This window comes from Nannocystis sp. (assembly GCF_016714285.1).
Lineage (GTDB): Bacteria > Myxococcota_A > Polyangia > Nannocystales > Nannocystaceae > Nannocystis.
In genome coordinates this window covers 543,563-658,905 of sequence record NZ_JADJNN010000002.1, presented here as the reverse complement: position 1 = coordinate 658,905, position 115,343 = coordinate 543,563, and the positions used below count along the sequence as shown (strand labels likewise).

The window sequence follows — 115,343 nt, the reverse complement described above, 5'->3', positions numbered from 1 at the left end:
AAGCTGGTCGCCGCGATCCGCCAGCTCCACGACCAACCAGTTGTCGCCGGCGTGGCCGGCGTGGCACATGTCCCCCAGGACATGTCCGAAGCGCCAGCTGGCCTCCCGCCGACCACGGTGATCGTCTCGCACCGCACCTCGGTGCTCGAGCACGCCGACGAGATCCTCGTGCTCGCCGACGGCCGCGTGCTCGAGCGAGGCACCCACGCCGAGCTGCTCGCCCTCGGGGGCCACTACGCCGAGACCCACCACCACCAGGAGGCCGCCCGTGCGTGACGCCAAGCCCAAGTCCGGGCCCGCGCCCGCACCCAATTCGGGCAGCACACCTGGGCCGCCCTGCGCCGCTTCTGGCCCTACGCCCGCCCGCACCGCCGCTGGCTGTGGCTCGGCCTGCTCATGATCCCCGTCGTCGCCGCCGTCTCGGCGCTGCGCCCCCTGCTGGTCAAACAGGCGATCGACGGCGACATCGCGGCCGGCAGCGCCCTCGGCCTGCGCTTCACCGCCATGCTGTTCCTCGGCGCCGTGATGGCCGAGTTCTTCGCCTCCGCCGTCCAGGTCTACGCGCTCCAGCGGGTCGGCTACGTCACCATCAGCGACCTCCGCCGCGCCGTGTTCCGCCACGTCCTGCGCCTGCCGGCCCGCTTCTACGACAAGACCCCGATCGGCAGCCTGCTCGCGCGCAGCACCAGCGACATCGAGGCCCTCAGCGAGACCCTCGCCTTCGGCGTGTTCACGATCCTCACCGACGTCGCCGTGATCCTCTCGATCGTCACCGCGATGTTCATCCTCGACGCTCGCCTGACCCTGATCAGCCTGGCCGTCGCGCCGCTGCTCGCCGTGCTCGTGCGCTTCTTCTCCAGCCGCCTGCGCGCCCTCCAGCTCGAGATCCGCAAGGCCCAGAGCGTGCAGAGCGGCTACCTCGCCGAGCAGCTCGCCGGCGTCACCGTGGCCCAGCTCTTCGGCCGCGAACAGGCGACCGGCGACGAGTACGAGCGCCTCGGCGGCCGCTACCTGCGCGCCACCAAGACCGCCAACTGGTACGACGCCAGCCTCTACTCGCTGATGGACGGCATCAGCGCCCTCTGCGTCGCCCTGCTCATCTACTTCGCCGCCCCCGAGCTGTTCCCCGCCACCCCCGCGGCCACCGGCGTCACCCTCGGCCTCCTGTTCGCCTTCATCGACTACCTGCAGCGAGTGTTCGTACCGATCCGCGAGTTCTCGGCCAAGCTCGCGACCATCCAGCGCGCCGTCGCCTCGCTCGAGCGCATCTACAGCCTCCTCGACGAGCCCGCCGAGCCCCGCTCCAGCCCCGGCGCCGCCGAGCCGCTGGCCGGCTTCACCGGCGGCGTCACCGTCGAGAACCTCCGCTTCCGCTACCGCCAGGGCGCCCCCGAGGTCCTCCGCGGCATCTCCTTCACCATCGCCCCCGGGGAGATCGTCGCCGTCGTCGGCCGCACCGGCTCCGGCAAGACCAGCCTCGGCCGCATCCTCACCCGCACCTACGACGACTACGAGGGCCACGTCCACCTCGCCACCACCAACGGCCCCCTCGAGGTCCGCGACGTCGTCCCCGACGCCCTCCGCCGCCACATCCTCATGGTCCAGCAGGACGTCTTCCTGTTCAACGACGACGTCGCCCAGAACGTCAGCCTCGGCGAACCAGGCCTCGCCAACGACCCCGCCCGCATCGAGGCCGCCCTGCGCACCGTCCAGGCCGCCGACTTCGTCGCCGCCCGCGGCGGCCTCGGCTTCGTCGTCGGCGAACGCGGCCGCAACCTCTCCGTCGGCGAGACCCAGCTCCTCGCCTTCGCCCGCGTCGCCGCCCGCTCGCCCACCCTGCTCATCCTCGACGAGGCCACCGCCAGCGTCGACAGCATGACGGAACACAAGGTCCAGGCCGCGATCGAAGAATTGCTGCGCGGCCGCAGCGTCCTCGTCATCGCCCACCGCCTCAGCACCGTCCGCCGCGCCGACAAGATCCTCGTCATGCAGGCCGGCGAGGTCGTCGAACAGGGCCGGCACGAGGACCTGCTCGCCCGCGGTGGCGTCTACGCCGAGCTCTATCGCATGGGCTTCAAGGAGCCCGAGGCCAAGGCCTGAGCGCTGGCCTGCGCTGGCCTGCGCTGGCCTGCGCTGGCCTGCGCTGGCCTGCGCTGGCCTGACATGGGCGCGGACTCGACTCGCCACACCGGTCGTTGCGTATACGAGCTTTCGCGGCCCGAAGTCGCGCGCAATGCCCAGCGCCGCGCCGCCGTGATGGGGCCAGCCTCACCATTTTCGTGTACTTGCGCGCATCGCCCGAACACGCCCGCAAGGAAGCTGGTTGACCGGATATCGCTGGCTCATACAATCGTCGGCCATGGGTGTGCGGCGGGCAAAACAGGGTGTCGGGGAGATCGCGGAGCGCATCTGGAGCGAGTGCACAGCGTACCGCCTCCGCGTGATCAACCGGGCCATCAGTCGGATCTACGACGACGCGCTGCGACCCTATCGCCTGCGCATCGCCCAACTCAACACCCTGGTCGTGGTCATGCAGACCGGCGGCCTCACGCCGAACGACCTGTCGCAGCGCATGCACATGGACGCCTCGACCGTCAGCCGCAACGTCGAACGCATGTGCAAGAGCGGCTGGCTCGAGCTCGCCGCCATCGACGACGCCCGCTCGCACGAGATCCGCATCACGGCCCGCGGCCAGAAGCTCATCGCCGAGGTCGCCCCCGCCTGGGAGGCCGCCCAGAAGGAGGCCGAGGAATTGCTCGGCGTCCAGATCAGCCGCGCCATCGCCCGCGGCGGCGAGCGCCTCGTCACCGACCCCGAGCACTAGCCCGCCGACCGACGGCGGCTGGTCGATCGGCTGGCGCGCCCCGAGCACTGGCCCGCCGACCGACCCGGTCATCGCCCTGTGAGCTCGCGTCCATTCCGAGTCTTCGTCGGGGTGAAACCCGGGCCGGCGATCACGGCGACCCCCGCCCCACACGCCTGATCGTCCCCCACCGATCAGCCAGGTCCGGTCCAGGTCCGGTCCAGGTCCGAAGCCGCGGTTGTCACGACGCCCGGACTTCTGCATGCTGGGGACCTCGTGTCCGTGCTCGTCCTGCCTCTCGTGCTCGCCCTCGCCGAGCCTGCGCCCGTCGCAGCGCCCGCGCCCGCGACACCACCCCCGGCCGAGCCCGCCCCAACGGCTCCCCCCGTCGCCGCAGACGTCGCACCGGACCCTCCCGAAAGCATTCGCCTCGCAACCCCAGTCGCAACGGCCGAACCCGCCGAACCCGCCCCGCCCGCCCCGCCCCCGGCCCAAAAATCGACCCCCGCGCGCACCCAGGGCCCCTTCTTCGTCGGCGAGCCCGCCTCGGACACCGCCTTCCCCAACGGCCCGCGCCGCGGCGACCCGCCGCGCTTCTCGCTCGGTCGCGGCGCCTTCTGCTTCATCGACGACACCTACTGCCGCACTTCGCTGATCCTCACCGCCGATGTCGGCATCGGCACCAACATCGCCGGCGCCCACGTCGACCTCCCCTACGCGCAGTTCAACTTCCGCGGCGGCTTCGCCCTGAAGCCGCTGCTCGTCGGCCACAAGGATGGCTGGCACCCGTGGGGCCTCGGCGTGCTCGGCAGCTGGTCACGCGGCACCGGGGCCCCCATCGGCAAGCTCGACGCGACCCCACACACCGACACCTGGCGGGTCCTCCTGGTCAATCAGCTGTGGCTCTCCAAGAAGCGCAACGGCTTCCACTTCGACCTCGACCTCGGCATCGTCCGCTCCACCGTGTTCAACCAGCGCGGCCAGTACTACGGCAGCCACGCCGGCCTCTCGGCCAACTGGGGCGGCTGGGGCGGCCTGTTCATGGCCGCCGACTTCCTCGACCATGACACCCGCGTGGTCTTCGGCTTCCGCGCCAACGGCCTCGCCGCCGCCCCCGCGATCGGCCTGGTGCTGCTCGGCCTGCTCGCCGGCGGCGCGTTCGGAGGTGCCTCGTGAACCTCCTCGCCCTCGCCCTGCTCGCCGCGCAGCCCACCGCTGCTCCGACCACCGCACCCGTCGCCCAACCAGTCGCCCAGCCATCCGTGCAGCCATCCGTGCAGCGCCCCACCAGCGCACCCGCTGCACCCGCTGAGCCCCCCGTCGCTGCGGCACCAACCCCCGCGATCTCCCCGGCCCCCGCGATCTCCCCGGCCCCCGCGATCTCCCCGGCCCCCTCGATCTCCCCGGCCCCCTCGATCAGCCCGGCCCCCGCCGTCACCCCGACCCCGGCCCCGCTCCCGACACCACCGCCCACCCCGGTCACCGCGCCGCAACAGCGCAGCGGCCCGCCCTTCTACAACGCCGCCGACATGCAGACGCTGCGCAAGCGCTACGGCCTCGAGCTGGACCCGCCGACCGTCGAGCGCAAGCCCGTGTTCCGCTGCTGGGTCGCCGACCCGACCTGCGGCTTCGTCATCGAGGTCAACGCCACCAGCGCCTACGCCTACCGCCTGCGCCAGGGCAGCGTGAAGGAGCTCGGCGACGTCAACCGCTGGAACTCCGCCCGCGTGCAGTACGACGTGTGGTTCAGCATCCCGACGATGGTCGAGACCCGCGGCAAGCTCCGCTACACCCGCCTGAGCCTCGGACCCAAGGGCGGCGTGATCGCCAGCGACAGCAAGGACATCTGGGGCAACGTCGGCATCGCCGGCCGCTACTGGTTCTCGCGCAAGCGCTTCGCCCCCAACCTCGAGTTCACCAGCGCCCTCGCCTTCAAGGTCGCCGGCACCAACGTCGCCGGCAAGTTCGACAGCGTCCGCGGCCCGCTCGGCTTCACCGTCGACGTCGGCTTCGGCATCGGTGGCTTCGGCGCCATCGTCGTCGGCGGCCAGTTCGACAGCCCGCTCGCCCGCGAGGATGTCCCCGACGCCGAACGCAGCGCCACCGCCGGCATGTTCTACCTCGGCTTCCGCGGCAACATCGTCTGGGGCGCCCCGGCGGCCGCGGCCGTCGCCACCCACGCGATCGCCACCCGCCGCATCACCGCCCCGTAGCCCGCATTCCCTGTTGGCGTCACCGCCCGCCGTGGCCCCTGGCATCGCTACCCGCCGCATCACCGCCCCGTGGCCCGCATCGCCCGCGTGGCCCAGGCGTGAGCCAGGCGCGCCCGCGCGCCTCCCACGATCTGCGCCCCGCGCTGTAATCTGGCCGGCGCTCGCGTTGCACACCCAGCGACACCGATGGTTCAACCCGGCTCCCACCTGCGCCCCGTCCCCGCCGACGCGGCCCCCTCGCTCGCCTCGGGCTCCGCCCCGCCGCCCGGCACCAGCCCCCGCGTGACCGAGCAGCTGGTCCAGCGCGCCCAGGCCGGAGAGATGAGCGCCTGGTCCCGCCTCTACCAGGACAACTTCGACCGCATCTTCCGCCACGTCCGCGCCCTCACCGGCGACCCCCACGTCAGCGAAGAGCTGGTCCAGGAGACCTTCGTCCAGGCCCTCCTGCGCATCTCCAGCTTCGACGGCCGCTCCGCCTTCAGCACCTGGCTGCACGGCGTCGCCATCAACGTCGTCCGCAACCACTGGCGCGCCCAGAAGAGCACCGCCAAGGCCCACGCCCGCCTCGAGGTCGTCCGCGGCCTCGAGGCCCCCGGCGACGAGCCTGGCGTCACCGTCCACCGCCAGCAGCGCGTGCGTGCCCTCTACGCCGCCCTCGAGACCCTCCCCGACCCCCTGCGCGTGGCCTTCGTCCTCCGCGACCTCGAGGGCCTGAGCCCCGAGGAGGCCGCCCACCGCCTCGAGATCTCCCCCGGCAACCTCGCCGTCCGGGCCACCCGCGCCCGCCAGCGCATCCGCAAGCAGCTCATCGAGTGGGGCGTGCTCTCGGCCGATCCGGAGGCCGGCTCATGACCCGCCGCAACCTGTCCCATGAGCCAGGCGACGCCCTCGACGAGCTGATCCTCGCCGCCCGCGCCGAGCTCGACGAAACCACCGCCCACGAGCTCAAGGAGTTCGGCCCCGACTTCGCCGCCGTCGTCGAGGCCGCCCACGCCCGCGACCCCCAGCGCGTCCCCAGGCCAGCCCTCGAGGAGGCGCTCGCCCTGGCCCCCGTCGTCGTCCTCGGCGCCGAGAGCTCGCAACGAATGTCCGCCCGCGGCCAGGCCGAGTTCGGCGCCCTGCTGGCCGAGGCCCGCGCCGCCGTCGACGCCGACGCCGCCCGCCAGCGTCCCCGCGACTGGTCTTCGGTACATGTCCCAAAGGCCAGCCCCGTCCGGACCCAGCGAGGACCCCGCTGGCTGTGGGCCACCGCCGCAGCCGCAGCCGCGCTGCTCGCCCTCGCCTCGCCGATGCTCGCGACCCGCTTCGAGACCGCCCACGGCACGCCCTCGCAGGCGCCGTGGTGGCAGCACGCCGGCGGCAGCACCGGCGCCGCCAGCCACCGCGAGCCCGTGCAACTCCCCGCGACCCGCGAGCATCGCCCGCAGACCCGCGAGCTCGCCGAGCCGCCAGCACCCGCCGAGCCAGCGCCCGTCGAGCCCGTCGACACCCTCGTCGACTCCCTCGTCGATAGGCCCACCCCGTCCGATCCACAGCCTGTCCCAAAGACCAGGAAACCCTCCGCTGCGCCCACCCCCGCGCCAACCACTGCGCCCACCCCCGAGCCCACCCCCGCCGAGTCCCTCAGCGCCCGCCTCACGCGCCTCGGCGGCGAGGCCGAGTCCGCCTGGCAGTCCGGCGACTACGCCAGCGCCGAGCGCCTGCACCGCGAGATCATCGCGCTCGCCCCCGGCAGCCGCGCCGCCGACCTCAGCTTCGGCGACCTCTTCACCCTCGCCCGCCAGCGCTCCGGCCCCGCCCAGGAGCAGGAGCTCTGGCGCGAGTACCTCGCCGTGTTCCCCCGCGGCCGCTACGCCGACGACGCCCGCGCCGGCCTGTGCCGCCGCGCCGCCAGCGACGAGCGCGACGCCTGCTGGCAGCAATACCTCACCGACTTCCCCGCCGGCGTCCACCGCCCGCAGGCCGAGCGCGCCCTCGGCGACGCCGCACCATGACCCGGCGCCGCGCCATCCTGGCCGCGATCCTCACCTGTCCCGTGGGACAGGCTTGCTCCCCGCTGGTGTTCGAGCTCGCCAGCCACGACGGCACCACCCAGGGCCCCGGCGAGACCACCGGCGAACCAACCAGCACCACCGGCCACGGCGAGACCACCCACGAACCACCGAGCGGCCCCGGCGGCCCCGACAGCGACGGCTTTGACTGCCACAACGGCGGCCGCGACCCCGGCGAGACCGACGTCGACTGCGGCGGCCCCTGCCCCCCGTGCAAGCCCGGCAGCAAGTGCGAGACCCCCAAGGACTGCGAGCTCGGCGTCTGCATCGCCGGCGTCTGCGACCCGCAGCAGCAGCAGTGCCACGACATCAAGGAGTGCCCGCCCGCCGGCCCCTGCGAGGTCCAGAACTGCCTGCCCTCGGGCGTGTGCGAGTCGACCCCGCGGAGCGACGGCGAGCCCTGCGACGACGGCGACCCGTGCACGCAGAAGGACGAGTGCCAGAGCGGCAAGTGCGTCCCCTTCGCCATGGTCGACTGCAGCGACCTCAACGGCCCCTGCCGCGCCGGCCTGTGCAACCCCGTCACCGGCCACTGCGCGGTCGAGTGGACCTCCGAGGGCCAGCCCTGCGAGGACGGCGACAAGTGCACCTTCGATGAGCTGTGCAGCGGCGGCGAGTGCCTCGCGCCCCAGCCCAAGCCGCCCGCCCTGTTCACCGACTTCAGCCTCGCCGGCGGCTGGATCGCCGAGCCGCCGTGGCAGATCGGCCCCGCCGTCGCCTCGAAGTGTGCGATCCCCAAGGCCGACGACCCCGGCCAGGACCACTCGCCGAGCGCCGACAACCACCTCGCCGGCACCGCGATCGGCGACTGCCTCCCGACCGACTTCTTCCCCGAGGCCTGCCTCGAGAGCCCCAGCGTCGACGTCGCCGACTACCCCGGCGAGCTGTGGCTCGACTTCTGGGACATCCTCAGCACCGGCATGACGATGGAGAGCCGCATCGACGTGTTCGATGGCCAGAAGCAGGACTGGGTCACCCTCATCATGATCCCCAAGGGCTTCATCAGCCCCGAGTGGATGCACCACAGCGAGCCGCTCGACGCCTTCAAGGACCCCGATCTGCGGGTCCGCTTCTGCCAGCGCTCCGACGGCAAGAACCCGCCCCTCGGCGGCTGGAGCATCGACGACCTCAGCATCGGCCCCGCTCTCTGTCCGCCATAATCTCGCGTAACAAAATCTGTAATGCCCGCCGGGCTCGCGTCACTGACAACAGTCACCCCCTGTTGAAACAAGAGGAGCGCGAGTCATGCGGAGCCATCCATCCCTCCATCGCCTTGGTCTGTCCGTCGTCGGCGTCGCCTTCACGGCCCTGTTCGCCTGCGACCCCAACACCAGCGACCGATCGCTCGAGTCCCAGCACGAGGACTGCGGCTGTCAGCCCAAGCCCGACAAGCCCCACCACAAGCCCCACCACAAGCCCGGCCCCAAGCCCGAGAAGCCCGATCACCCAGACAAGCCCGATCAGGGCGAGTGCGGCCCCGACGGCCCCCAGCCCGAGTGCCACGCCGCGTTCCACCTCTGCGTCGACAAGGGCGGCACCAAGGACGAGTGCGCCCCGCTGCTCGACATGTGCAAGCCCCCCGGCGACAAGCCACCGCCGCCCGCCGACGACTGCAAGCAGCAGTTCGTCGACTGCATCGATCAGGGCGCCCCGCCCGAGAAGTGTCAGCCGCTCCTCGACGCCTGCCAGCCCCCGCCGCCTCCCCCGCAGGAGGGTGGCTGCGACGCCGACTTCAAGAAGTGCGTCGAGCTCGGCGGCACGGACGAAGGCTGCGCGCCGATCTTGAAGCTGTGCGGCTGCTACCCCCAGCCCCAGCCGCCCCCGCCCGGCGACGACTGCAAGCCGCAGTACGACCAGTGCATCAAGGAGGGCACCCCCGCGGAGAAGTGCGAGATCCTCCTGCAGAGCTGCCAGCCCCAGCCGCCCCCGCCGCAGCCCGACGACTGCAAGGCTCAGTACGAGGACTGCGTCCAGCAAGGCTACGGCCCGGAGAAGTGCGAGCCGATCCTCCTGCAGTGCCAGCCGCCCGATCCCAACCCCGAGCCGCCCGCCGACTGCGAAGCGCAGTACGCCGAGTGCCTCGACCAGGGCGTGGCCAAGGAGGACTGCGCGCTGAAGTTCGACAGCTGCCAGCAGCAGAAGCCCTGAGGCCCCGCACCGCCGCCGCGGACCCTCGCAGTTCCGCGGCGAGGCGGCTATACACGCTCCGACGTGGCACCCACGTGGACGACGATCGCGCTGGCCCTGCTGGTGACGAGCCCCGAGCCGACGCCCCCCCAGGCGCCGGCCGTCTCGCGTTCCACCGTCCCCACTCCCCGCATCCGCGTGGCGATCCTCCGGAGCGACGGCTTCATCGAGCCCGCCGCGCTCGCCCAGGCGATCCACCTGCGCCTCCCCGCGGTCACGCTGGTCAGCGACGGCGAGCCCGTCCCCGCGGCCGACGAGGGCTCCCTGCGCGCCTTCATCGAGCTGCGCCACGACGAGTCCCAGCTGCTCCTCACCCTCATCCTCGCCGACGGCCGCGCCTACCTCCGCCAGCTCGAGCTCGACGCCGACGCCTCACCGCGACCCGTCGCCTCCGCCCTCGCCAACCTCGTCGCCGCCATCGAGGACGACACCGCCGTCCCCGATCAACAGGACGTCCCCGTCCCACCCGCCCTCCTCGAGGCACCGCAGCCACCTGTCCCAAAGGACATCCCCGCACCGGCACCCCCGCCACCCGCACCCGCCCCGCGCTGGCAGCTCGGCCCGATCCTGCGCGCCGGCGCCGGCCTCGGCCTCGCGCCCCCCGGCCTGCGCGGCGCCGGAGCCGGCCTCGGCCTCGACGCCCGCGCCCCCTCCGGCCTGCTGCTCGCAGCCGACCTCCAGTGGCTCACCCGCGCCGTCGACCACTTCCAGCTCCAGCGCCTGCGCGTCGGCCTCGGCCTCGGCTACGCGCTGCGCCGCGGCGGCTTCGAGCTCCCCGCCGCCGTCATGCTCGGCGTCGAGACCTGGCGCCTCGGCAGCGGCCACGGCAAGGTCCCCCTGAGCTCCCCGGCCGGCAAACCAGGCCCCCTGCTCGGCCTCGGCCTGCGCCTCTCACCCGGCTACAGCGCACCGATCGGCCGCGCTGGCGCCCGCCTGCGGGTCGGCGCCCGCCTCGAGCTGTGGAGCAGCGGCCAGGCCAACGCCCACCTGCGCCGCCCCGTCCTCCGCCTCCCCAACACCACCACCGAGCTCGGCGGCCTCGAGCTCGGCCTCGGCCTCGAGATCGGCGTCTGGTTCCCGGTCGGACCTGGCCTCCGACTCAGGTCCAAAAGACCAGGTCCCTGAGGACATGTCCCAAGGACCAGCTTGCTCACCCTGACCTGTCCCCCGCGACGCCCCGGACCTGTCCCATCAGACATGCCCCTCGGGCCACCTCGCCACGCTCGCCTCGCGCCGCCGCATGCGGTAGCCTGCCCTCGCGCATGCTCCGGCTCCGCCTGCCGCTGATCGTCCTCCTGCTCGCCCCCGCGGCCGCCCGCGCCGAGCTCCCGGACGGCCACTGGCAGCTGCTCACGCACGCCGTCCCGCCGACCCTCGCCCCCGGCGCGCAGGTCGAGGTCGAGGTCACGCTGCAGAACCGCACCGCCCTCACCTGGTCCGAGGAGAAGCAGGACCGCCTCGCCTACCACTGGCGCAACCTCGACGGCAGCGTGCTCGAGTGGGACGGCGCCCGCACGCAGCTGCCCGCCCCGCTCCCCCCGGGCCAGCAGGTCCGCCTGCTCGCCACCGTCCGCGCCCCGACCACCCCCGGCCGCTACTACCTGCAGTTCGAACCGGTCCGCGAGCACCGGCGCTGGTGGGGCCCCGCGAGCTTCACCCACGACCTGCTGATCCCCGTCGAGGTCGTCGCCAGCGACGCCGAACTCGCGTGGTCGATCGACCCGCCCCCGCCGCTCCCACCGCTCGCCGCCGGCGAACAAATCGCCGTCCCCCTCCGCCTCCGCAACACCGGCGACACCACCTGGTCGCCCGCCGCCGGTGACCGCCTCAGCTACCACTGGCAGGACGCCGACGGCCGCCGCAGCGAGGGCATCCGCACCGCCCTCCCCGGCCCCGTGGCGCCGAACACCAGCGTCGAACTCAGCGCTCGCCTCGAGGCCCCACCCACCCCGGGCACCTACACCCTCGAGTGGGAGCCCGTCCGCGAGCACGTCCGCTGGCTCGGCCCGCCCACCGCCGGCGAACGCAGCAGCACCACCACGATCGGCCCGGCCCGCGACCGCATCGAGGTCGAGGCCGAGCTCCCGGAGCTCCACGCCCGCAGCGTCAGCGAGCTCGACGTCCTCGTCACCAACCGCGGCGACGACTGGCCCGAAGACCACGGCCTCGCCCTCAGCTACCACTGGCGCGACGCCACCGGCCAGATCGTCGACTACGACGGCCTGCGCACCCCGCTCCCACCGCTCGCCCGCGACGAGGAAGTGATCGTCGACGCCCGCGTGCAAGGCCCACCCACCCCCGGCCCACACACCCTCGAGTGGGCCGCCGTCCGCGAGAACATCGGCTGGTACGAGACCGACCCGCCCGCCGCGCTCCCCGTCGATGTCCTGCCGCCCCTGCTCGCCTGGGAGCTGCGCGCGGCCGACTGGCCGTGGACCTTGCCGGTCGGCCGCGAAGAGCTCGTCCACCTCCGGATCCGCAACACCGGCACGGCCACCCTCTCGCCGCGCACGGCCGACCGCCTCTCTTACCGCTGGCGCAGCCCCGACGGCATCGCGGTCGGTGAGGACGGCCTGCGCAGCGAGCTCCCGGGCGACATCCCCCCCGGCACCAGCGCCAGCGTCACCCTCCGCGTCGCCGGCCCGACCGAGGCCGGCCCCTACACCCTCGAGCTCGGCCTCGTCCGCGAACACGTCGCCTGGGCCGCCCCGCCGAGCGCTGGCTTGCCGATCTCGGCCGCCGTGTTCGTCACCCGCCGCAGCGACCTCGCCCAGCTCCTCCTCCTCGCCGCCACCCTCGCCCTCGTCGTCCAGGCCCGCCGCCGCCGCCTCGGCCCCGCCGCCCTCCGCCGCCTCCCCGTCTTGTGGAGCTGGGCCGCCACCCTCGTCCTCGGCCTGTCCTTCGCCGACCTCGCCGGCCTGCCACCCTGGCGCGGCGGCCTGGCGATCTCCGTCTCGGCCGCGTCCTTGCCGGCCCTCCTCGTCCTCGCCACGCCCGGCCGCGCCCGGCCGACCGCGGCCTTCCTCCTCAGCCTCCTCACCGCCGCCCTCCTCTTCGCCGACCTCCTGTACATGCAGCTGCTCGGCAGCATCGTCCCCGTCCAGGCCCTCATCGCCAGCCATCAGGTCGGCGACATCGGCGGCAGCATCGCCGCCCTGTCCGTCCCGGCCCACCGCTGGCTCGCCGTCCCAGCCCTCGCCGGCCTCCTCCTCGCGCTCGCCTGGCCACGTGTCCCAAGAGACAGCTCACGACGGACAGCAACCCCGCGTGGCCACGACGGTCGCGACAGCTCACCGCGCGCCGCAACTTTGGCCCTCGCCCTCCTCGCCCCGCTGCCCTTCGCGATCGCCATGGCCGCCGCGATGGCCGGCCCGCTCGGCGACCGCGTGTTCTCCGAACAGCACAACGTCGGCCGCTTCGGGGTCATCGGCGCCCACGCCTTCGACGTCCTCCGCACCGCCCGCGAACGCCTGCTGCGCAGCGAGCTCACCCCGCTCGAGCACGCCGCGATCGCCAACTTCTTCCTCCGCCGCCCGCCCCCACCACCAGATCCAGGCTTCGCCGTCGCCCACAACGCGAACCTCCTGCTCATCCAGGCCGAGGCCCTCCAGGGCTGGGTGATCGGCGCCCAGATCGACGGCCAGCCGGTCACACCCTTCCTCAACCAACTCCGCGACCGCGCCCTCACCTACCACGACCTCGCCGACGAGACCGCCCAGGGCATGACCTCCGACGCCGAGTACGCCGTCCTCAACTCCCAGCTCCCCCTCGGCCAGGGCGCCGTCGCCTTCCTCCGCGCCGACAACCACTTCCTCACCCTCGCCCACGTCCTCCGCGACCACGGCTACAGCACCCTCTCCGCCCACCCCTTTAAAAAGGGCTTCTGGAACCGCGCCGTCCTCCACCCCCGCTACGGCTTCCAGCGCTCCCTCTTCAGCGAAGAACTCGGCCCCGGCCCCACCATCGGCTGGGGCCTCGCCGACGACGCCTTCTTCCGCCGCATGCTCCCCGAGCTCGCCGCGACCCCACGCCCCTTCTTCGCCTTCCTCGTCACCCTCAGCCTCCACCACCCCTACGACCACTTCCCCGCCGACCTCAAGCGCCTCCAGCTCGGCGCCCTCGAGGGCAGCGCCCTCGGCAACTACCTCCACGGCGTCCACCACCTCGACCGATCGCTCGCCGAACTCTTCACCAACCTCGCCGACGCCGGCCTCGCCGACAACACCGTCATCGCGATCTACGGCGACCACGACAGCCGCCTCCCGCTCACCCCGGAGCTGCTGCGACTCGCCGGCATCACCGCCTGGTCGCCCGCCGTCCCGCTCCAGCTCGACCGCATCGCCGGCCTCGTCGTCTTGCCCAAGGGCCCGGTCCACGGCGGCGTGAGCACCGTCGGCGGCCACATCGACCTCGCCCCGACCCTGCTCCACTACCTCGGCATCCCCGCCCCGCGCAGCTTCGCCGGCGCCGTCCTCCTGCCCGGCCAGCACGACCCCGGCTTCGCAGTCTTCGCCGACGGCTCGGCGATCGGTGAGGGCCGCGCCTTCGTGACCGCGGGCCGCGGCATCCCCAGCGCCGGCGCCTGCTTCGAACACCCCTCCTGGCGCCCCCTCCCGCTCGCAGCGTGCAAGACCCTGACCGCCCGCGCCCAGCAGACCCTCACCCGCTCGCGCGCCGTCGCCGACCACGACCTCGCCCGCTCGCTCAGCCTGCCACTCGCCACGGGCCCGAGCCCCTGACATTGGCGAAGTGCCTTGATTCGCCGACCCGATCGCCCGGGCACCGTGGCGGACGCACGCGATGTCGTCGGTAAACTCGACGACCTCGTGACAACGCTCAGACCGGCAGCAGCCACACGTCCTCGTTGGGACGGGTGCCATGATAACGAAGGCGCTCGAGCGGCTGCTCACCGTCGACCATACCTGCAGCCCGCTCGAGATCGACAAATTGGTGCGTGGGAGCGCGTGCGAAGGCCCAACCGGCCCGCTCGCTCGCCGCACCCTGGCGGGCCGGACGGATCATGCCCTGATAGTAGAGCATGTGATCAAAGCGAGCCTCGTCGTGCAGAATGCCGTCGTGCACATGCGTGGTCGGGAAATAGATGCGATCGGTCCAGCGCCGGGGAAAGTGCAGGCCGATCGGGTGGTCCTCGTGATACCCGGGCCGGAACTGAATCACCGCGAAGCCCCAATCTGCATAGCCCGGGAGCTGGTCCCAGATCGCCTGCGGGAGGCGAAAGCAGCGATCGAGACGCGAGAAGTCGGCCAGGGTCGGCACGTAAGAGGCCACGAAGCTGCCCACCTTGTGCACCTTCAGCGGCGGCGCGTCATCGGCGAAGAGATTTTTGAGGTCGTACTCCGGGTCGTGGATCGGCCGGCCGCCCGCCATGCACGCGACCAGGTCCGTGAACAGCGTCGGATACTGCGACAGGTCGACGAACCCCGCCGCGTCCTCGGGCGAGCCCGCGGGCACCGGCAAGGGCAGGATCATCGCCACCGCCCCCGCCGTCTCGAGGTGCATCGAATAGGCCAGCCACTGCCGCGCTCCATCGCCTCGGGCGAAGATCTTGGTCTCCGAAATACTCAGGTTGGGGGCCAGCAACTCGTCGGCGCTGAGCAAGCACATCTCCGCAGGTTCTTTCGTCCGGTCGCCGTTGTCAAACAACGCCGCCCAGCCCGGCCTCTCCCTCTCCTCACCCGCGCAGCATCGCCGCCAAAAACGGCGGCGGCGCGGCCAGTAACTCGCCCACCGCCCCCTCCGCGACCACCCGCCCCGCGTCGAGCACAAGCATCCGGTCCGCCACCGCCCGCGCGTCGTCGAGGTCGTGCGTGACCAGCAGCTTGACCCCCGGCGCCGCCGCCAGCCACCCGCGCAGCAGCGACCGCGCGGCCCCCCTCGCCTCGACATCGAGCGCCGACATCGGCTCATCCAGCAGCAGCAGCGGCGGCCGGCCGATCATCGCCCGCGCCAGCGCGACCCGCTGCGCCTGCCCGCCCGACAGCTCCCCCGGCCGCCGCGTCGCCACCTCCGCGAGCTCGAAGCGCCCCAGCCAGCGCAGCGCCTCCGCCCGCGCCACCCCACGCGCCACCCCACGCGCTTCCAGCCCGTACGCCACGTTTTCCACCGCCGACAGCGACGGAAACAGCGCCAGCCCCTGAAACACCACCCCGAGCCCGCGCGCCTGCGGCGGCAAGCGCAGCCCCGGCACCCGCTCGAGCACCCGCCCCGCCAGCGTCACGCTCCCGCGGGAGATCGGCAGCAACCCCGCCAGCAGCTCCACGACCGTCGATTTCCCCGACCCGTTCGGCCCCACCAGCGCCGTCGTGCAGCCCTCTGGCAGCTCACAGTCCAGCGCCAGCGCGAAGCCCCCGCGCCGCAGCTCCGCGTCGATCACCAACCCCGCGCTCATCGCCGACCGATCTGCCCGCGCAGGACCGTCAAGAGGGTCAAGGACACCGCCAGCAACACCAGCCCGAGCACCACCGCCGCCTCGGGGTCGGTCTGCAGCGCGTCGTACACCGCGAGCGGCATCGTCTGCGTCCGCCCCTCGAGATTGCCCGCGAAGGTGATCGTCGCCCCGAACTCACCGAGCCCGCGCGCCCAGCACAGCGCCATCCCGGCCGCCAGCGCCGGACGGATCGCCGGCAGCGTCACGGTCCGCAAGATCCGCCAGCGCGTCGCCCCGAGCGTCGCCGCGGCCTGCTCCAGCCGCGGGTCGACCCCCGCCAGCGCCGCCTCGAGCGTCATCACCAAAAACGGCATCGACACGAAGGTCACCGCCAGCACCGCCCCGGCCGTCGTGAACGGCAACACCACCCCGACCCCCGCGAGCGCCTCCCCGAGCACACCCCGCCGCCCAAACGCCGACAACAGCGCGATCCCCCCGACCACCGGCGGCAACACCATCGGCAAGCTCACCAAACCCCGCACCAGCGTCCGCCCCGGAAACTCCACCCGCGCCAGCAAGTACGCCAGCGGAAACCCGATCACCACACACAAGCCGAGCGCGATCACCGATACCTCGAGCGACAACCACAGCGCCGCCCGCACCCCCGCCGACCCGAGCTGCCGCCACAACCCCGCCACCGACGCCCGACTCACCAACCCCAGCAGCGGCAACACAAAGAACACCACCCCGACCCCACCCAGCACCGCCAGCACCGCATGCGCCTGCCCCGGACGACCTGTCCGTAACACCATGTCCCCAGAGCCAGCCCCGCCCGACCTGTCCCCAGAGCCAGCCCCGCCCGACCTGTCCCCGGAGCCAACCATCTCGTCCGCCCGCCTCACGGCGGCAAGAACCCGTGCCGCGCCAGCGCAGCCTGCCCCGGGGGCGCCTGCAGCTCGGCCACAAAGTCCCGCGCCAGCGCCGGCTCCGGGCTGTCCTTCAGGACAGCCACCTCGTAGCTCGGCGTCACTTTCACCGCCAGCGGCACCACATGCAGCTTGTCGACCACCGCCGGCGTCACGTCGGTCGCGTACACCACTCCGGCGTCCGCCTCGCCCGCGCTGACCTTGCCGACCACCCCGCGCACGTTCTCCTCGTTCGACACCAGGTTCGCCAGCGCCGCCTCGGCCACCCCGAGCTCCTGCAACGCCTGGCGCGCATAGCTGCCCGCCGGCACCCCCGGCCCAGCCAGCACCAGACGCAGCCCCGGCCGCCCGAGCTCGCCGGGTCCCACGATCGCCGCCCCCGCCGGCGAGATGAGCACCAGCCGGTTGCTAGCGAAGCGCAGCCCCGCCGCGACCCGCCCGCCAGCGATCGCCCGCCGCATCTGCGCCTCGTCGGCCGCCGCGAACACATCGACCGGCGCCCCCTCCTCGATCTGCCCCGCGAGGATCTGCGAGCCCGCAAAATTGAAGACCACGTCGACCCCCGGGTGCGCTCGCCTCAAAGCCCGACTCGATCTCCGCGAACACCTCCTTGAGGGACATCGCCGCCGACACCTTCAGCTCGCGCGTCGTCGGCCCGCCGCACGCCAGCGCCGCGCAGCCCACGATCGTCGCGACCCCGCGCCAGCCGAACATCGCCCGCGAGGATAGCGACGCCGCGCCCGCGAGCGCAATGCCGCCCCGCATTGGACCCTCGCCCGACCCCGCGGTATATCCCGCCGGCCATGCCCGCGAGCCCGCATCCAGCCCGCCGCCACATCGCCCGCCCACCACCGCCGGCTCGCCACCCGCCCTCGCTCGCATCCTGGCCTCGCTCGCCGCCGGCCTCCCTCCCCTCGCCTCGCCTGCTCGCCGTACCGCCTCGCGACCCCGCCGCCCGACCCGCTCGCCGTCACCCAGCCCTTCACCGCCTACCTCGACGGCATGGCCAGCGTGTGCATGATCCGCACCGCCAGGATCGCCATGGCGGTCACCTTCGTGGTCCGCGACAACGACATGCTGGTCGGCGCCACCCGCGGACCCAGCTACTTCTGCTACCGCGCCGAGCCCGGCCGCCACCGCATCGCCATCGCCAGCGACGACGGCGAGCAGCGCTTCGACGTCACCCTCGAGCTGCGCGGCCGCTACTACCTCGACCTCGGCCTCCTCTACCGCCTCGGCTTCGTCGTCCCGCAGGGCCGATGGATCGACGAGGCCGACGCCACCGCCCTGGTCCAGCGCAGCGAGCACCAGGTCCTCCAGGGTGCCCCCGCCCGCGAGGCCCTGCTCATCGGCACCGACGTCGCCGGCGCGCTCGCCCCCTGATCGCGACCTTTGATACCCTGCGCGCCGGCCGCCTCGGGACCCGGAGCTGCGGCACCCCCCGCCGCGCCGCCCCCCCCCCCCCCCCCCCCCCCCCCCCCCCCCCCCCCCCCCCCCCCCCCCCCCCCCCCCCCCCCCCCCCCCCCCCCCCCCCCCCCCCCCCCCCGCTAACCCAGCAGCGCCCGCGCGATGACCAGCTTCTGCACCTCGGTCGTCCCCTCGTAGATCCGCAGCGCACGGATCTCCCGGTACAGCCGCTCCGGCACCTCACCGACCGTCACCCCGCGCCCGCCAAAACTCTGCACCGCGCGATCGATGGTCCGCTGCGCCGACTCGGTCGCGTGCATCTTGGCCATCGCCGCCAGCTCGGGCGCCCCGCGCCCCTCGTCGCGCGCCCCCGCGGCCCGGTACACCAGCAGCTGCGCCGCCACGTGCTCCGTCGCCACATCCGCCAGCGCGAACTGCAGCCCCTGCTGCGTCGCCAGCGGCTGCCCGAACTGCACCCGCGACTTCAGGTGCGCCACCGTCTCGCCCAGCGCCCGGTCGGCGAGCCCCAGCGCCGCCGCCCCGACCGTCACGCGAAACACCTCGAGGTTGGCCAGCGCGATCTTCAGCCCCTCGCCGTACGCCCCGACCCGATGCTCCGCTGGCACCTCCACATCGTCCAGCGCGAGCGCACCGATCGGGTGCGGCGCGATCACCTTCGTCGCCGTGATCTTCAGCCCCGGCGCGTCACCAGACAGCCAGAACGCCCCAAAGCGCGGCCGCTCCGGCGGGCTGTCGGCCTCCCGCGCGAACACCACGTAGCTGTCCGCCACCCCCGCGTTGCTAATGAAGCACTTGCCCCCGCGCAGGCGCACCCCGTCGGCCGTCGCCGTCGCCGTCGTGCGCATGTTCTTGATGTCCGAGCCCGCCTCCGGCTCGGTCAACGCGAACGCGCAGATCGCCGCCCCGCTGGCCACCCGCGGCAGCAGGGCCGCCCGCAGCCCCTCCGGCCCCGCCATCGTCACCGGGTTCGAGCCGAGCCCCTGCATCACGAAGGCGTTGTCCAGCGCCCCGCTCTCGCGCGCCAACCACTGCCGGATGATGCAGATCGGCGTCGACAGCAGTCGCTCCATCGCCCCGCCGTGCGCCGCCGGCACCATCCAGCGCAGCAGCCCCGCATCCGCCAGCAGACGCACGTACTCGCGGGTCGCCCCCGCCTCGTCCCGCTCGTCCACCGGCGCCGCCCGCAGCCCCGCCGTGAAGCGCTCGAGCACGTCCTCGAGCTCGCGCCACCGCCCCAGATCCCCGAGCACCGTCCCGAGCGCGCGGTCGAGGATGCGTGGCGTACAGATCGCGTTCATACCTGTCCCTCCGGACATGTCCTTCAGCGCCAACGCGGCGCCCGCTTGTCCTGCCGCGCCCGGTCGGCCTCCTGGAAGTCCGGGTGCTGCATGCACAGCGTCTGCGCCTGGGCCTCGGCCTCGATCGCGTCGGTGAAGCCCATCTCGAGCTCCTGCTGCAGCATCGTCTTGGTCATGCGGTTGGCGAAGTGCGGCCCCGCGGCGACCCGCGCCGCCAGCTCGAACGCCGCCCGGTCGACCGCGTCGCGGTCCGGATCGTCGACCACCACCCGATTCGCCAGCCCGATCTGCAGGCAGCGGTCGGCCGGCACCCGGTCCCCGAGCAGCAAGATCTCCGACGCGTTCCCCAGCCCGACCACCCGCGGCAGCAACCAGCTCGCCCCCATGTCCGCCCCCGACAGCCCGACCTGCGGGAACAGGAACGAGAAGAAGCTCCCCTGCCCCATCACCCGCAGGTCCGACGCCAGCGCCATCACGGCCCCCGCGCCCGCCGCCACCCGCTTCACGCTGGCCACGATCGGCAGCTTGCAGCGCCGCATCGCATGAATGAGCTCCCCCGTCATCCGCGTGAAGCGCAGCAGCCCCTCCGTGTCGCGCTCGAACAGCCGCGTGATGATGTCGTCGACGTCCCCGCCGCTGCAGAACGCCCGCCCCTCCCCCTGCAGCACCAGCGCCCGCGCCCCCTCCGGGTCGTGGCTGCGCCGCTCGACCACCATGAACAGGTCCGTCAGCTCGCGGTACACCTCGAAGGTCAGCGCGTTGAAGCGGTCGGGCCGCGACAGCGTGATCACCCCGACCCGCGCGCGCTCCTCGTAGCGGAACGAACGCGGCCGCGGCAGCTCGAGCGGGCGCAGGTCCGGCGGATGACCCGTACTCACGACGCCGCTCCTTCCGTCGGCTCGCCCGCCCCCGATGGTGGCAGCACCGCCAGCGCCTGGATCTCCACCTTCGCCCGATCCTCGAGCAGCCCCTTCACCTCGAGCAGCGCCATCGCCGGGTAGTGCCGCCCCAGCAGCGCCCGGTAGGCCTGCCCGACCTCCGTCAGCGCCGCGATGTACTCCCGCTTGTCGGTCACGTAGATCGTCAGCGAAACGACGTGCTCCGGCCGCCCGCCGGCCGCCCGCACCACGTCGCACACATTGCCGAGCGCCTGGCGAAACTGGGCCACAAACGAGTCGCCGACGATCTGCTCCTTCTCGTCCCAGCCGATCATCCCGGCCACCGCGAGCAGCTCACCCCGCGCCGCCACCCCGTTGCTGTACCCCCGCGGCCGCGGCCAACCAGGCGGGACGATCGTTCGCGGGCTCTCGGACATGCGCGGCAGTGTGGCAGGCAGCCCGCGAGACCTCAATACCGCCGCGCTTGACCCCGCCGCCCCGCGCGTCGATCCTGCCCTCGTGCCCAGCGACAGCGACAGCCTGCAGCCCGGCCGCCTCGCCCCGATCTTCCTGCTGACCGCGCTGATCCACGGCGCCGCGCTGGTCACCCGCTTCGACGTCATCCGCGACATGCTGCCCGAGTACGTGCACGCCGCCGTGCTCACCACCCAGCTCCCGCTGCTCCTGATCACCGGCTACTTCGAGAGCCGCCTCGACTACGGGCCGGCGATGCCCGGCTTCCCGGTGTGGATGCAGATCCGGTCGCGCCCCGTGAAGTGGTCGCTCACCCTCGCCTTCACCTACCTCGCCGTCTTCGCCCTCCAGACCCTCGACTGGTCGTTCGGCCCCATCGACCCGACCCCACCGCTCGAGTGGCCCACCGCCCAGCGCGCCCAGTGGTTCTTCACCTTCACCTTCGGCATGGCCTTCGCCAACTACCTCGCCGCGACCAGCATCCTGGTCCCCGCCCTGCGCGTGATCAGCAAGCCCCTGCGCCGCCTCCCCACCCTCGTCGCCCTGCTGCTCCTCGCGGCCGCCGGCCTCGGCCTCAGCCTCGCCGCCCTCCAGGCCATCGCCGTCCGCAACGGCCCCCTCGTCGCCGAGCTGCTCGCCGCCTACGAGGCCGCCCGCCGCGACCCCGTCCTCGCCGCCGGCCTCAGCCTCGCCGCGATCCTCGGGCCCGCCCTGCTCGCCTGGCTCTCCGGCGCCCTCCGCCGCAAGCCCACCGAAGCTGCCCGCACCGACAGCTAAAGCTCTCGATCGCAACCTGGCCACAGCCTTAGCCACGGCCACACCTCGATCTGGCGACCGTCGTTGCCGATCGCGGGCCAACGGCGCCCGCTTCGCCGACTTTCTCCAACAATTTCAATCCGAAGCACCGCGGCACAACGCTCGCACAGGGGCCGGCAACCTTTCGCAAGGACCACCACCATGCTGCTCTCGCTTCGCACCACCCTTCGCTCCCTCTCCCTGCTCATCGCCACCGTCGCCTTCGCGCCAGGCTGCGACGGCGAGGAGTACGAGGCGCTCGGCCTCACGGTCGAGGACATCGACGCCATGTCGGAGGACGAGCTCGACCAGCTGGCCGCGATCGACGAGCTCAGCGCGCCGCTGCCCGCGGACGAGCCCAGCCACCAGCGCCCCGACGCCGTCGATGCGCTCGGCAACCCGATCCACTTCACCCACGTCGACGCCGACTCGCTGGGTGAGATCCGCAACCCGATCCACTTCACCCACGCCGACGCCGACTCGCTGGGTGAGATCCGCAACCCGATCCACTTCACCCACGCCCACAAGCGTCCGGGCGCCGTCCCCACCATCACCAACCCGATCCGCCGGACCCACAACAGCGACGGCGTCGCCAACAACGCCGTCGGCGAGCTGGTGAGCGAGGTCGACGACGGCTGCGACACCCACGGCGACGACCCCGACTACACCAACCGCTAACACCACAACCTGTCCCAAAAGTCAGCCGGCCACGGCGCGTCCCCCAAGGCGCCGTGGCCGGCCGCGTTTGTGGCCGGGCACGAACCTGCACCCAGAGTCTAGTTTTCTGTGTGACCTGGCACGCAGCCCCTGCGGTCCCGAGCTGACCGTGCACTGACCGTTCACGCCGCCGGCGTCGCCGCGAGCTGCTTGGCGAACTCGTCGAGCTCCGTCGAGATCGCCCGCATGAAGCGGCGCTTCTCGTGATACGGCAGGAACGCGCTCTTGAAGCCGTTGAGGATCACCTGGCGCAGCTCGGTGAAGTCGAAGTCGAGCTCCGTGTGGATGTGGTGCAGCTCCTTCGAGACCGTCGTGTCCGTGATCAGCCGGTTGTCCGTGTTGATCGTGATGCGCGCCCCGAGGTTGAAGTAGAGGCGCAGCGGGTGCTCGGCGATGCTGGGCACCGCGCCGGTCTGCACGTTCGACGACGGGCAGCACTCGAGCGGGATGCGGTGGTCGACCACATAACGCAGGAGGTCGCCGTCCTCGCGCAGACGGCAGCCGTGACCGATGCGGTGGGCCCCGCACACGTGCAAGGCCTGGGCGATCGACGCCGGCCCGTACGCCTCGCCGGCGTGGATCGTGACGTTGATGTTGTTCTGCCGGACCAGCGCGAACGCCTCGCTGTGGGCCTTCGGCGGGTGGTCGTACTCCGCCCCCGCGAGGTCGAAGCCGACCACCCCGCGGTTCTTGTACGCGACCACCAGCTCGGCCATGCGCAGCGAGGACTCCGGCGAGATGTTCCGGATCCCGCACACGATCAGGCTGCTCTCGATGTTGTGGTCGGTCTGCGCGTCGTGCAGCCCGCGCAGCACCGTCTCCACCACCTTGGTCAGCTTCAGCTTGCGCCGCGTGTGCAGCATCGGCGCGTAGCGGACCTCCATGTAGCGCACGTTCTCCGCCGCCGCGTCGGCCGCCAACTCGTAGGCCACGCGGTACAGCGACTCCTCGTCCTGCAGCACCTGCAGCGTCAGGTCGAAGGCCTTGAGGTACTCGACCAGGCTGCCAGTGTTGCGCCCGAGCCCCATCGCCTGCTTGAGCTCCTCCGGCGTGTCGGCCGGTAATGGCACGCCCTGCGCCTTCGCAAGCTCGATCAGGGTCGTGATCCGCATCGACCCGTCGAGGTGCACGTGCAGGTCAGTCTTCGGCAGCTTCTCGATCAGCGCGAGCGACAGCGTGGCCACGGTCACTCCGCCTTTCTGTACACCTCGGGCCGCAGCACGCCGATAAACGGCAGGTTGCGGTAGCGCCCGCGGTAGTCGAGCCCGTAGCCGACCACGAACTCGTTGGGGCAGTGGAAGCCGACGTAGTCGACCTCGACCTCCCGCTTGCGGGCCTCCCGCTTGTCGAGCAGCGCGCACACCTTCAGCGACGCCGGCTGGCGCGTCCGCAGGTTCTCGTAGAGGTAGTGCAGCGTCAGCCCGGTGTCGACGATGTCCTCGACGACGATCACGTGCCGCCCCGCGATCGAGGTGTTCAGGTCCTTGAGGATCCGTACCACCCCCGAGCTCGAGGTGCGGTCGCCGTACGACGACACCGCCATGAAGTCGACCTCGAGCGCCAGGTTCATCGCCCGCACCAGGTCGGCGATGAACGGGAAGCTCCCGCTCAAGATCCCCACCAGCAGCGGGTCCTTCTCCACGTAGTCGGCCGCGAGCTGACGCCCCAGCTGGCCGACGCGCGCGGCGATCTGCGCCTCGCTCAGCAGCACCTGCGAGAGGTCGTTCGTCAGACCTCCGGTCCACACGTCGGAATTCGCCTCGTTCATCGCGCGCAGCATAAGCCCAAACCACCCGCACCTTGAGCCCGCTCGCGCGTGAGGCTAGGCTCGCCGCGATGCCTGTCCACACGTTCACCCGGCCGCGCGGCGAGCTCGTCAGCCTCACCATCAACTCCGCCGCCCTGCGTGACAACCTCCTGCGCGACCCCTGCGAGCGCCAGGTCCTCGTCTACCTCCCGCCCGACTACCACAGCGAGAGCTCCGCCCGCACCCGCTACCCCGTCTTCATCGACCTCGCCAGCTTCTCCAGCTCCGGCCTGCGCCGCGTCGCCTGGACCGGCTTCGGCGAGAGCACCCCGCAACGCATCGACCGCCTCGTCGCCAGCGACGCGATGGGCCCCGTCATCGCCGTCTTCCCCGACTGCTTCACCTCGCTGGGCGGCAACCAGTACATCGACTCGCCCGTCACCGGCCGCTGGGCGACCTTCCTCATCGACGAGCTCGTGCCGCGCATCGAGGCCGAGTTCCGCGTCATCCCCGGCCGAGAGGGCCGGGCGCTCCACGGCAAGTCGAGCGGCGGCTACGGGGCGCTGGTCCACGGCATGCGCCGTCCGGACGTCTGGGGCGCCGTCGCCTGCCACTCCGGCGACATGGCCTTCGACCTGGTCTACCGCCCCGACCTCCCGCGCGCCCTCGACGTGCTCGCGCGCAGCAACAACAGCGTGTCCGACTTCCTCGATCGCATCGCCGCCACCAACAAGCACAGCGGCCCCGACTTCACCGCCCTCACGATCGTCGCCATGGCCGCCAGCTACGACCCGCAGCCCGGCGAGCCCCGCGGCGTGCGCCTCCCCGTCGACCTCCACACCTGCGAGCTCGACCCCGCCGCCTGGGCCCGCTGGCTCGCCCACGACCCCCTGCGCATGATCGAGGATCCCAGCTGCCAGGAGAACCTTCGTGCCCTCCGCGGCCTCTACATCGACGTCGGCTCGCGCGACCAGTACATGCTGCACTACGGCGCCCGCGCCCTGGTCCGCCGCCTCCAGGCCGCCCAGATCGACCACCGCTACGAAGAGTTCCCCGACGACCACAACAACACCGACTACCGCCTCGACCTGTCCCTCCCGTACCTCTACGACGCCCTCACCCGCGCCCGCTGACCGCCGTCCTCCCGGCGCTCCCGTCGTGGCGTGGCGTCGTGCTGGCGCCACCTGTCCCCGGGGACAGGCCCTGGCGCCCTCGCCGAGATCTCGAGTATGCTCGCGCCGCCATGCAGCGCGCCGTGAACCGCCTCCTCGCACCTCCGGCCTTCGCCCTCTCGCTCGCCTGCAACCTCAACGATCCGGGCCTGGTCGCGAGCGAGCCCGTGAAGCTCGAGGCCGCCACGGACAAGGCGATCGGGATCCAGGAGGCCAACATGTACGACCAGAAAACCGCGGCCGCGATCGTCGTCAAGACGCAGCAGTTCGCCCCCGCTGAGCTCAGCGCGGACCTCAGCGGCCTCCCCGAGTCGGAGCGCGCGGCCCTCGACAAGCTGATCGCCGCCGCCCGCCTGATGGACCCGATCCTCGACCGCCAGTCCTGGGCCGGCACGCCCACGCTCCACACCAAGCTCCGCGAGGACGGCACCGCACTCGGCCGCGCCTCGCTCGCGTACTTCGAGATCATGCGCGGCCCCTGGGACCGCCAGGATCACAACAGGCCCTTCGCCATCGAGAAGCCCCACCCGCCCGGCGCCGGCTTCTACCCCGAGGACATGAGCGCCGCCGAGTTCAAGCAGTGGGTCGCCGAACACCCGGCCGATCGCGCCGCCTTCGAGAGCCTCACCACGATCATCCAGCGCGGCTCGATCGGCCTGGTCGCGCAGCCCTACAGCCAGGCCTTCAAGCGCTGGCTCGACCCCGCCGCCGCGCTCCTGCGCGAGGCCGCCGAGCTGACCCAGAACGCGTCGCTCAAGCGCTTCCTCCGCTCGCGCGCCGACGCCTTCGCCAGCGACGACTACTACCAGAGCGACAAGGACTGGATGGACCTCGACAGCCCCGTCGAGATCACCATCGGCCCCTACGAGACCTACGAGGACGAGCTGCTCGGCCTCAAGGCCACCTTCGAGGCCTTCGTCACCGTCAGCGACCCCAAGGCCTCCGCCGACCTCGCCCGCTTCAAGAACTACCTCCCGGACATGGAGCAGCACCTGCCGATCGAAGAGGCCATGAAGACCAAGCGCGGCAGCGAGTCGCCGATCCGCGTGGTCGACCTCGTGTTCACCGCCGGCGACGCCCGCAAGTCGGTCCAGACGATCGCCTTCAACCTCCCCAACGACGAGAAGGTCCGCGCCGAGAAGGGCGCCAAGAAGGTGCTCCTCCGCAACCTCATCGCCACCAAGTTCAACGTCATCATGCGCCCGATCGGCGAGCGCGTGCTCGACAGCAGCCAGGTGGTCCACCTCGACGACCAGGCCTTCTTCCAGGAGGTCCTGTTCCACGAGCTCTCGCACAGCCTCGGCCCCGCCTTCACCACCGCTCGAGTCGGCGCAGGCGTCGCCGGCAAGCAGGTCGACGTCCGCCTCGCCCTCGAGGGCAGCTACTCGGCGCTCGAGGAGGCCAAGGCCGACGTCATGGGCGCCTACAACGTCCTCTACATGATCGAACGCGGCGAGTTCCCGCCGACCCTGCGTGACAAGCTGCTGGTCTCCTACTTCGCCGGCCTGTTCCGCAGCGTCCGCTTCGGCGTCGCCGAGGCCCACGGCAAGGGCGCCGCCCTCCAGATCAACCGCCTCGTCGAGGCCGGCGCCGCCACCGTCGACCCCACCACCGGCAAGTTCAAGGTCGACCTCGGCAAGATCGAGGGCGCCATCGCCGTGCTCGTCCGCGACATATGCACGATCCAGCACAACGGCGACAAGCCGGCCGCCGAGGCCCTCCTGACCAAGTACGGCCAGGTCTCCCCGGCCATCCAGCGCGCCCTCGACGGCCTCGCCGGCATCCCCGTCGACATCCGTCCCGTCTACCCCGTGGCCGGCGAGATCCTCCCCAAGTAGGCCCAAGTAGGCCCGGATAGCCTGATACCCTGCCGCCCGTGCCCGCCGACGAACGCCCCGCCCATCGGCCGCTGCGCGAGCTCGCCGGCGACCTCCTGACCCAAAGGTCAGCCTCGATCGGCAGCGACCGCCTGCTCGAGGTCTTCCTCGACTGGGTCACCGAGAACAACCTCGAGCTGTACCCCGCGCAGGAGGAGGCGATCCTCGAGGTCTTCGCCGGGCGCCACGTCATCCTCAACACGCCGACCGGCTCGGGCAAGTCGCTGGTCGCGGTGGCCATGCACCTGTCGTCGATGGCCCGCGGCCGGCGCTCGTTCTACACCTGCCCGATCAAGGCGCTCGTCAGCGAGAAGTTCTTCGCCCTGTGCCGCGACTTCGGGCCCGAGAACGTCGGCATGCTCACCGGCGACGCCAGCGTCAACGCCGACGCCCCGATCATCTGCTGCACCGCGGAGATCCTCGCCAACATGGCGCTGCGCGACGGCCGGGCCGCCCGCGTCGACGACGTGATCATGGACGAGTTCCACTACTACTCCGACCGCGACCGCGGCATCGCCTGGCAGCTCCCGCTGCTCACCCTCCCCTACGCCAGCTTCATGCTGATGTCGGCCACCCTCGGCGACACCAGCAAGCTCGCCGACTCGCTCAAGCAGATGACCGGGCGCGAGGTCGCGGTGGTGCGCTCGGCGGTGCGGCCCGTGCCGCTCGACTTCGAGTACCGCGAGACCCCGCTGCACGAGACCCTGGCCTACCTGCTCGACCGCGGGCGCTCACCGATCTACATCGTCAACTTCACCCAGCGCGAGTGCGCCGAGGAGGCGCAGAACCTGATGAGCCTGCAGCTCGTCACTCGCGAGGAGAAGCAGGCGATCGCCGAGGCCCTGCACGGCTTTCGCTTCGACACCCCCTTCGGCAAGGAGATCTCCGGCTTCATCCGCAACGGCATCGGCCTGCACCACGCCGGCCTGCTGCCCAAGTACCGCCTGCTGGTCGAACAGCTGGCCCAGCAGGGCAAGCTGCGGGTCATCTGCGGCACCGACACCCTCGGCGTCGGCGTCAACATCCCGATCCGCACCGTCCTGTTCACCAAGCTGTGCAAGTTCGACGGCGAGAACACGGCGATCCTCAGCGTCCGCGACTTCAAGCAGATCGCCGGGCGAGCCGGCCGCAAGGGCTTCGACACCCAGGGCTACGTCGTCTGCCAGGCGCCCGCCCACGTCATCGAGAACAAGCGCCTCGAGTCGAAGGCCACCGGCGCCGACGGCAAGAAGAAGAAGTTCGTCCGCCGCAACCCGCCCGATCGCGGCTATGTCCCGTGGGACAGGAGCACCTTCGAGAAGCTCATCACCAGCGAGCCCGAGCCGCTGCGCTCGCGCTTCCAGGTCACCCACGGCATGATCCTTAACCTCCTGCAGTCGCCGCTCAACGAGAGCGCCTGGGGCGGCGGCTACCGGCGCCTGGTCGAGATCGTCGCCACCGCCCACGACGAGGCGCGGGCCAAGTCCCGCAACCGCCGCGAGTCCGCCGTGCTGTTCCGGGCGCTGCGCAGCGCCGGCATCATCCACCTGGTCCGCCTCGACCAGCGCCGCCCCGACAGCCGCGGCCGCGCCGTCCGCATCGACGCCGACCTGCAGCGCGACTTCTCGCTGAACCACACCCTCTCGCTGTGGCTGCTCGACGCCAGCAAGCGGCTCGAGCTGGTCTCCGAGGGCTACGCGCTCAACACCCTCTCGCTGATCGAGGCGATGCTCGAGAACCCGGCCGTGATCCTTCAGGCGCAGGAGAACAAGCTGAAGGGCGAGAAGATCGCCGAGCTCAAGGCCAGCGGCGTCGAGTACGAGGAGCGCATGGCCGAGCTGGAGAAGATCTCCTACCCCAAGCCCTGCGCCGAGTTCATCTACGACACCTTCAACGAGTTCGTGCTCCACCACCCCTGGGTCGCCCGCGAGAGCATCCGCCCCAAGTCGATCGTCCGCGACATGGTCGAGCGCTTCGTCGCCTTCAACGACTACGTCAAGGAGCTCGGCCTCCAGCGCAGCGAGGGCGTGCTCCTGCGCTACCTGATGCAGGCCTACAAGGTGCTGTCCCAGACGATCCCCGAGGCCGCCAAGACCGACGAGATCCACGACATCGTCGGCTTCCTCCGCGCCATGTTCGCCCACGTCGACAGCAGCCTGCTGCAAGAGTGGGAGCGCATGCTCCACCCGCCCGTCGCCACACCAGGCGCCGAGCCGGTCGGCCCGCGTCACCTCGGCGAGGACAGCAAGGCCTTCGCCGCCCGCGTGCGCGCCGAGCTGCACGCGCTGGTCCGGGCGCTCGCGCTGCGCGAGTGGGACGCGGCCGAGGGCATGGTCCAGCAGAGCCCGGACGACCCCTGGCCGGCCCAGCGCTTCGAGCGGACCATGGCCGAGTACTACGCCGAGTACCCCGAGCTGCGCTACGACCACGGCGCCCGCTTCCCCAAGTTCACGCTCGTCGAGCCCGAGGGCGACCGTCAGTGGCGCGTGCGCCAGACCTTGCTCGACCCCGAGGACGACAACCTGTGGGGCCTCGAGGGCGTCATCGACCTGCGTGACGACCCCTTCCCCGAGGGGCCGTTGATCCGCCTGCGCTCGCTCGGCGCGTGAGCTTCGGTCACCACCTCAGCCGAAGCGCAGGTGCGGCAGCAACAGCGCCCCGCAGGCGAAGATGATGAACAGCCCGGCGAGGTCGAGCAGCACGCCGAAGCGCATCATCGATCCGATGCGGATCTTGCCGGTGCCGTAGGCGATCGCGTTCGGCGGCGTCGAGACCGGCAGCATGAACGCGAAGCTCGCGGCCATGGTCACGCACAGCACCAGCGGCAGCGGGTCGTGACCGCCGGCCTGGGCGATGGCGATGAGCACCGGCACCATCATGCTCGTGGTCGCCACGTTGCTGGTGATCTCGGTCAACACCAGCACCAGCGCCGTGCTGAAGAACAGCAGCCCCAGCGGCGACTGGGCCAGCGGTCCCACCGCCGCCAGCGCGCCGCCGGCCATCGCCTTCGCCAGCCCCGTCTCGAACATCAGCTTGCCGAGCGAGAGCCCGCCGCCGAGCAGCAGCAGCGTGCTCCAGTCGAGCTGCATCGCCCGCTCCCACGCCAGCACCGGCTTGCCGTCGCCCTTGCCGCTCGGCAGCAGGCACAGCAGCACGCCGCACAGCAGCGCCACCACGCCCTCGTCGAGGCCGCCGTTGGCCCACGCGGTCCAGGCGTGACCTGGCCCAAGAGACAGCTTGAGCACGGCCGGCGTCAGCCAGCCGAACACCGCGAGCATGAACACCGCGGCGGCCCTTCGCTCCCCGGCGGACATCGGCCCGAGCCGGGCCAGCTCGGCCTCGACGTTGTCGGCCAGCGCGCCCAGCCGAGCGATCGGCGAGGGGAAGCGCCAGGCGGCGTAGAGCAGGACGACGCCGAGGGTGATCGCGCTGGTCGGCAGGGCGAAGCTCATCCACTGGAAGAAGTCGATGCGCAGGTGCAGCTGGCTCTCGAGCATGCCGAGAGCGATCACGTTGGGCGCGGTGCCGACGGGCGTGGCGATGCCGCCGAGCGAGGCGGCGTAGGTGAGGCCGAGCAGCATGCCCTCGGCGTGGCGGTCGAAGCGGGGCTGGTCCTCCACCGGCGCGGCGGCGCGGATCGTCCGGCACAGGCCCAGGGCGACGGGGATCATCATCGCGGTGGTCGCGGTGTTGGAGATCCACATCGACATCAGGTAGGTCGCGACGGCGATCGCAGCGCTGGCGCGGGCAGGCGAGCCGGCGACCCAGCGCCGTCCCAGCAGCCACAGCGCGGCGCGGCGGTCGAGGCCCTGCTCGGCGAGCCCGAGCGCGAGCATGAAGCCGCCCATGAACAGGAAGATCAGCGGGCTCGCCAGCGGCGCGAGGGCGTCGGTCGCATCGGTGACGCCGAGCAACACCGCCAGCGCCGGCGCCAGCAGGGCCGCGGCCGCCAGCGGGATCGCCTCGGTGATCCACAGGATCACCGTCAAGCTCGTGATCGCCGCGAGCGCGTGGGCCTGCGGCGTGAGCCCCGGCAGCGGCAAGGCGGACATCGCCACGAAGACCAGCGGCGCGACGATCTGCCCCAAACGCCGCCGCTTCGCCTCGAAGCGGGCCTCGGCCTCCGTGCGTGACTCGAGCACCGGGCGCAGCATCGCCGCGTTCACCGGTCACGTCAACGCGTGGGGATCCACCGGACCAGCACAAGACACGGGATGCACGCGACGCAGGCCAGCGCGAAGTACACGAGCGGGCCCTGGGCCTGGTACACCCAGCCGCTGTAGGTGCCGGTGACCATCTGCGAGACGGCGTAGATCGCCGTGCCGAAGGCGAAGTGGGCCGCCTTGTGATCGGGGTGACAGCGCCGCATCAGGAACACCATCTGCGCCGCCACGGCCATGCCGCCGCACAGCTGCTCGATGACCATGATGATCGTGATCGCCGTCAGCGACGGCGCCATCCAGGCCGTGAAGTAGGCCGGGGCGTCGGCGAGGTTGCCCGCGCCCATCGGCAAGCTCGGCGCGGCGATCAGCAGGTACAGCGGCTGGGTCGCGCACATCAAGATCGTGATCGGGACGACCGCCCGCGCCAGCGAGCTGCGGGCGATCCACGCCCCGCCGAGCATCGCCCCGAGGATGCTGGCGCCCGTGCCGAAGCCGTTGATCACGCCGCGCTCCGCCGTGCTCACGCCGAGGTCGCGCAGCATGACCTTCGACATGTTGAACATCAGCGCGTCGCCCAGCTTGTATGTGAGCAGGAACAGCACCACCACCACCGCCCGGTCCTGGCGCAGGAAGCTGAGGTACGAGGCCCGCACGTGGGCCGCCCGCTCGGCGCCGCTGCGCTCCGGCACCTTGCTGGCGCGCCGGCTCCGTTCACCCGCGCTCGGCGGCAGCAGGACGCGGTGCACCACCGCGAGGATCAGCATCAGCCCACCCGCGAGACCGAAGCCGAGCAGCCAGCTGTGGCGCCCCCCGAGGTAGACCAGGCCCGAATTGCCGACCAGCATGGCGACCCGGAAGGCGGCGACGCGGGTGCCGGCGTGGCGGGCCTGGGCGTCCTTGTCGAGGGCGTCCATGTAGTAGCCGTCGCAGGCGATGTCGTGGGTGGCCGAGGCGACGCCGATGGCGATGAGCGTCAGCCAGATGAAGGTGGTGTCCTTCTCACCTGTCCCGAGGGCCAGGTCGTGGGCGAGCACCGCGAGCACGCCCATGAGCAGTCCGAGCAGCGCCTGGGTGGCGATCAGCCAGCGACGCAGGGTGCCGAACAGGTCGACGATCGGGCTCCACAGGAACTTGAGCGAGCTCGTGAGGTGCAGCGCCGAGGTGTAGCCGACCTGCGAGGGTGGCAGACCCGCGGCGGTGAAGAACTCCGACGCGATCTGGTGGAGGACCGACCAGGGTAAGCCCTCGGCGAAGTAGGTCGAGCCCGTCCAGGCGACCGTGACGGCGCCCTCGGACACCGGTCTCGGCGGCGGCTGCGGGTCGGGCGTCACCGCGGGCGAGAGTACACCTGCGCGGCGATCGACCAAGTTTGTGAGCACGTTGGGGGCGGGAATACGCAGCTCGAACACCGGGTTCTCGGCGGCATGACTGGCAAGACGATCCGCATCCAGAGGTTACGCTCCCCGCAGGCCCTGCTCGCCTTCCTGGGTCTGTCGGTCGCCGGCATCGGGGCGGCGGCCATGAGCTGCGGCCGGGCCGAGGCCGCGGGCGAGACGCTGTGGCGCGAGGGCACCGGCGCCCCGGTGGTCGGCGACAGCTTCGACCCGCGCCGCAGCCTGGCGCCGCTGATCAAGGAGATCGGACCGACAGTGGTCAACGTGCGGGTCGCCGGCAAGGCCCGCCCGCAATTCGACGTCCAGGGCATCGACCCGCGCATGCTGCCCTTCCTGGACATGGACCCGCAGCCGAAGCAGGGCGTCGGCTCCGGCGTGATCCTCAGCAGCGACGGCCTCGTCGTCACCAACCACCACGTGGTCGACGACGCCGACAAGCTCGAGGTCAAGCTCCACGACGGCCGCATGTTCAACGCCAAGGTGCTCGGCTCGGACCCGCTGACGGACATCGCCCTGATCCAGCTCGAGGGCGCGAAGGGCCTCAAGGCGGCCACCCTCGGCTCGAGCGCCAACATGGCGGTCGGTGACTGGGTGATCGCGATCGGCTCGCCGATGGGCCTCGAGCAGTCGGCGACCACCGGCATCGTCTCGGCCAAGGGCCGCGGCAGCCTCGGCCTCTACGCCAACAGCTACGTCGACTTCCTGCAGACCGACGCGTCGATCGCCCCGGGCTCGAGCGGCGGCCCGCTGTTCAACCTGAACGGGGAGGTGATCGGCATCAACACCGCCGTCAACGCCCGCGGTCAGGGCCTCGGCTTCGCGGTGCCGATCGACCAGGCCAAGCAGGTGATCCCGCAGATCAAGCACGGCGGCAAGGTCGTGCGCGGCTGGCTCGGCATCTCCGGTCGCGACATCGAGCCGGCCGTCGGCCGCGTCCCCGAGACCGGCGCGGTGATCGGCGCTGTCATGCCCGGCACGCCCGCGGCGAAGGCGGGGCTGCAGAACGGCGACCGCATCGTCGGCGTCGACGGCCACGACGTCGCCAGCTTCGGCGACCTCCGCGGCCGCATCGCCGAGCTCAAGCCCGGCAGCGAGACCACCCTGCGGGTCGCCCGCAAGGACAAGACCCTCACCCTCAAGGCGACCGTCGGTAAGCTCCCCGGCGAGGACGAGCTGCGGAAGATCGGCCAGCGCGGTCAGCGTGGCGAGGCCGGCGGGCAGCTGTTCCCCGACGGTCAGCCCCGCCTCGGCGTCGAGGTCGAGCCCGGCCCCGACGGCCTGCAGGTCCGCAGCGTGCGCCCCGGCTCGCTCGCCGACGAGCTCGGCCTCCAGCCAGGTGACCGTCTGCACTCGATCAACGGCGAGCCGGTCCGCAGCAGCGACGAGGTCGCCGCGGCGCTCGGCAAGGACAGCGGCCGCGTCGAGGTGAAGGTCAAACGCGGCGACGCCACCCACTCCGCGGTCATCGAGCGCCGATAATAGGGCGCCAGATAACGCACGCACTCCCGCGGCCGACGCGACGAGAGCAACGAGGGCGCACCGAGCTTGTCGGCCGCGCCCTCGCTGCTTATCCTCCCGCGCGCATGCGCGAGCGAATCCACAGCAAGGTCCTCATCCTCGGCGCCGGCCCGGCCGGCTACACCGCGGCGATCTACGCGGCCCGGGCCAACCTCGAGCCGATCATGGTCTGCGGACCGGAGCCGGGCGGGCAGCTCACGACCACCACCGAGGTCGAGAACTACCCCGGCTTCCCCAAGGGCATCACCGGCCCGGAGATGATGGAGGAGTTTCGCCAGCAGGCCGAGCGCTTCGGCACCGTCCTGCACTACGACCTCGGCGTCAAGGCGGACCTCTCGCAGCGGCCCTTCACCGTCGAGGGCGAGTCGGCGACCTACACCGGCGACACCCTGATCATCGCCACGGGCGCCTCGGCGAAGTGGCTGGGCCTGCCCAACGAGCAGCGCCTGCGCCTGAGCGGCGGCGGCGTCACGGCCTGCGCCACCTGCGACGGCGCCTTCTACCGCAACCAGGACGTCGTCGTGATCGGCGGCGGCGACACGGCGATGGAGGAGGCGACCTTCCTGACCCGGATGTGCCGCAGCGTCCACCTGATCCACCGCCGCGACAGCTTCCGCGCCAGCAAGATCATGCAGCAGCGCGTGCTGGACAGCCCCAAGATCACCGTGCACTGGAACCGCGAGGTCGTCGACGTGCTCGGCGGCGACCGCGTCGTCGGCGTGCGCCTGCAGGACACCGTGACCGGGGCCCAGGAGGACCTCGCGGTCACCGGCGTGTTCCTGGCGATCGGCCACAACCCCAACAGCCCGATCTTCAAGGGCCAGCTGGCGATGGACGAGGCCGGCTACCTGCAGACGATCCCCGGCAGCGCCGCCACCCGCGTGCCCGGCGTGTTCGCCTGCGGCGACGTGGCCGACAAGGTCTACCGCCAGGCCGTCACCGCCGCCGGCACCGGCTGCATGGCGGCGATCGAGGCCGAGCGCTGGCTCGCCGAGCACGCGTAGCGCCTGTCGACCACGCCGTGTCCGCCTGTCCTTTCAGACAGGCTCAGCTTCATGCTTGCGATCGTCGGCCCCGTGCCTGTCTTTTCGGACAGGCTCATCGGCGGCCCGTTTCCATCGCGCGCCTGTCCGAAGGGACAGCGACGCGGCTCGTCGTCAATACGAGAAGCGCCCGAACCGCGGACGGTCCAGACGCTTCAAACTCCCTCAGGAGCTGCGCTCAGCCGCCGATCGTCGGGGCGATGTAGCCGCCGATGGTGAAGGCGATGATGAGGGCGAAGATCACCAGGGACTCGATGAAGGCGAGGCCGAGGAGCATCGGGACCAGCACCTTGCCGGCCGAGTTCGGGTTGCGGCAGATGCCCTCGAGGGCGGCCGCGACGGCGCGACCCTGACCCATGCCACCGCCGAGAGCGGCGAGGCCGACGGCGATCGCCATGGCGAAGCCGTAGATCGAGCGCTCCGAGCCGGAGGTCTCGGCGCCGGCGGGCGCGGCGAAGGCGACCATCGGGACCAGGAAGCAGAACAGGAAGGCGGTGAACTTGGCGACGTTGCGGGACATGAGTGGGTTCCTAGGGCTGCGAGGGTTCTAGTGGTCTTCGGCGTGCTCGACCGCGAGGCCGATGTAGATGATCGCAAGCAGGGTGAAGACCAGGGTCTGGACGATGGCCACCACCGTGCCGAGCAGCAGGAAGGGCAGCGGCACGAGCAGGGGCACCATCATGGCGACGACGGCGACGACCTTGTGGTCAGCGACGATGTTGCCGGTGAGACGGAGCGAGAGCGACACCGGGCGGGCCAGGTGGCTGACGATCTCGATCGGCAGGAACAGCGGGAACAGCCAGGGGAAGCCGCCGATCTTCGGGCCGAGGAAGTGCGCCAGGTAGCCGAGGCCGTTGTTGATGACCCCGGCGACGTTGTAGACGAGGAAGACGATGAGCGCGAAGACGAGGTTGGTCTTCAGCGTGTCCGTCGGCGGGATCAGGCCCGGGATCAGGCCCTGGATGTTGCACACGAAGATGAACAGCGCGAGCGTGCCGGTCAGCGGCAGGTACTTGCGGGCGTTCTTCTCGCCCATCACGTCGACCGAGAGGTTGTAGACCGCGCCGATGAAGCCGTCGGTCATCGCCGCCAGGCCAAACTTGCGCGGCGGCACGACGCCCTTGTCCGGTCCGGCGATGCTGGCCCGGTACCGCGAGGCGAGGATCAGGATGAAGATGAAGGCGAGCAGCGCCCCGGCGACGTGCGTCAGGGTGAAGTGCGTCCCCTGAAACATCATGAACTTCGTCTCACGCCCCAGGTGCTCGGCGGCGCCATGCTCAAGCTGGGCCCAGAAGTCGGGCATCAGGAGCGTGTACCAGGAGTCGTGGTCACCCATAGCGTGGTCCGGAGGTCAGGCGCTCGTGTCGTCGGGGTCGGTGGGATCGGCGGTCCCGGAGTCGGTCCCGGAGTGGTTGAGTTCCCTGGCGCTCTGCAGCGCCGCTGCGGTGAAGCCTGCAAGAGCGACGAGCACCCCTGCCACCAACCCCTCGGGTCGGCCGGGCATGTACCAGAGGACGGCAGCGGTCGCAAGGGCAGTGGCAGGCCAGCGCAGGGCGGCCAGGAGCGGCGCGAAGCGGCTGGTGCGGGCGGCCGTCGCGTCGGGATCGGCCTCGGCGGCGAGCAGCACGGCAAAGCCGGCGCGAGCGAGCGAGAGCAGGTTGTAGAGCCCGATCGCGGCGCCGAACAGCACGCTCAGGGCCTGCTCGCGGCCGGCGAGGACGAGCGCGAGGAGGGCGGCGGCGAGGGCGAGCGTGAGGGTCCACAAGCCGATCCTTCGCACCCAACGCGCGAGGAGATCGGCGCGCTGTCGCAGGGACTGCGGGCTCATTTCGAATCCTCGGGGACGACAGCGCCGAGAAAGCCGCAGTCGCCTGTGAGTCGCAACAACGGAGGGCTCATGTGGGGCCCTCGGGGGGCTCGGGCGGCGCAGCGGCGCCTTCACGGGCCCGGGCCGCCTCGGCCGCCTCGGCCGCCTCCTCGGCGGCGATGACCCGGCTGAAGTTGCGGACCGTGCGGAGCACCGCGAGCACCGCCGCCGAGAGGCCGATGCCGAGGCCGATGTAGGTCGTCCACGGGGCCCAGTGGGTGACGTTGCGCTCGAGGTACCTGCCGAGGAAGGCGCCGACACCGACGGCCGCGGCCATCTCGATGCCGATCGACGCGGCCTCGGTCAGCTGGAACCAGCGGGCTCGTTCGACGATCTGCGGCCGCTTGTCCTGCTCGCCCATGCGGCCCCGGTTTACGCGCCGCGGGCGACGATCGCCAGCGCCTCGTCGGCGGCGGCCAGCGTGTGTTCAATGACGGCCCGGTCGTGCGCCACCGACACGAAGGCGGCCTCGAATTGGGAGGGCGCCAGGTACACGCCGCGGGCCAGCATCTCGCGGTGGAAGCGGCCGAACGCGGCCAGGTCACTGGCCTTCGCGTCGCTGTAATCGTGCACCTCGCCGCCGCGGAAGAAGCCGGTAAACATCGATCCGACGCGGTTGTTGGTCATCGCCACGCCGTGTCGCGCGGCCAGCGCGGCGATGCCATCGGCGATCGCGGCGGAGCTCGCCTCGAGCGCGGGATAAGGGTCCTCGCGCTCGAGGATGTGGAGGGTGGCGAGGCCCGCGGCGACGGCGAGCGGGTTCCCGCTGAGCGTGCCGGCCTGGTAGACCGGCCCGAGCGGGGCGATCTGCTGCAAGATCTCACGACGGCCGCCGTAGGCCCCGCAGGGCATCCCGCCGCCGACGATCTTGCCGAGGCAGACGAGGTCGGGCTCGATGCTGTAGCGGGCATGGGCGCCGCCGAGAGCGACGCGAAAGCCGGTCATCACCTCGTCGAAGATCAGCAGGGTCCCGTGGGCGCTGCACAGGGCGCGCAGGCGCTCGAGGTAGCCGGGCCGCGGCGGGACGCAGCCCATGTTGCCAGCGACCGGCTCGATGATGATCGCCGCGACCTGGCCGGGGTTGGCCAGGAGGACCTGCTCGAACGCGTCGGCGTCGTTGTACGGGACCGTGAGGGTGTCGTGCACGGTCGCCTCGGGCACGCCGCCCGAGCCGGGGATGCCGAGGGTGGCCGCGCCCGAGCCGGCGGCGACCAGGAGCATGTCGGCGTGACCGTGGTAGCCGCCGTCGGCCTTGACGATCTTGCTGCGGCCGGTGAAGCCGCGGGCCAGCCGCAGCGCGCTCATCGTCGCCTCGGTGCCTGACGAGACGAGGCGGACCATGCCGCCGCGCAGGGCCGGGACCAGGCGACACAGCAGCTCGGCGAACTCGACCTCGCCGGCGCTGCAGGCCCCGAAGCTGAGGCCGTCGCGGGCGGCGCGGGCGACCGCCTCGACCACCGCCGGGTGGGCGTGGCCGAGGATCGCCGGGCCCCAGGTGCCGACGTAGTCGATCAGCGTGGCGCCGTCCTCGGTGAGCAGGTGCGCCCCGCGGGCGGCGCGGATGAAGGGCGGGTCGCCGCCGACCGACTTGAAGGCGCGGACAGGGCTGTTGACGCCGCCGGGGATCACCGCCTGGGCCGCGGCGAACAGGGCCCGGCTGCGCGCGCCAGCGCGGCCGTCGCCCGGGTGTTGCACGTCGAAGTGGGGCTCACTCGTCGCCATCGTCGGCCTCCGGCTCCTCCTCGGGCGCAGCCTCCACTGGCACCACCGCCTCCTCGACGTTCGCGTCGTCCTGGTCGACGAGCCGCTCGATCGCCACCACGCGCTCGTCCTCGCCGGTGCGGATGACGCGGACACCCATCGTGTTGCGGCCGACCGTGGAGATCTCGGAGACGCGGGTGCGGATGACCTTGCCCTTGCTGGTGACGACCATGATCTGGTCGTCGGTCTGGACCGCGAGCGAGCCGACCACCGGACCGTTGCGGCCGTTGACCTTGATCGTGATGATGCCCTTGCCGCCGCGACCCTGGACCTTGTAGTCCTCCGCCGCGGTGCGCTTGCCGAAGCCCTGGGCGCACATCGTCAGGATCGCCGCGTCGGTGTCGGCGTCGAGCACGGTCATGCCGACCACCTGGTCGCCGGTTCGCAGGTCCATGCCGCGCACGCCGCGGGCGGTCCGGCCCATCGGGCGCACCTCGCTCTCCTCGAAGCGGATCGCCATGCCGCGCGCCGAGGTGAGCATGATGTGGCGCTTGCCGTTGGTCAGGCGGGCGTCGATCAGCTGGTCGTCCTCCTCGATCGTCGCGGCGATGATGCCGGTCGAGCGGATGTTGGAGAACTCGTCGAGCTTGGTCCGCTTGATGTACCCCTGGGCCGAGATCATGACGATGTAGTGCTCGCCGTCGTCGACGTCCTCGTCGCGGTACGGGACCATGCCGAGCACGCGCTCGCCCTCGCGGAGGTCGAGGAAGTTGACCAGCGCCTTGCCGGCCGACTCGCGGCGGCCTTGCGGCAGCTCGAAGACCCGGGTGTGGAACATCCGGCCGGTGTTGGTGAACAGCAGCACGTGCGAGTGCGCGTTGGCCTCGAACAGCTCGGTGACGAAGTCTGCGGTGTCGCGGCCGACGCCGCCCTTCACGCCGACGCCGCCGCGGCCCTGCACGCGGTACTCGTGGCTGGGCAGGCGCTTGATGTAGCCGGTGTTGGTGAGCATCACGATCATCGGCTCGTCAGCGACGAGGTCGATCGGCTCGATCTCCCCCTCGTCCTCGACGACGAGGGTGCGGCGGGCGTCGCCGTACTCGGCGCCGATGGCGGAGAGCTCGTCGCGGATCACCTTCATGAGCAGGGCCGGGTCGGCGAGGATCGACTCGAGGTACGAGATGATGCCGGACAGCTCGCGGTACTCGCCCTCGACCTTGTCGCGCTCGAGGCCGGTGAGCCGCTGCAAGCGCATGTCGAGGATCGCCTTGGCCTGGCGCTGGTTGAGCCGGTAGGGCTTGCCGCGGGCGGCCTCGACCTCGGCCTGCGGCCGGCCGCAGCGCTCGAGGAAGCCGGCGAAGCCTGACAGCGGCTCGCTGCACAGGGCCACGCGGGCCTCGTCCGGGTCCTTGGAGGCGCGGATGAGGGCGATGATGCGGTCGATCGCGTCGATCGCCACGCCGAGGCCCTCGACGATCTCCCGCCGCTCGAGCGCCTTGTGCAGCTCGAAGCGCGAGCGGCGGGTGACGACGGTGCGGCGGTGGTCGATGAAGTGGCCGAGGCAGTCGCGCAGCGACAGCAGCTGCGGGCGGCCGTGGACGATGGCGATCATGTTGACGCCGAAGGTGATCTGCAGGTCGCTCATCTTGTAGAGCGTGTTGAGCACCACCTGGGCCGCGGCGTCGCGCTTGACCTGGATCCAGATCCGCATGCCGGTGCGGTCGCTGTAGTCCTGGATGTCGCTGATGCCCTCGATCTTCTTCTCGCGCACCAGCTCGGCGATGTGCGAGATGAGCTTCACCTTGTTGACCTGATACGGGATCTCGGTGATGACGATCGCCTCGCGGCCCTTGTCCTCCTCCTCGATCTCGCACTTGGCGCGGATGGTCAGGCTACCGCGGCCGGTGTTGTAGGCCGAGCGGATGCCGGCGTGGCCGATGATCGAGCCGCCGGTCGGGAAGTCCGGCCCCTTCACGAAGGCCAGCAGGTCGCGGGTCTGGATCTTCGGGTCGTCGATCAGCGCGAGGCAGGCGTCGATCAGCTCGCGGAGGTTGTGCGGCGGGATGTTGGTCGCCATGCCGACCGCGATGCCGACCGCGCCGTTGAGCAGCAGGTTCGGCACGCGCGTCGGCAGGACGGTCGGCTCGAGCTCCTTTTCGTCGTAATTCGGCGCCCAGTTGACCGTGTCCTTCTCAAGGTCTGCCAGCAGCTCGCTGGTCAGCTTGGACATGCGCGCCTCGGTGTAGCGCATGGCCGCCGCCGGGTCGCCGTCGACGCTGCCGAAGTTGCCCTGCCCGTCGATCAGCGGGTAGCGCATCGCGAAGTCCTGCGCGAGCCGAACCAGCGCGTCGTACACCGACTGGTCGCCGTGTGGGTGGTACTTGCCGATGACGTCGCCGACGACGCGCGCCGACTTCTTGTAGGGCTGCGCGTGGGTGTTGCGCAGCTGGTCCATCGCGTACAGCACCCGCCGGTGCACCGGCTTGAGGCCGTCGCGCACGTCGGGCAGCGCGCGGCTGATGATGACGCTCATCGCGTAGTCCAAGAAGGAGCTACGCATCTCGTCTTCGATGTTGATCCCGGTTTTTTGCTCGCCTGCCGCCATAGGTGCCCGTGAGGGGGCGGGAGGATACCAAGACGGACCCGTCATGGCCACGAATTACGGCCCCAAAACGCCGTTAGGGCCCACGTAGGACGAGATCGCGCCTGGCCCGCAGGGCAGCTGTTCATCGCGTCTGGCGGGTCATCTCGCGTGTGCTGGAAGGCACGCGTAGATCCTCGCCCGGAAGCTCAGAGATCGGGCGCGCTCGTCGCCGAGATTTCCCGCCAATCTCGGGTTTTCGGGCCCCCATCGCGGGCTGTTCGGTGGGTCGGCGGCCCCGAGTTTCGCCTCACTGGCAGTTTCAATGCGTGAACTGTCAGTAATCTTCATTACAAATCACGGGGCCCAGCAGCACGCGGAACGAGGGTCCTATGGGAATGACGGCCGATCGATGCAGGTTCACCGACGCGGGCTCGAAGCCGGGTCACAGACTCGCAGGCGGGCGCACAAAGCACGTCGACAGGCGCTACCCGTGCGCTTGAGAGGCCCGGCGGCCTGCATCATCATCGAAAATGAGGAGGTTCTGAATGGAAGCAACCTGGTTCGTCGTCGCGGATCGCAGTCAGGCGCAGCTGTTTGAGGTCGAGGGGACCCGGCTCCGGCCCAAGCTCAAGCCGCTCGAGACCATCGAGCACCCCGAGGCTCGGCGCTCCGAGGCCCGGCGCAACGGTGCCAGCAGCTCGTCGGGCATGCGCGACCTGCTTGCGGACAACAACAGCACGCACGAGGAGCAGGACCGCAAGTTCGTGCGCCAGCTGCTCGATCGCCTGACACAGGCGCAACACCAGCGGCAGTTCGATCGCCTGGTGATCGCCGCTCCGGCGGACTTCGTCGGTCGCCTGCGCGAGCTCGCCGCGCGCAGCCTGGCGAAGTCCGTGGTCCGGGAGATCATCGGCGACTACACCAACGACACGCTGCACGCGCTGCAAGAGCGGGCGCGCCAGAAGGAGTGGCTGCACTGAGAACACCTGACCCATGGGACAGGTGAGCGCGCCCGGCCCCGAGCCGGGCGCGGCAATTTAAGGCTGCCGCCGCTGCCTGGCCACCGCCGGATAGCTCAGCCGGCCTCGCAGAAGTAGCGGGCCTCGACCTCGCCCGACTTCTTGAGGTCGAGGCAGGCCTGGCCGCACAGCTCGATCTGCATGTACGGCTTGGTCCACACCCAGCCGCTGTCCTTGGCGCAGTTGACCGCGGCGGGGACCTGGGACTGCTTGATCCACACCTCGAAGAGCTCGGGCTCGCTGGGCTCGGGAGTCACGTCGATCACGCAGCTGAGCGTGTCGTCGACGATCTGCTGCAACGCGGCCTGGAGCTCGATCTGGCTGGTCGTCTCGTAGAAGCCCTGCGGGTTGTTGGGGTTTAGCTTGCCGCCAGCGGTCGCCAGCGACTGCAGGTCCGCGCTGACCATCGGATCGACGTCGATGCCGACCACGTAGGTGGGGATGCCCATGTCGTGGGCCGTCTTCACCAGCCCGAGCGCCTCCTTGTACACCTCACCGGCGCAGGTCTTGCTGATCTCGCCGTCGGCGACCATGAGGGCGAAGCGCTGCTTGTTGGGGTCGAGCGCTTGCAAGTAGGTGTAGGCCGCCTTCAGCCCCGACTCCATCGGCGTGCCGCCGAGCACCGCAAAGTCAGCCGCGGGGATGCCGGCGAGCACGCCCGCGGCGTTCATCGGGGCGATCTCCACCTCGACGCCCGGGTTGACGATGCAGGCGCCGACGTTCTCGTACGAGCCGGCGTCGATCTTCGGGTAGAGCTTCACGCCGAAGTTCACCGTCTTGTTGAACTTGGTGACGACCGACTCGACCACCCCGTGGAGGCTGTACCAGCGGGTCACGGTGGGCGTCTGCGGGTTGTCGTCGTGGTCCCACTTCTGCATCGACATGCTGCCCGACTTGTCGAGCACCAGCAGCACGTCGGAGGGTGTCGGCACGATCTTCGTCTTCTCGACCTGACACGGGGTCGGCCCGCTGCCGGTGCTGCTCTCGCCGCCGCTGCTCTCGCCCGGCCCGCCCGTGCTGGCGACCGCGCCGGTGCTCGCGCCCGAGGTCGTGCCCTCGCTCGCGCTGTCCGAGACATCGCCGCTGCTCGCGTCGCCGCTGCTCTGCGAGTCGCCGCTCATGCTGCCCTGCGTCGTGTCCCCTGCGCTCGCGCTCGCCGAGGCGCCCGAGGTCGTCGGGGTGGTCGCGCTCTCGCTCACGCTCGTGATGTTGCTGGCGCTGTCACTCAGGCCGTCACTCGCGCTCGCGCTCGCGCCTCCAGAGTCACCGCAGGCGAGGGACAGGGCCAGGGGGGCGAGGAGCCAGCTCATCGAAGCGCGCGTCATGGGAGATCTCCGGGCGAAATTGTCCCCCATGATGCGCGAGCGCGCGTCCGAGCGCCACTTCCTGTCAGGGGCCAGCGAAGGCAGGTCACCCACCCGCAAGGGCGCTCAAGTCCGCGCTCCCCCCGGGCCCCGGTAGCTCGGTTACTGTGGGTGTATGCAGCGTGCCTCGCTTCGCCGAGTCGGCCGGGTTTGGGCCGTGATCACGGCCATGGGCGGTCTCTCCGGGTGTGGCGACGACCTCCCCGCTGTCACGACCGAGGCCGGCAACTCGAGCAGCACGAGCGAGGCGACGACCACGCCGACCTCCGGCCCCCTCGACACCGGCGTGATGACCAGCGACCCCGGGCCCACCACGGACACCCCGACCGGCGGCGACGCATCCACCACGGCGCCGACCAGCGCCGGCCCCAGCACGAGCGACAGCGACAGCGACAGCGACACCAGCGGCGCCACCACGGACACCGGCACCGGCGGCAACCAGGCGCCGGTGGCCCTGAGCGACACCTACGTCGGCAAGGCCAGGCAGGTGCTCGCCCCCGACGCCGCCATGGGCGTGCTGAAGAACGACTACGACCCCGACGGCGACCCCCTGACCGTGATCGCGTCCGACCCGATCACCGCCAACGGCGCCGACCTGACCATGCCGCCCGACGGCTCCTTCACCTACCAGCCGCCCAGCGACCTGTGGGGCGACGATAGCTTCAAGTACAAGATCTACGACGGCAAGGACGGCTTCGCGAGCACGATCGTGAAGGTCTCGCTGAGCCCGACCGCGATCCCGCTCGCTGCGATCGCCGCGGGCAAGCGCGGCTTCGCGATCGACGGCGCCACCGCGGACGACTACTCCGGCCGCGCCGTGCACCACATCGGCGACCTCAACAAGGACGGCTTCGGCGACCTGCTGGTCGCCTCGCCGAGCGCCGCCGGCAACACCGGACGGGCCTACGTGGTGTTCGGGCGCAGCGCCGGCGATCCAGTCCTGCTCGCCAAGCTCGAGGACCTGAACGCCGGCTTCGAGATCACCGGCGAGGCCGCCGGCGACATCGCTGGGACCTCCGTCAGCGGCGCCGGCGACGTCAACGGCGACGGCATCCCCGACATCCTGATCGGCGCGCCCAAGGCGGCGACCAACGGCATCGCGTCCGGCGCCGCCTACGTCGTGTTCGGCAAGGCCGACAGCACCCCCGTGTTCCTCGAGCTCGTCGCCCTCGGCGAGGGCGGCTTCCAGATCGTCGGCGAGGCCAGTCAGCACTTCGCCGGACACAGCGTCCAGCGAGCCGGCGACGTCAACGGCGACGGCCTCGCCGACCTGGTCATCGGCGCCTACGGGGCCGAACCCAACGGCATCCTGTCCGGCCGCGCCTACGTGGTGTTCGGCCGCGACGCCGGCAAACCCACCGCGCTCAAGGACATCAGCGCCGGCTCGGGCGGCGGCTTCACCATCAACGGCGAGGCCGCCTTCGACTTCGCCGGCAGCGCGGTCGCGGGCGCGGGCGACGTCAACGGCGACGGCCTCGACGACGTCATCGTCGGCGCCTACGGCTCGGACATCGTCGCCGACACCGCCGGTCGGGCCTACGTCGTGTTCGGCAAGGCCAGCGCGACCCCGGTCGACCTGAAGAAGGTCGCGGGCGGGCTCGGCGGCTTTGCGATCGACGGCGAGCTGGCCTTCGACGTCGCCGGCCAGGCCGTCGGCGGCGCGGGTGACTTCAACGGCGACGGCCTCGCCGACCTGCTGGTCGGCGCGCCGCTGGCCGACGCGGGGAGCAAGGACGCGGGCCGCAGCTACCTCGTGTTCGGCAAGAAATCCACCGAGGCCGTGAAGCTGGCCGCCGTCACCATGGGCGTCGGCGGCCTCGCCATGGACGGCCAGCAGGTCCGCGACTACAGCGGCTTTTCGGTCGACGGCGCCGGCGACGTCAACGGCGACGGCTACGACGACATCATCATCGGCGCCTACGGCTCCAACCCGATGGGCGACGCCTCGGGCCGCAGCTACGTCGTGTTCGGCAAGCCGGACACCCAGCTCACCCCGCTGGGCGTCATCAGCAACGGCGACGGCGGCTTTGCGATCGACGGCGAGGTCAGCGACGACTACTCCGGCTTCGCCCTCGCTGGCGCCGGCGACGTCAACGGCGACGGCTTCGCCGATGTCATCGTCGGCGCCTTCGGCAACGACACCAAGGGCGACGGCGCCGGCCGCAGCTACGCGGTGTTCGGCGGCGACTTCAGTCACCTCGCCCGCTCGGTCGGCGGCAGCGGCCCCGACAACCTCGCCGGCACCGACGCGCCCGAGATCTTCGTCGCCGGCCGCGGCGACGACGTGATCACCGGCATGGGCGGCGCCGACATCGTCTACTGCGGCGACGGCAGCGACGAGGTCCGCGTCATCGACCTCGCCTTCCGCCGCGTCGACGGCGGCGAGGGCCACGACCTCCTCCGCATCACCGGCGCCGGCCTCACCCTCGACCTCAGCACCCGCCCCGACAACGAGCTCGTCAGCCTCGAGGAGATCGACCTCGCCGACGGCGACAACACGATCGTGCTCGCCCGCCGCGACCTGCTCGCGCTCACCCGCGTCAGCCACGAGCTCACCATCACCGGCAGCAAGGGCGCCGTCGAGGCCAACCTCAGCGGCGGCGGCTTCGTCGACAAGGGCGTCATGAACGCCTTCCAGGTGTACAGCGACGGCATCACCACCCTCCGCATCGCCCTGGACCTCGACAAGAACGTGACGCTCTGAAATCGTCTCCGCGCCGATGCCGAGCGACGCCCGCCTCGAGATCCTCAGCTCCCGCGGCCTGCCCGGCTGGCTCGCCGACCACGACACGAGCCTGGCCTTCACGACCTACCAGGCCGGCAAGCTGTTCCTCCTCGGCCGCCATCCCGACCGCCGCCTCTCCCTCTTCGAGCGCAGCTTCAGCCGCTGCATGGGCCTCTGCGCCCACCACGACTCGCTGTGGCTCAGCACGCTGTTCCAGGTCTGGCGCCTCGAGAACGCCCTCCCCGCCGGCCACGTCCAGGACGGCCACGACCGCCTCTACATCCCACGCGTCGCCTACACCACCGGCGACCTCGACGTCCACGACCTCGCCGTCACCCGCGACCACCAGGTCGTGTTCGTCAACACCCTGTTCTCCTGCGTCGCCACCCTGTCCGAACGCGCCAGCTTCGTCCCGCTCTGGCGCCCTCCCTTCATCTCCCGCCTCGCCGCCGAGGACCGCTGCCACCTCAACGGCCTCGCCCTCGAGCACGGCGCCCCCGCCTTCGCCACCCTCGTCGGCCGCAGCGACGTCGCCGACGGCTGGCGTGACCACCGACGCAGCGGCGGCTGCGTCTACGACCTCCGCACCAGCGAACCCGTGTGCGAGGGCCTGTCGATGCCCCACTCGCCGCGCCTCCACGACGGACGGCTGTGGCTGCTCGAGGCCGGCAGCGGCCAGCTCGGCTGGGTCGACCGCGAACGCGGCCGCTTCGAGCGCGTCGCCTTCCTCCCCGGCTACGCGCGCGGCCTCTGCATCGTCGGCGACCACGCCGTCGTCGGCCTGTCCAAGCTGCGCCGCAGCCGGACCTTCGCCGACCTCGAGCTCGGCGAACAACTGAGCGCCCGCGGGGCCGAGCCGCGCTGCGGCCTCATGGTCATCGACCTGCGCAGCGGCGACGCCGTCCACTGGCTGCGCCTCGACGGCGTCGTCGAGGAGCTCTACGATGTCGCCGCCCTCCCGGGCGTGCAGCGCCCGATGGCCCTCGGCCTCCAGTCCGACGAGATCCAGCGGACCATCACCATCGGCGAGCCATGACCCCACGCGCCGCCCTCCTCGCCGCCGCCCTCCTCGCCTGCGCCCCGCCGCCGCCGCCACCATCGCCTGTCCTCCAGGACATGACCGTTTCGACAGGTCCCAAAGCACCTGTCCCGACGGACATCCTACCCAAGACCACCACCGAGGCCCCCGCCACCGCCCCGCCCACCGCACCGCTCGCCGCACCGCCGACCACCCCCGACCCCCGCCTCGCCGAGACCCGCAGCAACGACCCCCGCATCAACGCCCCCTACCGGGCCCGCGGCGCCGCCCCTCGCTGGGCCCGCCGCTTCGAACGCGACGGCCGCGAGGTCCACGACCACCGCGCCGAGATCGTCCGCGCCCTCGCGCTGCGCCCGGGCATGGCGATCGCCGACCTCGGCGCCGGCACCGGCCTGTTCACCGTCGCCTTCGCCGAGGCCGTCGGACCCACCGGCACCGTCTACGCCGTCGACCTCATCCCCGCGTTCCTCGCCCACATCCGCAAGAAGATCGCGCGCGCTGGACTCACCCAGGTCCAGCTGATCCAGGCCAGCGATCGCAGCGCCGAGCTCCCGCCCGCCAGCGTCGACCTCGTCTTCATGAGCGACGTGTACCACCACCTCGAGTACCCGCAGCACGTCCTCGCCTCGCTGCGCCAGGCCCTGCGCCCTGGCGGCTCGCTGTGGGTGATCGACTTCCAGCGCGAGCCCGGTCGCAGCCCCGCGTGGGTCCTCAGCCACGTACGCGCCGGCAAGGCAGAGATCCTGCGAGAGCTCGCCCTCGCCGGCTTCGAGCTGGTCGCCGAGCCCCCGCTCCTGCGCGACAACTACGTCCTCCAGCTGCGCCCGCGAGCCGGCTGACCAATCAAGCCTCGACTTCCACGTCTGCAGCGACAGCTGGACGCCATCCGCGGTCGTCTGCGCCGCTCAGCGCAGCGAGGTCAGCGTGCGCCCGCCGTCGATGACGTGCAGCCCGCCCGTGATCCACCCGGCCTCGTCGCTGACGAGGAAGGCCGCCAATGCCGCGATCTCCTCCGGCTGCCCCGGCCGACCCAGCGGGTGCGTGCTGCGAGCCCGCTCGAGGAACGCCGCGTAGTCGCTGACCGCGTTCCCGGTCACGTGCAGCTCGCTCACCACCACCCCCGGATTGATCGCGTTGACCCGCACCCCATGCGGCGCCAGCTCGAGCGCCAGACACTGCGTCAGGGTGTTGATCGCCGCCTTGCTCACGCAGTAGCCGAGCAGGTTGGCGTAGGGCCGCAGCCCCGCCACGCTCGAGAGGTTGACGATCGACCCGCGCACGCCCGCGATGATGTGCGGCGTGGCCCGATGCGTGAGGTCGTAGACGGCCTCGAGGTTGCAATCGAGGAGCCGTCGCCACTCGTCCGGCCGCGGCGGCGAGATCGAGTCGTTGCCGATCACCCCCGCCGCGTTGACCAGGATGTCGAGCCCGCCGAGCCCCGCCACCGCCTGCTCGACCGCGCTGGCGTTGTCCGCCGGCCGCGTGTGCTCGGCCACGATCTCCAGCACCGTCACCCCATGCGTGCGGGCCGTCGCCGCCGTCTCGGCCAGCCGCGCCGCCCGACGCCCCGTGATCGCCACATGGGCCCCCTCCTCCGCGAAACGCAGCGCGATCGCCCGACCGATCCCACTGCTCGCACCCGTGACCAGAGCTCGACGACCGCGCAGCTTCATGGCGCCGCACCCTAGCAGCCGCCGACTACATCCGGAAGGTGTACTCGAACTCCGCGCCGTCGCGCGCCGCCCGGTACTTCGCCGTCTTCGCCACCTTCGCCACACAACCACCCAGCGCGCCCGACTGCAGCCCCATCGGCGTCGCCGACTTCACCTTGCCGTTCGCCCCCACCTCCACCCGCAGCCCCACCGCCATGTTGCGCATCGCGTAACCCGAGCACTCCGTCTTCACCCGCGCCGCCAGCTTGCTCATCCCGCCCGCTAGCTCGATCGAGGTCAACCGGTCCGGCAGCGGCGCCCGCACCCCCGGCCGCTTGCTCTTGCCCTTCGCATCCTCCTCGTCTCCCCCCACCTCCGGGTCCTCCCCCACGAGATCCGGCGCCTCTCCCGGTTCTACGGGCGGCACCGGCGCAGGCTCGGGCACCGGCACAGGCTCGGGCACCGGCGTGACAACCTGTACCTTCGGACCGGTCTTCGAGGACATGTCCTTCGGTTCAGGCACCGGCGCGGGCGGAGCGACCGCGACGACCTCGGGCACCGACTCACGACCGGCCGCGTACGCCCACAGGACCACGGCGGCGACCACGATCACCCCGACGAGCGCGAGCAAGAGCGGCAGCCCGCGCCGCGGCGGGTCCTGACTGACGATCATGACCGGCCGCGCGTTGGCCTCGATGGCCGCGAGCGCCTGGTGCATCTCGCCGATCGTCGCGTAGCGCTGGTCCCGATCCTTGGCCAGGCTCTTGAGACAGATCGCGTCGAGGCTCTCCGGGATCTCGCGATCCGGCGCCGCCTCGCGGGTCGATCGCACCTCCTCCATCAGGTGCTGCGTCAGCGTCGCCATGAAGCTCTCGCCCGCGAAGGGCACCCGCCCGGTGAGCAAGCGGTAGAGGATCACGCCGACCGCGTAGATGTCGACCCGGGCGTCCGGCGGCAGCCCGCGGATCAGCTCCGGCGCGACGTACTCCGGCGTGCCCATCAGGCCGCTGTTGGTGTTTGATGGCTGCTCCGTGCCGTACTCATCGATGATCTTGGCGATCCCGAAGTCGAGCACCTTGATGAAGTCGGGGTCGTCACCGCGGCGCACGCGGAACACGTTCTCCGGCTTCATGTCGCGGTGGATCACCCCCTGCGTGTGCGCAGCCTCGAGGGCGGCGCAGATCTGCCGGGTGATGTGCACCGCGCGGCGCCACGGCAGCGCGCCGTCGCGGTTGCTGGTCGTCGCCAGGTCCTCGCCCTCGAGGTGCTCCATCACCAGGAAGGCCAGGCCGCCGCTCGTGTAGCCGAAGTCGGTGATGTCGACGACGTTCTGCTGGCGGATCCGCGACGCCGCGCGAGCCTCCCGGAGGAAGCGCTCCACCTCGTCCGGCTTGCGCGCGTGGCTCGGGCTCAGCACCTTGATCGCCACGCGCTTGTTGATCAGCACATGCTCGGCCAGATACACGGTGCCCATCCCGCCCGAGCCGAGCTGCTCAAGGATCTTGTAGCGGTCGTTGAGCGTGTGGCCGATCAGGTCGTCGGGCGAGTCGAACTGGATGCGCACCGAGCGACCCGGCCCGCCGCGAACCTGAGTCGCGTCCGGGTCGCCCCCGCGGGGCGGCGCTCGCGAGCTGTCCGGGGCGGCCATCCGCCCGCAGCATAGCGGATTCTCCAGCTTCGATCGCGGCCCGCAGAGCCCGCCCGGGCAGAGTCGCCCATGCGTCTGGACCAGCCGACGAGCTGACCCAAGAGCCAGCTCCGAAGGAACCCCTAGAACTGCCAGCGCAGCGCCAGCCCGAGGGCCCGCGGCGACATCGTGGGCGCCACGGCCACCTTGTTCGTTCGCCCGCCGCGCAGGCCCACCACCAGCAAGCCGACGCCCGCCCCGAGGGCGAGCCCCGCGATCACGCCGCCCGCGATCGCCATCCGGTTGCCGACCTTGCCGTCGTGGTCGATCTCCTGCAGCGCCGGGTGTTCGGCGGGCAGGGTCGGCATCGCCGCGACCAGGGCGTCGCCATCGGCCTCCGCCCGCTTACCTCGTACCAGACCCGCCGCCATCAAGCCCACCATCGCCAGGCCCACCCCCGTCAGCACGCCGCCCGCGATCACCAGCGGCTTGTCGATCTTGCGCGGCGGTCGCTGTGGCTTCTTCGTCGAGGTCTCGCCTGGCTCGGTCGGCGGCGTCACGGCGACGACATCGTCACGCGGGTACTCGACCGTCGCGCAGTCGAGCTCCGGCGCCGTCTGCTGCGCCGCGGCGACCTGCTTGCGGAGGTCCGTCCGCAGCTCGATCGCCCGCACCGTGTCCGGCGAGCGCTTGCCCTTGCGGCCGCGCGCCAGCTCCGTCGCGTCGATGAACTCGGACAGCGCCTTGTCGGCCGCACACAGATGCGCCGCCGGGTGCTCCTTGCCGCGGACGCGTCCCCCCGCCGAGAACGCGGCGCGCTGCACATCGACCATCTCGAACAGCACGCCCGCCCGCAGGTGCGACGACTCCGGGATCCCCTCGTAGGCCGCCGCGAACTCGCTCGCCGCGACCGCATAGTGCCCCGCGTCGCGCTCGGTGATCCCGCGGTTGTAGTGCTGCTCCGCCTCCGGTGAGATCGCCGGCTCGGCTCGCGCCACGCTCGGCACCAGCGACGCGAACACCACGGCGACGCCGACGATCGTGCAGAGACAGGTGGGCGCGCGCTCGGAGGGACGTTGCATGCAGTCGCGCGGAGGCGCGCGACTGCGGCCCCGGAGCGTCCGGAGGATAGATCGCCCACGCGCTCATCCGCAAGCCAGCCGATGCCGGTCCCAACGACCCCCAACGACCCCCAACGACCCCCAACGACCCCCAACGCCCCCAAGAACCGCTGAACGAGCTCACTGCGCCGCGGTCATCACCGTGTTGCGGTGCGCGGCCTTGATGATCTCCTCGGCCGCGAGCTGCAACACCTGATGCCGCGCCGGCCTGTCCAGCACCGCCAGCGGCTGCATCGGGTCGTTGAGCCCGTGAAAATTCGTGAGCCGCACGCTGCGGGGCATCGCCGTCTGCGGGTCGATGAACGGGTAGTCCGCGAACACATCGAGCGCCGGCCGCAGGTACAGGCACATCACCGCGGCGCGCGGGTGCTGCTGCGCGGCCAAAAGCACCGGCAGAGCGCGCTCCGTCTCCGACGTGATGAACTCCGAACCGAGGAAGCTCGGCGACACCAGCAACAACGCCACCCGCGTCGCGGCGATCGCCCGCCGCAGCTCCTCCTCGCCGCGCGGCCCGGCGTCGATCCGCAGGTCGTCCCACAGGTCGAGCATCCACGCCTTCTGCAGCGGCTTGAGGTGCACCTGCAGCTCGCCGAGCAGATCACGATCGCGATGGCTGTACGCGATCAGCACCCCGCTCCGCGTCAGCCCTCGCGCCTCCTCCAGCGGACGCGACGACGCCTTCGGAGTGGGAGTGCTGGGCGTCGTCGAGGTCCCGCGCATGCCGCAACATTGTCGTAACTCCTCCGCGCATACAACCTCGAGCTGCAGCTCGCCTCTGTCTGATAGACTCTCCGCCGCCATGTCTCGCCCCCTCGCGCTCCCCCTGTGCCTCCTCCTCGCGTGCAGCGGCAATGACTACGCCGCGCCGGCCGCCTCGCCGCAATCGGCAGGTACACCGGCAACAGACAAAAGCGTGGTCCAGCCCACAACAAATTCTCCCGCAGAAGCGGCACCCAAACAGCAAACCATCGTGGCCCACGGCGGCACACACACCGGCCCCGTCCCTGGACCGAGCGACCCCTCGTGGTTCCAACAAGACCTCTTCCCCGGCGCCGCCGTCACGAGCTCCGGTCGGACGCAGATCGACGAGCAGGGCCTGTTCTCCACCCAGATGCTGCTCGCCCTCCCCGCCGGCACCACCCGCGAGGCCTGCGTCGATACGCTCCACAAAGCCGTGTCCCCGGCCGTCCCCAACCTCGAGAAAAAAGACAAGGACGGCCGCATCCAGCTCAGCGGCAGCAACGACGATTATCAGGTCACCCTGCTGTGCGGCGAGGGCAAGGGCAGCATGAGCGCCTACCTCAGCTTCCGCTGGCTTCGCGCGCCCCAGGCGCCGCCCGCCACCCCCTGAGCCCCGCGAGCACTACTTCCGCCGCCACGGCCTCGCGGTTCCGGTTCGTGTCGCTACGCGAGCCGTCACCCCGGAGCATCACGAGCACCCCGCGAGCACTACTTCCGCCGCCGCTCCTTCTCCTTGGCGAATTTCTTGGCCCCCGGCCGGTTGCGATTGGCCCTGACCGGCGCCTGACCATCCGGCGAGAACCGCAGCGGCGCCTCGCCCACCTCGGCCAGCTGCTGCCCCTCCGTCAACTGCACCCACTGCAACAGGTTGGCGTTGAGGAACGGCGCCGGCGTCAGCAACATGCGCTTCTCGATCTGCATGAGCGCCACCATCTGCCGCAGCGGCATGCGCACGTTGAACGCCTTGACCTGCTTCGGCCAGCGCGGGTCACGCGGGTCGGCCGCGCTCGCGTCGCCGAGGATGAAGTGCATGCGACACCCGAACGGCCGCTGCTCCCACGCGCGACACCGATGCGTCTCCGGGTCGAGCAACGGACACAGCTCGCCCCGCCGGGCAAACTCGATGCGCCCCTGCTGCACCGCCGCACCCGTCATGCTGATCTTGTCCGGGTCCTTACCGGTGTGCAGCGCCTGAATGTCCTTGAACTGCTGCTCGCCCAGCCGCGCCAGTTCTTGCGCCACCGGGCCGAAGTCCTTCCACGGCCGACTCGCCCGGTAGATCGCCAGCCCCTCCACACCCGTCACCGCCGCCGGCTGCTCGTGACACGCGTGATACCCCTCCGGCGTGCCCGGCCGCGCCGCCCCGGCCAGCCCCGGCACCAGCTTCACCACCGTGGCGACATACGCGTCATACGCGGCCATCAGCGCCTGCACGGCCGCGAAGAAGCCCTTCGGCAGCTTCTTGGTGGTGGCGACGTCAGCCAGACCCGGCAGCGCCGCGATCACGTCGATCGCCGCGGCAATCGCCGCGACCTGCGGCTCGGCTGCCTTGCGCGCCGCGCGTGGCACTCGCGTCACCACGTCTCGCGGCAGACGGATCCGCCGGCCAAAGATCGACTTGAGAACTTCCAACACCATGGTGCGCCCTGTCTAGCAGAGCCCGCCCCCAGTTTCAGCCCCCCGCAGCGGCGATCACGGCGCTTCCACACAACCCCGCCGTTGCACCGCCCCGCCCCCACGGTTTAGCGTTGCCGCCACCATGCTCCGCCACCTCTCGACCGCTCTGGCCCTCGTCGGCGCCCTCGGCTGCCTCTCCATCACCGCGTGCAAGAAGACCGCCGACTCCGCCAACCCCGAGGCCGGCAGCCCCGGCGGCACCGCCCCCAGCGCCGGCGGCATCGTCCTCCGCTACAAACCCGCCGCCACCAAGCTCAAGGAGAACCTCAACGTCTCCTTCAACCTCAGCGGCGGCGGCCAGACCGGCTCGATGAAGGCCGACCTCACCGGCCTCCTCGACATCAGCCCCTCCGGCGCCGAGCGCCTGCGCGTCGGCTTCAGCATGCTCGAGGTCCGCAGCTTCGACCTCAGCGGCAACATGAAGCCCGAGCCCAAGGACGGCAAGCCAGTCCCCGACCTCAAGGCCAAGCTCCTCGAAACCAAGGGCGCCCGCATCGTCAACCTGCTCGGCGACTCCGATAAGGACGCCAGCAAGGCCCTCCCCGAGAACGCCCCGAAGAAGGAGGGCACCCCCGAGGACGAGTTCGACATGAGCTCCTTCGGCAGCTTCCTCGGCCTCCCGCCGGAGCTGCCCAAAGACGGCCTCGCCGAGGGCAAGCCGGTCAAGGTCTCGAAGGAGGAGAAGGAGAACTTCTTCGGCGGCCTCGAGATCGACATGGAGACCGAGACCACCTACACCCTGGTCAAGATCGACAGCAGCAGCGGCAAGCGCATCGCCGACATCAAGATCGAGTCCGAGTCCAGCGGCGCCAAGGAGCTCAGCCAGGGCGGCCAAACCATGATGCTCTCCGTCGACGTCGCCTCCGAGTCCACCATCGTCTTCAACCTCGACGACATGCTCCCGGTCCGCACCCACATCGAGTCGACCACCAACTTCAGCGCCGGCGCCCAGGGCGGCGGCGAGAGCCGCGTCGTCATGGACGCGACCTACGAGCCGGCCACCTGACCCTCCGGACATGTCCTTTACGCCACGTGCGGTCGTCCTCCTCAGCGGCGGCCTCGACTCCACCACCGTCCTCGCCCTCGCCGCCGCCGAGGGCCGCCACACCCACGCCCTCAGCTTCGGCTACGGCCAGCGCCACGCCGTCGAGCTCGAGTGCGCCCGCCGCCAGGCCGCCCGCCTCGGCGCCCGCGCCCACGAGGTCGTCGACCTCGGCCACGTCGGTCGCCTCGTCGCCGCCGCCACCTCGCTGATCAAGGCCAGCCCGCTCGCCGTCCCGAAGGACGCGACCCCCGGCCTCGGCGCCATCCCCAACACCTACGTCCCAGCCCGCAACACCCTGTTTCTCGCCTACGCGCTCGCCTGGGCCGAGGCCCTCGACGCCAGCGAGATCTGGCTCGGCGTCAACGCCCTCGACTACTCCGGCTACCCCGACTGCCGCCCCGAGTTCATCGCCGCCTTCCAGCAGCTCGCCACCCTCGCCACCCGCGCCGGCGTCGAGGGCCGCCCGATCACGCTGCGCACCCCGCTGCTCCACCTGAGCAAGGCGCAGATCGTCCGCGCCGGTCACGAGCTCGCGGTCGACTACGCCGACACGATCTCCTGCTACGACCCGACCGGCAGCCTCGCCTGCGGCCACTGCGACAGCTGCACCCTGCGCCGCCAGGGCTTCCTCCAGGCCGAGCTCCCCGACCCCACCCGCTACGCCTGACCACGCGCGCCCTCGCACCGCCCCCTCGGCTTGTGCGCTCTTCGCCGCTTCCCTAAGCTGGTCCGGTGCTGCGTCCCCCCGCACACACGGCCCATGTCCGCCTCCGCGACACCGCGCGACCCGCTGGCCCACACCCCGCGGCGCCTCGCCATCGCCACCACCCCGCTCGACGGTGACGTCACCCCGCGCGCCGAGGCTGACTCCGAGGACATGTCCTCAGAGCCAGGTGAACAGGCCCAGCTCCCCCGCACCGCCCGCACCGCCTTCCACATCGACGGCCAGTTCGCCCAGGGCGGCATCGGCCGCATCCTGCGTGCGCGCGACCCGGTGCTCGGCCGCACCGTCGCCCTCAAGGAGCTGCTGGTCGCCGGCGACCACGGCGACGAGCAACGCTTCGTCCGCGAGGTCCTCCTCACCGCCCGCCTGCAGCACCCCGGCATCGTGCCGGTCTACAGCGCCGGACGCTGGCCGAGCGGCGAGCCCTTCTACGCGATGAAGCTGGTCTCCGGCCGCTCCTTCGACCTCCTCATCGCCGAGGCCCAGAGCCTCTCCGCCCGCCTCGCCCTCCTGCCCCACGTGCTAGCGATCGCCGAGACCGTCGCCTTCGCCCACGCCCAGTCGATCATCCACCGCGACCTCAAGCCCAACAACGTGCTGGTCGGCGAGTTCGGCGAGACCGTCGTCATCGACTGGGGCCTCGCCAAGCAGCTGGACGAGCCCGACCTCCCCAGCACCTCCGCCCACACCGCCCACCCCGGGCCGCCCGGCCAGGACAGCGTCACCTCCCAGCTGACCCACGTCGGTTCGATCGTCGGCACCCCCGGCTTCATGTCCCCGGAGCAGGCCAACAGCGCCGCCGTCGACGCCCGCACCGACGTCTACGCCCTCGGCGTGATCCTCTACCAGACCCTCAGCGGCCAGCTCCCCCACGACGCCGACAACGCCACCGAGATGATCTTCAAGACCGTCTTCGAGGCGCCCATTCCGCTGCTCCAGCGCGAGCCCCAGGCGCCCGAAGAATTGGCGGCGATCGTCGACAAGGCGATGGCCCGCGACCCCGCCGCCCGCTACCCCACCGCCAAGGCCCTCGCCGACGACCTCCGCCGCTTCCAGACCGGGCAGATCGTCGGCGCCCACCGCTACACCGCGTGGGAGCTGCTGCGCCGGCTCGTCCGTCGCTACCGCGCTGCCCTCCTCGCCGCCGCCATCGCCCTCGCCGTCGTCATCCTCACCGTCGCCGTGTCCTTCACCCGCGTCTCCGCCGAGCGCGACCGGGCCCTGCGCGCCGAGCTGGCCGCCATCACCCGCGCCGACAACCTCGCCCTCGCCCAGGCCCGCATCTTCGCCGACAACGACCCCGTCGCCACCCTCGAGCTCCTCCATGGCCTCTCCCCCGCCGCCGACTGGCGACGCATCCGCCAGCTCGCCGCCACCGCCCAGGACCGCGGCCTCCCCGTCGTCCTCCAGGGCCACCAGGCCGCCCTCAGCCGCGCCGTCTTCTCCGCCGACAGCTCCCGCCTCGCCACCACCAGCGACGACTGCACCCTGCGCGTCTGGAACCTCTCCGACCGGACATCTCGCCCCTACTTCGGCCACACCAACGAGGTCTGGCGCGTCGCCTGGTCGCCCGACCAACAACGCATCGCCACCTCCAGCCGCGACACCACCGTCCGCGTCTGGGACCTCGAACGCGGCGACGCACAGGTGCTCGTCGGACACCAGGCCGGCGTCCGCAACGTCGCCTTCACCCCGGACGGCAACTCGATCTACTCCCACTCCGACGACCACGTCCTCCGCCGCTGGGACCTCCGCTCCGGCCTCGGCCACGACATCGACCGGTGCAGCGGCAACAACTTCCTCTGGGACGAACATCAGGTCAGCTGCGTCACCGACGCCGGCGAGGTCCACGTCCACGACCTCAGCACCGGCCTGCGCACCGACCTCCGCGCCGACCCACCGACCCCCAACCGCTCCGGCGCCGTCTCCCCCGACCAGCGCTGGGTCGCCGTCGGAACCCCCGAACCCGCCGTCTGGCTGTGGAACCGCGACGGCAGCACCCGCCGCCTGCTCCGCTTCGACGCCCCACCACCGCTCCCGAACGGTTCCCGTCGCGACCTCCGCTTCTCACCCGACGGCCGCCACCTCCTCGTCGCCTTCGAGTCGCACGCCCTCGCGACCGTGGAGCTCGCCTCCGGCGCCGTCAGCATGCGACGCCCGCACGCGGGCTACGTCCGCCGCTTCAGCTTCTCGCCCGACGGCGTGCTCTTGGCCTCGGTCGGCGGCGACAACAAGGTGCAGATCTGGGACCACCAGCGCCAGAGCGAGCGCGCCCTCGCCGGCGGCCCCGCCCTGATGATCGACGTCCAGTTCTCCCCTGACGGCTCCCACCTCGCCGCCGTCGGCAACGACCCGCGCGTCTTCCTGTGGTCCACCGCGACGCTGCGCCGCCACGTCTGGTCCTTCGACAGCCCCGCGGTCCCAATCACCGCCGCCGCCGCTCGTCGTGCCGCCTTCATCACGCCCGCACGCCAGGTCATCCTCGATACCGCCACCTTCGAGCCGATCCGCGAGTTCACCCCCACCGTCCCCGTCGCGACCGCCAGCCTCTCCCACGACGGCACCCGCCTGCTCACCCTCGACCAGAGCTCCACCCTCAGCGCCCTCGACACCGACAGCGGCGTGACCCTGTGGCGCACGGCCGTCCCGCCCGCCGCGTTGTGGCATCACACCCTCGCCCTCGACGGACAACACCTGCTGCTCACCAGCGACACCGTGCCGCCACGCTGGGTCGAGCTCGCCACTGGCGCCGCGATCGCCCTGCCACCGACCTCATCCATGCCGGTCGTCGGCCTCATCCCCGACCGCACTGAAATCCTGCTCGGCGAGCGCGACGGCCTCCTGCGCGTGTGGGACCCCGCCCGCAACGAGCTCCGCCCGCTGCGCCGCTACCCCAACGCGTTCAACGCCACCGCGTCGGTCCCCGGACTCCCCCAGCTGGTCCTCGCCAGCGACAGCGTCCTCGACATCTGGGACCTCGACACCGCCACCTCCCGCCGAATCCCCGGTCACAGCCTCCAGATCAACGGCATCCACGTCGCCCGCGATCGCAGCCGCATGGCCACCCTCAGCCGCGACAACCGCCTCCGCGTCTTCGACTTCGCCACCGGCGAGCTGCTGTGGAGCCTGCCCTCCCCCGAGCTGCTCGGCAGCCGACTCGCGCTCTCGGACAATGGCGACACCCTCGTCGCCAGCGAGAACTCCGGCGCCATCCTCATGTGGGATCTGAGCGGCCCGCCCGGCCCCGCCACGGAGCTCGAGCTGCGCACCCTGCACGGCCACAGCGAGAACGTCGACCACCTCGCCTACGAGACCGACGGGCTGGTCTCACTCGGTCGCGACGGTCGCGCGATCCGCTGGGTCGACGACCTCCCGCGCGACCCCGCGGCCCTGCGCGCCTGGGTCGACGAGCACCACGAACCCGGCGCCGCCGCCCCCATCAGCCGCAGCGGCTGCCTCGAGCCGCCCGCCGCCCAGTGACCTCTCCAGGCGCCGCAGCGGCGACCCCGAGCCGCCGGCCGCCCCGTGATCTCCAGGCGCCGCAGCGGCTGCCTCGAGCCGCCTTCCGCCCCGTTCCAGGCTACTGCGGCAGCACCAGCTGCAGCCCCTGCCCGGTCATGTCCGAGTAGGTGTACGGGTCGACCAGACCCATCACGATCAGCTTGATCTCATAGGTGTCGGGGTCGACCTTGTACGCCTTGTTGGCCTTGTCGACGACCCACACGTAGCCCTCGTTGTCGATGCTCACGCCCCACGGCGAGCTGCAACCCGGCAGCGCGATGTCCGTCTTGATGAACTTGCGCGTCGCCACGTCCGCCTCGATCAGACGGCACGGCCCGTTGGCCGCGCCCCACACCCGACCCTCCTGATCGATCTGCACCCCGAGCGACCCGCCGCCCGGGTTCCCGCCGTTGCCGATGCCCTCCCACTTGTTCATCTGCGCGTCGTAGAAGTACATGTGGTGCGGCCCCGCGAAGCTGCCGACCCACATGTTGCCGTTCGAATCGACGCCCATCCCGTACTTGTACTGCCCCGGCGAGTTGCCGATCTCGGTGATCTTCAGCGTCGTCGCGTCGATCCGGATCCCGACCTCGTTGTCGTAGCCGACCGCGTACAGGTCGCCCGCGCTGTTCACCGCGCCGCCGTAGGGACCGAAGCCGTTGGCTGACCAGCCGGGACGCAACACCTCGTCGAGCACCGCCCCCGTATCGCCGTGCAAGCGCACGAAGTGGGCCGTGTTCTGCGCGTCCTTGTAGCCGATCCACAGCCGCGGCACCGGCGTCTCGCAGGTCACCTGGTCCTGCGCCACGCCCTCCCACGCCGTCGGCCGCACCCCACCGGAGTAGCCGTTGGCCTGCGGGAACGCCGTGTACCACAGCACGCACTCGTCCTGGCCCCACGGCTTGATGTCGTTCGGGCCGGTCGAGGTCTCGATCATCCCGTTGTTGTTCTTGTCGATGCACTTCGACTTCAGCGCGGCCACCTTCGCCGTGCTCCCGATCGTCCGGTTCGACACGGCCACGTCGCCGTACTGATTGACCGAGGTGCGCGACGGCTGGGCCGAGCCGCCGTTCGGACCGGTGTAGTAGCGGCCCTCCTCCACGCCCGTCATCGTGTTGATCTTCGACACCGTCCCCTGCGAGGTGTTGGCGATCCAGATGTAGTCGAAGGTCGAAGGCTGATCGTCCGGCGGACACACCGGCACGCCGATGTCCAGCTTCGGCTCCACGCCGGTCGTCCCCTCGTCGCCCGTGCTCGACACGCTCACGCCCCCGGTCGACCCCGTCGCCGCCGTGTCGGTCTGCGCGCCCGTCTCCGTGGCCGAGGCCGTCCCCGTCGCGCTCGTCGTCACCTCCCCGCTGCTCTGCGTCTGCCCCTGCGAGGCCGTCCCCGTCGTCGGTGGGTCGCCCGTCGTCGTCGGCGCCGTCGCGCTCGCGCCGGTGCTCGCCGTCGCGTCCGTCGCGCTCGCCGGACCTACCCCCGTCCCCGTGTCCCCCGTCGACCCGCCAGTGTCATCACCACACCCGGACATCCACCCGATCAACGCGATGTTGAAGACCCCTGACACCAGCCCGAACCGAGACGAAGTACGCATCCCAGGAGCAGACCACGCGCCCTCGCCGCTGACAAGCCCGCGCGAAGCCGCCCGGTCCGTGCGCCCCAATTCGTCATGATAGCCTGTCCCTTGGGCCATGTTCCTTGAAGGCTGACCCAAGGGACAGGTCGAGCAGATCACCGGGTGACCCAAGCCGGCCCCAGCTCGGGCCACCTGGCCGGCGTCGCCTGGGATGATCTCCCGCGCGAGGTCACGGCGAACAAGGCGCCGATGGTCCAGATCCCCGGTGAAGCTCCGTCTCTCGGAGACGGCACACGGCAGCCCGCGACGATTGCAGCAAATCACCGCCACAGGCCCACGTAGATGCCCTCCGGCGCCCCGATTCGCTTGCACATGCCACGATCCCCGACCGCTTGCCGTGCCACCTCGAAGCCTTGCGCGCCTGGCGCACTTCGCACGCAGTTTGACGCGCTGAGCAAGGCTACCTATCGTGAAGCCCGCATCGACCCACGTCGACGGGGCCCATAGCTCAGTCGGTCAGAGCGGCCGGCTCATAACCGGTTGGTCCCTGGTTCAAGCCCAGGTGGGCCCACCTCACCCCCATGACAGATATCCACCCCCAGATCCCCGCCCTTCGCACGCTTCAGCGCCAGGACCGCCGCCTCACAAGCCTCGAGAAGAAGCTCGGCGGCATACCGGCCCGTATCAGCGGCCTCGACAGCGACCTGCACAAGCTCGAGCAGCTGCTCGTGGCCGAGCGCGGCAAACTCGAGGAGACCCGCAGCTTCCAGTCCCGGCAGGAGAACCAGCTGCACGACGAGGAAGACCAGATCCGCAACAGCAAGGCCAAGCTGGGGCAGATCAAGACGGCACGCGAGCTCAACGCCCAACAGCGAGAGCTCGAGACGACCCGGCGCATGGTGCAGACCCGCACCGGCGAGATCTCGAAGCTGCAAGACGCGGTCAGCAAGACAGAACAACAGATCGCCAAGATGGAGGCCCAGCTCAGCGCCCTGCGCAGCGCTGCCGAGGCCGAGAAGCTGCGCCTGGCCGCGGAGCGCACCTACCTCGAGGAGAACATCGACAAGGCCCGCAAGCTGCGCGCCAAGTCGGTGCAGGGCATCGAGCGGGAGATCCTCGCCAACTACGAGCGCATCCGCAAGCGCCTCGGCGGCCTCGCCTTCGTCGCCGCCCACCGCGAACGCTGCACCGCCTGCAAGATGATGATCCCCCACATCCTCTACATGCGCCTGCTCAAGGGCCGCGAGATCCTCCCCTGCGAGTCCTGTGGCCGCCTCCTCTACTGGTCCGGCCACTTCCCCGAAGACCACGAGAAGCACGAGACCCTCAAGCCCAAGCCCGCCGAAGACGTCGTGCCCGGCGTGCCCGAGTTCTAGAAACCCGCCGAAGGTTCGAACACAGACTCGACCCCGCGTCGCCCGCGAGGTCGAGTTTTTCGCGTCCGGTCCACGCGGGCCCGGGGGGTCGTGGGGACGCCTGCGGGCGCCTGCCCGCGACAGGAAACCATGCCGCGTCAGGTGGGAAGAGAGACGGTCGAGCGAGGTCGTAAGCCGGGTTCTGTCCCCGGCGTCGTTGCCTCCGCCGGGTGGCGATCATTCATCTAAGCGGCGCTACCCGAGGCGGGGCGGGCCACCCCTGAGACCTGGCCTTTCGACCAGATCTCTGCCCCTGCTTGGCCTTGCTCCGGGTGGGGTTTACCCTGCGGTCCCTGTCGCCAGGTCCCCGGTGCGCTCTTACCGCACCTTTTCACCCTGACCCACGCGAACGTGGGCGGTCTGTTTTCTGTGGCACTTTCCTTCGGGTCACCCCGACTGGCCTGCGCCAGCACCCTGCCCTGCGGAGCCCGGACTTTCCTCGATGGGCCACCGGGGCACCCACCGCGATCGTCTTGTCCCCCTCGGCCGCCTCTCTTCCCGCGACTTGTCTACCACACTCGCGGGCACACTCGTGGGCACACTCGTGGGCACACTCGCGGGCTCAGTCGCGGCCTCAAGTGAGCGAGGGCAAGGTGTCTGCGGCCGTCTTGCTCAGCTGACGCACGGCCTGGCGCTCGTCGTGGTCGTTGCAGGCGAGGATCACCACCACCGTGATATTGTCGTCACCGCCGCGGTCGAGCGCCAACTCGGTGCAGATCTGCGGCAGCTCCGAGTAGAGGTGGTCGCGCGCGAGCGAGGCCAGCTCATCGACCGAGACATAGTTGGCGAAGCCGTCGGAGCACAGCAGGTACACGTCCCCCATGCTGATGCTGACCGGCACGATGTCGGCCTCGACCACCCGCTCGAAGCCGACGCTGCGGGTGATGATGTGCTTGAGGTCGCTGTCCTGCGCCTCCTCCTCGGTGAGCAGCCCGGCCTGGATCTGCTCGTTGAGCCACGAGTGGTCGGAGGTCAGCTGCCGCGCCATACCACCGCGCATCAGGTACGCCCGCGAGTCGCCGACGTGCACGATGTAGCCGCGGTCACCATGAAACAGGACACCCGTCAGCGTCGTGCCCATGCCATGCAGCGAGCGGTCCATCTGCGCCTGGTCGTAGATACGGGCGCTGGCTTCACTCGCGCTGGCCTGCAGGATCTCCGCGATCGCGTCGTTCCACGTCTGCTGCGGCATGCCGACCAGCCGCGCCATCCCGCGGCGCACGACCTTGTTGACAACGTCGGCACACATCGCGCTCGCATGAGCGCCGCCAGCATGGCCACCCATGCCGTCGGCGACCAAATAGAGGCCGAGTGACGCATCCACGAGGAAGCTGTCCTCGTTCGCCATGCGCACACGGCCTACGTCGGTGGATGCCCACGCGATCAAACGCACGACCACACGGTACCACGGCCGAGGCCTACTCCGGCCCAAGCAAACAGTGATTTCACGGGCTCATCGTAACTCGTTCACAGCTCGTCCTAGCGCCGCCCGCGCAAACTGCGTTGAGCGTGCCCCAGAGGCTCGCCACGCGAGGCCGTGAGCTAGCCAACGCATCGCCCCGGTCACACCCGAAACGCCTGCGGCTCATCCGACATGGAGATCTCCGAGCCGTCGAAACGGATGCGCTTGGCCTTGTCGTCGAGGATCGTCAGCAGCGACACCGGTCGTCGCCACACCCGCTCGAGGCTGCGAAGCGTGTCGCGAGCGTAGTCCGCCTTGAGGTCGACACCCTCGTGCCGGTGCCCGAGCAGCAGCTCACCGCGGTTGAGGTAGTTGGCGTCCACCACGTAGATGAAGGGCTGCCCGAAGTTCGACAGCTGCTGCAGCATCTGCGCCTTGATCTTGGCGAAGCTGCGGCCCTCGATCTCGAGCCGCCCGGTGCGCCGGTTCTCCTTGAAGGTGAAGAACTTCTGGTCGCGGCAAAAGTCCTCGGTGAAGAACTCGTCGAGGAAGGTGACGTCGTTGTACAGGCGCCGCACCTCGAAGATCTTCTGCTTGCCGAGGCCGAGCCGCTTGTCCCAACTCGCGCGCTCCTGCAGTGAGCTGCACGAGTCGTAGTCCGTGCCGAACTGCCCGCGGTTCCAGCGCTCCTCGATGTAGCGGTACAGCTCGACGCCGATCTTGTACGGGTTCAGCTGGCCCGGGCCCATCGCCGTCACCCCGCTCGCCGCGTCGGCGTAGTCGATGATCTCGTCGTCGCGCAGCGCCTTGGTCGTCATGATCTTCGAGTGCCAGTAGGTCGCCCAGCCCTCGTTCATGATCTTGGTCTGGCGCTGCGGCAGGAAGTAGTAGGACTCCTCGCGCAGGATGCCGACGATGTCGGCCTCCCACGCGTCGAGCGGCGCGTGCTGCATGAGGAAGCCGAGCACGTCGCGGTCCGGCGCTGGCGGCAGCTTGCGCCGGGCGATCTCGTCCTGCTGCTTCTTCTTGGCCCGCTGCGCCGCGATGAACTCCGGCGGGTTGATGTAGCCCTCGAGGTAGCCGCGCACGTTGTGCAAGCGCCCCGACTCGTCCTCGGCCTCGACCTCCGGCCCGGCCATCCCCGACTGCCCCGCCGGGGCCCGCCGCCCCTTCTTGTCGCGAAACGGCAGCCACGGGTCGATGAGGTTGTCGAGGGAGAGGCACACGTCGATGAAGGACTCGACCGTCGACACCCCATGGCGGTCCATGTAGCGGCGGACCCGCGAGGCGTTGTTGGCCATCACGTCGATCATCCGCCGGTCAGTGTGCGAGAAGAAGTTGTTGTTCTTGAAGAAGTCGCAGTGCCCGTAGACGTGCGACATCACCAGCTTCTGGTCGACCAGCGAGTTGCCCTCGAGCAGGTACGCGTAGCAGGGGTTGGTGTTGATGACGAGCTCGTAGATCTTCGACAACCCGTAGGTGTGGCTCTTGAGCATGTGGTCGTACTCCATGCCGAAGCGCCAGTGCGGGTAGCGGGTGGGGAAGCCGTCGTACGCCGCGATCTCGCACATGTGGCGATAGTCGACCGGCTCGAACACCACCGGGAAGGTGTCGAGGCCGAAGCCGTCCGCGTAGCCCTTGATCTCGCTCTGGAGCTCGCGCAGCACGCCAGGCAGCCCGCCCGACGCGGCCAGTACGTCCGACATGCTCGTCATCACCGACCTCCCTTCAGGAACTCGCGGATCGAGTCCATGATGTCGTCCTTCGTCTTGATCTCCGACGTGATCAGCAGCGGGTGCTTGTTGAACGCCGCCCGCAGGTCCTTGATGAACTGCCCCGAACCGTACGGCGACTCGACCTGCCCGTAGCCGAACTGATTGAGCCGCGGCAACAGCTGATTCTTGAGCAGCCCGATGCAGGTGGCCGTGTCATCCACCGACCAGTTGTCGCCGTCCGAGAAGTGGAACGCGTAGATGTTCCACTGCTCCGGGTTAAACTCGGCCTCGATGAGCTCGCTGCAGACCTTGTACGCCGACGAGATCATCGTGCCGCCCGACTCACGGGTACGAAAGAAGACCTCGCGCTCGACGACCCGCGCAGTCGCGTCGTGAATGATGAAGCGCGACTCGAGCCCCTTGTACTGGCTGCGCAACCAGGTGTCGATCCAGAACGACTCGATGCGCACCATCTCCTTCTGCTCGTCACCCATCGAGCCCGAGACATCCATCATGTAGATGATCACCGCGTTGCTCTGCGGGCGCGGGTCCGTGCGCCACGAGCGGTAGCGGCGATCCTCGCGGATCGGCACGATCACCGGCCGACGCGGGTCGTAGGTGCCCATCGCCACCTGCCGGCGCAGCGCCCGCTTGAACGTGGCCTTGAAGCTGCGCAGGCTCTCCGGTCCGGAGCTGCGCAGGCCGACATAGCGGTCCTTCTTCGTCTCGAGCGACTGCGTGCCGCGGCGCTGGATGTTCGGCAGGCCGAGCTCCTCGCCCATGATCTCCGCCAGCTCCTCGAGCGAGACCTCGACCTCGAGCGCCTTGTGGCCCTCACCCTCCCCGGCCTTCCCGCTGCCGCTCTGACCGTCCTTCGGACTGCCACCGACCGGGTCTCCGGCGTCGCCCTCGCCCTGCCCCACACCCTGCCCGCTGTTGTCGCCGAACACGAAGCGAGGGATGTTGATCTGCGGCATCGGGATCGTCACCGAGCCCTGTCCCTTCGGCGCAATGAGGTCGCCGCGCGAGATATATTTGCGCAAGTTCTGGCGAATTTTCCCGCGAATGATCTCTCGGAAGCGACTGTGATCTTGTTCGATGCGCGAAATCATGTGCGTCCGATTCAAGAGGATGACGATGACGACGACGAGGCCGGCGCCGACTTCACGACACGCGCGGGCCCGCGTGTGGCCGGTGCAAGGTGCCTAGTGTAACATCGCGTCCCGCTGTCACGCACCCTCGGCAGGAAGTCATGATGTCCAGTACACGCCTCATCGACCGCATCGCTGCCCTCCAGGATCAAAAACGCTACGAGGACCTGCACTGGTCGGGCAGCTTCGAGGACTACCTCGAGATCGCCCGGCGCAACCCGAGAGTCGCTCGCACCGCGTACGAACGTCTCTACGACATGGTCCTGTCGCACGGCACCGAAGAGTACGTCGACCACAAGAAGAAGATCACCCGCTACCGCTTCTTCCAAGACGAGGCTCACCAGGGCCGTGACGCGATCTTCGGCCTCGACATCCCGCTGATGCGCCTCGTCAACGTGCTCAAGGCCGCGGCCCTCCGCTACGGCACCGAGCGCCGCATCATCCTCCTCCACGGCCCCGTCGGTTCATCCAAGAGCACCATCGCCCGCCTGCTCAAGAAGGGCCTCGAGGAGTACAGCCGCACCCCCGAGGGCGCCCTCTACACCTACGAATGGGTGCTCCCCGAACACCTCCGCCACCTCACCGCCGGCCAGGAGGTCTTCGTCTCGCCGATGAACGAGGAGCCGCTCAAGCTCATCCCGCCCGAGGTCCGCGACGAGGCGATCACGTCGCTGAGCCTCGAGCGCGACGGCTTTGTCCCCTTCGTCCGCGGCCAGCTCAACCCCGCCTGCCGCTTCATCTTCCGCGAACTCATGCTCCACCACAAGGGCGACTGGTCGCGCGTCGTCCAGCACGTCCGCGTGCGCCGCCTGCTGCTCAGCGAGGAGGACCGCGTCGGCATCGGCACCTTCCAGCCGAAGGACGAGAAGAACCAGGACAGCACCGAGCTCACCGGCGACATCAACTACCGCCGGATCGCCGAGTACGGCTCCGACACTGACCCCCGCGCATTCAACTTCGATGGCGAGTTCAACGTCGCCAACCGCGGCCTCATCGAGTTCGTCGAGATCCTCAAGCTCGACGTCGCCTTCCTCTACGACCTCCTCGGCGCCACTCAGGAGCAGAAGGTCAAGCCCAAGAAGTTCGCCCAGACCGACATCGACGAGGTGATCATCGGCCACACCAACGAGGCCGAGTACAACCGCCTGCTCGAGAACAAGTTCATGGAGGCGCTGCGCGACCGCACCGTCAAGATCGACATCCCCTACATCTCCAAGCTCAGCGAAGAGATCAAGATCTACACCAAGGACTACAACCCCGCGAAGGTCCGCGGCAGGTTCATCGCCCCGCATACCCTCGAGATGGCCTCGATGTGGGCCATCCTCACCCGCCTGGAGGATCCCAAGAAGCACCAGCTCACCCTCCTGCAGAAGCTCAAGCTCTACGACGGCAAGACCATGCCCGGCTTCACCCAGGACTCCGTCAAGGAGCTGCGCAAGGAGGCCAACCGCGAGGGCATGGAGGGCATCTCGCCGCGATACATCCAGGACAAGATCGCCAACTGCCTCGTCAGCGACCGCGGGCAGATGAGCATCAACCCCTTCATGGTCCTCAACGAGCTCGAGTCGGGCCTGCGCAGCCACTCGCTGCTCACCTCCGAGGAGCACCGCAAGCGCTACACGGAGCTGCTCGCCGTGGTCAAACAGGAGTACGAGGACATCGTCAAGAACGAGGTCCAGCGGGCCATCAGCGCCGACGCCGACGCCATCGCGCGCCTGTGCGGCAACTACATCGACAACGTCAAGGCCTACACCCAGCGCGAGAAGGTCAAGAACCCGTACACCGGCCAGGACGAGGAGCCCGACGAGCGCCTGATGCGATCGATCGAGACCAAGATCGACATCCCCGAGTCGCGCAAGGAGGATTTCCGCCGCGAGATCATGAACTACATCGGCGCCCTGGCGATCGAGGGCAAGCAGTTCGACTACCGCACCAACGAGCGCCTCTACAAGGCCCTCGAGCTCAAGCTCTTCGAGGACCAGAAGGACAGCATCAAGCTGACCAGCCTGGTCTCCCAGGTGGTCGACCGTGAGGCCCAGGAGAAGATCGACGTCGTCAAGCAGCGCCTCATCCGCAACTACGGCTACGACGAGATCTCCGCCACCGACGTGCTCACCTACGTCGCCTCGATCTTCGCCCGCGGCGAGATGAAGTGAGCCCGCTGAGGCGAGAGGCGCCGTACCAGGCGCCCCTGGCCGCTCACGTCACGAGAACTTCGCCAGCACCGGGATGTGGTCCGACGGCGACTCCAGGCTCCGCGGCGCCGCGTCGTGCTCCACCGCGGCGCAGCGCTCGTACAGCGGCGCCGTCGCGTACACGTGGTCGATGCGCATCCCCTGATTCTTGCGGAACGCCCCCGCGCGGTAGTCAAACCACGTGAACTGCCCCGCCTCGGCGTTGAACTTGCGGAAGCAGTCGCGCAGCCCGAAGCCCAGCAGGCGCGCCAGCGCGGCGTGCTCCTCGGGTGAGAAGTGCGTGCAGCCGACCAGCGTCGCCGGGTCCACCACGTCGCGAGCATCGGGCGCGATGTTGAAGTCGCCGCACAGCAGCAGCGGCTCGTCGACGCGGCTGTTCGCGTCGAGCTCCACGCGCAGACGCTCGAGCCACTGCAGCTTGTACGCGAATGCATCGGTGCCCAGCGCCGTCCCGTTGGGCACGTAGAGGTTGTAGATCCTCACTCCGCCGACCACCACGTTGAGGATCCTGCAGTGGCTGTCCGGTGGCGGCTCTGGAAGCCCTTGATAACCTCGTCCGGCTTCGCCTTCGTCAGCGTCGCCACCCCCGCGTAGCCCTTGGCCCCGTTCAGGTGCACCTGATAGCCCAACTCCATGAACGGCACCCGCGGGAACACCTTCTCCTCGCACTTGATCTCCTGCAAACACACCACGTCCGGCTCGCGCTCCGCCAGATAGGTGAGCACGCCGTCGAGGCGTGCGCGGATCCCGTTGATGTTCCAGGTCAGCAGGGTGAAGGGGGCGCTCATGCGGCCGCCAGCCTACCGCAGCCGCGGCGCCACGACGAGGCGGTGCAGCAGCCACGCGAGCGCGAACCAACCCGCGGCCATGAACACTGACAGCTCGCCCTCGAGCCCGCCCGTCATCAACGATCGCACCCCGTGGTTCGCTAGCACCACCAACACGAACAAGCTCGAGCCCACGTACGCCAGCGGCACCCACGGATAGAACGCAACCCGATACGGTCGCGGCTGCGCCGGCATGCTCCGGCGCAGCCGCACAACGCTGTACACGGTCAGCGATCCCGAGATGAGCATCGCGCTCGACGCGTAGCGCATCAACCCCTCGAAGCGCTGCATCGTGATCAGCCCGATCGCCAACACCGCCTGCGTCCACAACGCAACCGTTGGGGTGCCGAAGCGACGATGCAGCTGTCCGCCAGCGCCCGGAAAATGGCCCTGCTGGGCCATGGCGAAGCCGATGCGCGACCCGGTCATCACGGTGCCGTTGATCGACCCGAGCATCGCCAGCAAGATCATCGTCGTGACCACATAGATCCCGGCCTGCCCGAACAGGCGCCCCGCCGCCGCCGTCCCCGCCTCGCCCACGCCCGCCAGATCGGCCACGCCGAACACCGACAGGAAGCCGGCGCTCAGCACCATGTACAGCACCAACACCGCCAGCGTCCCGCCGATGACCGCATTCGGCAGGTTGCGCCCCGGGTCCTCCACCTCGCCGCCGATGTAGATCGCCGCGTTCCAGCCCGAGTAAGCGAAGTACACCGGCAAGTACGCCGCCGCCAGCGCGGCCGCCGTGGGCAGCGGCCACAGCCCGAGGTCGATCCCTCCGCCGACCTGCACCGTGCCGACATCGCCGACCACGAATAGGCTCACCAGGAGAAGCACCGCCAGAGGCACCACCGTCAACACCAGCTGCACGCGCCCCGAGAGCACCACACCCACATGGTTGAGCGCCGTCAACACAATCACGATGACGATCGCCCAGAAGGTCGGCCCCTCCACCATCATCACGCCGAGGTTCACTGGCGCCGCAAACTCGGGGCCGAACAACACCGGCATCTGGTAGGTCGCCGTGCCCACCGCCATCGCCGCCAGCGAACCGGGGAACGTCGCCAGCAGCTGCAGCCACCCCGTAGCAAACGCGATACCTGGCCCATAGGCCAGGCGCAGATAGGGATACTCACCGCCGGCCCGCGGCATCATCGCCCCGAGCTCCGCGACGCTGAGCGCCCCACACAGCGCCGCCAGCCCGCCAAGCAGCCACATCAGCAGGAAGTAGCCCGAGCTGTTCACGTGCTGCGCGACCACCGGCGGCGCGATGAAGATGCCGATGCCCAGCATCGACCCGGCGACGATCGACTGCGCCGCCCAGCGGCCCAGCTTGTGCCCCTCGCGCTCCGCCTCCACGCCGGGGAGCCTAACCCAAGATCTCGCAGCCCGCGGCCTTCGAGCCGACCTCGACCGGGCACATGACGTCCGATCGCCGCCGTTTGACAGCGCCAGCCACCGCGGCTAGCTTCGCGCGCACGAATGCTGCGGTCGAGCACGTGGACACAGGCCCTCGCGGCCGCGAGGACGCAGGTCCCCCTGCTGCTCGTGCTCACGTCCGCGGCGCTCGCCACCGCCTGCAAGACCGGGCCGGACCTCAGCACCGACTACGGCCAGACCGCCCGTGAAAACTACGAGCTGGCCACCGGCGAGTTTGAGGATCGCGACTGGGACGAAGCGATCGCCTACGCCGACTTCGTCCGGATCCGCTTCCCCTTCAGCCGCTACGCCGTCGAGGCCGAGCTCCTGGTCGCCCGCGCCGAGTTCGCCCAAGCCAACTATCTCACCGCCCAGGACGGCTTCAAGCAGTTCTACAAGCTGCACCCCACGCACAAGCACGTCCAGAACGGCTGGTGCGCCTATATGGCCGCCGTTTCGGCCTATATGAACGCGCCCGAGGGCATGGCCCTGCTGCCCCCGCACTACCAACGCGACCAGGCCCAGCTGCAAGAGGCCCTCGTCGAGCTGGCCTACTTCTTCGACCACTACTCGGGCAGCTCGCTCGAGCCCTTCGCCCTCAAACTGCGCGATGAGATCAAGCGCCGCCTCCTCGAGCACGAGCTCTACGTGGCCCGTTTCTACCTCGACCGCGACGTCCCCGAGGCCGCCATCGGCCGCCTGGAGAACGCCCACAAGAATTACCCAGGCATCGGCCTCGACGCCGAGGTGCTGTTCCTGCTCGGCCTCACCTACCTGCGCATGGACGAGGTCGAGCTGTCACGCAGCACCTTCAGCGAGCTGCAGAGCCAGCACCCGCGCCACCATCACGGTCGCCAGGCCCGGCTCTACCTCAAGTACATCTACAAGACCTTCGGCCCGGCCGACCCCAACCGCAAACGCCCCGACCGCAGCCCACCGCGACCGGTCAGCCCGCCGCGGCCCAAGCTCAAGGACACCGAGCCCGAGAAGCAGCCCAAAGATCGCGGCAAGCCGCAGAGCTCCCGCGCAGCAGGGAGCCTGTGACCCCCGAGTCCGTGCCTGAATTTCAGGCCCGCCTGCTCGACCCGCCCCTGCAAACGGCCGAGCTGCCCGGTATCGGCGGACGGATCCGGATGCGGCCAGAGGACTTCACGGTCCACGAGATCCCCGCCTACGGCCCCGATGGACGCACCGGCGCCCACCTGCTCCTCATCCTGCGCAAGCGCTGCATCGGCACCGAGGACGCGATCGTCGAGCTCAGCCGCCAGACCGGCATCCCCCGCCCCGAGATCGGCCTCGCCGGCCTCAAGGACAAGGACGCCGTCACCGAGCAGTGGATCACCGTGCCGTTTGCGGCCGGCCCGCGGCTGACCGAGTTCTCCCACCCGGCCATCCAGCTCGGCCCGGCTGCCCCGCACGGCAACAAGCTTCGCCGCGGCCACCTCCACGGCAACCACTTCGACCTCGTGATCCGTGACCTTGCCGTCCCCGGCGAAGAGGCCCGCGCCCGCGTCACCGCGAAGGCCGCACGCCTCGCCGAACTCGGCGGCCTCGACAATCTCTACGGCAACCAGCGCCTCGGCAACGACGGCGGCAACCTCCGCCGCGGCCTCGAGCTCCTCGCTAGCGGCGCCCGCCGCGGCAAGGCCGACTTCCTGCTCAGCGCCGGCCAATCTGCCCTGTTCAACCTCTACCTGTTGGAGCGTCGCGCCCGCGGCCTGATGCGCACCGTCCTGCTCGGCGACATCCTGAAGAAGACTGCGACCGGCGGCCTGTTCGAGTCACGCGAGCCCGAGGTCGACCAGGCCCGTCTCGACGCCAGCGAACTCGGCCTCACAGGTCCGATGTTCGGCAGCAAGATGCGCGCCCCAAGCCCCGGCACGGCGGCAGACGCGCTTGAACGAGAGATCCTCACACTCGCCGGGATCTCCCCCGAAGCACTCAAGGCCCTCGGCAGCAAGGTCGAGGGCACACGACGCCCGCTTCAGCTTTCCACGATCGACCTCCAGGTCGACCTCGCCTCCGCAGAAGGCCCGCTCCCATCCGGCCTCCGCCTCCGCTTCTCGCTCCCAGCTGGCAGCTACGCGACCGTGCTCTTGCAAGAGTTGCAGGCCCCGGTCGCTTCCACGGCCCAAACAAGCGCGTCCGCGCCCCAGTAAACAGCGTCAGCAAAGGACGCTGGCCGAACCAGGCCGTCTCGGTTACGTTTCGCCAGCCTACTCATGAAGCTCTCGGACAAATTCCTCGAGCTCGCAGCCGTTGGCTCCGAGTGGATCCTGTGGCTGCTCGTCGGTTTGAGCCTCATCAGCGTGGCTGTGATGATCGAGCGCGTCATCTTCTACCAGAGCCTGCGCGGCCGCGACGCCGCCATGCTGCGGGGCCTCCACTCCGCCCTGGCAGATAACGACCTCGCCCGCGCCCAGGCCCTGGTCAAGGACAGCAGCGCCCCCGGCGGCCGCATCGCCATCCAGATGCTCGACACCAGCGCCCGCGGCAGCAGCTCCATGGCCGCGATCATGGCCGCCCTGCGTCCCGGCGAGAAGCTCCGCCTCGAGCGCAGCCTCAACTTCCTCGGCACCGTCGGCGCCAACGCACCCTTCATCGGCCTGCTCGGCACCGTGCTCGGCATCATCGAGACCTTCCGCGCCATCGAACGATCCGGCGTCGCCGGCTCGGCCGAGTACTCCACCGCGGTTATGTCCGGCATCTACGAGGCCCTGGTAGCCACCGCGGTCGGCCTGCTCGTCGCCATCCCCGCGGTCATCGCCTACAACTTCTTCCAGCGCCGCGTGAAGGCGCTGCTCGGCGAGGCCGACGCGCTCACCAACATGGTCCTCGCCCTGTTCAACCACAAGTCTGACGGACGCGGTCACGCGTAAGGGCTGGCACCGTGGCGGGCGACACGAACCTCGACGAAGACGACGGCATCAACAACATCAACGTCACCCCGCTGGTTGACGTGATGTTGGTGCTCCTGATCATCTTCATGGTCACCACCACGAAGATCCAGGAGTCCGAGGCCCTCGCGGTCAACAAGCCCGACGCCAACACCGGCCAGAAGCTCGACCCCAAGACCAATCAGATCCTGCTCATCTGCACCAAGGAAGGGACGATCACCGCGGATCGCAAACCGATGGCCGACGACGCCGCCATCAAGACCGCGATCACCGCCAAGCTCGCGGAGAACCGCGACCTACAAGGGGTCATCCAGTGCGACGAAGAAGCCAACGTCCGTTCGATGGTGCACCTCATCGATCTGCTGCGGGATGCCGGCGTCAAGAAGTACGCGATCGCCACCGAGAAGCCCAGGCCGCAGACCAGCGCTGGAATCTGACGCGTTGACGGAGCAGCGCCCTTGAGCTCCGGGATGCCATACGCGCGGCCCAGCTTCGGCGCCGTCGGCTCGCTGGCCACACACCTGGTGGTCGCGGCCCTCATGGCCTTCTTCAGCCGCGACGAATGTGCGATCGAGGAGACCGCCTGCCTCGCCGCCGGCGGCGACCCGCTCCTGTGCCGCGAGCAGTTCAACCGCTGCAAGGGCGAGGAGCCCACCTACGACCTCACCGAATTCGAACTGCCCGAGCCCGAGCCCGAGAAGCCCCCGGAGCCCGAGCCCGAGAAGCCAAAGCCCGACCCTGACCCCGAGCCGATCGTGAAGCTCGCGCCGCCCACCAAGGACAAGGCCCCCAAGCCCGAGCGCCCCGTCAAGCCCGCCCCCGTCTCCGACAACCCCGAGCCCGACGAGCCGCCCCCGCCCTTCCGCATCGACGCCAGCCAGACCTCGCAAACCGGCTCCGTCAAGGTCAACGTCGGCACTCCCGGCGGCACCCCCGGCGGCACCGGCGATCCCAACTCCAAGGGCACCGGCAGCCGCCCCAAGGACGCTCCCGTCGGCGATGGCAACGCGGCCGCATGGGAGCCCCGCGGCGAGCTCTACATCCGCGACCTCCCCCAGGTGCTCAGCGTCCCGCAAGAGCAGTGCCCCGCCGTCCAGGAGCTCGGCATCCAGGGCGTCGTCATCCTCACCGTCCAGGTCCGTCGCGACGGCTCCATCAAGGACGTCAAGATCTCCAAGGACATCGGCCACGGCTGCGGCAAGGTCGCCGCGCGGGCCCTCCGGCGGGCCAGGTTCAAGGCCGCCGTCGCCACCAACGGCCAGCCCGCGGACTTCGAGCTCCGCTATGAGTACGAGTTCCAGCTCAACGAGTGAGCTCCACTCGCCGGCCCCTGCGTTCATGTCCCTCCGGACACCCACAGCGCTGCTCGCCCTCGCCCTCGTCGTCGCCCCGAGCCGCGCCGCCGCCCAGGCGCCCGTCGGCTACGAGGCACCTGTCCTGAGGGACAGCCTGGCGATCACCTACCCCCCGGCCCTCCTCGCCCTCCCCAAGCCGCCCGCCGGCCGCATCGAGCTCAAGTTCGTCGTCGGCGTCGACGGAGCCCCGCGCGAGATCGAGGTCACCCGCGGCCTCCACCCCGAGCTCGACGCCGCCGCCCTCGCCGCCCTGGCCCAGCTGCGCTACCAGCCCGGCCTCCTCCGCGGCCGCCCCGTCGAGGTCGTCCTCGCCCTCGCCCTCGACATCCGCGCCCCCGAAGCATCTGTCCCTTCGGACAGCCAGATCCAGCTCTCCACACCTGTCCCTTCAGACAGCCCACCCGCCGACATCACACCTGTCGCTTCGGACAGCCCACCCGCCGACGCCCCGGTGCGCCTGCGCGGCCGCGTCCTGTCCGCCGGCCAGCGCACACCGGTCGCCAACGCCTCCGTCCTCGTCGTCCCCGCCGACCCCTCCGAGCCCGTCGGCCGCGTCCGCAAGCGCCGCTACGGCGACGACCCCACACCCGCGTGGACCATGCGCGCCGTCACCGACGCCGCCGGCAACTTCACCCTCCGCGCCGTCCCCTCCGGCAAGCTGCGCATCGTCGTGCTCGTCCAGGGCTACGAGCGCCTCGAGTACGTCGAGCGCCTCGCCGCCGACGAACAACTCACGCTCGCCTACTACCCCACGCCCCTCGTCTTCAACCCGTACAAGACCGTCGTGAAGGCCCGCCGCGACGACAGCGGCGAGGTCGACCGGCGAACGATCACCCCCGAGGAGATCAGCAAGCTCCCCGGCACCCAGGGCGACGCGCTCAAGTCGCTGCAGAACTTCCCCGGGGTCGCCCGCGCCCCCTTCGGCGCCGGCCTGCTGGTGATCCGCGGCGCCGCGCCCAGCGACTCCGCGACCTTCCTCGGCTACCACGAGATCCCCCAGCTGTTCCACTTCGGCGGCCTCACCAGCGTCTTCAACGCCGACATCCTGACCCAGATCGACTTCATCCCCGGCAACTTCGACAGCCGCTTCGGCGACGCGATCGGCGGCGTCATCAACGTCGCCCCGCGCAAGGGTCGACGCGATGGCTTCCACGGCTACGTCAAGAGCGACGTGTTCGACACCGGCATCCTCGCCGAGGGACCGATCGGCAAGGGCTCGCTCATCGTCGCTGGTCGGCGCAGCTACATCGACGCGATCCTCCCCGCCGTGGTCCCCAAGGACGCCGGCCTCGACTTCACCGTCGCCCCCCGCTACTACGACTACCAGCTCCTGTTCGACTACCCGATCTCCGGCGGCGAGTTCTCGGCCCGCGTGTTCGGCTCCGACGACCGCAGCAAGCTCCTCTTCGCCGGCAAGAACGACACCGACACCAGCAACAACAACGGCATCGAGACCATCCAGTTCTTCCACCGCGCCGACCTCGTCTACCGCAAACAGCTCGGCCCCTGGGAGTTCCTCGTCACCCCGTCCTACCGCCGCGACAACGTCTCCTTCCTCATCACCGACGCCTTCCGCTTCCACGTCGTCACCGACACCTTCTCCGGCCGCGCCGAGCTGTCACGCCAGCTTTCACGCAACTTCGGCCTCCGCGTCGGCACCGAGTTCGTCGCCACCGCATTCGACCTCTCCCTCACCGCCGCCGCCCGAAACCCCGGCGCCGCCGGAGCAGGCTCCCTCCCGGGCAAGCAGTCCTCCGAGAACAGCAGCACCCTCCTCCGCCCCGCCCTCTACATCACCACCCCGCTCCGCCTCGGCGAACGCCTCACCCTGTTCCCCGGCGCCCGCCTCACCTACTACGGCCTCCCCTTCACCCGCCCCTCGCTCGAGCCTCGCCTGCGCGCCACCTTCGACGTCGCCGACAACACCACCCTCAAGGCCGGCGTCGGCCTCTACGCCCAGACCCCGCAACCTCGCGAGTTCGATGCCGTGTTCGGCAACCCCCGCGTCGGCCTCGAGCACGCCCTCCACACCAGCCTCGGCGTCGCCCAGGCCCTCCCACGCGACATCACCCTCGAAGTCACCGGCTTCTACAAGTCGCTGTGGGACCTCGCCCGCCCCTCATCGACGCTCCAGATCGTCGACGGCAGCGTCCGCCCCGAGACCGCCGCCACCACCGGCCGCGGCTACGTCGTCGGCGGCGAGCTGCTGCTGCGCAAGGCCCTCACCCGCAACCTGTTCGCGTGGCTCAGCTACACGCTCATGCGCAGCGTGCGACGCGACGCCGCCGGCGAACCCGCCTACCTGTTCAACTTCGACCAGACCCACATCCTCACCGCGATCGCCAGCTACAAGCTCCCGCGCAACTGGCAGATCGGCGCGCGCTTCCGACTGATCTCCGGCAACCCCTACACCCCCGTCATCGGCGCAGTCTTCGACGCCGGCGACGGCAGCTACATCGCCGTGCAAGGCCCCCGCAACAGCGCCCGCCTGCCGCCCTTCCACCAGCTCGACCTCCGCGTCGACAAGCGCTGGATCTTCCGCCGTGTCGCCCTCAACGCCTTCCTCGACGTGCTCAACATCTACAACCACGTCAACACCGAGCGCCTGCAGAACGCCTACAACTTCCAGGGCCAAAGCCCCGTCGCCTCGCTGCCGATCGTCCCCTCGATCGGCCTGCGTCTCGAGTGGTGAGCCCCGCGCGATCGCGATATCCTCCCCCCGTGCCGCTCCGCCCCATCCAACGCGCCCTCGCTAACCTGGCCCTCGGGACAGGTCTGCTCGCGGCCTGCGGCGGCAGCCTCCCGATCGAGGAGCGCATCATCACCACCCGCGTCCTCGCCGTCCGCAACGAGGTCGTCGCCCCGCTGTTCCCCGATCCCGAGCCCGACCTCGGCAAGCGCTGCCAGGCCCTCCCCTTCGAGGGCGTGCGCCTCACCCCCTGGATCGCCACCCCCACCGGCCCGCTCGACCTCACTGGCCCCATGGGGGACCCCGACTTCGACCCGATATGGATCGCCTGCAACCTCGGCCCCGGCCAGGGACTCTTCGCCTGTCTCAAGGGACACCTCCCGACCACCCTCGCCGACATCCCCGTCTGTCCGATCCCGTCCATCATGGACGACCTCAACCCGATGGCGATGACCCTCCCCGAGTCGCCGAGCCCGTGCATCCTCCCGGACGACGGCAAACCCGACGGCTTCCAGGACTTCATCGTCCCCTTCGCCCAGACATTACTCATCGGCGGCGACATCGAGATCACGATGATCAGCCAGGCCAGCCGCGACGCCGACGCCACCCCCACAGCCGAGTGCGCCCGGGCCCTGCTCGCCGACGAGGTCGACCTCCCCGACGACTGCCTGCTCGTCGTCTCACGCGTCCCGATCGGCCCGATCGAGCGCTTGCTCGCGCTCGCCGAGATGTTCGGCGTGATGCTCCCACCCGAGCTCGGCAAGCCACCCGACCCCGCCGACATCCCCGACAGCGATCGCAACCCGCGGATCGTCGACTTCTCGGTCACCCTCGTCCACGAAGGCAAGGGCACCGAGCTCGGACCGCAACCCAAGGGCGCCGTCATCAAGGCGGAGCTCGGCGACACCCTGGTCATCTCCACCAGCGCCCCCGCTGGCGATCTCCAGGACTTCCTGGTCCCCATCAACGGCGGCGCCGACGGCAACGAGACCCAGTCCGAGACCTTCAACGGCTCGTGGTTTCGCACCTGGGGCGACCTCCTGTCGAACAGCAGCGACGACGTCATGAGCCGCAACGAGTGGACCATGTCGATCGGCCAGCAAGACGAAGACGAGACGCCCCCCGACGGCCGCGCGACCCTGTTCTACGTCCTCCGCGACGGCCGCAACGGCACCGACTGGTGGTGGATCTCCGTCGAGGTCCCGCTACCCCCCGCGCCCTGAGCGCTGGACAGCACCAAAGGTCTCAGGCCACGGGTCCAGACCGCGAGTTTCAGGCCACCACGCCGGTGTCCGCACATCGCCGACCCGCCTCGCCCCGCTTGACCCCGGCAAGCGCTGACGCTATCAGCCTGAGGCCCGTCCGTGTCGCTCCAACTCGCCATGTTGCTCGCCGGCCTCACGGTGAGCCAAAACCCGACCCTGAACCCCGAGACGGGGACAGTGAGGGACGTCCAGACGCGCATCGATCCGCCGGTCGTCACGCCACGACCAAGCCCCGACGTCCAGTCGCCCTCAACCACCGCCTCCCCGGGCATGACCCCCCCGCGCACCACCACCCCCGGTGACGTCAGCGCCCCGCCCGGCCGCACACCCCTGCGTCGCCCCGGCGAACCATCACCCACGTCGCCGCTGCCGCCCGGCACCCCGCTGACTCCCACACCAGCCGACACCCGCACCCCAGGCGAACTCTACCCGCTCTCCTTCGCCACCGAGTCGCTCGAGCTCAGCCAGGTCCTGAAGACCGCCCTCGACAACAACCTCGACCTCCGCTCCGCCGCCTTCGACGTCGCCATCTCCGAGAAGAACATCATGGTGGCGCTCGGCGCCTACGACGTGTTCATGACCAGCTCGGTGTACGCCAGCAAGGCCGTCACCCCGCAGCGCGGCTCGCAGATCGCCTTCAACCTCGGCCAGAAGACCATCGGCGGCTCCGTCGGCTTCGAACGCAAACTCGAGACCGGCGGCACCGTCAACCTCACCATCGGCGCCTCGCGCGGCATCACCAAGCAGCCCTTCAACATCCTCAATGCCGCCGCCGGCACCACCGACCTCGCCACCTACTCGGTCGCGCCCACGCTGACGCTCACCCACCCGCTGCTGCGCAACGCCGGCCTGCGGGTCAACCGCGCCGACATCGACCGCGCCAAGCTGGCCACCACCCGCGCCGAGGCCGGCGAGATGCTCAGCGCCCAGCAGATCGTCCACGACCTCATCCTCGCCTACTGGGACCTGCTGTTCGCCAGCCGCGACCTCGACAACAAACGTCGCAGCGCCTCCACCACCGCCGAACAACACCGCCGCACCCAGGCCGAGGTCAACGCCGGCCGCAAGTCCCAGCTCGACCTCGACACCATCTACCAGTCGCTCGTCGCCCGCGAGAACGACGTCGTCCTCGCCGAGAACGTCCTACTCGACCGCAGCCTCACCCTGCGCACCCTGATGGGCCAGGACTTCATCGACCGCAAGGTCCTCGGCATCATCCCGCAGACCGACCCCCAGGCCCTCTCCCTCGCCCCCGTCGACGTCAACGCCAAGGTCAAGCAAGCCCTCGAGAGCCACCCCCAGCTCCGCCAGCTCGAGATCAGCGTCGCCAGCCAGCGCATCGACGAGCTCGTCGCCGCCAACAAGCGCCTCCCCCAACTCGACAGCCGCCTCACCTTCAGCCCCCAGGGCCGCGCCATCGATGCCCGCGCCGACCCCACCAACGGCAAGCCAGGCATCAGCGGCAACTGGGGGCAGGCCTTCAAGAACTTCGTCAACACCGCCGACCAGCGCGACGAAAATAAGGGCCTGCTCGCCGACTACACCGTCCGCCTCGAACTAAACCTCAACTGGGACATCCAGAACCGGGCCCCAGGGCCACCCACGAGCGCATCGTCCTCGAGATGCGCCGCGCCGAGGCCCAGCTCCGCCGCAACCGCCAAAACATCGCCATGTCCGTCATCCGGGCCGTCAACGCCCAGCGCACCGCCGGCGCCCGCATGACGATCTCCGCCGAGTCCGTCCGCCTCGCCGAGTCCAACCTCCGCGCCGAGGAGGCCCGCAGCCGCGTCGGCCGCTCGACCAGCTACGACGTCCTGTTTCGCCAGGATGAACTCGCCATCGCCAACTTCAACGCCCTCAGCGCCCAGATCGACTACCTCCGGGCCACCGTCGACCTGCAGATGCACACCGGCGAGCTCCTCCAGGCCTACGGGCTCGAACTCGCCAGCCGCGCCGCGCGGATCTCGCAGGACGACCAGAACAAGGCCGACCCAAACAAGTACAAGTAATCGCAACCCCGAACCGGAAATCTCGGGCTTGTCGGAAAAACCGCCTCCGTGATAGCTTCGTTGAAGCTCGCCCTCCGAAGGAGCGCCACGACCATGTCCATCTCCGAAATCGCCGACAACAAGTGGGAAGTCCAGGCCGCCAAACCCCCGGTCTCGACCGTCCCCGCGATCTTCCAGATCCTGCTCATCGCCTCCTTCGCAGCGGTGTTCGTGTGGATCCTTCAGTTCTCCGTCATCGGCATCTTCGGCGCCAAGCGCGACACGATGGCCGACAACTACGGCAAGATGGGTAGCGAGGCCGCTGCGAAGAAGGAGTGATCTCCCGCGCCAGCAGATGAGAGCGCGCTTGTGCGCCTCGATCGTCATACCCATGAGCCGACCCGCAGCGGGCCGGCTCTCGTCGTTTCAGCCCAAAAGCCCTACGCGAAGCCAGCAAACGCCAGCATCTGGCCGATGCCCGCGTTATCGCGACGGTACGAGAAGTAGCGCCCCGGGTCGCTGAAGGTGCAACCCCCAACCCGGGAGATCGCCCCAGCCACGACCCCAGCCGCCACCAGCTGCGCCCTCACGGTGGCGACCAGATCGACGTGCGGCCGCACCAGCCCCTCGCGCCGAACAAACCGTCGCTCGAACTGCACCGCCACCTCCTCGCCCACCTCGAAGGCCCCCACCTCGATGCACGGACCGATCACCGCCACCAGCGTGCCCACCGGCACCTGCTCCGCGAGCACCCGCACCGTCGCGCCCGCAATATCAGCCACCGTCCCCTTCCACCCGCTGTGCACCGCGGCCGCCACCGTGCCCGCTGTATCCGCGATCAAGACCGGCACACAGTCCGCCGTCAGCACCCCCGCGACCATTGGCCCATCATCGCGGTGCACCCACAACGCATCCGCCTCGCTGTCCACCACCAGCTCCCGCGCCCGCAACACCGCCGCCCCGTGCACCTGTCGCACCAGCCGCAGGGTCTCCGCACGAAAGCCCCCCGCCGCCGCGACGCGCCGATAGTTCTCCGCCACCGCCAACGGATCGTCGCCCCAGCGCCGCCCCAGGTTCAGCGTCGCAAAACGCCCCTCGCTCACCCCGCCGAGACGATCGGTGAAGCCGTGCACCAGCCCCGCGGGCAGCCCCGTCGCCCGCTCGATCACGCCGCCTGTCCCGAAGAACCTAGCCGTTCGACCAGGTGTGAAAGGTCAGGCGGCAGCGGCGACGAGAAGTCGAGCGCGCGCCCGGAGATCGGGTGGCGAAAGCCGAGCTCCGCTGCGTGCAGCGCGTGACGCCCCAGCTCCGCAGCGACCTGCCGCCGCGCTGGCGGCCCGCCCATCCCACCGTACATCGCGTCGGCCACGATCGGGTGCCCGAGCAGACGACAGTGCATGCGGATCTGGTGCGTGCGGCCGGTCTCCAGCTGGAACTCGAGCAGCGCCGCGTCGTGCAGCGCTCTCAGCACCTGCAAGTGTGTGATCGCCTCGCGCCCCTCGTCGACGTGCGGCGAAAACCGCCGCCGGTCGCCAGGGTCACGCCCGTGCCGCGTCTTCAGGCTCTTCTTCGTGAAGGCCGGCACGCCCCACACCACCCCGAGGTAACGCCGCCGCAGGTCGTGCACGCGAAACTGGGCCGCCAGCCCCTCCTGCGCGCGCGCGTTGCGAGCCACGACGATGAGCCCGCTGGTGTCGCGGTCGAGCCGGTGGACGATGCCCGGCCGCGTCGCATCATTGCCCGGCAACACCGGCAGCTCCTCCGCGGAGATCCCGAGATAATGCAGCACGGCGTTCACCAGCGTCCCGCGCTCGTGCCCCGGCCCCGCGTGCACCACCATCCCCGCAGGCTTGTCGATCACCAGCAAGTCCGCGTCCTCGTGCACCACCACCAGCGGCAGATCCTCGGCCACCGCTTGCAACGCCTGCGGCTCCTCGATCTCCAGCTCCACCACGAGCGCCGCGTCCACGAGCCGCCCAGGCTTGCCCACAGGCGCCCCCGCGACGCGCACCTGCCCGGCTGCGAAGGCCCGCGCCAGCTGTGAACGCGAATAGCGCTGGCCACCGCGCACCAGCGCCGCGACCAGCGCTGCATCGAGGCGCTGACCGAGCGCCTCAGGTCCGAGCGCGACGCGTACGAAGCTCACCAGATCGGCGTCTTCAGGCTCGCCATCGGCTTGACGACGCGGTCGACGATGGCCCGGTCGTAGTAGTTGCGACGAAACAGCTCCGGCGTCACACGACCCCGGAACAGGTCACGACCCTCGGTGATCTCCTCGGACAGCGCCTCGAAGAAGTTGTCGTTGATCAGCGCCTCCTCGATCTTCTGCTTGTTGTAGAGCTGGATGTCAGAGGCGATCGCTCTTGCGAGCTGCTGCGCGCGGGCGTCGTTGTCGATGGGCGTGGCGGCCATGGCGGGCAGCATGCCAGGCGCCCTCCCCCCCGTCCAGACCTCGACAATCCCGCCTGTTCGCCCCCACCTCGGCCATGAAAGCCCGCGCAGCGCCGCTTTACGCGCTGACCTCGACCAACCCCCGCGATCCCGAGATCTCCCGCGCCTGCGCGTCCGGGGCTACCATCCCCGCCGGTGTCCGGATCGAACCTCTACGCCAGCCTGAGCTCGCTGCTGGCCGCCGCCGTGGCGATCGCCATCGGCATCAGCGTGTTCCTGCGCGACCGCTCGCGCGACCAATTTCGCCTGTTCGCCGCCTTCTGCCTGAACCTCGGCCTGTTCCACCTCGCCCGCTTCTTCTCCGGCTTCCCCGCCCTGCCGCTCTCGATCTGGATCGCCCAGACCGTCTCGCTCTTCCTCCCCTACACCGCCGACCGCTGCTTCTCCGGCTTCATCCCCGCCTCCGGCGCCCCGCCCCGCAACGTCGTGCAGGCGCCGATGCTCGCGCTGCTCCTGGTCGCCCAGACCCTCGCGCTGATCTTCCCGACCCTCCCCAGCGACCCCTGGTGGGTGATCGTCGCGGTGCTGCTCCCGGCCTATGTGATCGGCGGCCTCCTCTACGCCGCCATGCGCATGTGGCGAGCCGCGCGGGCCGCAGAGGGCACCGCCGCCGCCCCGCGCCTGCGCTACCTGTTCTACGCCAGCCTCCTCGCCCTCGCCCTCGGCCAACCCGGCATCCCCGTCGTCGGCGCCACCTTCACGGCCGTCTACCTCTACTTCATGGCCCAGACCCTCGTGCGCGAGCGTCTGCTCGACCTCCCGGAGATCCTCGGCCGCATCACGGTCATGACGCTCCTCGTCATCACCGTCACCGCCGTCTACGCCGCCCTCCTGCTGTGGGTCCCCTGGCGCTTCGCCGACGAGCCCATGCTCCTCCTCTTCAACACCCTGCTCGCCTCGTTCGCGGTGCTCATGCTGGTCGACCCGCTGCGCACCGAGCTCGAGCGCCGCCTCGAAGGCTGGGTCTTCCGCGAGCGCTCGGCCCTGCGCGCGATCCTCGTGCAGCTGCGTCAGCGCCTCGCCAACGTCATCGACCCCGACGAGATGGTCAAGGCCGTGCTCGGCTCCCTGCGCGAGTCCAACCGCGTCACCCGGGCCGCGTTCTTCCTCGTCGACCGCCAGGGCCTCGCCCTCACCCTCCGCGGCCACCTCGGCGCCCCCGTGCTCGAGCGCCTCGACCTCGCCACCCGCCGCCCCCTGCTCGAGCGCCTGCGCCAGGGCCCGCAGCTGCGCGACGTGCTGCAGCGCCAGCGTGAGCGCGCCCGCAGCGAGCTGCAGGCCGAGCTCGACGAGTCCCTGCAGACCCTCGCCGAGATCGGCGCGAGCCTGGCCCTCCCGGTCCTCGGCCGCAACACCACCGAGGACGGCCGCGCCGTGTTCGACCTCCTCGGCGTGCTCTTCGTCGAGGACGAGCGCCTGCTCGAGCCCTTCTCGCGCGAAGAGGTCGAGCTGTTCGCCGGCGTCGTCGCCCAGGCCGCCGTGATGATCGAGAACTCGAAGGTCTACGAGCAGCGCAAGGAGCGAGACCGCCTCGCCGCGCTCGGGCAGATGGCCGCCGGCCTCGCCCACGAGATCCGCAACCCCCTCGGCGCCATCAAGGGCGCCGTCCAGGTGGTCGAGCCCGGCATGCAGGACGCCGACCCCACCACCCGCGAATTCCTCGGCGTCATCGTCGAGGAGGTCGACCGCCTCAACCGCGTCGTCACCCAGTTCCTCAGCTACTCCCGCCCGTTCTCCGGTGAGATGTCCGCCGTCCCGCTCGGCGAGGTCGTGGCCGCCACCCTCCGCCTGCTGCCCGAGGAACACCGCCAGCGCGTCACCGTCACCGCCCCGCCGAACCTCCCGCGCGTGCGCGGCGACGCGGAGGCGCTGCGCCAGGTCCTCCTCAACCTCCTGCGCAACGCCTTCGACGCGCTCCTCGGCCAAACCACCCCCGGCCGCGTGTGGATCACCCTCGCGCTGCGCCGCCACGGCCTGGCCAGCGGGGACGCCGTCGCCCTCAGCATCCGCGACAACGGCCCCGGCTTCACCCCCCAGGCGCTCGCCAACCTGTTCGTCCCCTTCCACACCACCAAGAGCGGCGGCACCGGCCTGGGCCTGCCCATCTCGCAGCGAATCGTGGAGAATCACCGCGGCCTCATCGAGGCCAGCTCCCCCGAGGGTGGCGGCGCCCAGTTCACCGTCCTCCTCCCGCTCGAGCCGCTGCCCCGCGCCGCCGCTCCGGCCTGACCTGTCCTTTCAGCCAGCCCCAAGACCACCGTGACCCAGACACAGCACCGCATCCTCCTGGTCGACGACGAACCCAACCTGCGCAAGGTCCTCGGGGCGCTGCTGCGGCAGCAGGGCTACGAGGTCCACGCCGAGACCGACGGCGCCGCCGCGCTGGCCCGCGTGCGCTCGGCCCCGCCGCGCACCTTCGACGTCGTGATCTCCGACCTGCGCATGCCAAACCTCGACGGCATCGGCCTGCTGCGCGCGCTGACCCTGCACGAGCCCAACCTGCCGGTGATCCTGCTGACCGCCCACGGCAGCGTCGACTCGGCGGTCGAGGCCGTGAAGCTCGGCGCCTTCGACTACCTGGAGAAGCCCTTCGACCGCGACCAGATCCACCAGATCGTCCAGAAGGCGATCGCCACCCGCGAACGCTCGGGCCCCTCGGCGATCACCGCCCAGCCCGCGGAAGAGCTCGAAGACCCGTGCACCCACGCCGGCATGGTCGGCCGCTCGCCGCAGATGCAGCTGATCCGCGAGACCGTCCACAAGGTCGCCGCCAGCCCCTCCACCGTCCTCATCACCGCCGAGAGCGGCACCGGCAAGGAGCTCGTCGCCCGCGCCCTCCACCTCGGCTCGCCGCGCCGCAGCCATCCCTTCATCAAGGTCAACTGCGCCGCGATCCCGTCCGGCCTGGTCGAAAGCGAGCTCTTCGGCCACGAGCGCGGGGCCTTCACCGGCGCCGTGTCGAGCCGCCCCGGCCGCTTCGAGCTGGCCGACGGCGGCACCCTGTTCCTCGACGAGGTCAGCGAGATCCCCAAAGAGATCCAGGTCAAGCTGCTGCGGGCCATCCAGGAGTCGGAATTCGAGCGCGTCGGCGGCGTCAAGACCTTGCGCGTACACGTACGCCTCATCGCCGCGACCAACCGCGGCCTCGAGGAGCTGATCAAGGACGGCAGCTTCCGCGAGGACCTCTACTACCGCCTCAACGTCGTCCCGATCCACCTGCCCGCCCTCCGCGAGCGCATCGAGGACCTCCCGCTGCTGGTCGCCCACTTCGTCGGCCGCTGCAACGAACGCCTCGGCAAGGCCGTCCAGGGCCTCACCCCCGCGGCCCTCGCCGCCCTCGAGCACTACGCCTGGCCGGGCAACATCCGTGAGCTCGAGAACCTCATCGAGCGCATGGTCCTGTTCGCCTCCGACGCGTGGGTCGACGAGGACGACCTGCCCGACGCCTACACCGGTGACAACCACGCCGCCGCATCACCCGCCGAGTCGAGCCTCCGCCTCAGCCTCAACGCTGGCCCTGGCCTCGGCGCCCTCAGCAACGACGCCGACGACCCCAGGCACATCCGCCTGCCGCTTTCGAGCCTCGGCCAGGACCTCAAGGAGGCCGTGCGCGCCGGCTCGCGACTGGTCGAGGAGGCTCTGATCCGCGAAGCGCTGGCCAAGACCGACGGCAACGTCACGCGGTCGGCCCGCGCCCTCGGCATCAGCCGCCGCAGCCTGCAATCCAAGATGAAGGAGCTCGGCCTCCGCGAGAGCGTCGTCGACGACCCCACCAAGGCCCCCGCCAGCGACCCGAACCGCGGCGCCACCTGAAGCCCGCCGCCTGGCAGCTTGCACAGCGTGGTGCAGGCCCCCGCCAGCGACCCGAGCCGCGGCGCCACCTGCAGCCCGCCGCCTGGCAGCTTGCACAGCAAGTTGCAGGCCCCGCCAGCGACCGAGCCGCGGCGCCACCTGAAGCCCGCCGCCTGGGCCAGCCACAAATTCGGCTGTGACCCGCCACCGCCGGCCGCGATCTCCTCGCAAGTTTCGGCGTAGATCGCCCCCAAATCACCGCCCAGACCCCCCGTCCAGGCCCGCTGCCACGCGAATTCGCCTACCTCGGCGCGGGTCTGTGGGGGAGTCGCGGACCCAGGAATGTTGACGCTGGCAAGCCCGCGCGGGTATCGTCCTGCGACTCCCTGAGGTGCTCCCTATGCGGAAACTGTGCGGCCTCCTGCCCCTGATGGGCCTGTTCTTCGGATTCAGCGCGACGACGCAGGCGGCGGAAGTCACTCGCGTGGCGAGCTCGTTCGACGGCGACAACAAGTTCGACCTGCACTTCGGGGTTGGCTACGACTTCAACTTCAAGAAGGCCGCGATCCTGCGCGAGTGGAGCGACGCGAACAACCCGAGCAGCACCGTCGTGCGCGACCTGCTGTACCAGCAGTTTCGCCACGTCGTGACGCCCTCGATGGAGATCGGGCTCTACAAGGACCTCGCGGTCTACGTGAACATCCCGATCGTCGTCGCCGACCAGCGTACTTACAGCTTCGACCAGGAAGCGGACCCGTGTGTCTACGGCGAGGGCGCCTCGATCACGAACCCGGCCACCTGCGTCAACGCCAACAACAGCACCAGCATCCGCGACGGCATCATCCCGCGTGGTGGCTTCGACGCCACCAACCCGAGCAATCCGTACAACGCGTTCAATGGTGCGGACACCCAGACGATCTTCAAGGGTGCCACCCGCCGCGGCCTCGATCAGCTGTACGTCGGCCTCAAGTACGCGATCCTCAACCAGGACCGCCTGTCGCACATGCCCAAGTGGGTGATCGGCCTCGAGGGTCGCTTCGCAGTCGGCAAGCCGATGACCTTCTCGCGTGACACCGCGACCTCGGACCCGAAGGGCAACCACACGGTCGGTCGCGGCACCCACGAGATCGGCGTGTGGACCTCGCTGTCGCGCCGCTATCGCTTCCTCGACCCGTTCTTCACCGCCTGGTGGTATCAGGCGATCCGCGCCGGCAACACCGAGTTCAAGGACTGGGGCGGCGCCCAGGATCGGGTCAACCCGCAGTCGCAGCTCGGCGTCACCTTCGGCACCGAGATCGTGCCCTTCGAGCGCAAGGCCAAGGGCCAGAAGGTCTCGGTCCAGATCCGCGGCCTGGCGATGCTCAAGTACAACGGCCGCGGCTACAGCGAGGGCTGGGAGCTGTTCTCCGACAGCCCCGCGCTGATCGGCAGCAACAGCCCCGGCACCGCCGCTTGCAGCAACGCGGATGCCAAGGGCGCCGTCGCCTACGCCAACGACCCGAACAACCCAAACCAGGTCAGCGACCCGAACTACATCCAGGGCTCGGGCGCCTCCGGCGGCTGCGTGAAGTCCAACGGCATCACCAACATCCAGGACTTCGCCACCTTCGGCATCAACTTCGGGCTCAACTTCCAGCTCAACAAGTACGCCGTGCTGATGTTCGGCGTGAACGGCAGCACCGACACCCGCCACTGGATCTCCAACGCCAGCCGCGGCAAGGCCTCCCTGCAGGGCGACCCCAACCTGGTCGACCCCAACACCAAAGAGGTCAACCCGGTCCGCCGCGACGTGATCGACAACGTCGGCCGTCGCTACGCCGTCGGCGACGTGCTCAACGTGATGGGCTACTTCCGCTTCCTGCTCACGTTCTGATGAGTCGGTGAGCCGGTCAGTCCACGCCGCCGCGCCTCGCTCACGCGAGGGGCGGCGTTCGTGCTCCTTGCCCGCACGCGGTCACTCAGGGTCGTCGCGGTGGGCCAGACGCTCGTAGACCGCGCGCGCCTCGAGACCAGTGCGCGCGGCGATCTGCTTGGCCTTCTCGCGCGGCTTGAGGCTCGCGTCCCAGATCAGCTCCCACACCGCGCGGGCGGCCGTCTGCGCGGGATCTCCAGCCTCCAGCTCCGCCGCGCTCGTGCCCTCGATGGCCAGCGTCACCTCGCCGCGCAGCGCCTCCTGCACCGACGCCGCGAGCTCGGTCAACGTGCCGCGCAGCACCTCCTGGTGCTGCTTGGTCAGCTCGCGGCCGATCGCCACGCGCCGCGTCGGCGCGTCGGGCAGCGCCGCCGCCAGGTCGCGCAGCAACGCCGGCGTACGGTTGCCCGCCTCGTACAGCAGCACCGTCGCCCGCTCGCGCGCCATCTGCTGCAGCCGCGTCGCCCGCTCTGGCCCCGAACGCGGCAAGAAACCGAGGAAGCGTACGTCCTCGGCCGGCAGCCCGCTCAGGCACAGGGCCACCGCCGCCGCCGTCGGTCCGGGGATCACGTCGACCTCGTATCCCGCCGCGACCGCCGCTTGCACGAGGCGCAGGCCCGGGTCGCTCCACACCGGCAGGCCCGCCTCCGACACGTAGGCCACCCTCTCGCCGCGGGCCAGGTGCTCGAGCAACAAACCGAGGCGCTCGCCCTCGTTGACGACGAAGCAGCTCACGCGCGGCGGCAGCTGGACGCCCTCGCCGAGCAGACGCACCGGGCTGCGCGTGTCCTCGCAGAGCAGCAGGTCGGCGCCGACGATCGCCTCGCGCGCGCGCGGGCTGAGGTCGCCGCGGTTGCCGAGCGGCGTGCCGACGAGCACCAGCGTGCCCTTGCCCGCCTCCACCGTCACTGCCTCACTCCTGGCCCAGAGCGATCTGCACGGCGTCGCCGAGCTCGCTCTGCAGGAACTCGCGCAGACGCAGCACCATGCGCTTCTCCAGCTGCCGGGCCCGCTCGCGGCTGACCTTCCAGCGATCGCCGAGCTCCTGCAAGGTCACGGGGTCGTCGGCGACGATGCGGTCGCGGAAGATCTCGAGCTCGCGGCCGGCCAGCGTCGCGCCGAAGCGGCGCAGCTTCTCCTGCAAGATGTCCTTGAACTCCGCCGACTCGACCTTCATCGCCGGGTCGTCGGTCGAGTCCTCGATGATGTCGAGGCGCGTGCGACCGCCGTCGCCGTCGTCCTCGTTGAGCGGAGCGTTGAGCGACATGTCCGGCGACGACAGGCGGCGGTCCATCTCGATGACCTCGGACTCGCTGACATCGAGCTCCTTGGCGATGCGCTCCGCCGTGGGGTCGACGCCGGCCTGCAGCAGCTTCTCGCGCTGCTTGCGGAGGTTGAAGAACAGCTTGCGCTGGTTCTGGGTGGTGCCGATCTTCACCAGGCGCCAGTTGTTGAGGATGAACTTCAGGATGTACGCGCGGATCCACCAGCCCGAGTAGGTCGAGAGCTTGACCCCGCGATACGGGTCGAACTTCTTGACCGCCTGGATCAGCCCGACGTTGCCCTCCTGCACCAGATCGAGGAGGTTCTGGTAGGTCCGCTTGTACTCGTGGGCGATCTTCACCACGAGGCGCAGGTTCGAGGTCACCAGTCGGCGCCCCGCCTCCTTGTCGCCGTGGTCGATCCACCGCACCGCCAGCTCGTGCTCCTCCTCGCGGGTGAGCAGCGGGTAGCGCCGCACCTCGGCCATGTACTGGCCCATCGGGTCGCGCCGGGCCAGCGCCGTGCTCGTCGCTGGCGCCGGACGGCCGATGTCTCGCGCGATGGCATCGAGCTCCTCGTCGGTCGCCGGATCGATGTCCGCCAGCGCCTGATCAGCCTCGTCGTCCTCGGCATCCTCCGCCGGCTCGGCATCCTCCGCCGACTCCACCGGCTCCACCTCGACGACCTCCGCGACGACCGGCCCGGCCTCCTCGACCGCCACCAAGTCGACGACCGGCTTCCCCCGCTTGTCCGCACCGGCGGGCCCCGCCGCGCTGCGCTTGCGTTCCGACATGCTGGCGGAGTCTACGCCGCGAGCGGGTCGCTTGGGTACCGGAGTCCGCCGCGTCACGACCCGGGCTCGCCCGCGAGCCAGGGCACACTCGCCGCGACAACAGGCGCAACGCCCGCGAGACGGTCATTCGAGACCCCTCGCTGCTTGCCGCGGTTTCACGCCGACACACCCCGACAATCACGACGGGGCCCGTGGCCGTGTCCGTCCCTGGCCGTTAGACTGGCCTCTGTGACCGGACAAACGCCGTCTCGCCCCCGCTTCGCCAAGGCCTCCACGCCCGCCATCGTGTTCGGTTCACTCGCGTTGGCGCTGGGCCTCACGACCTTGCAGGACACCACGGCACAGGCGCAGAAGGGCGAGCCGCGGGCCGCCGGACGAGCCGCGCAGGGCTATGACGCCACCGACCTGCGCATCCTCGACTGGACCCTGTGGTACGTCGCCAAGTACTACGTCGAGCCCGAGCGCATCGACCCGCACAAGATGGCGATCGCCGCCCTCGAGGGCCTGGAGAAGGCGATCCCGCAGGTACTGGTCGAGCCGGTCGGCCCCGCAGGTCAGCCGGCCGCGCGCGTGCGGGTGCGCGTCGGCACCACCGAGCAAGAGTTCCAGATCGGTGATGTCGAGGCGCTGTGGGCCGTGGGCACGCACGTGCGCGAGGTGTTCCGCTTCGTCAACCGGCACACCGTGCTCAGCGAGGACGAGCAACGCAACGCCGAGTACGCGATCGTCGAGGGCGTGCTCGGCACCCTCGACCCGCACACAAACCTGCTGCGACCCGACGACTTCGAGACCATGAAGACCAACACCAAGGGCAGCTTCGGCGGCCTTGGCATCGAGGTCGGCATGCGCGACACGCAGATCACCGTCATTCGCGTGATCGACGGCAACCCGGCCGCCAAGGCCGGCATCGAGGCCATGGACCGCATCGTTCAGATCGATGAAGAGTCGACCGTCACGATGGGCATGACCGAGGCGGTCGACCGCATGCGCGGCGACCCGGGCACGGTGGTCACGCTCTACGTGCGACGCGACGGCAGCGACAAGGTCAAGAAATTCCCGATCACCCGCGACGTGATCACCCTCGACAGCGTGCAGGGCGACGTCTTGCCGGGCACCGACGCCAAGGGCAACCCGGTCAAGGTCGGCCTCATCCAGATCAACCGCAACTTCGCCCAGACCACCGGCAAGGAGCTGCGGGCGAAGCTCGCCGAGTTCGAGAAGGCCGGCGTGCGCGGCGTGGTGCTCGACATGCGCGACAACCCGGGCGGCCTGCTCACCGCCGCCGTCGAGGTCGCCGACGCCTTCCTCAAGACCGGCACGATCGTCTCCACCGTCGGCAGCTCCTCGCCGCGCGAGGAGCTCGCGGCCGACGACCGCTACGACTTCCCCAACCTGCCCGTCGTCGTGCTGATCGACCAGGGCTCGGCCAGCGCCACCGAGATCGTCGCCGGCGCCCTGCGCAACCTCGGCCGCGCGGTGCTCATCGGCCGGCGCACCTTCGGCAAGGGCTCGGTGCAGGTGCTGCACGACCGCAAGGTCGGCGACAAGGAGCTCGCGCTCAAGCTGACGATCGCCCAGTACCTGACCCCCGGCGACGTCTCGATCCAGTCCGTCGGCGTCAGCCCCGACCTCGAGACGATCCCCGTCCTCATCACCAAGGACTACACCGCCTATCACGGCCGCAAGCGCTTCGACCTCGTCCGCGAGGAGTCGCTGGCCTCGCACCTGACCTCGACCAAGGCCGACCCCTCGCACCAGATCGCCGCCGGCCCGCTCTACTTTCTCGGCAACACCTACGAGGAGGACGAGGGCGACGCCAAGGACAAGAAGGTCAAGAAAGAGAAGGACAAGACCAAGACCGACAAGACCGGCAGGCCGACCCCCGAGGCGCTGCTGGAGGACCCGGAGATCCGCATGGCCCGCGACCTCGTCGTCTGGGCCCCGACCCCCGAGCGCGAGGGCATCCTCGGCAAGATCAATGACTTCGTCGCCCAGCAGACCGCGCTCGAACAGGCCCGCATCATCGCCAGCTTGCAGAAGAAGGGCATCGACTGGAACCCCGGGCCCGCGCCAGTCGCTGGCGCCGGCGCGCCGAGCCTGCGCATGGCGCTCCGCATCGACAAGCCCGGCAACACGATCGGCGCCGGCGAGTCGGGCACCGTCACCGTCACCGTCACCAACGAGGGCTCAGCGCCCGCGTTTCAGGTCCGCGCCTACTCCGACTCCGACTACAGCTACTTCGACGAGCGCGAGCTGCTGTTCGGACGCCTCGACCCCGGCCAGACCCGCAGCGCGACCCTGAAGCTCTCGGTCTCGGAGCACGAGCTCTCGCGCACCGACCGCATCGAGTGGCAGCTATTTGAACAGCACGGAGCCACGGCAATGGCGGGCTCGCAGACGACGATCGACATCAGCAGCGAGGGCCTGCCGCGGCCGCAGTTCGCCTACGGCTACCAGCTGCTCGACGACCCCAAGCTCGGCGCCAACATCCGCGGCAACGCCGACGGCGCGCTGCAGGTGGGTGAGCGCGTGCGCATGCGCGTGAGCTTCAAGAACACGGGCGAGGGCCAGGCGATGGACACCTGGGTGACGCTGCGCAACCTCGTCGGCGACGCCGTGTTCCTGCACAGCGGCCGCGAGAACCTCAAGACCGTCGCGCCGGGCGACTCTCGGGTGGTGGAGTTCGACCTCGAGGTGAAGAAGCCGACGGAGGACGGCCTGATCAAGCTGCAGCTCGCCGTGGCCGACGCGAAGATCGGCGCCAGCCTGGCCGAGAAGCTGAGCTTCCCGCTGGCCGCGAGCACCGTCACCTTCGCGGCCGGCTCCGGCAATGTGCTCGCTGGCGGCTCCATCGACCTCTACGCCAGCCCGCTGGCGGAGCAGCAGCAGAAGGTCGCCCGCGCCGAGGCTGGCAGCGCGCTCAAGGTGCTTGGCGTGGCCGACGGCTGGTACCGCGTCGAGCTCGACAGCAAGCGCTTCGCGTTCGCCAAGGCGAGCGACGTCAAGCCTGGCGGCGCCGGCAAGGCGAAGCTCTCCGAGGTGCTGGCCGTCTCGCCGCCGAAGATCTCGCTGGTCGGCGCGGTGACCCAGACCGACAGCGACCGCGTGCACATCAGCGGCGTGGCGACCGACGACGAGGCCGTGCGCGACGTGTACATCAGCGTCTACAACCCGGCCCGCAACCTGTTCGGGAGCCAGGAGAAGGTGTTCTACCAGGCCGCCGCGGACCCCAAGACGGGCCGCCTCGAGTTCGCCGCCGACGTCGCGCTGACGCCCGGCAACAACATCATCGAGATCCGTGCGCGCGAGACGGACGACGTGATCGCCACCAAGCAGATGTGGGTGCTCCGTACCAGCGGCCTCAAGGAGGCCCGCGCGAACGAGGGCAAGTTCAGCAGCAACGGCAAGCTCGCCGTCGACACGCTGAGCAAGTGAACCACCAACGAAAAGAGGGCCGGTGCGAGCCGACCCTCTTGCTTCGTCACTCGCGCCGCCACTCAGGCAGCGACAGCGCTCAGCTCGCCTCTTTGGCGGCTTCCTCGTTCTCGTAGATCACGACGGGCTGCTTGCCGTTGGCGATCGTGTCCTCGTTGATCACGACCTCGCGGATGTTGTTCGAGCTGGGGATCTCGTACATCACGTCGAGCATCGCCTTCTCGAGGATGGTGCGGAGGCCGCGGGCGCCGGCCTTCTGGGCGCGGGCCTTGGTGGCGACGGCCTTGAGGGCGTCCGGCGTGAACTTGAGGCCGACGCCGTCGATGCCGAGGAGGCGCTCGTACTGCTTGACCAGCGCGTTCTTCGGCTGGGTGAGGATGGCGACCAACGCGGCCTCGTCGAGGTCGTGCAGCGGCGCGACGATCGGCAGGCGACCGATGAACTCGGGGATGAGCCCGAACTTCATCAGGTCCTCGCTCTGCACGTTCTTGAGCAGCTCCCACTGGCGGAGCTCCTTCTTGGCCGAGTGCTGCACGCCGAAGCCGAGGGTCTTGGCGGACATGCGGTGGTCGATGATGTCTTCCAGGCCCGCGAAGGCGCCGCCGCAGATGAACAGGATGTTGGTCGTGTCGATCTGCAGGAAGTCCTGCTGCGGGTGCTTGCGGCCGCCCTTGGGCGGGACGCTGGCGACCGTGCCCTCGAGGATCTTGAGCAGCGCCTGCTGAACGCCCTCGCCGGAGACGTCCCGGGTGATCGACGGATTTTCACCCTTGCGGGCGATCTTGTCGATCTCGTCGATGTAGATGATGCCCCGCTGTGCGCGCTCGACGTCGTGGTCGGCGTTCTGCAACAGATTGACGATGATGTTCTCGACGTCCTCGCCAACGTAGCCGGCCTCGGTGAGGCTGGTGGCGTCCGCGATGGCGAAGGGCACGTCGAGGATGCGCGCGAGGGTCTGCGCCATCAGCGTCTTGCCGGAGCCGGTCGGGCCGAGCAGGAGGATGTTGCTCTTCTGCAGCTCGGGCTCGTCGGGGAGCTTCTTGGCGTTGATGCGCTTGTAGTGGTTGTAGACCGCGACCGAGATGGTCTTCTTGGCGAGGTCCTGGCCGACGATGTAGTCGTCGAGGATCTTGCGGATGTCCTTCGGCTTGGGGACCTTGGCGCCGACGTCGGCGCGCTCCTCCTTCTGGACCTCCTCGGCGAGGATGTCGTTACACAGCGAGATGCACTCGTCGCAGATGTAAACAGAAGGCCCAGCGATGAGCTTCTTGACCTCCTTCTGGCTCTTGCCGCAAAAGGAGCAGCTCAAATTGCCTTGGTTGTCGCGCTTGGAGCTCATGAGGTCACCGTGCGTGGGGCGCCGTCTTTCTGACGGACCAGGACTTCGTCGATGAGGCCGTAGGACTTGGCCATATGCGCGTCCATGAAGTTGTCGCGCTCGGTGTCCTTGAGGATGTCGTCGACCGTCTTGTTGCAGTGCTGCGCGAGGATCGTGTTGAGGATCTTCTTGAGCCGCTGGATCTCCTGCGCCTGGATCTCGATGTCCGTGGCCTGGCCCTGGGCGCCGCCCGAGGGCTGGTGGATCATGATGCGCGCGTTGGGGAGGGCGAAGCGCTTGCCCGGGGCGCCGCCAGCGAGCAGCAGGGAGCCCATCGACGCCGCCTGGCCGAGGCAGTAGGTGGCCACCTGCGGGCGCACGTACTGCATCGTGTCGTAGATGCCGAGGCCCGCAGTGACCACGCCGCCGGGCGAGTTGATGTACATCGTGATGTCCTTCTCCGGGTCCTCCGACTCGAGGAAGAGCAGCTGGGCGATGATCACGTTGGCGACCTGGTCGTTGACCGGGGTGCCGAGGAAGATGATGCGGTCCTTCAGGAGCCGGCTGTAGATGTCCCACGAGCGCTCGCCGCGGTGCGTCTGCTCGATGACGAAGGGGATGTTGGCGGTGAGGCTCACAGGTGTTCGTCCGTTGGCTATGGTGACTGGGCGTGCCCGACGATGCAAGGGGTGGCTAGCCGGGCGCGAGGGCTACTCGCGAGGGCTGCGGACGCGCGTCCGCTCGCGACTGCCACCCGGTGGTGATAGCACGTCGGCGTCACGATCTGCCGAACGGTCCCTGATGTGACGCGAGGTCACAACGGCGCGACCGCTACGCGCGGCGCTGGGCCCGACGAACACAGCAAAAATTTGTGTGGCGCACCACGCCAGCTTCTGGCGAAGGTACGACGCGTGCGCCGCACGGCGGCACCCCGCGCCGCGATCGTGGCGCTGCGTCGGCAGGCTCAGGTCGCTGCGTCCGGCGTGACCGTCTCAGCCGTCTCAGGCGTCTCAGGCTCGGGCGTCGGGTCGGGCGCCTCGGTGACCTCGGCCTTGCTCATGAGGAAGTCGAGGATCTTCTCCTCACGGATCTGCGCGCGGAGGAGCAGCAGCTGGTTGTTCTTCTCCATCGTCGCCCTCAGGCGGTCGACGTTCTGGCTGCGCTCCTCGGCGAGGTTCTGCAGCTCCTTGTCGACCTCGGCCTCGTCGACGACCAGGTTCTCGACCTTGCCGATCGCGTCGAGCAGGAGGAAGGCCTTGACGTTGAACAGCGCCTGCGGCCGCATCTGCTGCGCGACCTGCTGCTCGCTCATCCCAGTCTGGTTGAGCTTGATGTTCTGCTGCTGGAGCTGGCGCTTGAACAGGTCGACCTGGGCCGCGACCTCGCGGGCGACCAGCGAGGGGGCGACCTCAAACCCATTGCGCTCGAGCAGCGTCTCGACGAGGCGCTTGCGGGCGTCGCGTTCGGCCTCGTTCTGATCCTCCTCACGCACCTGGTCGCTGTACTTGGCGCGCAGCGCCTCGAAGCTGTCGGCCTCGCCGGTCTCGCGGGCGAAGTCATCGTCGAGGTTGGGGACGTGCTTCTCGCGGACGTCGCGGAAACCGATCGTGAGGGTGGCTTCTTTGCCGCGGAGGTCGGCTCGGATGCGCTCTTGCGTGGGCAGGAAGGTGATCGTTCGGGTGCTGCCGACGGCCGAGAGCGGCGTGCCTTCGAGGGCCTTGCTGAGGCCGGGGAGGTACTCGGTGGCGTCGCCGATCTCGAGGCGAACGTCCTTGCGCGAGACGTTGACGTCGCCGAGCGTGCCCTCGATGTCGAGGGTCCAGGTGTCGCCGGCGTGGGTCGGACGCTCGCTGCCCTCGGCGAGCGGGCGCAGCTCGGTGGCCTCGTCCTGCTTGGCCTTGATCAGGGCGTCGACCTTGGTCGCGTCGACCACAGCGGGGCGGCGACGGACGGGCACGCCGGTGTAGTCCTTCGGCTGGATCTCCGGCGGCACCTCGAAGCGTGCGAGGTACACGAAGGCCTGGCCCTTGGTCAGCGTGCCCTCCTCGAGGACGGGCTGGGTGAGCGGCACGCGGTTGTGCTGGGTCACCGCGGACTGGAAGGTCTCCTGGACGATGTCGCGGGCGAGCTCATCGCGGACGTTCTTGCCGAACAGGCGCTCGACCATCTGCGGCGGGACCTTGCCGGGACGAAAGCCGGGCAGTCGCGCCTGCCCCTGCAGCTCGCGGAGCTTCTTGTCGAAGCGCGGTGAGATCTCCTCCCAGGGGATCTGCACGCGCACGCGACACTCGACGGCATTGATCTTCTCGAGCTGAGTTTCCATGGCAAGACCGGGCTGGCTTCGTAACAGACGCCCGCAGGCCGCACAAGCCCCGGCGCACGCCACACGCTCGGGGGGCCTGTTAGGCTGCTCGTCGGCGATGGTCGACGTCTCTGTTGGCTCGGTTGGCTCGGTTGGCTCGGTTGGCTCGGCTGGCTCGGTCGGCTCAGTTGGGCACGCTGGAGGCCGTGACAAGCCGCACTCGGATGGAGCGGCGTGGCCGATCGCGGGCGGGCTGGTGGTCGCCGCGACGCTGTCGGCCGCCTCGCCGCTTCCGGGGGCGTGGACGACGAGCGCAGAGCCGCCGCTGCTGCTGCCGACGCCGGGGTTGCTCGGGGGCTGTGGGACGCGGCGACGCTGTGGCTGCCGGTGGGCGAGCGCGGGGCCCGGGCCGGGTTCGCGGCGCTGCTACTCGCGCTCGCCGTGGCCGCTGCCGCTGGCTGGCTCGCGTTTCACCTGTACCGCGGGACAGGTCGGCGACCGGCCGCGTTCGCGGCCGTGCCGGTGACTGCGGCGGGGCTGCTGGCTTGGTTGTGCGAGGCAGCGACGAGCGAGGTCCCGGCGATCCTCGGCTTCGCGCTGTTCGCAACCCTGGCGCTCGGACTGGTCATAGGTGCGCGGGTGCACGGGAGTGGCTCCGCGAGGCGGCTGATCGCGGGGAGTATGGCGGCGCTGATCGGCGCCCTGCTGTGGCCGCGGGCGGGGGTCGGGCTGCTCGCTGGACTGCTCGTCTACTGCACCTGGGGTATCTGGACGACGCGGACGGCGGTCTGGCGGCGCGCCGCGGCGGCGCTGGGCCTCGGGCTCGCACCGTTACTGGCTTTTGGGACAGGTATCTTGCGACATGACCCAACAGACAGCTCTTGGCGTGCCGCGTGGTGGATGCAGCTGCGGCTCGCGCCGGAGCTGGCGGAGCTGCGGCGGGTGGTCGGGGCCACGTCGCTGTACCCGGCGCTGGCGCTGCTGGTGCTGCTGGTGTTGCCGCTGCGCTGGCGCGCAGGCGGGCTCTTGCTCGGGGTCGCCGGGCTCGGGCTGGTGCTGGCCGATCGCTCGGGCTTGCTGGCGCCGGCCCCGGCGCTGCTGGTGCTGGTCAGCGTCGCCGCCTGCGGGTGGATCTGGCTCGCCGGCAGCGCGGGTGGGCGGTGGGCAGCCTGGGCGACGACGCTGGTGCTGCTCGCTGTGACGGCGACGAGGGTCGTGTTTGCAGCCGGGCCGGCGTCGCGGCGACCTGAGGCGTCGCTGTTGGCGCTGCACCAGCGCGGGCTCGTGGCGCCTGGCGACGTCCTGCTCGCGCACGATCCCTGGCTCGTGCTGGCCTTCGCGGCGGCGCAGCGCGACGAGGGGCTGCGGCCGGATGTCGAGGTGATCGACGCCACGAGCCGCGACCCGGCATGGCTCGCCGAGCGCCGCATCGGTTGGTCGCGTGAGGGTCGACGTGTCCTTTCGGACAGCTTTAGTCTCGCCGGGCGCCTCCGGGCAGGTTCGCCGCTCGACAGCGGGCCGCTGTTTTGGTTCACCGGGAGCAGCGCGTTGGAGCCCCTATTCACGGACTTGCGGCGCTTCAGCCCGACCCCGGGATGGCGGTTGCGGCCGGACGAGGCGGCGCGCTGGGAGCGGCTGCACGTGGAGCGAGCGCGGCATCGCCGGGCGCTGGGTCGGCACGAGGAGGCCATGCTGGCGCTGCCCTTCGCCGACGAGGACTTCGCCGTGCTGACGCGACAGCTACAGCTAGCCGAGCTCAGCCGACTGCCGGCGACGGAGGGCAGTGAGCTCGGGCCGGGGGCGTGGTCGCAGGCGTTGGCCCCTGCGAGCGCGATGGCCGAGGCGGGCGACCTGCTACTCGCGCTGGGTGGTGGGGCTGACGGCGCCGCACGGCTCGCCGAGGCGGCGGATCGCGGGGTCGCCGAGGCCCTCGCTGCGCTGGTCCGCTGGCAGCTGCGCGCGGGCGAGGAGGAGGCGGCGAGCGCCACGCTGCGGGTGCTTGCGGCGGCGCCGGTGCTGCGGCCGCAAGTCCTCGGCGTGTGTCGCTGGCTGCTGCTCCACGGGCGGCCCCAGGAGGCGGCGACGCTGCTCGGCGCGGTCGGTCCGGCGGCCCAGTTCGCGCCCGAGGAGCTCGCCCTTCGGCTGGCCACGCTGCGCGAGCTGGCACCACCGTGAGGGCCTGCGCGGCGCGACGCAGCCCAGCGTGACCTGTCCTTATCGACAGATCGACCAGCTCAGCGGAGCGACTGCAGGCGCTCGTCGCGATCGCGGTAGCCAGGCGTGACGGCCTCCAGCGCCGCGATGGCGCGGGCGCTGTCGCCGAGGCTCTGAAACAGCACGCCGAGCTCGTAGCCGGCCTCGCTGCGCTCATCCGGGTCGACGGAGGCGGCCATGGCGATGTCGAGGTCGTCGATCGCCAGCTGAGGTTGCCCGCGTTGCACGCGGAGGGTGGCCATCATGATGCGTGCGCGGGCGGTCCAGCGGGGATCCTTGGCGGCCAGTTCAAACTGGGCGAGGGCGTCGTCCTCGAGGCCCATCTCGCGATACGCGGTGCCGAGGTCGAAGAAGGTCTGGGCGTCGGCGCCCTCGTCGAGGGTGGCCACGGCGCGACGCGGCGCGCTGGACTTGCCTGGCGCAGGCGCCGTCGGCTCGTCGAAGATCGACGAGAGGAAGTCGTCCTCGTCCTCCTCCTCGAGGTGCAGCACCTGGGCCGGTGCTGCGCCGCGCGTCGGCGCGGAGGGCGGCCGCGGGTCATCGAGCGTGACCGGGGCAGCGGCCGACTCGAGCTTGGCGCCGGTGGAGAAGCGATCGGCGAACTCGGCGAGCGAAGGGTGACCCGGAAAACGGCGCTGCAGATCGAGGTAGGCGAACTGGGCGTCGTCCTCGAATCGACCGGAGATGAAGAAGCGCAGCTCGTCGAGCTCGTCGTCGATCGCGGGCCACTCGGTCGCGGACTCGGGCCCAGCCTTCGCGGCGGTCTCGGGTGTCGTGTCGACGTTTGGCTCGGCCTCGACGGTTGGCTCCGCTGCGTCGGGTGCTGGGGTCGTGGTCTCGGGCTGGGCCGCGGGCTCGAGCTGCTCCGCGACTGGCTCGGCCGCCGCCGGTTCGGGCAGGGACTCGCTCGTGGACTCGGTCTCCTCGGGTGCTGCTTCCAGCGCGGGCGGTGCTTCGCTTGCGAGCTCGACGGGCTCCGGCGCCACGGCTTCCGTCGCGGGTGCTTCCGTCGTGGGTGCTTCCGTCGTGGGTGCTGCTTCCGTCGCGGGTGCTTCCGTCGTGGGTGCTTCCGTCGCCGCGAGTGGTGCTTCCGTCGCTGGTGCTTCCGCCGCGGGTGCTGCCTCGCTCGCGGGTTTGACGGGCTCCACGTCCGCTGCGTCCGCCGCGGGTGCCTCGCCCGCAGACTCGACAGGCTCCGCCACCACTGCTGCCGCTGCCTCGCCCGCAGACTCGACAGGCCCCGCCACCACTGCTGCCGCTGCCTCGCCCGCAGACTCGACAGGCTCCGCCGCCACTGCTGCCGCTGCTGGTGTCTCGCTCGTGGGCTCAACAGGCGCCGCCATCACTTCCGCCGCGGGCTGCGGCTCGCTGACGGGCTCGACGGTCTCGGACTGCGCGCTCGCGGGCTCGGCCTTCTCCGCCGCCGCGACTGGTTCGGGCCGGGTCTCGACGCTCTCACCGACAGCTCGGCTGTCCGCGCCCCGGGATTCTGCCACGACCTCGGCGGGCTGGGCCTCGACGACCGCTTCGCTCCCGGCGATCGGCAATGCCTGCGCCTTGCTGTCCTCCGGGACAAGTGTCGCCTTGCTGTCCTCCGGGACAGGTGTCGCCTTGCTGTCCTCCGGGACAGGTGTCGCCTTGCTGTCCTCCGGGACAGGTGTCGCCTTGCTGTCCTCCGGGACAGGTGTCGCCTTGCTGTCCTCCGGGACAGGTGTCGCCTTGCTGTCCTCCGGGACAGGTGTCGCCTTGCCGGCGCCGGATGGCGACGCTGCCTTGGGGTCGCTGCGCCCAGGTGGCTTCGGCGGCGGGCGCTTGGCCGGCGGCGCGGGTCGACTGGGCGGGCCTTTGCGCGGCGGGGGCGCAGCGGGCGTCTCGACCACGTCAGCTTCGTCGACGTCGAGCTCCTCGATCACGCCAGAATCCAACTCCTCGACCTCGGCCGAGGGCTGCGCGGGCGGCTTGAAGGCGCCGCCTGGCGGCTTGCGCACGGGCTTGACGATCGGGCGGCCTCGCGGCGGGGTGTCAGTCACGGGTGCAGCCGGCTCTGGCGTGCCCGTGAGCGTGCCCGACGAGTCCGTCTCGCTCGCCGCCTTGATCACCGTTTCAGACGGCGGCGGCTTGAAGACGGGCAGCGGGGTCTTCTCGCCGAAGGTCTTGATCGGCAACGGCGTGCGCTCGGTCGGGAGCTTACGAGCGACGGACCCCTCGGTGATCGGCTCGTTCACCAGCGCGGCCAGCTTGCGCGCACCAGAGCCCTCTTCCGTCGGCAGCTTGCGCGCACCAGAGCCCTCGCTCACCGTCGGCAGCTTGCGAGCCCCCGAGCCCTCGGTGATCGGCTCGTTCACCGCCACGACCGGCTTGCGCGCGCCGGATCCCTCTTCCGTCGGCAGCTTGCGCGCGCCGGAGCCCTCCGTGCGCGGCTCGTTGACCAGGGCGGCCAGCTTACCCGCGCCCGAATCTTCGCTGATCGTCGGCAACGTGCGCGCACCGGAGCCCTCCGCCGGCGGCGTGGCGGCAGGGACCTCGTCGCGTGCCAGGCTCTGCACCGCGGGGCCCTCACTCGTGACCGACGGAGCTCCCGGAGCCTCGACCGGCTTCGCGTCCTCGCTGCTGTCCTTGGCGACCACCGCGACGGGCACGGTGCCGCTGGGCTCGGGACCGACGGTGGAGGCCGCCCCGTGGCTGCTCGACTCGGCTGGATCGAAAGCACGAGGCGGGGCGGTCGGGTCGCCTTGCAGCTCGGCCTGCAGACCGATGAGCAGCGGGGCTGTCTCGCCGATGCCGCCGCTGTCGAGCGCCGCCAGGACCATCTCGGCCTTGGTGTGATCGGGGACCAGCTTCTGCGCCTGCTCGAGGTTCGCGCGGGCCTGCCGGGGATCGCGGGCGCTGACCAGCTGGGCGAGGCGGACGAGGATGTCGGCGGCCTCGGGCCTGCGGTCGAGCTCGACCAGGATCTGCGCCTGCAGCTCGAGCGCGCCGAGGTGGCTCGAGTCACGCAGAAAGACCGCATCAAGATGCCCGAGCGCGTGCTCGAACATCTTGTACTTCACATAGACGCGGGCCTCGAGCAGGACCTTGTCGACATCGCCGACGCTCTCGTCCCCAGCTTCAACCACGCTGGGCGCCACGTTGGCGCCCACGGGAGCGAAAGGGCGGGACGGTACCTCCTCGACCTTGACCTCCACATCTTCGACATCGACGTCGAGGTCGATGTCGCCGCTGCTCGCCGCGGCCTCGTCCTCGACGACATCGACGTCGAGGTCCAGCTCTCCCTTGTCCTTGGGCTCTGCGTCGGGCGGGAGCAGGGCGACCTCGGCCTCGATCTCACTGGCGAGCTTGCGGATGTCATCGGCATTCTCCGGGTTCCACTGCAGCGCCTTGCGCAGCACCCGAGCCGCGGTCTCCTTGTTCTTGCGCCCGCCCTTGCGCTGCTCGCGGGCCAGCTCCATCACCACGCTGATCGCCTTGTCGACCTTGCCGATGGCGACGAAGGTCTCCCCGAGCAGCTCCAGGCCCTCGGCGTCGGCCGGGGCGGCCCGCAGCAGCGCGTTCAGCTTGACCAGCGCGCGCCGGTTCTCGTTCTGTCTTAGGTAGATCTGGGCGAGCGAGCGGAGGACCGGGAGGTCGTCCTCCTTGTGATAGATCAGGCGCTCGGCGACGCGGATGTAGTCGTCCGTGCGGCGGTCGGCGAGCAGGCGCTCGGCGGCCAGCCGGAAGTGCTCGACGGCCTGAGCGACCATCCCCTCGCGCGAGTACAGCTCGGCGAGGCGCAGGCGCTTGCCCACCGCCGCCGGCTCGAGCTCGGCGACCATGCGAAAGCCCTCGAGGCCCTCGGCGATCTGGCCGGCCTGGAAGTAGGCCTGGGCGACGAACTCGTAGGCGGCGACGGCGTCGCCGACACGCCCGAGATCCTTGTAGAGCCCGGCGATGCGGGTCTGGATGTCGAGGCGGTTGGCGTCGATGCCGAGGACCTTGCGGTACACAGCGATCGCCTTCTGGGCGTCGTTCGTGCTCGCGTAGCCGGCGGCGACGTGCAGATAACGCTCGATGGCCCCGGGCTTGTCGCCCGCGTTGACCAGCGCCTCGGCGAGCAAGAGCCACGTACGCGTGTCGCTGGGGTCGGCCTCGATGACCGAGACGTACTCCTTCGCGGCACGATCATGCTGACCCTTCGCCGCGAACTTCGCGGCCGCCGTCATCGCCTTGTCCCGGTTGAACGCCACCCCCGCTGCTCACTCCTTCCGAATGCTCTCGTGCCCCATGCTGTGGTTAGGCCTGCTCCGCATCGACCTCGGCCCGGATCGCCTCGGGGTCCAGGTTGGCCTCGAGGAAGTGGGTATCGTATTTACCACTGACGAAGGCGGGTTGCTTCAGCAACCAGCGGTGCAGGGGCAGATTGGTTGGGATGCCCTCGATCACGCATTCGCCCAGCGCCCGACGCATCCGCTGGATGGCCCGCGGGCGGTCGGGGGCGTGGACGATGAGCTTGCCGACCATCGAGTCGTAGTGGGGCGAAACCGTATACCCCGTGTAGACGTGGCTATCTACCCTTACGCCGAAGCCTCCGGGGAAGTGCACCGCGGAGATCGTCCCTGGACGCGGTGCGAAGGTCACCGGGTCCTCGGCGTTGATCCTGCATTCGATGGCGTGCCCGCGCGGCTTGTGCTCGCGGTTCAGGTGCGCCAGGGGCTCACCAGTGGCGAGGCGGATCTGCTCCTGCACGAGGTCGATGCCGGTGATCATCTCGGTCACGCAGTGCTCGACCTGCACGCGTGTGTTCATCTCCATGAAGTAGAAGTGATCGCCGTCGAGGAGGAATTCAAAGGTGCCAAGCGAGTGATAACCGATCGCCTTGGCTGCCTTGACCGCGGTGGCGCACATGTCGGCCCGGAGCTCGTCGCTGAGGACCGAGCAGGGCGCCTCCTCGATGACCTTCTGGTGCCGTCGTTGCACCGAGCACTCGCGCTCGAGCAGGTGGACCGCGTCGCCGTGCTTGTCGGCGACGACCTGGACCTCGACGTGGCGCGGGCTCTGGACGTAGCGCTCGAGGTACATGTCGCCGCAGCCGAAGGCCTTGAACGCCTCGAGCTGGGCCGTCTCGAGGGTGCTCGGCAGGGCTCGCATGTCGCGGATGATCTTCATGCCCCGACCCCCGCCGCCGGCGGAGGCCTTGAGGATCACCGGCAGGCCGATGCGCTCGGCCGCGGCGAGCGCCTCGACCGCCCCGCTGAGCACCCCGGTGCCTGGCAGCACGGGCACGCCCGCGGCGGCCATCGTCTGACGCGCGCGGACCTTGTCGCCCATCACCTGCATGTGGATCGGGTCAGGCCCGATGAAGATCATGCCGCACTTCTGGACGATCTCCGCGAACTCGGCCCGCTCGGCGAGGAAGCCGTAGCCGGGGTGGACCGCGTCGGCGCCGGTGAGCTCAGCGGCGGCGATGATGTGCTTGATGTTGAGGTAGCTCTGCGCCGCCTGGCCCGGGCCGATGCACACGGCCTCATCGGCGAAGCGCACATGCAACGAGTGGGCGTCGGCGGTGGAGTAGACGGCGACCGTCTTGAGGCCGAGCTCGCGACACGCGCGGATCACCCGGAGGGCGATCTCACCCCGGTTGGCGATCAGGACCTTGCGGATCTCCACGGTCACAGCTTGCGAATCCGGAACAACTTGGACCCGTACTCGACCGGCTGCGCGTTGTCGAGGAGCACCGCCTCGATCACGCACGGGAACTCGGCCTCGAGCTCGTTGAACAGCTTCATCGCCTCGACGATGCACAGGGTCTGCCCGCGCTGCACCGTGGTGCCGACCTCGACGAAGGACGGCGACTCCGGGCTCGACGAGCGGTAGAAGGTGCCGACGAAGGGCGAGGTGATGAACGCCTCGCTCGTCCCTGCGGGCGCGGGCGCGGCTGCGCCCCCTCCTGCCGGGCTCGGGCTCGGCGCCGGCGCTGCCGGTGCTGCCGGCACCTGGTACTCGACGACGGGCCGCCCCGCTCCGCTGGCCGCGCTGGCGCTGCCGGCCGGGAAGTCGCTGCGCCGCAGCAGCACGCGCTGCTCCCCGTTCTCGATCTCGATCTCGTCGAGGTCGTACTGGCGAAAGACTTTGGCCAGCTCGCGGATGTACCGCAAGTCAGGCAGCGTGTTGTTGTCCCGGGGTTCGGACGACATGGACACTCCGTAATAGAACAGGCTCAGGGGAGGGGCTGGCCGACTCGTGGGCCGACTCGGGGACGGCCGAGTTGGCCCGCAAGAAAGCGCAACGCGAGGAGGTACGATGCAGTGCCCAGGCCCATGATGATCCCGGCACATGCTACGCCAGTGATCGAGGTGTGGCGAAGGGAATCGCGCGCGTAGAGGTTGCTCAGGTGGACCTCGATCGCCGGGATGCTCACGGCCCGCAGGGCGTCGGCGATGGCCACGCTGGTGTGCGTATAACCCCCTGGATTGACGATCAGCCCGTCCTGGGGTCGCTCGCCGCGGGCGCGGGACCCCTGGATCCATTCGACGATGGTGCCCTCGTGGTTGCTCTGCTGCGTCATCAGCTGCACACCGAGCTCGTCGGCGAGGATGTGCAGCGAGGCGTCGAGCTCTGCCAGCGTGGTGCTGCCGTACACCGCCGGCTCACGCTCACCCAGCAAGTTGAGATTGGGCCCGTGAATCACGAGCACCCGCGGCTGTGTGCGCAGGCCAGTCACAGGCCAAGTCACAGCCGGTCACAGCGCGGCGAGCAGCTCGTTGGCGGCGGTGCGGAGGACCCAGCGGCCCTTGCCGAAGTTGCCGGTCTCGGTCATCAGCACGACGGCGAAGTAGCCCTCAGAGAGGAAGCGGGCCAGCAGGGTGCCGCGCTCGGCCTTGACGGTGATGTCAGACACCGTGCCCAGGTCGAGGGCGCGAGCCACCTTGATCATCTCGATGAACTCGGTGGAGACCTGTTCGATGTCACCGAGGCTATCGTCACCGACGTACTTCTCCACGGTGTACCCGTCGAGGCCCATTAGCACAGCAGCTTTGGCGCCCGGGATCTTGTCGACGATGGATTTGAGGGTATCGAGCATGGTCTCTCGCCGGGTTGCAGGGTCGCAGACGCCGAACCGCCTGGCAAGCGGCATGTTGGCGGCGTTCGGACGGCATTGGAGCCGAGCAATTGCGCCCGCCGCTCGATCGGCCCAACGCCGCTCCAGACGCCCTCAGGCGGGCAATTCCCCAAGTCAGCCCGCGACGATCCCCTGACGCAGCAGACCGATGAGATCTCGCAAGGCGAGCGACAGCACCGAGGGCTCGCCGACGCCGGCCAGAGCCACGTAGCTCACGCTCCCGGCGGCCCGTTTCTTGTCGCTCTGCAGGGCCCGCTCGACCGCCACGCCGCGCTCTCCGACCAGCCACTCGTCGAGCCCTGTCGGCAGGCGCAGGCACGTGAGAGCGTCGACCACGAGCGCCTCGAGCCCGGGCTCGGCGAGACCCTTGAGCTCGGAGATCCTGGCCGCCGCGCGCAGACCGAGCGCGACCGCCTCGCCGTGCGCCACCTGAAACCCCGAGGCGGCCTCGATCGCGTGCCCGACGGTGTGCCCGAGGTTCAACAGGACCCGGCCCTTGCCGGCCTCCCCGGTCTCCCACGGGTCGCGGCCGACGCAGGCCGCCTTGAGCCCGACCGAGGTCGCCACCAGCGGCGTGATGATGTCGAAGTTGCGGGCGTAGATCGCCGGCGCCGCGCTGAGCAGCGCCTGCAGGTGGTCGGCCGAGAACAGCAAGGCGTGCTTGAGCATCTCGGCGAGACCCTGAGCCAGCTCGCGGTCGCCGAGGGTGACGAGCAGCTCAGGGTCGATCACCACGAACAGCGGGAAATGAAAGGCCCCGACCATGTTCTTGCCGGCGGGCACGTCGACCGCGACCTTGCCCCCGACCGAGGCATCGACCTGGGCGAGCAGCGTGGTCGGGCACTGGACCACCGGCACGCCGCGCATGAACAGGGCCGCTGCCAGTCCGGCGAGATCTCCGACCACCCCGCCGCCGAGAGCGACGACCACGTCGCGCCGGCCCAGGCCACTCGCTATCATGCCCCCGATCACGTCGAAGAGCGTCCCGGTGGTCTTGTGAGCCTCACCCGCGGGCACGACGATCGCCGCCACCGTGAAGCCCTGCGCCTCGAGGTTGGCCTGCACCGCCGCCGCGTGCAGCCGGGTCACCGTGCTGTCCGAGACCAGCGCGACCGTCCCGCTGTGACCGAGCCGCTGCTGCAACTCGACGCCGAGGCGGGCGATCGTCCCGCGACCGATCAACACCGGGTAGCTGTGGCTCTCGGCGGGCACGTGCACGTCGACCACCAGCGGGCGTGGACGCCTGGCTCTGCCTGGTGACGGGTCCGTCATGCTCACGCCTCGGGCAGCGCCGCGAGCAGCCTGCGAACCGCATCTTGCGGTGATCCTCCGGCGTCGACAACCACGTTTGCTTCCCCATAGGCAGACCGACGTCGCTCGAGCAGCTCCTCGAGGCGCGCGCGCATGAGCGAGGGCTCGCCGCCCAGCAAGGGCCGCTGCTCGCGCGCCGCCGGAGCGAGCAGGCGAGCGTAGAGCTCGTCGAGCGGGACGGCGAGGAAGACCACGAGCCCGGCGGCGGCGATCGTCGCGCGGTTGACCGGGTCGACGATCACACCCCCACCCACCGCGATCACCACACCGCGCCCGCGCAGCCCGGGCTCGGCGAGCAACAGCTGCAGGGCCTCACGCTCGCAGCGGCGAAATTGCGGCTCACCGCGCGCGAACAGCTGCGCCACCGTGGCGCCGAAGATGCGGCCCACACGGACGTCGAGGTCGACCCACGGCACACCCCACACTCGAGCCACCAGCGGAGCGAGCGTCGACTTGCCTGCGCCCATCATCCCGGTGAGAAACACCGGCCGGGCCGGGCCCTTCACGGGGTCGCCTCGGGGCGCAGGCGCAGCGCACCGAGCACCAGATGCAGCTCGAGCGCGTCACCGTCGCCCGCGCGGATCGCCAGGCGCTGCACCACCAGCACCTGCGGCAGCTCGCTGAGCCGGCGCAGCAGCTCGAGCAGCGCCGACCACGAGCAGCGCGCATCGACCTCGACCGGCGCCAGCAACAACGCCCCCGCCGGCTCGTCCGCCAGCGGCCGCCAGCGGTCGATCTCCAGCCCCAGCTCGCTCGCCAGCGGCGCCACCACCAGCAGCAAGTCCTCGCCCGGTGCCGCGCTCGCGACCCGCGTCGCGGCCAGAGCAGCGGCGTCAGCGTCGAGCTCCTGGGCGTGCAGGCGGGCCCGATCCCGGGCCTTGCGCGCGTCATCGCGTTCCCGGTACGCCACGTGCTGTTCGTTGGTCGCCAGCACCCACTCGTCGTGCGTCGCCCGGTAGAACAGCGCGTACCACACGACCGCCGCCACGCAGGTCCCGAGCACCCAGACGAGCAGCGTCTGCAGCGGCGACCAGTGGGCGAAGGGGCCAGCGGACATGTGTCACTCCCAGGAATCGTCGGTCAGCGGACGCTCAGCGTCACCCGCAGCGTGAGCCGATCGTCCTCGCGAACATACTCTGCCGGGGCCACCGCCGCGAAGTGCTCGCTCGAACGCAGGCGCCGCAGCAGGCCGGTGAGCGTCGGCAGGTCCGCGGCCGAGGCCGTCAACGACCACTGCCTCGCGTCCAGCTCGCGCAGCTCGCTGAGCCACAGCGGCCCCTTGCGAGCCCGGCCGGCGAAGGGCGACTCACCGGGCAGCGCCGCCGGGTCACCCGCGGCGACGACCTCCGCGAGCACCACCAGCAGCGCCGTCGGCGTACGCCGGCCGACCTTGAGCTGGTCCTGCGCCGCGCGCTCGGCCTGTAGCGCGCGCTCGCGAGGCACCAGCGCCCCGGGGTCGAAGCTGTCGCGCACCGCCCTGGTCTCCTCCTTCAGGCTGGCGGTCTGCTGGCGCAGCTCGTCGCTCTCCGCCTCGGTCGCGGCGCTCCACAAGGCCCCGGCGGTGATCAGCGCGATCGAGACGAGCACCAGGGCCAGCACGGGCAACTCGCGGCCGGCCCGGGGTCGTCGCCGTCGCCTCGCCGTCTGCGGCAACAGGTTGATGCGGATCATGGCGCGTCGTCCTCCGAGCGCAGGGCCAGCCCAAACGCGACCGCCGCCGCCGGGGCGTTGGTCCGCAGCGCCGCCAGGTCGACCCGACGCGAGTCGACCCGGACCCGCGCGAACGGGTCGAGCAGCGCGACCGGCAGCCGCGAGCGTTCGCCCAGCGCCCGCCGCAGCGAGGCCACCAGCGCCGAACCACCGCTGAGCACGATGCGCGACAGCGGCTCCTCGGCGACCGCCGCGCGGAAGAAGTCGAGTGAGCGCTGGATCTCCGCCGCGATCGCCTCCGACACCTGGACCATCCGGGCCTCGATCTCGAGACCTGGCAGCTCGCCCCCCCGTTTGCAGCGCTCGATGTCCTCCGCGGCCAAACCGAGCCCGCGCAGCGCCTCGCTGTAGAGATTCCCGCCGGAGCCGATGTCACGCCCGTAGGCCGGCATCCCCTCGGCGATGATGCTGATCGTCGAGGCCGCGGCGCCGACATTGACCACCGCGAAGGTCTCGCTGCTGGCGAAGCCCTGGCCGGCCTCGACGCAGTTTTGCAGCGCGAAGGCCGTGGCATCGACCACCACCGGGCGCAGCCCCGCCTCGCTGACCACCCGCAGGTACTGCTGGACGGCGTCCGTCTTGGCCGCGACGAGCAGCACCTCGACCTCGCCGGTCATGGGGTTTTGGCGCAGGCGGGTGTGGTCGATGAGCAGGTCGTCGCGGCTGGGCGGCGCCACCAGCTGCCGCGCCTCCCACTCGATCTGCCGCGCGAACGCGTCCGGCTCGAGCTGCGGCACGCTGATCCGCTTGATGATCACCCCGTTGCCGGACACGGCCAGGGCCACCTCCGTGCCGCGCAGGCCGATGCGCGCCGTCAGCTCGCGCAGCGCAGCGACCACCAGCGCCGGTTGCTGCACCATCCCGCCGACGATCGCCCCGACCGGCACCGGCGCCACGCCGAAGTTCTCCAGCGAGAGCCCGGCCCGCCCGGTCCGCAGCTGTACGAGCTTGATCGCCGTCGAGCCGATGTCGAGGCCGATACAGTGACTCGCCATGGCCTCGTGCCCACCGACACCGCAACAGCGTCAGGCCTGGTCGATGTCCGGCCCGAACACCTGCTCGCGCGCCTCGGGCTTCAGACCCAGCGCCTCGAGGATCTTCCGCTTGGTGTCCATGCGGCACGGACAACCCGACTCCACCCGATCGATCGTCAGCGGGCTGACGCCAGCTCGCCGCGCGAGTTCGGCCTTGCTCATCATCGCCGCCTGCCGCAGCTTGCGGACGTTGTTGGGCTGCGTCGCCGGCTTCGCCTTCGCCGGCTTCGCCGTGACCTCCACTGCCGCAACACTCGCTGTCACTGTCGCCGCCTTCTTGCTCCGCTTCGCCGCCGCCTCGGCCTCACGCCCGGCCGCCCCCTCATCCGCCCCATCCGCGTCGTCCGCCACGACCTCGACGACCGGGCTATCGGTCGGGGTCGGCGGCTCCTGTTTGGAGGTTGCAGTCATCGGCACGGCCACTCGCAAAGCGTGTCCTACACATTCTCGGCTCGGGCAAGGCCTTCGTCAACGACGGCCCTCCGCCTCAGTGATACGTAAGTGAGTGTTAGTGATATGGATTTGATAGGTCATTGTAGTGAATTGAGGTGGTGCGCGTTCCGCCCCCTGAACCTGGGTACAAGGGCCTAAATCCATGAGTTTGTTGACCATTGTGAATTCTTGTGCCCTGGGGCCCTCCTGCGGCCTCGGCGCAAATCCAGGGCAGCACGCGCGGCCGAGATCCAACCTGGCCTTCCGGCCATGAATTCCCTCCGGAGCGATCCCCGGCCGCCCCGCGCAACGACGGCCTCCTCCTGGAGAGATCTCGCGGGTCCCGGCCCGGCCAAAAAATATGCGCCGTGAGCAGTGGATATCGTGCCGAGATGGCCCACCACCCCGCACCAGCACGACGGACCGCGATGCCGCTGCCGCACCGGCACCCGATCGCCGACACCCGCTTCGCCCTGCACGTCCCCCGGCGCGCCGGACTCCGCGACCACCACGCTCGCCGAGCACGGCTCGCGTGACAGGTCTATCTCCACCGAGGCGGCCCACCTCCACTGCCCCGGCCGCGAGCTGACCCTGGTCCTCGGGTTCTCGATGAGCGCCCTCCCTGTCCCCGCGCCTCGCCGCGTCCCACGGAGATCGAGTCGCCAGCGTCGCCTCGATCTCCGTGACGCTCGAGCTGCCCGCGTGGCAACTCCGACCTTCGCCCGCGTGGCAACTCGCTGACCCCGTCGCCGGGCGCCCGCGGCCGCCGTGATACCTTCGCGCTCGCATGTCGACCGACCTCATCCTCGCCATCGACCAGGGCACCACCGGCACCACCTGCCTGCTCGTCGACGCCGACCTCCAGGTCCGCGCCCGGGCCACCCGCGAGTTCCCGCAGCACTTCCCGCAGCCCGGCTGGGTCGAGCACGACCCGGGCGAGCTGTGGCACTCCGTCCTCGCCGTGATCTCCGAGGTCATGCGCGCCAGCGGCGTCGACGCCGCCCGCATCGCCGCGATCGGCATCACCAACCAGCGCGAGACCAGCCTGGTGTGGGAGCGTCACAGCGGCGCGGCGATCCACCGCGCCCTGGTCTGGCAGGACCGCCGCACCGCCGGCGTGTGCGAGGCCCTCAAGGCCGACGGCCACGAGGCCAAGATCCGCCAGCGCACCGGCCTCGTCCTCGACCCCTACTTCTCCGCCACCAAGCTCGCCTGGGTCCTCGACCACGTCCCCGACGCGCGTGCCCGCGCCGCTCGCGGCGAGCTCGCGGCCGGCACGATCGACACTTACCTCGTGTGGCGCCTCAGCGCCGGCGCGGCCCACGTCACCGAGCCCAGCAACGCCTCGCGCACCCTGCTGTGGCCGCTCCAAGGCGGCGGCTGGGACCGCGAGCTGTGCGAGCTCCTGCGCGTCCCGATCGAGGTCCTCCCCGAGGTCCGCCCCTGCACCGCCCGCTTCGCCGTCACCCGCGACGTCCCCGGCCTCCCCGACGGCGTCCCGATCCACGGCATCGCCGGCGATCAACAGGCAGCCCTGTTCGGCCAGGCCTGCTTCGCGGTCGGCGAGGCCAAGTGCACCTACGGCACCGGCGCCTTCGTGATGCTCAACACCGGTGAGCGCCCCGTCCCCTCGCAGCACGGCCTGCTGACCACCGTCGGCTGGCAGATCGGCGAGCGCACCACCTATTGCCTCGAGGGCAGCGCCTTCATGGCCGGCGCCGTGATCCAGTGGCTGCGCGACGGCCTCGGCATCATCACCAAAGCCAGCGAGGTCGAGGCCCTCGCCCGCAGCGTCGACGACAGCGGCGGCGTGATCCTGGTCCCCGCCCACGCCGGCCTCGGCGCCCCGCACTGGCGCCCCTACGCCCGCGGCCTCATCAGCGGCCTCACCCGCGGCACCACCCGCGCGCATATCGCCCGCGCCGCCCTCGAGGGCATCGCCCTGCAGATCTCCGACCTCCTGCTCGCCATGGCCGCCGACACCGGCGCCCCCCTGCGCGGCCTCCGGGTCGATGGCGGCGCCGCGGCCAACGACCTCCTCATGCAGCTCCAGGCCGACTTCCTCGGCGTCCCGCTCGCAAGGCCCACGATGCTCGAGGCCACCGCCCTCGGCGCCGTGTTCATGGCCGGCCTCGGCGTCGGCCTCTGGCCCGACACCACGGCCCTCAGCGCCGCCTGGAAGGAGGACCGCAGCTTCACCCCCGGCCCGCCGACCCCGCAACGCAGCGAGCTGCGCCGCGCCTGGGACCGCGCCATCTCGATCGCCTGAGACTCACTCCTCCGCGAACACCAGCGCCTCGCGATCGACCAACAAGTACGCCTCGAACACCGCCGCGCCGATCACCAGCCCCGCCGCCCCACCATAAACCAGCCACACCAGCCCCGAGCCGCTGTCCTCGACCACGCACGCGTGCGCCGGCCCGTGCCCCACGCAACCATCGCCGGCCAGCTCGAGCGCCTGCAACGCTTGCGGCCCGGTCCCGTCGAGGTCGACCGCGGTCACACGCCGCGGCTCACCCACCCGCTTGAAGCTGCGCTGCACCGCCTCGGTGAAGCGCTCATCGCTGACCTCGACCCAGAGCGTATCCTTGCCGATCGGCCCGTTCACGGCCCCGGTATCGCACGCCAGCGCCCGCAGGTCACCAGCACCCGCGGCAGGTCGATCGGCGCCCACTGTTCGACCGCATAGACCCCGAGCCCGAGCCACGCCCGCGCCCGCAGCTCCGCCGCCGACCGCATCACCCGCGTGCGTCGCAGCCAGCGCAGCATCTGCCACGGACGCAACACCGGCGGATGGCCGAGCTCGATCACCAGCCCGCCCGCCCGCAGCCCCTCGCACGCGCCCGCGACCACCGCCGCGATCGCCCCGTCGCCCAGCACCGTCACGACCACCAGCGCCTCGAGGCTCCCCCGCGCAAACCCAGCATCGACCGATGCGCTCGTTGTCG

98 protein-coding genes, 1 tRNA gene and 1 other RNA gene (2 of these 100 running past the window's edge) are annotated in these 115,343 nt (G+C 70.4%); 48 read left to right on the top strand and 52 right to left on the bottom strand.

The annotated features are described in order from the left end of the window. The 11 genes from IPJ59_RS06950 to IPJ59_RS06900 all read left to right on the top strand — a co-directional run. A protein-coding gene (locus IPJ59_RS06950; RefSeq protein ID WP_293270344.1) for an ABC transporter ATP-binding protein crosses the window boundary here: on the top strand, window positions 1–276 show its end. 1,620 nt of this gene lie to the left of the window's left edge; only the last 276 of its 1,896 coding nucleotides appear in the window; the start codon falls outside the window, past its left edge; the stop codon is at window positions 274–276. A gap of 60 nt (window positions 277–336) precedes the next feature. Then, window positions 337–2,100, top strand: coding sequence for an ABC transporter ATP-binding protein (locus IPJ59_RS06945; RefSeq protein WP_366524561.1), 1,764 nt, complete (start codon window positions 337–339; stop codon window positions 2,098–2,100). Window positions 2,101–2,440: 340 nt separating this feature from the next. Then, the gene (locus IPJ59_RS06940; RefSeq protein ID WP_293270342.1) at window positions 2,441–2,824 is read left to right on the top strand and encodes a MarR family winged helix-turn-helix transcriptional regulator; all 384 of its coding nucleotides are present in this window, start codon (window positions 2,441–2,443) and stop codon (window positions 2,822–2,824) included. Window positions 2,825–3,085: 261 nt separating this feature from the next. After that, a complete protein-coding gene (locus IPJ59_RS06935) occupies window positions 3,086–3,979 on the top strand; it encodes a hypothetical protein (RefSeq protein WP_293270340.1) in 894 nt (297 codons plus the stop codon). Continuing rightward, window positions 3,976–5,016, top strand: a complete 1,041-nt coding sequence (locus IPJ59_RS06930; RefSeq protein WP_293270338.1) for a PT domain-containing protein — start codon at window positions 3,976–3,978, stop codon at window positions 5,014–5,016. The genes IPJ59_RS06935 and IPJ59_RS06930 overlap by 4 nt, the downstream gene beginning before the upstream one ends. Before the next feature lie 186 nt (window positions 5,017–5,202). Further along, window positions 5,203–5,868, top strand: coding sequence for an RNA polymerase sigma factor (locus IPJ59_RS06925; protein ID WP_293248557.1), 666 nt, complete (start codon window positions 5,203–5,205; stop codon window positions 5,866–5,868). Further along, the gene (locus IPJ59_RS06920; protein WP_293270336.1) at window positions 5,865–7,010 is read left to right on the top strand and encodes a tetratricopeptide repeat protein; all 1,146 of its coding nucleotides are present in this window, start codon (window positions 5,865–5,867) and stop codon (window positions 7,008–7,010) included. Before IPJ59_RS06925 ends, IPJ59_RS06920 begins: the two co-directional genes overlap by 4 nt. Beyond that, window positions 7,007–8,227: a hypothetical protein gene (locus IPJ59_RS06915; protein WP_293270334.1), complete on the top strand. Its 1,221-nt coding sequence runs from the start codon at window positions 7,007–7,009 to the stop codon at window positions 8,225–8,227. The genes IPJ59_RS06920 and IPJ59_RS06915 overlap by 4 nt, the downstream gene beginning before the upstream one ends. Before the next feature lie 85 nt (window positions 8,228–8,312). Then, a complete protein-coding gene (locus IPJ59_RS06910) occupies window positions 8,313–9,215 on the top strand; it encodes a hypothetical protein (protein ID WP_293270332.1) in 903 nt (300 codons plus the stop codon). 63 nt (window positions 9,216–9,278) lie between these two features. Beyond that, window positions 9,279–10,379, top strand: a complete 1,101-nt coding sequence (locus IPJ59_RS06905; protein ID WP_293270330.1) for a hypothetical protein — start codon at window positions 9,279–9,281, stop codon at window positions 10,377–10,379. A 137-nt stretch (window positions 10,380–10,516) separates the two neighbouring features. Then, window positions 10,517–13,993: a sulfatase-like hydrolase/transferase gene (locus IPJ59_RS06900; protein ID WP_293270328.1), complete on the top strand. Its 3,477-nt coding sequence runs from the start codon at window positions 10,517–10,519 to the stop codon at window positions 13,991–13,993. A 97-nt stretch (window positions 13,994–14,090) separates the two neighbouring features. Here IPJ59_RS06900 and IPJ59_RS06895 read toward each other — a convergent pair whose 3' ends face one another. The 4 genes from IPJ59_RS06895 to modA all read right to left on the bottom strand — a co-directional run bounded on the left by IPJ59_RS06895 (window position 14,091) and on the right by modA (window position 17,149). Further along, on the bottom strand, window positions 14,091–14,873 hold the full coding sequence (locus tag IPJ59_RS06895; protein WP_293248575.1) for a hypothetical protein: 783 nt from the start codon (window positions 14,871–14,873) through the stop codon (window positions 14,091–14,093). 73 nt (window positions 14,874–14,946) lie between these two features. Then, window positions 14,947–15,663, bottom strand: coding sequence for an ABC transporter ATP-binding protein (locus IPJ59_RS06890; RefSeq protein WP_293270326.1), 717 nt, complete (start codon window positions 15,661–15,663; stop codon window positions 14,947–14,949). Further along, entirely contained in the window at window positions 15,660–16,454 is a 795-nt protein-coding gene (locus tag IPJ59_RS06885) for an ABC transporter permease (RefSeq protein WP_293270324.1), read from the bottom strand. Before IPJ59_RS06885 ends, IPJ59_RS06890 begins: the two co-directional genes overlap by 4 nt. A gap of 86 nt (window positions 16,455–16,540) precedes the next feature. Beyond that, on the bottom strand, window positions 16,541–17,149 hold the full coding sequence (gene modA, locus IPJ59_RS06880) for a molybdate ABC transporter substrate-binding protein (RefSeq protein WP_293270322.1): 609 nt from the start codon (window positions 17,147–17,149) through the stop codon (window positions 16,541–16,543). Between the two features lie 421 nt (window positions 17,150–17,570). Between modA and IPJ59_RS06875 the strand changes: the two genes are divergently transcribed. Next, on the top strand, window positions 17,571–17,951 hold the full coding sequence (locus IPJ59_RS06875) for a hypothetical protein (RefSeq protein ID WP_293270320.1): 381 nt from the start codon (window positions 17,571–17,573) through the stop codon (window positions 17,949–17,951). Window positions 17,952–18,115: 164 nt separating this feature from the next. Here the strand turns inward: IPJ59_RS06875 and IPJ59_RS06870 are convergent, their stop codons facing one another. From IPJ59_RS06870 to IPJ59_RS06860, 3 genes are read right to left on the bottom strand one after another with little or no spacing between them, the layout of a single operon-like run. Further along, the gene (locus tag IPJ59_RS06870; RefSeq protein ID WP_293270318.1) at window positions 18,116–19,294 is read right to left on the bottom strand and encodes an acyl-CoA dehydrogenase family protein; all 1,179 of its coding nucleotides are present in this window, start codon (window positions 19,292–19,294) and stop codon (window positions 18,116–18,118) included. A gap of 23 nt (window positions 19,295–19,317) precedes the next feature. Further along, window positions 19,318–20,172 carry an enoyl-CoA hydratase family protein gene (locus tag IPJ59_RS06865; protein ID WP_293270316.1) on the bottom strand — a complete coding sequence of 285 codons (855 nt, stop codon included), beginning with the start codon at window positions 20,170–20,172 and terminating at the stop codon, window positions 19,318–19,320. Continuing rightward, a complete protein-coding gene (locus tag IPJ59_RS06860) occupies window positions 20,169–20,609 on the bottom strand; it encodes a RidA family protein (RefSeq protein ID WP_293248595.1) in 441 nt (146 codons plus the stop codon). Before IPJ59_RS06860 ends, IPJ59_RS06865 begins: the two co-directional genes overlap by 4 nt. Window positions 20,610–20,691: 82 nt before the next feature. Here IPJ59_RS06860 and IPJ59_RS06855 point away from each other — a divergent pair, with 82 nt between their 5' ends. Both IPJ59_RS06855 and IPJ59_RS06850 read left to right on the top strand, forming a co-directional pair. Further along, window positions 20,692–21,423, top strand: coding sequence for a hypothetical protein (locus tag IPJ59_RS06855; RefSeq protein WP_293248597.1), 732 nt, complete (start codon window positions 20,692–20,694; stop codon window positions 21,421–21,423). Window positions 21,424–21,603: 180 nt separating this feature from the next. After that, entirely contained in the window at window positions 21,604–22,119 is a 516-nt protein-coding gene (locus tag IPJ59_RS06850; RefSeq protein WP_293270315.1) for a hypothetical protein, read from the top strand. A gap of 161 nt (window positions 22,120–22,280) precedes the next feature. On the opposite strand, the gene add is transcribed toward IPJ59_RS06850, so the two are convergent. Together add and hpt are read right to left on the bottom strand one after the other, a co-directional pair. Continuing rightward, window positions 22,281–23,342, bottom strand: coding sequence for an adenosine deaminase (add, locus tag IPJ59_RS06845; RefSeq protein ID WP_293270313.1), 1,062 nt, complete (start codon window positions 23,340–23,342; stop codon window positions 22,281–22,283). Window positions 23,343–23,344: 2 nt separating this feature from the next. Continuing rightward, entirely contained in the window at window positions 23,345–23,926 is a 582-nt protein-coding gene (gene hpt / locus IPJ59_RS06840; protein ID WP_293248606.1) for a hypoxanthine phosphoribosyltransferase, read from the bottom strand. Window positions 23,927–23,994: 68 nt separating this feature from the next. Between hpt and IPJ59_RS06835 the strand changes: the two genes are divergently transcribed. The 3 genes from IPJ59_RS06835 (at window position 23,995) to IPJ59_RS06825 (ending at window position 29,542) form a co-directional block, all read left to right on the top strand. Next, window positions 23,995–25,038, top strand: a complete 1,044-nt coding sequence (locus IPJ59_RS06835) for an alpha/beta hydrolase (RefSeq protein WP_293248609.1) — start codon at window positions 23,995–23,997, stop codon at window positions 25,036–25,038. 110 nt (window positions 25,039–25,148) lie between these two features. Further along, complete coding sequence (locus IPJ59_RS06830) at window positions 25,149–26,915, top strand: dipeptidyl-peptidase 3 family protein (RefSeq protein WP_293270311.1); 1,767 nt, start codon at window positions 25,149–25,151, stop codon at window positions 26,913–26,915. A gap of 38 nt (window positions 26,916–26,953) precedes the next feature. Then, a complete protein-coding gene (locus IPJ59_RS06825; RefSeq protein WP_293270309.1) occupies window positions 26,954–29,542 on the top strand; it encodes a DEAD/DEAH box helicase in 2,589 nt (862 codons plus the stop codon). A 15-nt stretch (window positions 29,543–29,557) separates the two neighbouring features. Here the strand turns inward: IPJ59_RS06825 and IPJ59_RS06820 are convergent, their stop codons facing one another. Beyond that, window positions 29,558–31,099 (bottom strand): SLC13 family permease, encoded by a 1,542-nt coding sequence (locus IPJ59_RS06820; protein WP_293270307.1) that lies wholly within the window; start codon window positions 31,097–31,099, stop codon window positions 29,558–29,560. 8 nt (window positions 31,100–31,107) lie between these two features. Then, entirely contained in the window at window positions 31,108–32,427 is a 1,320-nt protein-coding gene (locus IPJ59_RS06815) for an MFS transporter (protein WP_293270305.1), read from the bottom strand. Between the two features lie 93 nt (window positions 32,428–32,520). On the opposite strand from IPJ59_RS06815, the gene IPJ59_RS06810 reads away from it, so the two are divergent. Both IPJ59_RS06810 and trxB read left to right on the top strand, forming a co-directional pair. After that, window positions 32,521–33,969: a trypsin-like peptidase domain-containing protein gene (locus tag IPJ59_RS06810; protein ID WP_293270303.1), complete on the top strand. Its 1,449-nt coding sequence runs from the start codon at window positions 32,521–32,523 to the stop codon at window positions 33,967–33,969. A 104-nt stretch (window positions 33,970–34,073) separates the two neighbouring features. Beyond that, window positions 34,074–35,012 (top strand): thioredoxin-disulfide reductase, encoded by a 939-nt coding sequence (trxB, locus tag IPJ59_RS06805; RefSeq protein WP_293248626.1) that lies wholly within the window; start codon window positions 34,074–34,076, stop codon window positions 35,010–35,012. A gap of 217 nt (window positions 35,013–35,229) precedes the next feature. Here the strand turns inward: trxB and IPJ59_RS06800 are convergent, their stop codons facing one another. From IPJ59_RS06800 to gyrA, 6 genes are all read right to left on the bottom strand, one after another. Continuing rightward, a complete protein-coding gene (locus IPJ59_RS06800) occupies window positions 35,230–35,571 on the bottom strand; it encodes an ATP synthase F0 subunit C (RefSeq protein WP_293248629.1) in 342 nt (113 codons plus the stop codon). A gap of 27 nt (window positions 35,572–35,598) precedes the next feature. Next, window positions 35,599–36,354, bottom strand: a complete 756-nt coding sequence (gene atpB, locus IPJ59_RS06795) for a F0F1 ATP synthase subunit A (protein WP_293270301.1) — start codon at window positions 36,352–36,354, stop codon at window positions 35,599–35,601. A gap of 48 nt (window positions 36,355–36,402) precedes the next feature. Beyond that, window positions 36,403–36,879, bottom strand: a complete 477-nt coding sequence (locus IPJ59_RS06790) for a hypothetical protein (protein WP_293248634.1) — start codon at window positions 36,877–36,879, stop codon at window positions 36,403–36,405. Window positions 36,880–36,946: 67 nt separating this feature from the next. Next, window positions 36,947–37,279 (bottom strand): AtpZ/AtpI family protein, encoded by a 333-nt coding sequence (locus IPJ59_RS06785; RefSeq protein ID WP_293248636.1) that lies wholly within the window; start codon window positions 37,277–37,279, stop codon window positions 36,947–36,949. Between the two features lie 11 nt (window positions 37,280–37,290). Next, on the bottom strand, window positions 37,291–38,640 hold the full coding sequence (hemL, locus tag IPJ59_RS06780) for a glutamate-1-semialdehyde 2,1-aminomutase (RefSeq protein WP_293270299.1): 1,350 nt from the start codon (window positions 38,638–38,640) through the stop codon (window positions 37,291–37,293). Further along, on the bottom strand, window positions 38,627–41,179 hold the full coding sequence (gene gyrA / locus IPJ59_RS06775) for a DNA gyrase subunit A (RefSeq protein ID WP_463673350.1): 2,553 nt from the start codon (window positions 41,177–41,179) through the stop codon (window positions 38,627–38,629). Before gyrA ends, hemL begins: the two co-directional genes overlap by 14 nt. Window positions 41,180–41,748: 569 nt before the next feature. On the opposite strand from gyrA, the gene IPJ59_RS06770 reads away from it, so the two are divergent. Beyond that, window positions 41,749–42,183: a host attachment protein gene (locus IPJ59_RS06770; protein WP_293248640.1), complete on the top strand. Its 435-nt coding sequence runs from the start codon at window positions 41,749–41,751 to the stop codon at window positions 42,181–42,183. Between the two features lie 95 nt (window positions 42,184–42,278). Here IPJ59_RS06770 and IPJ59_RS06765 read toward each other — a convergent pair whose 3' ends face one another. Beyond that, the gene (locus tag IPJ59_RS06765) at window positions 42,279–43,547 is read right to left on the bottom strand and encodes a vWA domain-containing protein (protein ID WP_293270295.1); all 1,269 of its coding nucleotides are present in this window, start codon (window positions 43,545–43,547) and stop codon (window positions 42,279–42,281) included. Window positions 43,548–43,755: 208 nt separating this feature from the next. Here IPJ59_RS06765 and IPJ59_RS06760 point away from each other — a divergent pair, with 208 nt between their 5' ends. The 3 genes from IPJ59_RS06760 to IPJ59_RS06750 are packed head-to-tail and all read left to right on the top strand — an operon-like array spanning window position 43,756 to window position 48,189. After that, on the top strand, window positions 43,756–46,290 hold the full coding sequence (locus tag IPJ59_RS06760) for an Ig-like domain-containing protein (protein WP_293270294.1): 2,535 nt from the start codon (window positions 43,756–43,758) through the stop codon (window positions 46,288–46,290). A gap of 16 nt (window positions 46,291–46,306) precedes the next feature. Then, a complete protein-coding gene (locus IPJ59_RS06755) occupies window positions 46,307–47,347 on the top strand; it encodes a TIGR03032 family protein (protein WP_293270292.1) in 1,041 nt (346 codons plus the stop codon). Further along, window positions 47,344–48,189: a class I SAM-dependent methyltransferase gene (locus IPJ59_RS06750; RefSeq protein WP_293270290.1), complete on the top strand. Its 846-nt coding sequence runs from the start codon at window positions 47,344–47,346 to the stop codon at window positions 48,187–48,189. The genes IPJ59_RS06755 and IPJ59_RS06750 overlap by 4 nt, the downstream gene beginning before the upstream one ends. 66 nt (window positions 48,190–48,255) lie before the next feature. On the opposite strand, the gene IPJ59_RS06745 is transcribed toward IPJ59_RS06750, so the two are convergent. The 4 genes from IPJ59_RS06745 to IPJ59_RS06730 all read right to left on the bottom strand — a co-directional run bounded on the left by IPJ59_RS06745 (window position 48,256) and on the right by IPJ59_RS06730 (window position 52,470). Further along, window positions 48,256–49,023, bottom strand: coding sequence for an SDR family NAD(P)-dependent oxidoreductase (locus IPJ59_RS06745; RefSeq protein ID WP_293270288.1), 768 nt, complete (start codon window positions 49,021–49,023; stop codon window positions 48,256–48,258). Window positions 49,024–49,048: 25 nt separating this feature from the next. Further along, window positions 49,049–50,650 (bottom strand): serine/threonine protein kinase, encoded by a 1,602-nt coding sequence (locus tag IPJ59_RS06740; protein ID WP_293248655.1) that lies wholly within the window; start codon window positions 50,648–50,650, stop codon window positions 49,049–49,051. Between the two features lie 122 nt (window positions 50,651–50,772). Beyond that, window positions 50,773–51,711, bottom strand: a complete 939-nt coding sequence (locus tag IPJ59_RS06735; RefSeq protein ID WP_293248658.1) for a hypothetical protein — start codon at window positions 51,709–51,711, stop codon at window positions 50,773–50,775. 159 nt (window positions 51,712–51,870) lie between these two features. After that, window positions 51,871–52,470, bottom strand: a complete 600-nt coding sequence (locus IPJ59_RS06730) for a toll/interleukin-1 receptor domain-containing protein (RefSeq protein ID WP_293270286.1) — start codon at window positions 52,468–52,470, stop codon at window positions 51,871–51,873. Window positions 52,471–52,549: 79 nt separating this feature from the next. On the opposite strand from IPJ59_RS06730, the gene IPJ59_RS06725 reads away from it, so the two are divergent. After that, window positions 52,550–53,101, top strand: coding sequence for a hypothetical protein (locus IPJ59_RS06725; protein ID WP_293248664.1), 552 nt, complete (start codon window positions 52,550–52,552; stop codon window positions 53,099–53,101). Window positions 53,102–53,199: 98 nt separating this feature from the next. Here IPJ59_RS06725 and IPJ59_RS06720 read toward each other — a convergent pair whose 3' ends face one another. Further along, a complete protein-coding gene (locus tag IPJ59_RS06720) occupies window positions 53,200–54,060 on the bottom strand; it encodes a YkgJ family cysteine cluster protein (protein WP_293270284.1) in 861 nt (286 codons plus the stop codon). A 190-nt stretch (window positions 54,061–54,250) separates the two neighbouring features. Between IPJ59_RS06720 and IPJ59_RS06715 the strand changes: the two genes are divergently transcribed. From IPJ59_RS06715 to IPJ59_RS06705, 3 genes are all read left to right on the top strand, one after another. Next, window positions 54,251–55,174, top strand: coding sequence for a hypothetical protein (locus tag IPJ59_RS06715; protein WP_293270282.1), 924 nt, complete (start codon window positions 54,251–54,253; stop codon window positions 55,172–55,174). A gap of 10 nt (window positions 55,175–55,184) precedes the next feature. Continuing rightward, window positions 55,185–55,880: a 7-cyano-7-deazaguanine synthase QueC gene (queC, locus tag IPJ59_RS06710; RefSeq protein ID WP_293248671.1), complete on the top strand. Its 696-nt coding sequence runs from the start codon at window positions 55,185–55,187 to the stop codon at window positions 55,878–55,880. A 93-nt stretch (window positions 55,881–55,973) separates the two neighbouring features. Continuing rightward, a complete protein-coding gene (locus IPJ59_RS06705; RefSeq protein ID WP_293270280.1) occupies window positions 55,974–59,417 on the top strand; it encodes a WD40 repeat domain-containing serine/threonine protein kinase in 3,444 nt (1,147 codons plus the stop codon). A 100-nt stretch (window positions 59,418–59,517) separates the two neighbouring features. On the opposite strand, the gene IPJ59_RS06700 is transcribed toward IPJ59_RS06705, so the two are convergent. Continuing rightward, window positions 59,518–60,705, bottom strand: coding sequence for an NHL repeat-containing protein (locus tag IPJ59_RS06700; protein ID WP_293248676.1), 1,188 nt, complete (start codon window positions 60,703–60,705; stop codon window positions 59,518–59,520). Between IPJ59_RS06700 and IPJ59_RS06695 the strand changes: the two genes are divergently transcribed. The 3 genes from IPJ59_RS06695 to IPJ59_RS06685 all read left to right on the top strand — a co-directional run bounded on the left by IPJ59_RS06695 (window position 60,689) and on the right by IPJ59_RS06685 (window position 62,390). Next, window positions 60,689–61,111: a hypothetical protein gene (locus tag IPJ59_RS06695; protein WP_293248679.1), complete on the top strand. Its 423-nt coding sequence runs from the start codon at window positions 60,689–60,691 to the stop codon at window positions 61,109–61,111. The two genes, IPJ59_RS06700 and IPJ59_RS06695, sit on opposite strands and share 17 nt — an antisense overlap. Before the next feature lie 400 nt (window positions 61,112–61,511). Next, window positions 61,512–61,585 (top strand) — tRNA-Ile (locus tag IPJ59_RS06690). A 10-nt stretch (window positions 61,586–61,595) separates the two neighbouring features. Further along, the gene (locus IPJ59_RS06685; protein ID WP_293248681.1) at window positions 61,596–62,390 is read left to right on the top strand and encodes a zinc ribbon domain-containing protein; all 795 of its coding nucleotides are present in this window, start codon (window positions 61,596–61,598) and stop codon (window positions 62,388–62,390) included. A gap of 154 nt (window positions 62,391–62,544) precedes the next feature. On the opposite strand, the gene rnpB is transcribed toward IPJ59_RS06685, so the two are convergent. The 4 genes from rnpB to IPJ59_RS06665 all read right to left on the bottom strand — a co-directional run bounded on the left by rnpB (window position 62,545) and on the right by IPJ59_RS06665 (window position 66,658). Further along, window positions 62,545–62,914: RNase P RNA component class A (rnpB, locus tag IPJ59_RS06680), an RNA gene on the bottom strand. Window positions 62,915–63,003: 89 nt separating this feature from the next. After that, a complete protein-coding gene (locus IPJ59_RS06675) occupies window positions 63,004–63,777 on the bottom strand; it encodes a PP2C family protein-serine/threonine phosphatase (RefSeq protein ID WP_293270278.1) in 774 nt (257 codons plus the stop codon). Window positions 63,778–63,992: 215 nt separating this feature from the next. Continuing rightward, window positions 63,993–65,546, bottom strand: coding sequence for a SpoVR family protein (locus IPJ59_RS06670; RefSeq protein WP_293270276.1), 1,554 nt, complete (start codon window positions 65,544–65,546; stop codon window positions 63,993–63,995). Continuing rightward, window positions 65,546–66,658 carry a DUF444 family protein gene (locus IPJ59_RS06665; protein ID WP_293248688.1) on the bottom strand — a complete coding sequence of 371 codons (1,113 nt, stop codon included), beginning with the start codon at window positions 66,656–66,658 and terminating at the stop codon, window positions 65,546–65,548. Before IPJ59_RS06665 ends, IPJ59_RS06670 begins: the two co-directional genes overlap by 1 nt. 143 nt (window positions 66,659–66,801) lie before the next feature. On the opposite strand from IPJ59_RS06665, the gene IPJ59_RS06660 reads away from it, so the two are divergent. Further along, window positions 66,802–68,853 (top strand): PrkA family serine protein kinase, encoded by a 2,052-nt coding sequence (locus tag IPJ59_RS06660; RefSeq protein ID WP_293270274.1) that lies wholly within the window; start codon window positions 66,802–66,804, stop codon window positions 68,851–68,853. Between the two features lie 48 nt (window positions 68,854–68,901). On the opposite strand, the gene IPJ59_RS06655 is transcribed toward IPJ59_RS06660, so the two are convergent. From IPJ59_RS06655 to IPJ59_RS06645, 3 genes are read right to left on the bottom strand one after another with little or no spacing between them, the layout of a single operon-like run. Beyond that, a complete protein-coding gene (locus tag IPJ59_RS06655) occupies window positions 68,902–69,390 on the bottom strand; it encodes an exodeoxyribonuclease III (RefSeq protein WP_293270272.1) in 489 nt (162 codons plus the stop codon). Then, entirely contained in the window at window positions 69,372–69,680 is a 309-nt protein-coding gene (locus IPJ59_RS06650; protein WP_293270271.1) for an endonuclease/exonuclease/phosphatase family protein, read from the bottom strand. Before IPJ59_RS06650 ends, IPJ59_RS06655 begins: the two co-directional genes overlap by 19 nt. Window positions 69,681–69,692: 12 nt before the next feature. Beyond that, window positions 69,693–71,078 (bottom strand): APC family permease, encoded by a 1,386-nt coding sequence (locus IPJ59_RS06645; protein ID WP_293248694.1) that lies wholly within the window; start codon window positions 71,076–71,078, stop codon window positions 69,693–69,695. Window positions 71,079–71,201: 123 nt separating this feature from the next. Here IPJ59_RS06645 and IPJ59_RS06640 point away from each other — a divergent pair, with 123 nt between their 5' ends. From IPJ59_RS06640 to IPJ59_RS06595, 10 genes are all read left to right on the top strand, one after another. Further along, window positions 71,202–72,182, top strand: coding sequence for an outer membrane protein assembly factor BamD (locus IPJ59_RS06640; RefSeq protein WP_293270269.1), 981 nt, complete (start codon window positions 71,202–71,204; stop codon window positions 72,180–72,182). Further along, the gene (gene truD, locus IPJ59_RS06635) at window positions 72,179–73,297 is read left to right on the top strand and encodes a tRNA pseudouridine(13) synthase TruD (protein ID WP_293270267.1); all 1,119 of its coding nucleotides are present in this window, start codon (window positions 72,179–72,181) and stop codon (window positions 73,295–73,297) included. The genes IPJ59_RS06640 and truD overlap by 4 nt, the downstream gene beginning before the upstream one ends. 63 nt (window positions 73,298–73,360) lie before the next feature. After that, window positions 73,361–74,017: a MotA/TolQ/ExbB proton channel family protein gene (locus IPJ59_RS06630; protein ID WP_293270265.1), complete on the top strand. Its 657-nt coding sequence runs from the start codon at window positions 73,361–73,363 to the stop codon at window positions 74,015–74,017. 11 nt (window positions 74,018–74,028) lie between these two features. Then, window positions 74,029–74,472 carry an ExbD/TolR family protein gene (locus IPJ59_RS06625; RefSeq protein ID WP_293248702.1) on the top strand — a complete coding sequence of 148 codons (444 nt, stop codon included), beginning with the start codon at window positions 74,029–74,031 and terminating at the stop codon, window positions 74,470–74,472. A gap of 33 nt (window positions 74,473–74,505) precedes the next feature. Next, window positions 74,506–75,348, top strand: a complete 843-nt coding sequence (locus IPJ59_RS06620; protein WP_293270263.1) for a TonB family protein — start codon at window positions 74,506–74,508, stop codon at window positions 75,346–75,348. 25 nt (window positions 75,349–75,373) lie between these two features. After that, window positions 75,374–78,082, top strand: coding sequence for a TonB-dependent receptor (locus tag IPJ59_RS06615; protein WP_293270261.1), 2,709 nt, complete (start codon window positions 75,374–75,376; stop codon window positions 78,080–78,082). A gap of 29 nt (window positions 78,083–78,111) precedes the next feature. Next, complete coding sequence (locus IPJ59_RS06610) at window positions 78,112–79,302, top strand: hypothetical protein (RefSeq protein WP_293270259.1); 1,191 nt, start codon at window positions 78,112–78,114, stop codon at window positions 79,300–79,302. A 141-nt stretch (window positions 79,303–79,443) separates the two neighbouring features. Next, window positions 79,444–81,066: a TolC family protein gene (locus IPJ59_RS06605; RefSeq protein WP_293270257.1), complete on the top strand. Its 1,623-nt coding sequence runs from the start codon at window positions 79,444–79,446 to the stop codon at window positions 81,064–81,066. Then, entirely contained in the window at window positions 81,015–81,353 is a 339-nt protein-coding gene (locus tag IPJ59_RS06600) for a TolC family protein (RefSeq protein ID WP_293270256.1), read from the top strand. Before IPJ59_RS06605 ends, IPJ59_RS06600 begins: the two co-directional genes overlap by 52 nt. Before the next feature lie 93 nt (window positions 81,354–81,446). Next, window positions 81,447–81,671: a hypothetical protein gene (locus IPJ59_RS06595; protein ID WP_293270254.1), complete on the top strand. Its 225-nt coding sequence runs from the start codon at window positions 81,447–81,449 to the stop codon at window positions 81,669–81,671. A 101-nt stretch (window positions 81,672–81,772) separates the two neighbouring features. On the opposite strand, the gene IPJ59_RS06590 is transcribed toward IPJ59_RS06595, so the two are convergent. From IPJ59_RS06590 to IPJ59_RS06580, 3 genes are read right to left on the bottom strand one after another with little or no spacing between them, the layout of a single operon-like run. Next, complete coding sequence (locus tag IPJ59_RS06590) at window positions 81,773–82,501, bottom strand: purine nucleoside phosphorylase YfiH/LACC1 family protein (RefSeq protein ID WP_293270252.1); 729 nt, start codon at window positions 82,499–82,501, stop codon at window positions 81,773–81,775. Continuing rightward, entirely contained in the window at window positions 82,498–83,478 is a 981-nt protein-coding gene (locus tag IPJ59_RS06585) for an RluA family pseudouridine synthase (RefSeq protein ID WP_293270251.1), read from the bottom strand. The genes IPJ59_RS06590 and IPJ59_RS06585 overlap by 4 nt, the downstream gene beginning before the upstream one ends. Continuing rightward, the gene (locus tag IPJ59_RS06580; protein WP_293248729.1) at window positions 83,475–83,744 is read right to left on the bottom strand and encodes a hypothetical protein; all 270 of its coding nucleotides are present in this window, start codon (window positions 83,742–83,744) and stop codon (window positions 83,475–83,477) included. Before IPJ59_RS06580 ends, IPJ59_RS06585 begins: the two co-directional genes overlap by 4 nt. Before the next feature lie 174 nt (window positions 83,745–83,918). Between IPJ59_RS06580 and IPJ59_RS06575 the strand changes: the two genes are divergently transcribed. The 4 genes from IPJ59_RS06575 to IPJ59_RS06560 all read left to right on the top strand — a co-directional run bounded on the left by IPJ59_RS06575 (window position 83,919) and on the right by IPJ59_RS06560 (window position 89,448). After that, window positions 83,919–86,012: a sensor histidine kinase gene (locus IPJ59_RS06575; protein ID WP_293248732.1), complete on the top strand. Its 2,094-nt coding sequence runs from the start codon at window positions 83,919–83,921 to the stop codon at window positions 86,010–86,012. 30 nt (window positions 86,013–86,042) lie between these two features. Beyond that, a complete protein-coding gene (locus tag IPJ59_RS06570) occupies window positions 86,043–87,596 on the top strand; it encodes a sigma-54-dependent transcriptional regulator (protein WP_293270249.1) in 1,554 nt (517 codons plus the stop codon). A 27-nt stretch (window positions 87,597–87,623) separates the two neighbouring features. After that, window positions 87,624–87,818 carry a hypothetical protein gene (locus tag IPJ59_RS06565; protein WP_293248739.1) on the top strand — a complete coding sequence of 65 codons (195 nt, stop codon included), beginning with the start codon at window positions 87,624–87,626 and terminating at the stop codon, window positions 87,816–87,818. Between the two features lie 157 nt (window positions 87,819–87,975). Then, complete coding sequence (locus IPJ59_RS06560; RefSeq protein ID WP_293270247.1) at window positions 87,976–89,448, top strand: hypothetical protein; 1,473 nt, start codon at window positions 87,976–87,978, stop codon at window positions 89,446–89,448. An 81-nt stretch (window positions 89,449–89,529) separates the two neighbouring features. On the opposite strand, the gene rsmI is transcribed toward IPJ59_RS06560, so the two are convergent. Together rsmI and IPJ59_RS06550 are read right to left on the bottom strand one after the other, a co-directional pair. After that, window positions 89,530–90,396, bottom strand: coding sequence for a 16S rRNA (cytidine(1402)-2'-O)-methyltransferase (rsmI, locus tag IPJ59_RS06555; protein ID WP_293248744.1), 867 nt, complete (start codon window positions 90,394–90,396; stop codon window positions 89,530–89,532). A 4-nt stretch (window positions 90,397–90,400) separates the two neighbouring features. Then, window positions 90,401–91,543 (bottom strand): RNA polymerase factor sigma-32, encoded by a 1,143-nt coding sequence (locus IPJ59_RS06550; protein ID WP_293248746.1) that lies wholly within the window; start codon window positions 91,541–91,543, stop codon window positions 90,401–90,403. 228 nt (window positions 91,544–91,771) lie between these two features. Here IPJ59_RS06550 and IPJ59_RS06545 point away from each other — a divergent pair, with 228 nt between their 5' ends. Next, window positions 91,772–94,978 carry an MXAN_5808 family serine peptidase gene (locus IPJ59_RS06545; RefSeq protein ID WP_293270246.1) on the top strand — a complete coding sequence of 1,069 codons (3,207 nt, stop codon included), beginning with the start codon at window positions 91,772–91,774 and terminating at the stop codon, window positions 94,976–94,978. 79 nt (window positions 94,979–95,057) lie between these two features. On the opposite strand, the gene clpX is transcribed toward IPJ59_RS06545, so the two are convergent. The 3 genes from clpX to tig form a co-directional block, all read right to left on the bottom strand. Continuing rightward, a complete protein-coding gene (gene clpX / locus IPJ59_RS06540) occupies window positions 95,058–96,317 on the bottom strand; it encodes an ATP-dependent Clp protease ATP-binding subunit ClpX (RefSeq protein ID WP_293248752.1) in 1,260 nt (419 codons plus the stop codon). Further along, a complete protein-coding gene (gene clpP, locus IPJ59_RS06535; protein ID WP_293248755.1) occupies window positions 96,314–96,934 on the bottom strand; it encodes an ATP-dependent Clp endopeptidase proteolytic subunit ClpP in 621 nt (206 codons plus the stop codon). The genes clpX and clpP overlap by 4 nt, the downstream gene beginning before the upstream one ends. A gap of 326 nt (window positions 96,935–97,260) precedes the next feature. After that, complete coding sequence (gene tig, locus IPJ59_RS06530) at window positions 97,261–98,619, bottom strand: trigger factor (RefSeq protein ID WP_293270244.1); 1,359 nt, start codon at window positions 98,617–98,619, stop codon at window positions 97,261–97,263. Between the two features lie 279 nt (window positions 98,620–98,898). On the opposite strand from tig, the gene IPJ59_RS06525 reads away from it, so the two are divergent. After that, window positions 98,899–100,773 (top strand): hypothetical protein, encoded by a 1,875-nt coding sequence (locus IPJ59_RS06525; protein WP_293270242.1) that lies wholly within the window; start codon window positions 98,899–98,901, stop codon window positions 100,771–100,773. A gap of 59 nt (window positions 100,774–100,832) precedes the next feature. Here the strand turns inward: IPJ59_RS06525 and IPJ59_RS06520 are convergent, their stop codons facing one another. The 11 genes from IPJ59_RS06520 to IPJ59_RS38660 all read right to left on the bottom strand — a co-directional run bounded on the left by IPJ59_RS06520 (window position 100,833) and on the right by IPJ59_RS38660 (window position 112,374). Then, window positions 100,833–105,011 (bottom strand): tetratricopeptide repeat protein, encoded by a 4,179-nt coding sequence (locus tag IPJ59_RS06520; RefSeq protein WP_293270241.1) that lies wholly within the window; start codon window positions 105,009–105,011, stop codon window positions 100,833–100,835. 70 nt (window positions 105,012–105,081) lie between these two features. After that, window positions 105,082–106,455, bottom strand: a complete 1,374-nt coding sequence (gene accC, locus IPJ59_RS06515; RefSeq protein ID WP_293270239.1) for an acetyl-CoA carboxylase biotin carboxylase subunit — start codon at window positions 106,453–106,455, stop codon at window positions 105,082–105,084. A 2-nt stretch (window positions 106,456–106,457) separates the two neighbouring features. Then, the gene (gene accB / locus IPJ59_RS06510; RefSeq protein WP_293248773.1) at window positions 106,458–106,982 is read right to left on the bottom strand and encodes an acetyl-CoA carboxylase biotin carboxyl carrier protein; all 525 of its coding nucleotides are present in this window, start codon (window positions 106,980–106,982) and stop codon (window positions 106,458–106,460) included. A gap of 23 nt (window positions 106,983–107,005) precedes the next feature. Continuing rightward, window positions 107,006–107,500, bottom strand: a complete 495-nt coding sequence (gene aroQ, locus IPJ59_RS06505) for a type II 3-dehydroquinate dehydratase (RefSeq protein ID WP_366524559.1) — start codon at window positions 107,498–107,500, stop codon at window positions 107,006–107,008. A 27-nt stretch (window positions 107,501–107,527) separates the two neighbouring features. Next, entirely contained in the window at window positions 107,528–107,869 is a 342-nt protein-coding gene (locus IPJ59_RS06500) for a roadblock/LC7 domain-containing protein (RefSeq protein WP_293248779.1), read from the bottom strand. Between the two features lie 153 nt (window positions 107,870–108,022). Beyond that, the gene (locus IPJ59_RS06495) at window positions 108,023–109,126 is read right to left on the bottom strand and encodes a 3-dehydroquinate synthase (protein ID WP_293248781.1); all 1,104 of its coding nucleotides are present in this window, start codon (window positions 109,124–109,126) and stop codon (window positions 108,023–108,025) included. A 56-nt stretch (window positions 109,127–109,182) separates the two neighbouring features. Then, window positions 109,183–109,725: a shikimate kinase gene (locus IPJ59_RS06490; RefSeq protein ID WP_293270236.1), complete on the bottom strand. Its 543-nt coding sequence runs from the start codon at window positions 109,723–109,725 to the stop codon at window positions 109,183–109,185. After that, window positions 109,722–110,276, bottom strand: coding sequence for a hypothetical protein (locus IPJ59_RS06485; RefSeq protein ID WP_293248784.1), 555 nt, complete (start codon window positions 110,274–110,276; stop codon window positions 109,722–109,724). Before IPJ59_RS06485 ends, IPJ59_RS06490 begins: the two co-directional genes overlap by 4 nt. 23 nt (window positions 110,277–110,299) lie before the next feature. Continuing rightward, on the bottom strand, window positions 110,300–110,890 hold the full coding sequence (locus IPJ59_RS06480) for a PilN domain-containing protein (RefSeq protein ID WP_293270235.1): 591 nt from the start codon (window positions 110,888–110,890) through the stop codon (window positions 110,300–110,302). Continuing rightward, window positions 110,887–111,924: a type IV pilus assembly protein PilM gene (gene pilM, locus IPJ59_RS06475; RefSeq protein ID WP_293248789.1), complete on the bottom strand. Its 1,038-nt coding sequence runs from the start codon at window positions 111,922–111,924 to the stop codon at window positions 110,887–110,889. The genes IPJ59_RS06480 and pilM overlap by 4 nt, the downstream gene beginning before the upstream one ends. Before the next feature lie 30 nt (window positions 111,925–111,954). Continuing rightward, on the bottom strand, window positions 111,955–112,374 hold the full coding sequence (locus IPJ59_RS38660) for a helix-turn-helix transcriptional regulator (RefSeq protein ID WP_293248791.1): 420 nt from the start codon (window positions 112,372–112,374) through the stop codon (window positions 111,955–111,957). Window positions 112,375–113,182: 808 nt separating this feature from the next. On the opposite strand from IPJ59_RS38660, the gene glpK reads away from it, so the two are divergent. Then, window positions 113,183–114,664, top strand: a complete 1,482-nt coding sequence (gene glpK / locus IPJ59_RS06465; protein ID WP_293248793.1) for a glycerol kinase GlpK — start codon at window positions 113,183–113,185, stop codon at window positions 114,662–114,664. A 3-nt stretch (window positions 114,665–114,667) separates the two neighbouring features. Here the strand turns inward: glpK and IPJ59_RS06460 are convergent, their stop codons facing one another. Both IPJ59_RS06460 and IPJ59_RS06455 read right to left on the bottom strand, forming a co-directional pair. Beyond that, window positions 114,668–115,003, bottom strand: a complete 336-nt coding sequence (locus tag IPJ59_RS06460; protein WP_293270233.1) for a hypothetical protein — start codon at window positions 115,001–115,003, stop codon at window positions 114,668–114,670. Continuing rightward, window positions 115,000–115,343, bottom strand: the 3' portion of a protein-coding gene (locus IPJ59_RS06455; protein WP_293248797.1) for a hypothetical protein. Its footprint extends 208 nt past the window's final position; 344 of the gene's 552 nt are visible here — the last part of the coding sequence; its start codon lies off the right edge, out of view; the stop codon is at window positions 115,000–115,002. Before IPJ59_RS06455 ends, IPJ59_RS06460 begins: the two co-directional genes overlap by 4 nt.

Excerpts from the sequence above, each read along its gene's own strand:
- IPJ59_RS06925 (WP_293248557.1), top strand. The coding sequence starts at position 5,203 with ATGGTTCAACCCGGCTCCCACCTGCGCCCCGTCCCCGCCGACGCGGCC.
- IPJ59_RS06920 (WP_293270336.1), top strand. The coding sequence starts at position 5,865 with ATGACCCGCCGCAACCTGTCCCATGAGCCAGGCGACGCCCTCGACGAG.
- IPJ59_RS06915 (WP_293270334.1), top strand. The coding sequence starts at position 7,007 with ATGACCCGGCGCCGCGCCATCCTGGCCGCGATCCTCACCTGTCCCGTG.
- IPJ59_RS06910 (WP_293270332.1), top strand. The coding sequence starts at position 8,313 with ATGCGGAGCCATCCATCCCTCCATCGCCTTGGTCTGTCCGTCGTCGGC.
- IPJ59_RS06900 (WP_293270328.1), top strand. The coding sequence starts at position 10,517 with ATGCTCCGGCTCCGCCTGCCGCTGATCGTCCTCCTGCTCGCCCCCGCG.
- IPJ59_RS06890 (WP_293270326.1), bottom strand. The coding sequence starts at position 15,663 with ATGAGCGCGGGGTTGGTGATCGACGCGGAGCTGCGGCGCGGGGGCTTC.
- IPJ59_RS06885 (WP_293270324.1), bottom strand. The coding sequence starts at position 16,454 with ATGGTGTTACGGACAGGTCGTCCGGGGCAGGCGCATGCGGTGCTGGCG.
- IPJ59_RS06875 (WP_293270320.1), top strand. The coding sequence starts at position 17,571 with ATGGCCAGCGTGTGCATGATCCGCACCGCCAGGATCGCCATGGCGGTC.
- IPJ59_RS06870 (WP_293270318.1), bottom strand. The coding sequence starts at position 19,294 with ATGAACGCGATCTGTACGCCACGCATCCTCGACCGCGCGCTCGGGACG.
- IPJ59_RS06860 (WP_293248595.1), bottom strand. The coding sequence starts at position 20,609 with ATGTCCGAGAGCCCGCGAACGATCGTCCCGCCTGGTTGGCCGCGGCCG.
- IPJ59_RS06850 (WP_293270315.1), top strand. The coding sequence starts at position 21,604 with ATGCTGCTCTCGCTTCGCACCACCCTTCGCTCCCTCTCCCTGCTCATC.
- hpt (WP_293248606.1), bottom strand. The coding sequence starts at position 23,926 with ATGAACGAGGCGAATTCCGACGTGTGGACCGGAGGTCTGACGAACGAC.
- IPJ59_RS06835 (WP_293248609.1), top strand. The coding sequence starts at position 23,995 with ATGCCTGTCCACACGTTCACCCGGCCGCGCGGCGAGCTCGTCAGCCTC.
- IPJ59_RS06830 (WP_293270311.1), top strand. The coding sequence starts at position 25,149 with ATGCAGCGCGCCGTGAACCGCCTCCTCGCACCTCCGGCCTTCGCCCTC.
- IPJ59_RS06810 (WP_293270303.1), top strand. The coding sequence starts at position 32,521 with ATGACTGGCAAGACGATCCGCATCCAGAGGTTACGCTCCCCGCAGGCC.
- trxB (WP_293248626.1), top strand. The coding sequence starts at position 34,074 with ATGCGCGAGCGAATCCACAGCAAGGTCCTCATCCTCGGCGCCGGCCCG.
- IPJ59_RS06800 (WP_293248629.1), bottom strand. The coding sequence starts at position 35,571 with ATGTCCCGCAACGTCGCCAAGTTCACCGCCTTCCTGTTCTGCTTCCTG.
- atpB (WP_293270301.1), bottom strand. The coding sequence starts at position 36,354 with ATGCCCGACTTCTGGGCCCAGCTTGAGCATGGCGCCGCCGAGCACCTG.
- IPJ59_RS06790 (WP_293248634.1), bottom strand. The coding sequence starts at position 36,879 with ATGAGCCCGCAGTCCCTGCGACAGCGCGCCGATCTCCTCGCGCGTTGG.
- IPJ59_RS06785 (WP_293248636.1), bottom strand. The coding sequence starts at position 37,279 with ATGGGCGAGCAGGACAAGCGGCCGCAGATCGTCGAACGAGCCCGCTGG.
- hemL (WP_293270299.1), bottom strand. The coding sequence starts at position 38,640 with ATGGCGACGAGTGAGCCCCACTTCGACGTGCAACACCCGGGCGACGGC.
- gyrA (WP_463673350.1), bottom strand. The coding sequence starts at position 41,179 with ATGCGTAGCTCCTTCTTGGACTACGCGATGAGCGTCATCATCAGCCGC.
- IPJ59_RS06770 (WP_293248640.1), top strand. The coding sequence starts at position 41,749 with ATGGAAGCAACCTGGTTCGTCGTCGCGGATCGCAGTCAGGCGCAGCTG.
- IPJ59_RS06765 (WP_293270295.1), bottom strand. The coding sequence starts at position 43,547 with ATGACGCGCGCTTCGATGAGCTGGCTCCTCGCCCCCCTGGCCCTGTCC.
- IPJ59_RS06760 (WP_293270294.1), top strand. The coding sequence starts at position 43,756 with ATGGGCGGTCTCTCCGGGTGTGGCGACGACCTCCCCGCTGTCACGACC.
- IPJ59_RS06755 (WP_293270292.1), top strand. The coding sequence starts at position 46,307 with ATGCCGAGCGACGCCCGCCTCGAGATCCTCAGCTCCCGCGGCCTGCCC.
- IPJ59_RS06750 (WP_293270290.1), top strand. The coding sequence starts at position 47,344 with ATGACCCCACGCGCCGCCCTCCTCGCCGCCGCCCTCCTCGCCTGCGCC.
- IPJ59_RS06745 (WP_293270288.1), bottom strand. The coding sequence starts at position 49,023 with ATGAAGCTGCGCGGTCGTCGAGCTCTGGTCACGGGTGCGAGCAGTGGG.
- IPJ59_RS06740 (WP_293248655.1), bottom strand. The coding sequence starts at position 50,650 with ATGGCCGCCCCGGACAGCTCGCGAGCGCCGCCCCGCGGGGGCGACCCG.
- IPJ59_RS06735 (WP_293248658.1), bottom strand. The coding sequence starts at position 51,711 with ATGCAACGTCCCTCCGAGCGCGCGCCCACCTGTCTCTGCACGATCGTC.
- IPJ59_RS06730 (WP_293270286.1), bottom strand. The coding sequence starts at position 52,470 with ATGCGCGGGACCTCGACGACGCCCAGCACTCCCACTCCGAAGGCGTCG.
- IPJ59_RS06725 (WP_293248664.1), top strand. The coding sequence starts at position 52,550 with ATGTCTCGCCCCCTCGCGCTCCCCCTGTGCCTCCTCCTCGCGTGCAGC.
- IPJ59_RS06715 (WP_293270282.1), top strand. The coding sequence starts at position 54,251 with ATGCTCCGCCACCTCTCGACCGCTCTGGCCCTCGTCGGCGCCCTCGGC.
- queC (WP_293248671.1), top strand. The coding sequence starts at position 55,185 with ATGTCCTTTACGCCACGTGCGGTCGTCCTCCTCAGCGGCGGCCTCGAC.
- IPJ59_RS06705 (WP_293270280.1), top strand. The coding sequence starts at position 55,974 with ATGTCCGCCTCCGCGACACCGCGCGACCCGCTGGCCCACACCCCGCGG.
- IPJ59_RS06685 (WP_293248681.1), top strand. The coding sequence starts at position 61,596 with ATGACAGATATCCACCCCCAGATCCCCGCCCTTCGCACGCTTCAGCGC.
- IPJ59_RS06675 (WP_293270278.1), bottom strand. The coding sequence starts at position 63,777 with ATGGCGAACGAGGACAGCTTCCTCGTGGATGCGTCACTCGGCCTCTAT.
- IPJ59_RS06670 (WP_293270276.1), bottom strand. The coding sequence starts at position 65,546 with ATGACGAGCATGTCGGACGTACTGGCCGCGTCGGGCGGGCTGCCTGGC.
- IPJ59_RS06665 (WP_293248688.1), bottom strand. The coding sequence starts at position 66,658 with ATGATTTCGCGCATCGAACAAGATCACAGTCGCTTCCGAGAGATCATT.
- IPJ59_RS06660 (WP_293270274.1), top strand. The coding sequence starts at position 66,802 with ATGTCCAGTACACGCCTCATCGACCGCATCGCTGCCCTCCAGGATCAA.
- IPJ59_RS06650 (WP_293270271.1), bottom strand. The coding sequence starts at position 69,680 with ATGAGCGCCCCCTTCACCCTGCTGACCTGGAACATCAACGGGATCCGC.
- IPJ59_RS06640 (WP_293270269.1), top strand. The coding sequence starts at position 71,202 with ATGCTGCGGTCGAGCACGTGGACACAGGCCCTCGCGGCCGCGAGGACG.
- IPJ59_RS06630 (WP_293270265.1), top strand. The coding sequence starts at position 73,361 with ATGAAGCTCTCGGACAAATTCCTCGAGCTCGCAGCCGTTGGCTCCGAG.
- IPJ59_RS06620 (WP_293270263.1), top strand. The coding sequence starts at position 74,506 with ATGCCATACGCGCGGCCCAGCTTCGGCGCCGTCGGCTCGCTGGCCACA.
- IPJ59_RS06615 (WP_293270261.1), top strand. The coding sequence starts at position 75,374 with ATGTCCCTCCGGACACCCACAGCGCTGCTCGCCCTCGCCCTCGTCGTC.
- IPJ59_RS06600 (WP_293270256.1), top strand. The coding sequence starts at position 81,015 with ATGTCCGTCATCCGGGCCGTCAACGCCCAGCGCACCGCCGGCGCCCGC.
- IPJ59_RS06595 (WP_293270254.1), top strand. The coding sequence starts at position 81,447 with ATGTCCATCTCCGAAATCGCCGACAACAAGTGGGAAGTCCAGGCCGCC.
- IPJ59_RS06580 (WP_293248729.1), bottom strand. The coding sequence starts at position 83,744 with ATGGCCGCCACGCCCATCGACAACGACGCCCGCGCGCAGCAGCTCGCA.
- IPJ59_RS06560 (WP_293270247.1), top strand. The coding sequence starts at position 87,976 with ATGCGGAAACTGTGCGGCCTCCTGCCCCTGATGGGCCTGTTCTTCGGA.
- IPJ59_RS06550 (WP_293248746.1), bottom strand. The coding sequence starts at position 91,543 with ATGTCGGAACGCAAGCGCAGCGCGGCGGGGCCCGCCGGTGCGGACAAG.
- clpX (WP_293248752.1), bottom strand. The coding sequence starts at position 96,317 with ATGAGCTCCAAGCGCGACAACCAAGGCAATTTGAGCTGCTCCTTTTGC.
- tig (WP_293270244.1), bottom strand. The coding sequence starts at position 98,619 with ATGGAAACTCAGCTCGAGAAGATCAATGCCGTCGAGTGTCGCGTGCGC.
- IPJ59_RS06520 (WP_293270241.1), bottom strand. The coding sequence starts at position 105,011 with ATGACGGCGGCCGCGAAGTTCGCGGCGAAGGGTCAGCATGATCGTGCC.
- accB (WP_293248773.1), bottom strand. The coding sequence starts at position 106,982 with ATGTCGTCCGAACCCCGGGACAACAACACGCTGCCTGACTTGCGGTAC.
- IPJ59_RS06500 (WP_293248779.1), bottom strand. The coding sequence starts at position 107,869 with ATGCTCGATACCCTCAAATCCATCGTCGACAAGATCCCGGGCGCCAAA.
- IPJ59_RS06485 (WP_293248784.1), bottom strand. The coding sequence starts at position 110,276 with ATGTCCGCTGGCCCCTTCGCCCACTGGTCGCCGCTGCAGACGCTGCTC.
- IPJ59_RS06480 (WP_293270235.1), bottom strand. The coding sequence starts at position 110,890 with ATGATCCGCATCAACCTGTTGCCGCAGACGGCGAGGCGACGGCGACGA.
- pilM (WP_293248789.1), bottom strand. The coding sequence starts at position 111,924 with ATGGCGAGTCACTGTATCGGCCTCGACATCGGCTCGACGGCGATCAAG.
- IPJ59_RS38660 (WP_293248791.1), bottom strand. The coding sequence starts at position 112,374 with ATGACTGCAACCTCCAAACAGGAGCCGCCGACCCCGACCGATAGCCCG.
- glpK (WP_293248793.1), top strand. The coding sequence starts at position 113,183 with ATGTCGACCGACCTCATCCTCGCCATCGACCAGGGCACCACCGGCACC.